We start from the raw sequence: 115,343 nt of genomic DNA on the forward strand, positions 1-115,343 counted from the left end.
AGAGGGCAACGAAGCACTACATTGTTGTCATTCAGCCTATCGAAAAGCCTTAATAAGGGTGGCCGTTGTGCTCCGCCGAGTGGCCGCTGGCAAACGCACCAGTGGCCGCTGCTCGGCGCAAATTGCACCGCCGCCCTTGCCCTCTTGCCGGAGCAGGCACAGGAAGAAATTTTCCGCTATTACTTCCTGCGCCAGCCGCAGCGTGTGATCGGCGTACATATCGGCCGGACACGCAGCACAGCGGGGCGGCATATCCAGCTTGCCCTAAAACGGCTACGGCGGCTTATGGAGGGAAAACGTTATGAGTAAACTTCTCCCTTATGAAACAATCGTCAAAGCCCATGAGGGTGACCCGGACGCAATCGACGCCGTTCTTTCCCACTACGCCGGATATATCCGCTACTGTTCCAAAGTACACGGGAAAGTCAACGCCGAGGTTGAGGACTATGTGAAGCAGAAGCTAATTGCCGTGCTATTCAAGTTTCGTTTTGACCGATAAGCTGAAAAACTGAATACCAGCCGCCCACTGGCGGCCAGTGAAAGCAGTAAGTCTGAAAAAGATTTGCTGCTTTTTTTGTTGTCCCGGTTCCGTTCCCGGCCATTTTGCCCTGTTCAGATTGTAGTAGTAAGTGAGGGAGAAATTTTTCTGCCCCGGCGTTTGGCATTTTTGATTTTTGTCCGTAGTAAGAAGCAAAGAGAAAATAAGCTGTTTTGTTTGGCGAATTTCAAAACGCGGTGGTGTAGGGAGTGAAAGGAAAAATTCTCTGCCCCGCCGGTTGCCAAAATCCTGCTACCCGGATTACTTAAAGCAAAAGAAATTTTGAAAAATCCCCGTCCAGCGGGTAGCTGGCGGCCTTTGAAATGTATCTTTAGCGGAAAGGAAAAAAGACCGCCAACAGCGGGCCGCAACCTCTGTTCTGTCCGTTCTATGTACGAAAGAACCAGACAGGGGGCAATCTGCGGCAGTTACAGAGCAAGTTTCTACCACGGTGCCAAAATCCGCAATTCTGCGGTTTTGCCCCTCGCGGGAAACTTGTTGGGGAGTGCCTTCCCCAAACCCTGCTTTGCGGCTTGCGCCGCTTATCCCTGCCGCGCTCATGCGGCAAGAAACCCGGAGGACACCGCCCATTCCCGGATTTATGACCGGCTGCTTTCCATGTGCGTCCCAGTACGTTTTACCGGCGAGAATTTCCGGCAGGAAACCGCGCAGCGGAAAATGGATAGCATGAAGAAACTGATTACCGACTGAAAGGAGTATTGCCTATGAAAGAAGTCCCAATTTGGGAAAAGAGTAATTTAACCTTAGAAGAAGCTGCGGCATATTCAGGAATTGGTATCAACAAGCTGCGCGACCTTACCAGTGAGCAAAATTGTCAATTTGTTTTGTGGGTGGGGAGCAAGCGCCTGATAAAACGCCGTCTATTTGATAAATTCATTGAGCAGGAGTATTCCATTTGAAATTTGTGATGTGAAAGCAGCACTTGATATGATACAATGATTATGTCATATCAAGGCTCTTTCCATCACGGAAAGGAGTTTGACAATGTCCGAGAAACGCAAAGACCATAAAGGAAGAATCCTGCGGACAGGAGAGAGCCAAAGAAAAGACCTGATTTATCAGTACCGCTATACAGACATTCGAGGTAAACGGCAGACCATCTATTCCTCTGATTTGAAGGAACTGCGGGAAAAGGAAAAAGAAATCCAGAAGCAGCTTGATGAAGGGATTGACTATGCTGCTGGAAAGGCAACCGTGATTGCCCTTGTGGAACGCTATATCAGCTTAAAACAGGGCGTGCGCTACAATACCAAAGTCGGTTACAATTTTGTTCTGAACCTGATTAAGAAAGAAGATTTTGGCTACCGGCAGATAGGGGATATTAAGGTATCAGACGCGCAAAAGTGGATTATGAAGCTCCACAGTGACGGGAAAGGGTACAGCACCATCACCAGTGTCAGGGGCGTTGTGAAACCCGCTTTTCAGATGGCATACAACGAGGATATTATCCGCCGCAATCCTTTTGACTTCAAATTAGTGGACGTGGTTCCCAATGACTCACAGAAGCGGATTGCCATGACGGAGGAACAGCAGGAGATTTGGATGGGCTTTATCCGGGAGGATAAAACCTATGCCAAGTATTATGATGAATTTGTCGTGCTGCTGGGAACGGGTATGCGTGTCAGTGAATTTTGCGGCCTTACAAAAAGTGATTTGGATTTTGAAAACCGGCGAATCCGGGTAGACCACCAGCTTGTCCGGGAACGGGGCGGAAAGTATTATGTCGAGAAAACCAAGACGGAGTGCGGATGCCGCTTTATTCCCATGACAGAGGAAGTCTATCAAAGTCTGAACAGTATCCTTGAACGCCGCAGGAAGATAAAGACGGAAATCATTGTAGACGGGTACAGCGGCTTTCTGCTGCTGGATAAGGACGACAAGCCCAAGGTGGCGTTGCATATCGAAAATGAAATGCGCTGGGCGATGAAAAAGTACAAGAAGCTGTACCCGGACAAGCCGCTGCCGCATATCACGCCCCATGTGTTCCGCCATACTTTCTGTACCAATATGGCAAACGCCGGTATGGATATAAAGACCTTGCAGTATGTGATGGGACACTCTGATGTGGGAGTGACGCTGAATGTCTACACTCACGCCAGCTATGACCGGGCAGCGGAGCAGATGGCGAAAATCATAGATTTCAAGGGAACTGTCACGCCGGAAAAGCAGAGAAAATCAGGCTGAAATTGAACAGAGTTACTACACCACTTACTACACCATTTGCCCGTGAATTTGCGTAGATTTACGAAGAATAACGTGAATTTAAGGCAAAACACAAAAATTGAAAAAAGCGCCGGAAAGCCCGTAATATCAAGGTTTGAAGGCTTTTGAAAGGATATAAGAGATATGATAAAAATACTATTCGTCTGCCACGGCAATATCTGTCGTTCCACCATGGCCCAGTACGTCATGCAGTACCTGGTCGACAATGCAGACCTTACAGATTCATTTTACATCGACTCCGCAGCCACAAGCCGCGAGGAGATCGGGAACCCGGTTCACTACGGCACCCGCGGAAAGCTCCGCGAGGTCGGAATACCGTGCGGAGACCACCGCGCGCGCCAGCTTCGGCGGGAAGAGTACAGAGACTTTGACTATATAATCGGTATGGATTCATGGAATATTAAAAACATCCTCCGCATTCTGGGCGGCGATCCGGACGGGAAAGTATCAAAGCTTCTCGATTTTACAGACCGCAGAGGGCAGGATATCGCGGACCCCTGGTATACTGGAGACTTTGATGCCACTTACCGGGACGTAAAAGAGGGCTGTGAAGCCCTCATGAATGAATGTCTCCTACGCCTCTAAAGCGTAGGAAAGCAGTTTTTTCAGATCCTGATGGAACTGACGGTTTCTGCTTTTCAGTTTCATTTTTTCAGAACTGGACTTTGTCTCTTCGACATAGGCGTCATAGCGGGCGAACAGAGTGTGGAAGTCAACAGTCTGTTTCTGCCCCCAGCGGATGAGAATCCAGTTCATGGCATCGGAATTCCAGTACTGCATCGGGATTCCTGCCATCTTAAGCACGGTGATATACCGCGCAGCCTGCAGAGAAAGCTTCTCGATCTGCCGGATACGCAGAGTGTTATCCTGCGGCCGGGCTTTTCCGATCTTTTTGAAGATCCTTTCCGGGAGTTTCTTTTTCTGATTTTCCCGTTTCATCAGGCGGACACTCCGTGCGAGCAGTTCGTTAAGCTGATTTGCCGCATTCCAGTATGTAACAAACGAAATACTCTCGTCCTCGTCATCTTCAGGCCCCACAGTGAATGTACGGAACACTCTTTTCGGAGCCCCGGGGATTTCCCCGAACATTTCCTGATTATATGCCTGTCTCTTTTCCGGATTCGAGAGTACCCGGTACGCTTCCAGTATCTCCTGCATAAATGCGGTCGTATCAATGTCTTTATGGACGTTGGCGTCCGGGTGGTACACCTTTGCCAGCGCATTTTTTGCCGTTGTGATCTCTTCTAAAGTCGCATCTCTTGAAACACCTAACACATCATAATAAGTATGCGAATTCATCCGTTCCTCCTCATTAATTAAACCATAATCCGCACTGAAAAATACGGACATCCCCTCATTTAATATACGACGGAGGCGTCAAAAAGTCAATCGTATGAAAGGCCGGAAAAAGCTCTGGAATCTCTGCCGTTTACCGGCATATTTCCGGAGGGTTCCGCTTATATTGATAACAGACGAATGAACGGAGTTGATGACAGCTATGAAAAGATTGATTTCCCCGGTCATATCGGCACTGTTTCTTTTTGTACTGATCGTTTCCCTGCCTTCCCCTGCAGTACTTTTTCCGGTTGATCCGGCAGATACTGACTCTTTCCGGAATCCGCAGACTGTACATGCAGAGGAAGAAGCAGAGTCAGAAACAGATGAGGCGGAAGCAGGAGAAACAGAAACAGGAGAGACAGAGGCGGAAGAAACCGGAGAAACACAGACGGGACCGGAGATTACCGCGCCGTCCGCCATTCTGATGGAAGCATCTACCGGGACGGTGCTGTACGAAAAAGATGCGGACACTGCCCGTCCTCCGGCCAGTGTGACAAAAGTCATGACGATGCTGCTGATCTTCGATGCGCTCGAGGAGGGGACGATCCGGCTGGAAGATGAGGTCACAGTATCCGAGTACGCCGCGTCGATGGGAGGATCCCAGGTGTTTCTGGAACCGGGCGAGACACAGACCGTGGACACCATGCTCAAATGTATTGCCGTGGCAAGTGCAAATGATGCCTGTGTAGCCATGGCCGAATACATATGCGGAAGCGAAGAGGAGTTTGTAAGACACATGAATGAACGCGCGACAGGGCTTGGCATGGAAAACACAAACTTTGTAAACTGCAACGGCCTGGACACGGAAGGACATGTAACCAGCGCCCGGGATATCGCTCTTATGTCCCGGGAACTGATCGGAAAATACCCGCAGATCCACGACTATTCCATGATCTGGATGGAAAACATCATTCACGAAACCGCAAAAGGTACTTCCGAGTTCGGCCTTACTAATACAAACAAACTGGTAAGGCAGTACGAGTACGCCACAGGTCTGAAGACCGGCTCCACCGGAGAGGCAAAATTCTGCGTTTCAGCTACAGCAGAAAAAAACGGAGTGGAACTGATCGCAGTCATTATGGCTGCTGATAATTCCAAAGACCGCTTTGCCGATGCGGTAACACTTTTAAACTACGGATTTGGCAAGTGCCAGCTTTATACAGATGAAGAAGTGCCCCGAATTTCCGAAGCACAGGTGGAGGGCGGCGTGGAAGATACCGTTCCCGTTGAGCGTGCCGGTACATTTACATGGCTTGATACCTCTGGCGCGGATTTGAAACGCGTGGAAAAAACAATCCGGATGGATGAGAAAATCAGTGCTCCCGTAAAGAAAGGAGACGTAATCGGCAGGATTGTGTATTCCCTTGACGGGGAGGAGATCGGAAGCGCAGATCTGCTCGCCGCACAATCTGTCGGGAAAGCATCATTATTCGACTATCTCTCGGATGCGTTTGCCGGACTGATGCTTTAGAATCTGCGTAAATTTTTCTTGCTGTATCTTAGCGCATAACGGTATTGACACCTGCTGTATTTGATGCTATCGTGGTAATTAATTTCCGGAGAAAAAGGATTTAAAGGCAGGTTATTATGTCATGAATACAGTCAGAAAATCAATTTACCTATTTATAAAAAGACAGCCTCCGGGCAGAGTGATCGCAATGGGCTTCGCCATCGCCATTCTGCTTGGAACCTGTCTTTTACTTCTGCCGGTTTCGGTGAAAGATAATGCGGAAGTTTCTTTGATAAACGCGCTCTTTACCTCGACAAGCGCGGTATGCGTGACCGGTCTTATCGCGATTGATACGGCGGATCACTTTACTGCTTTTGGACAGGCTGTCGTCGCCGGTCTTGTTCAGATCGGCGGACTTGGCGTGACATCGATTGGAGTGGGACTGATGATCGCCGCAGGAAAACGGGTGAGCATTAAAAGCCGCTTCCTTGTCAAAGAGGCACTGAACGTGGACAACTACAGGGGGATTGTCCGCCTTGTCAAGTCAGTTCTGATTCTGACCATAAGCTTTGAAGCGGCGGGGGCGCTCTTAAGTTTCCTTGTATTCAGCCAGGATTATCCTCCGCTTCACGCGCTTGGAATCAGTTTGTTCCACTCGATTGCCGCATTCAACAACTCAGGCTTTGACATACTTGGCGGTCTGCGGAATCTGATCCCTTATCAGAAAGATATTCTGCTCAATCTTACGACATGCGGACTGATCATTTTCGGTGGACTCGGCTTTCTCGTGATTCTCGACATTGCGAATCAACGCTCATTTAAAAAGCTGTCGCTTCACTCAAAAGTTGTCATAACAACAAGCGCCGTTCTTCTGATCGTCGGAACGCTTCTTCTGAAAGCCACGGAAGATATTTCCTGGATGGGAGCGTTTTTCCACAGTGTGTCTGCAAGAACAGCCGGATTCTCCACATATTCTATCGGAGAGTTTACGGACGCCGGACTTTTCGTTCTCTGTGTTCTGATGTTTATCGGCGCGTCGCCAGGATCGACCGGAGGCGGCATCAAGACAAGCACTTTTTTTGTAATGCTTCAGGAAATGCGCGGAATGTTCACAAAGAAGAACCCGCATGCATTCCGCCGCAGTATATCAAGGGAGAATATTGGCAGGGCATTCCTTATTACGATGCTGTCCATGTGCGTTGTGTGTGCGGCCGTATTCCTTATGTGTGTTCTGGAGCCTCAGTACAGTTTTATTCAGCTGTTCTTTGAGGTCGTGTCCGCATTCGGCACAGTGGGATTGTCCACAGGGATTACGCCGGATCTGAGTGTGGCGGGAAAACTTGTAATTATATTTGTTATGTTTACGGGAAGAGTAGGGGCGTTCACCCTCCTTTCCATGTGGATTGACCGTGCGGAACCAAACGCGCGCTATTCAACAGAGCAGGTAGTGATCGGCTGACAGGAAATGTGAATGATCCGCCTGATAGCCGGATAGATGACCGGATGACAAATCGGGCTGGTTTCAGAGAGGAGGATATATTATGAAAAAGAGGCAGAATACAGTGTACGGTGTGATCGGTCTCGGGCGCTTTGGAGAAGCGCTTGCCGTTATGCTTGCACAGTCAGACAACGAGGTCATTGTTGTGGACCAGGATGAAAATAAGATCAAAGAGATGCGCCAGTATACAGAGTACGCGTTTGTTGCGGACAATTTAAATACAGAAACATTAAAAGAGATCGGCATTCAAAACTGTGACGTTGTCATTATATGTATCGGTGAGAAGACGGACGTCAGCATTCTGACGACAATGAGCGTTATTGAGATGGGCGTTCCGCGGGTGATCTCCAAGTCGCTCAGCGCGGAACAGGGCACCGTTTTAAAAAAGCTTGGCGCGGAGGTTGTCTACCCGGAGCGCGATATGGCGCTCCGGCTTGGAAAACGTCTTCTTTCCGGGAGTTTTCTCGACTATGTGTCTCTTATTAATGATGTGGAAATCCGCCAGATTATGGTGACGGAGGCTCTCGTTGGGAAAACGGTAGAGGAGACACAGATCCGCCGGAAATTCAAGCTGAATATTATCGCAATCGAGAATGAAAATGAGACGACAATCGAGGTCAGCCCTTCCCATCGGTTCACGGAGGGCGACATTCTTGTCGTAATCGGAAAAATCAGCAACATTGATTCTTTCGAGAACACGCTCTGATACGAGAGGAACTGTAACTTATGACTTTGCCATTTATATTGATTATTCCGGCTGTCCTTGCCGTCATCCTTGCGGCAGTACTGACAGCTGAAATACACAGAGAGCTTCACACATTCTGCGTGACCCGCTATGATGTGAGCTCTGAAAAACTGCCCGACGGTGCTGACGTGAAGATCCTTTTCCTGAGCGATCTTCACGACTGCTGTTACGGGGAAAACAATGACCGGCTTTTTCAGGCCGTGAAAGAAGAGCACCCTGATCTGATCCTGGTCGGAGGCGATATGCTCGTCGGGAAGAAAGGGTGCGCATATGAAAATGCTCTCGCTCTTCTTAAACGTCTCCCGTCCGTATGCCCGGTTGTGTACGCAAATGGGAATCATGAGCAGCGCATGAAGGAAGCTCCCGAGATCTATGATTCGTCCTATGACGATTACAAATCAGAACTTTTGGACTGCGGAATTACGCTTCTTGAAAACGAAAGCATCCGAATCCCGATGCCGGACGGTACAGTGTTTGCCGTTCACGGACTCGAGCTGCCGGTCTCCACGTATCTGAAGTTCCGGAAAGCTCCTGTAAAAAAGAGAGATCTGGAGCGCCGGCTTGGCAGTCCGCAGGCGGATGCGTATAATATCCTTCTCGCCCACAATCCGGCTTATATGGATGCCTGCAAAGACTGGGGTGCGGACCTGATTCTGTCCGGGCATCTTCACGGAGGTCTTGTACGGATTCCGGGGATCGGCGGAATCATCACACCCCAGGGCTTTCTCTTTCCGAAATACTGCGGAGAGATGCGCCGGGAGGGAAATCAGACAGTGATCGTGAGCAGGGGACTTGGGTCACACACTCTGAATATCCGTCTGTTTAACGTTCCTGAGGTTGTCTCCATCCGTATCCGCATGAAAACGAAAAAATCATTGTAAAACGTTCTGCATTCCCGTATAATGAAATACTGGTACATTCATCCGCCGCTTATACAGGGCAATATCAGAGGAGAGATTATGGGAATTCCTGTGAAACTGGAAGTGTTTGAAGGTCCGCTCGACCTTCTGCTTCATCTGATTGACAAAAACAAAATAGATATCTATGACATACCGATCGTGGAGATTACAAACCAGTATATGGAATACATCCGCCAGATGCAGAGGGAAGACTTAAACGTCATGAGCGAATTTCTCGTCATGGCGGCAACACTTCTCGACATCAAGTGCCGTATGCTCCTTCCGAAGGAAGTGACAGAAGAAGGCGAGGAGGAAGATCCCAGACAGGAACTCGTAGAACAGCTTCTGCAGTACAAGATGTACAAGTATATGGCATACCAGCTCAGGGACCGTGAGACGGATTCGGATATGTTTTTCTACAAAGGGCCGACTGTCCCGGAAGAAGTGCAGGAGTATGTAGAGCCGGTCAATCTCGACCAGCTTCTCGACGGGCTGACGCTCACCCGTCTGAACGCGATTTTTCAGGAAGTTATGAAGCGCCAGAACGACAAAATCGATCCTGTGAGAAGTAAATTCGGAAAAATCGAAAAAGAAGAGGTATCTCTCTCAGAAAAATTCAATTACATACATGTATACATGTCTGCACACCGCACGTTCAGCTTTCGCCAGCTTCTGACAGAGCAGCACAGCAAGATGCATGTTGTTGTGACGTTCCTTGCCATTCTGGAGATGATGAAGTTAGGGGAAATCCGTGTGAGCCAGGATTACACCTGCGGAGATATCATGATTGAAAGGACGGGGGACGCAAATGGAAATTGAAAAACTTCAGGCAGCCATCGAGGCAATCCTCTTTACAATGGGCGACTCGGTGGAACTTGAAAAGATTGCGGCCGCAATCGGGCATGACGAGGCGACCACCCGAAAGATTATTCACAATATGATGGACCGGTATGAGGCGGAAGACCGCGGAATCCGGATCATTGAGCTTGATAATTCGTTTCAGTTCTGCACGAAAAAAGAAATGTACGAGTACCTGATCCGGGTGGCAAAGCAGCCCCGCAGATATGTGCTCACAGACGTGCTTCTTGAAACATTATCCATCATCGCATACCGCCAGCCTGTCACCAAGCTGGAGATCGAGAAGATCCGCGGAGTCAAGTCAGACCATGCGGTGAACAAACTTGTGGAGTACGGGCTTGTGGAAGAGGCAGGAAGGCTGGACGCGCCCGGACGTCCCATTCTGTTTGGAACGACAGAAGAGTTTCTCCGCCGTTTCAGCGTTCATTCTATTGATGAACTTCCGGTGCTGAATGAGGAACAGATCGAACATTTCAAAGAGGAAGCGGAAGACGAAGCTCAGCTGAAGCTTGATATCTGACAGATTTCTGATCTCCGGCAGATTTATCCGGCAGACTTGTTCTTTCCGCGGCTTCTGCTGCATATAATCTGACTGAGATCATTCGCGGAGGAGTCTTTCGCCGTGAAAAAAATCGGATTCGTGAAAAAAATGTTCATTTTCTTTCTGACGGCCACAGTTCTTTCTCAGACGACACCGTGTTTCGTATGCGCGCAGGAGTCGGAAGAGACAGGATCTGAAGAAATCAGGCCGTCAGAACTATACGCCCGCTTTGCTGTCCTTATGGACGCAGGGACAGGGCGTGTTTTATTTTCAAAGAGCGGACAGAAACCGGCCCCCATGGCAAGCACAACAAAGATAATGACCTGCATTCTCGCCCTTGAAAATACAGATCCGGCCGAGGAGGTAACTGTCAGTCAGGAAGCCTCCTCTCAGCCGGAAGTCAGACTCGGGATGCAGCCGGGACAGACATTTATTCTGGAGGATCTTCTTTACTCGCTTATGCTGGAGTCACATAATGACACAGCTGTGTCCATAGCAGAACATATATCCGGAAGCGTCGGTGCCTTTCAGGATCTGATGAACGTAAAGGCGGAAGAGATCGGATGCCGTGACACGTATTTCATCACGCCGAACGGGCTCGACGCGCAGGATGAAAACGGGATTCACCACACGACAGCGGAAGATCTGGCCCTTATCATGCGCTACTGCATCACAGAATCTCCGGCAAAGGAAGAATTTCTTGCGATCACCCGGACAGAATCCCACACATTTTCTGACTGTCAGGGAACCAGTACATATTCCTGCACAAACCACAACGCGTTTCTCAGCATGATGGAAGGCGCTCTGACGGGAAAAACCGGATTTACAAACAATGCCGGCTACTGCTACGTGGGCGCGCTTGAAAGCGAAGGCCGTACCTTTATCGTCGCCCTTCTGGCCTGCGGCTGGCCAAACAACAAAGGTTACAAGTGGTCAGATACGAGAACACTTATGACTTACGCCATGAATAACTGGCACTACGAAGAGATCACTCCCGGGCAGACAGAAACAGCGGCAGAAGAGGAAGCCGTATACGTGACAGACGGTTACACCGGAGGATACCCGTCAGCCTTCCCGGTAAAGATCAAAGTCACCGCGGCGGGAGAAACTGAGAAAATCCTGAAAAAGAACGGGGAAGAACTGCGGATGAAACTCGCTCTTGATCAGAGTGTGGCTGCTCCCGTTCACAGAGGAGACCAGCTTGGAGTCTGTACGTGGACGCTTGACGGAACAGAAGTTGCCTCATATCCGCTTCTGGCAGAACAAGATGTGAGCACAAGGACCTTTGCTGTATGCATGAATTATGTGATATTAAAATACATCAATCAAAATGATTAATTTTGCCACTGGAATATCGCACAATCCTGTGTTAGTATATGTGAGAATAAAAAAAAGCAATGAAATTGATTAAATATAAGGAGATGTGCGAAAATGGAAAATTACAGAAAATACGAACGGACATATTTTATGCCGCCGGAGCCATGCTATGACTGGGTGAAAAAGGATTATATTGACAAGGCGCCGGGGTGGTGCAGCGTGGACTTGAGAGACGGAAACCAGGCTCTGATCGAACCTATGAGTCTGGATGAGAAACTGGAGTTTTTCCAGCTTCTCGTCGATGTAGGATTCAAAGTCATCGAGGTCGGTTTCCCGGCCGCTTCTGAGACGGAGTACCAGTTTCTGAGGACGCTGATCGAGCAGAACATGATCCCGGACGATGTCACGATCCAGGTGCTGACTCAGGCAAGAGAACATATTATAAAGAGGACATTTGAAGCAGTAAAAGGAGCGCCGCATGCGATTATACATGTATACAATTCCACATCTGTCGCTCAGAGAGAACAGGTATTCCGCAAAAACAAGGAAGAAATCAAGAAGATTGCGACAGACGGAGCAAAACTTTTAAAAGAGCTTGCGGATCAGACGGACGGAAACTTTACGTTCGAATACAGTCCGGAGAGTTTCCAGGGAACCGAAGTAGACTACGCGCTGGAAGTGTGCAACGCAGTGCTTGATATCTGGAAACCCACGAAGAAGAACAAGGCGATCATCAATCTTCCGACGACGGTGGAAAACGCAATGCCGCATGTATTCGCGAGCCAGGTGGAATATTTCAACAAACATCTGATCCACCGCGACAGCGTCATCCTCTCCCTTCATCCGCACAACGACCGCGGCTCCGGTGTCAGCGACGCAGAGCTCGGTATCCTTGCAGGTGCGGACCGGATCGAGGGAACCCTCTTCGGCAACGGCGAGAGAACAGGAAATGTCGATATCATCACACTGGCCATGAACATGTTTTCCCAGGGAGTGGATCCGATGCTCGACTTCTCCAATATGAGCGATATCGTGGAAATATATGAAAGAGTGACCAGGATGAAAGTTTCTCCGCGCCAGCCATATGCAGGAGAACTTGTCTTTACCGCATTTTCCGGCTCCCATCAGGATGCCATCGCAAAGGGAATGTCCTGGAGGGAGGAGCACAATCCGGACAAATGGACTGTGCCGTACCTTCCCATCGATCCCCAGGATGTGGGACGCAGATACGATTCCGATGTTATCCGGATCAACAGCCAGTCCGGAAAGGGCGGCGTAAATTACATCTTAAAGCAGAGCTTTGGCATCAGTCTGCCGGAAAAGATGAAAGAAGAGGTCGGATACCTTGTAAAAGACGTCTCGGACAAAGCGCACAGGGAGCTGAATCCGGACTGGGTATTTCATATTTTCGAGGACAATTATATCAATGCCAAGCCGATATTTACCGCGGATGAGTGCCATTTCAAACAGGAAGACGGCATTATCGCCGAGGCGACGATCCATCACAACGGAAACGCGCTTAAGATCATGGGCGTCGGCAACGGACGTCTCGACGCCGTGAGCAATGCCATCAAACACTACTTTGACGTCAGCTATGAGCTTGCATTTTACGAGGAACATTCACTGACAAGAGGATCTTCTTCCAGAGCGGTGGCGTATGTGGGTGTTGTCTGCAATAAAAAACGCTACTGGGGTGTCGGCATTGACGCCGATATTATCAAAGCTTCCATTGAAGCTCTTGTTGTCGCGGTAAACAAAATACCTGAGATCGCAAATTCCGAAGGCGGAAAGGATGAGCGCCTTCTGGAGATCACCAACTACATTTACGCAAATTATAAGGATATCACACTGGATGATCTCTCAGAAAAATTCTTTCTGTCCAAACCGTATCTCTCCAAATATATTAAGGAAAAGTCGGGCATGACATTCGGCGATATACTGAAGAAGGTGCGTATGAAAAAGGCGCGGGCCATGTTAAAGAGCAGCAGTGCGACGGTTGAAAGCATTGCAGAGTCTGTCGGATACCAGAATGTGGAACATTTCAACCGGGTATTCAAGAAAATGTACAATATCACCCCCGTACAGTACCGAAACCGGAAATAAAGACAAGAACATAAACTGTAAATGAAAAAGTGATGAAAAGCAAAAACAGCCGCCGGAATTTCAAAACCGCCGGCTGTTTTTGCTCTGGCAGGCCCCGGAAGTCGGGAACCCGCCCGGGACCGTGGCGGCGGTTCCAATCACGAATGTGCCTTCTGACGGATAACGGGAAAGAAAATGTGAAAAAATTGTCAGATATGATGAATTTTGAATTGAAATTCGCTTTCCGCTGTTATATACTAGAATAGGCAGAAATTATGGTTTATTTAAACAAATTTTTTCAATATGGAGGGCTAGAATATGAGCTACAATGCAACAGGAAACTCAGCAAGCAGACGTATTGCCACTTTGCTTGATGAGGGCAGCTTTGTTGAAATCGGCGGTGCTGTTACTGCAAGAAGCACTGATTTCAACCTGCAGGACAAAGAGACTCCTTCCGATGGTGTCATCACCGGATACGGAGTAATCGACGGCAACCTCGTGTATGTGTACAGCCAGGATGCATCAGTTCTTGGCGGCGCAATGGGCGAGATGCACGCGAAAAAAATTGCCGGTATTTATGACATGGCGATGAAAATGGGCGCGCCGGTAGTCGGACTGATCGACTGTGCCGGATTAAGACTTCAGGAGGCCACAGACGCTCTTGAAGCATTCGGAAGCCTCTATTACAAGCAGACCATGGCTTCCGGAGTTGTACCGCAGATTGCTGCGATCTTTGGCATGTGCGGAGGCGGGCTTGCAGTAGTTCCGGGACTGGCCGACTTTACTTTCATGGAGGAGAAGGAAGGAAAACTCTTTGTAAATTCTCCGAACGCACTGGAGGGAAACGAGATCTCCAGATGCGATACTTCAAGCGCGCAGTATCAGAGCGCGACAGCAGGACTTGTAGACGGAACCGGCTCTGAGGAGGAGATTCTCGGACAGATCCGTTCTCTGATCTGCATGATTCCGGCAAATTATGAAGATGATCTCTCCTATGAAGAGTGTACAGACGATCTCAACCGCGCATGTGCTGATATCGCGAATGCTGTCGGAGATACATCCATTGTTATTTCTCAGATTGCAGACGATCAGATCTTCATGGAAATGAAGAAAGACTACGCAAAAGAGATGGTGACAGGGTTCATCCGCTTAAACGGCATGACAGTAGGCGCTGTCGCAAACCGTACGGTGATCTACGGCGAGGACGGCTCTGAGGAAGCATCCTTTGACTGTGCGCTGACAGTAGACGGATGCAAGAAAGCCATCGATTTTGTAAACTTCTGTGATGCCTTCTCCATTCCGGTCCTCACATTCACAAACGTGGCAGGCTTTGCTGCGACTGTTGAGTCTGAGAAGAATATGGCAAGGGCAGTTGCAAGAATGACTTATACCTTTGCAAACGCAACGGTTCCGAAAGTAAATGTTATCATCGGAAAGGCTTACGGAAGCGCTTATGTTGCGATGAACAGCAAATCCATCGGAGCGGACATGGTATACGCATGGCCGGATGCGCAGATCGGCATGATGGATGCGGATCTTGCGGCTAAGATCATGTATGCTGACGCGGATGCTTCCACTCTGAAAGAGAAAGCGGCGCAGTACAGAGAGCTCCAGTCCAGCCCACAGTCAGCGGCGGGAAGAGGGTATGTAGATGCCATCATCGAGCCGGCGGACACAAGGAAATATGTGATCGGAGCATTTGAGATGCTGTTCACAAAGAGAGAGAACCTGCCGGACAAAAAACACGGTACGGTTTAGTGAGGTGAGGCGAAGTGAAGAAAAAAATCAGTTTAGCAGGGCTTGCTCTCGTCCTCGTCCTTGGAGTAACGGGATGCAGCAGCACGTCCACGACAGAATATAATCAGGAAGAGCTTGAGCAGTACGCCGATTTTATCGTCACGAATTTCAGCTCGATGTCAGATGAAGATCTGGCAGCATTTTCTGAGATGTCGGATCTTGAACTTGATCTGACGCTCCTCAACGCAGGCGTTCCGGTCAGCGGAGAGAATTTCCTTGCCATGATCAACGCATGGCAGGCAGGGGAGGATGAGTGCGGAGCTTTCGTGGGAATAACCGGTGAGTACACCGCCGAAACGACAAACGACGGCGTAACGCTTACAGCTGACGCAGAGTATGAAGACCGCAGCGCTTCCATTCAGTTCGCATTTGATGATGAGCTGAACATGGACAGCATCACAGTCAGTGCTGAGTATTCCATCGGCGAGATTCTCCAGAAGGCCGGCCTGAATACGATTCTCGGCATGGGTACTGTATTTGTGGTCCTGATCTTCCTTTCATTTGTAATCTCTCTGCTGAAGTTCCTTCCGGCACTTGAGAAGAAGTTCCGGAAAGCTCCGGCAGCTGAAAAGGCAGCTCCGGAATCAGCTTCCGCACCTGCTCCGGCACCTGCGGCGGCAGAAGCAGCAGATGAAACGGATGACAGTGAGCTTGTTGCGGTAATCGCTGCTGCGGTTGCGGCATCAGAGGGAACGTCCACAGATGGATTTGTTGTAAGATCAATCAGAAGAAGAAAATCGAATAAATGGAATTAATCATAATCAGGAGGATTCGAAAATGAAAAATTATACCATCACAGTGAACGGTAATGTATATGATGTAACAGTAGAAGAAAACGGCGCCGGTGCGGCTCCGGCACCTGCAGCAGCTCCGAAGGCTGCACCAAAGGCAGCTCCCAAGGCGGCTCCCGCAGCAGCACCGAAAGCAGCAGGCGCAGGAAGTATCCAGGTAAAGGCTGGCGCTGCTGGAAAAGTATACCAGATTCCGACAAAGGTCGGACAGAGCGTTCAGGCCGGTGACGCTGTCGTTATCATTGAAGCAATGAAGATGGAGATCCCGGTTGTTGCCCCGGAAGCGGGAACCATTGCCAGCATTGATGTAGCAGTCGGCGACGCAATTGAGGCAGGAGCAGTACTGGCTACATTAAACTAGTTACCACCAGGAGGTTTGACAAATGGAATATATTTCAACTACACTGGGGAATCTTGTTGAGCAGACCGCTTTCATGAATCTGACTGTCGGAAACCTGGTCATGATCGGTGTTGCCTGCATCTTTCTCTATCTGGCAATCAGACACGGCTTTGAGCCGCTGCTGCTTGTCCCGATCGCCTTCGGTATGCTGCTCGTGAATATCTATCCGGATATCATGATCTCCCCCGAAGAAGCGTCCAACGGAACGGGCGGACTTTTGTATTATTTCTATGTACTTGATGAATGGTCGATTCTGCCGTCCCTGATCTTCCTTGGAGTCGGTGCGATGACAGACTTCGGACCGCTGATCGCGAACCCGAAGAGTTTCCTTCTCGGTGCTGCCGCTCAGTTTGGTATTTTTGCCGCTTATCTGGGCGCCATGGCAATGGGGTTCTCCGACAGAGCCGCGGCTGCCATCTCCATTATCGGCGGGGCTGACGGACCGACTTCCATCTTCCTTGCAGGAAAACTGGAACAGACGGCAATTCTCGGACCGATCGCTGTGGCTGCGTACTCGTACATGTCCCTTGTACCGATTATCCAGCCCCCGATCATGAAGCTTCTGACAACTGAGAAAGAACGTAAGATCAAAATGGAGCAGCTTCGTCCGGTATCCAAGCTGGAGAAAATCCTCTTCCCGATCATCATCACTATCGTTGTATGTGTGATCCTTCCTACAACAGCTCCGCTGGTAGGTATGCTTATGCTTGGTAACCTGTTCAAAGAGTCCGGTGTCGTAAGACAGCTGACAGATACAGCCGGAAACGCGCTGATGTATATCGTTGTTATCCTGCTGGGTACTTCCGTAGGTGCTACGACAAGTGCCGAGGCCTTCCTTAACATGGATACAATCAAGATCGTTATCCTCGGTCTGATTGCGTTCGCATTCGGTACAGCAGCAGGCGTCCTGTTCGGAAAACTGATGTGCTGGGCATCAAAAGGCAAGGTAAATCCGCTGATCGGTTCCGCCGGTGTGTCTGCCGTTCCTATGGCGGCACGTGTTTCTCAGAAAGTCGGATCTGAAGCTGACCCGACCAACTTCCTGCTGATGCACGCGATGGGACCAAACGTGGCAGGTGTTATCGGTACGGCTGTCGCAGCCGGAACGTTTATGGCTATCTTTGGCGTTAAGTAGTAAATGGAGGACAAATCAATGGCAGAAATTGGAAAAAAACCAGTTAAAATAACAGAAACAATTCTGCGTGACGCACATCAGTCCCTGATTGCCACCAGAATGACCACAGAACAGATGCTCCCGATCATTGACAAAATGGACAAGGTCGGATATCACGCGGTAGAGTGCTGGGGCGGAGCGACATTTGACGCTTCCCTGCGTTTCCTGAAAGAAGATCCGTGGGAAAGACTCCGCAAATTCCGCGACGGATTCAAAAACACAAAACTTCAGATGCTGTTCCGCGGACAGAATATCCTTGGATACCGTCCGTACGCTGACGATGTTGTAGAGTATTTCGTTCAGAAATCCGTTGCAAACGGAATCGACATCATCCGTATCTTCGACTGCCTGAATGATATCAGAAATCTTCAGACAGCCGTAACCGCAGCAAACAAGGAGAAGGCTCACGCACAGGTTGCAATGTCCTACACACTGGGGGACGCTTATACTCTTGACTACTGGGTAGACCTGGCAAAGAGAATCGAAGACATGGGAGCCAACTCCATCTGCGTAAAGGATATGGCAGGTCTTCTCTGCCCGTACCAGGCAACAGAGCTTGTGACCGCACTCAAAGAAGCGGTTGACATCCCGATCGAGATGCACACCCACTACACATCCGGTGTCGCTGCAATGACATATTTGAAATCTGTTGAGGCAGGAGCTGACATCATTGATACGGCAATTTCTCCGTTCGCGCTCGGAACATCCCAGCCGGCGACAGAGGTTATGGTTGAGACATTTAAGGGTACAGAGTACGATACAGGCCTTGATCAGAAACTTCTTGCTGAGATTGCGGATTACTTCCGTCCGATCAGAGATGAGGCGCTTAAATCAGGACTTCTCAATCCGACGAATCTGGGAGTCAACATCAAGACACTTCTGTATCAGGTTCCCGGAGGAATGCTTTCCAACCTCACATCTCAGCTCAAAGAGCAGGGTGCGGAGGACAAGTTCTACGATGTGCTTGAGGAAGTACCGCGTGTCCGCAAAGACCTCGGTGAGCCGCCGCTTGTTACACCGTCTTCACAGATCGTCGGAACACAGGCTGTGTTCAACGTGCTGATGGGAGAGCGCTACAAGATGGCAACAAAGGAGACAAAAGATATTCTTGCAGGAAAGTACGGTGCTACTGTAAAACCGGTAAATCCGGAAATTCAGAAGAAGATCCTCGGAGAGGATGCAGAGATCATCACATGCCGTCCGGCCGACCTGATCCCCAACGAGCTCGATACACTCCGCAAAGAGTGCGAGCGCTGGATCCAGCAGGATGAGGATGTGCTGACATACGCGCTCTTCCCGCAGGTTGCTGTTGACTTCTTCAAATACAGAGAAGCACAGCAGACGAAAGTTGACGCTACTGTAGCTGATACGGAGAACGGAGCATATCCGGTCTAAAGCAAAAAGCTTTTTTCAGGGCTGATCATTAGGTCAGCCCTATTTTTATTTGTACTCTCGCCGGAATGGTGTTATCATATGTAATGGCCGGCGTCAATATACATTGACGCTGATGCGGGATCAGAAAATTCGTTTCCCGCATCTTACTATTTTGTATTTTGCAGGAGGATCGATAAAATATGAATATTCCGGAAAGGATCGCCGCACTGCGCGGTGAAATGAAAAAGGAAGGCATAGATCTGTATCTGATCCCGTCGACGGATTATCATCAGAGCGAATACGTGGGAGAATACTTCAGGGAACGCCAGTTTATCAGCGGATTTACCGGTTCGGCAGGAACGGTTGCAGTCACTTCCGCCAGGGCCGGCCTGTGGACGGACGGCCGGTACTTTCTTCAGGCAGAGCAGCAGCTTGAAGGAAGCGGAATCGAACTTTTCAGAATGGGAGAACCGGGCGTGGATACACTCGAAGCATTTGCGGAGAAAACTCTCCCTGACGGCGGCGTGATCGGATTCGACGGAAGAACCATCGGCATTACAGACGGGAGAAACTGGGAGCGTATTGCCGGAAAGAAAAACGGACACGTCAGGTATCAGTGCAGTCTGATTGACAGGATCTGGTCAGACCGTCCCCGGCTTCCCGATGCGAAAGCGTTTCTACTGGATGAGAAATACAGTGGAGAGAGCACGGCGCAGAAGCTTTCCCGCGTCAGAGAGAAGATGAGAGAGTATCATGCCGATATTCACCTCCTTTCCAGCCTGGACGATATCGCCTGGCTGCTCAATATCCGGGGCGGGGATATCGCTTACTGTCCCCTCGTGCTGGCATATCTCATACTGAATCAGGACAGCGCAGTACTCTTTACCGACGCAGACAAATTCGGAAGCGAAATCAGAGAACTTTTTGAGAAAAACCGTATTTTCCTCCGCCCATACGGCGAGATCGGGGAGGCGCTCAACGCTCTTTCGGGAGGGCAGCGGATTCTTCTCGATCCCGAGAGAGTCAATTATACGCTGCTGCAGAGCATTCCAGAGAACGTGGAGATCGTGGAGCGGGAAAATCCGGAAGTTCTTATGAAGAGTACGAAAAACGATGTGGAAGCCGCCAATATCCGGAACGCACATCTCAAAGACGCTGCCGCGCATATCCGTTTCATGCGCTGGCTGAAGGAAAATATCGGGAAAACTGAGATCACGGAAATCTCTGCGTCAGACCGCCTCGAGCAGTTCCGCGCGGAGCAGGAAGGCTATCTCGGACCGAGCTTTGCGCCTATCAGCGCCTATGCTGAACACGGCGCGATTGTCCATTACAGCGCGGACCAGAAGAGCAACGCAGTACTTCGTCCGGGGAAAATGCTTCTCACAGACACCGGCGGACACTATATGGAAGGCTCCACAGATATTACAAGAACGGTTGCCTTAGGTGAAATCCCGATGCGGGAGAAAGAGGACTTTACGCTTGTTCTCCGTGCGATGCTCCGCCTGATGAACACCGTATTTCTGTACGGCTGCACAGGGGCTTCCCTTGACTGTATCGCCCGGGAAGTGTTCTGGGAAAAGAGAGTAAACTTTAATCACGGAACCGGCCACGGCGTGGGCTATCTGATGAACATCCATGAGGCGCCCATCAATTTCCGCTGGAAAGAGGGAAAATTCCCTGCGGCTGTCCTGGAAAAGAACATGGTGATTACGGACGAACCCGGAATCTATATTGCCGGAAGCCACGGCATCCGTACAGAAAACGAGCTCCTTGTGTGCGAGGATGAGACGAACGAATACGGCCGTTTTATGCATTTTGAGCCGCTTACTTTCGTGCCGGTTGATCTGGATGCGGTTCTCCCGGAACAGATGGCAGAAACAGAGCGCGAAATGCTGAACCGCTACCACGCACAGGTATACGAAAAGATCTCACCGCTTCTCACGGAAGAGGAATGTGCATGGCTGAAAGAGTATACCCGTCCCGTATGAAAGAAGAACGGGGCGGCAAAAGAAAAAGTAAGGATGAAAAATCGTCAATTATGGAAACATCTGAAACAACAACAAATGATCTGATTCTGAGGATCGAAGAAAAATATAAGAAAATGAGCAAGGGACAGCGGCGCCTTGCGGACTATGTCCGGAGCAACTATGACAAAGCTGTCTTTCTTACAGCGGCAAAACTCGGCGAGACCGTAGGCGTCAGCGAATCTACGGTCGTGCGTTTTGCTATCCAGCTCGGCTATAAGGGCTATCCCGGCTTTCAGAAAGCGCTGGAAGAACTGGTGCGGAACAGACTGAATTCGATTCAGCGTATGGAAGTCACATACGGCAGAATCAGCCAGAGTGAAATACTGGATAATGTTCTCCACTCCGATATCGAAAAGATCAAAGAGACCGTGGCCGTGATTGATCACAGGGCGTTTGATCTCGCCATTGACACGATCATGAACGCCCGCAAAATTTATGTAATCGGCATACGCAGCTGCGCACCGCTGGCTTCTTTCCTGACCTTTTATCTGAATCTGGTATGTGATAATGTCAATTCCGTGATCACAAACAGTTCCAGTGAGGTGTTTGAGCAGCTGATGCGGATCGGCGAGGACGACGTCATCATAGGGATCAGCTTTCCACGCTATTCCATGCGGACTTTAAAGGCACTGGAATTTGCCAGCAGCCGGAAGGCAAAGGTAATTACACTGACCGACAGCGTCCACTCGCCAATGAACCTTTATTCTTCCTGCAATCTGATTGCGCGCAGCGACATTGCTTCCATCGTGGATTCTCTTGTGGCGCCATTGAGCGTAATCAATGCGCTGATTGTCGCCCTCTGCATGAAAAAGCAGAAGGAGGTCGTATCCACCCTGGAGACACTGGAAAAGATATGGGGGGAATATCAGGTGTACAGCAGCGACGAACTCAATCCAGTCGCTACCTCTTTTTCCCGCGGGCTCGATTCAAACTCCCAGAGAAAGGATGATTTGGAAAATGGCTGAAATACTGATTGTCGGCGGCGGAGCTTCCGGAATGATGGCGGCCGTGGCGGCAGCGCAGTGCGGAAACCGCGTCACTCTTTTTGAGAAAAATGAAAAACTCGGAAAGAAGCTTTTTATCACAGGAAAAGGGCGATGCAATATTACTAACAATGCGGAAGTGGAAGACCTTTTCCCTGCAGTGATCTCCAACCCCAAGTTTCTCTACAGTGCGTTTTACAGTTTTACAAACGAACAGACGGTAGAGTTCTTTGAGGATCTCGGAGTAAAAACGAAAGTAGAGCGGGGCGGGAGAGTCTTTCCTCTCTCCGATCATTCATCCGATGTCATCCGCGCTCTGGAGCGGGAGATGAAGCGGCTGAATGTGCGTGTCTTCCTGAACAGTGAAGTGTGCGGACTTTCCGTACGGGACGATGAGGTGAAAGGGATTGTGGTCTCGGGAGGCCGGAAGATCCGCGGTGATGCGGTTATCGTCGCTACCGGCGGGATCTCTTATCCGTCCACCGGCTCAACCGGGGACGGGTACCGTTTTGCAAAGGAATGCGGGCATCATATCTCGGATCTTTCCCCTGCCCTTGTGCCGATGGAAGTAAAAGAGGACTATACGGGAGAGCTGATGGGCCTTTCCCTTCGTAATGTGGAAATCTGCATCACAGATGGGAAGAAAAAACTGTACGAAGATTTCGGAGAAATGCTTTTCACACATTACGGCGTAACCGGACCTGTAATTTTAAGCGCCAGCAGTGTGGTCGGGAAAAAACTGAAAGAGCGTGAGCTGACGCTCCATATTAACTTAAAGCCTGCGCTCACAGAAGAACAGCTTGACAGGAGAGTGCTCCGGGAATTTGAGGAAAATCAGAACCGGCAGTTTAAAAACTCTGTGGACAGTCTCTTCCCTGCAAAGCTCCGCCCGGTGATTGTTGCGCTCTCAGAGATCCCCCCTGAGAAAAAGGTAAATGAGATCACCAGGGAAGAACGTCACCGGTTTATTCGTCTGATCCGGGATTTCCCGATGACGCTGACCGGTCTGAGAGGGTACAGTGAGGCAATCATTACGAGAGGCGGGGTGTCCGTCCGGGAGATCGATCCCGGAACGATGGAGTCCAGACTGGTGAAAGGACTGTTCTTTGCAGGAGAAGTTCTGGATCTGGACGCGGTCACCGGTGGATACAATCTCCAGATTGCCTGGTCAACAGGTCATCTTGCGGGAATGAACGCCGGAGCCTTAAGTCTGTAAGTCTGATACAGGCTGCCCGCCAAAACTCCGGGGCTTATAAAGCCGTCCTGCTATGCTCTGCTGAGGGCTTTGGCGGCGGCTCTACTGACAGGAGATTGAAAGGATACTGCGAAGGCTGTAAAATATCGGCAGACTGGCTGCAGTCATAATATACTCAGGAGGAATTACAATATGGAACAGATCAACAACGAAAAATTCGGCAGGTTTCTCTTGGAACTCCGCAGCGAAAAAGGAATGACCCAGAGAGAACTCGGCAAAAAGCTTTATGTCTCGGATAAGACTGTAAGCAAATGGGAGCGAGGGGCAAGCCTGCCCCAGACCGCGCTTATCATTCCCCTTGCAGAGACACTCGGTGTAACGGCACAGGAACTGCTTACGGGGGAGAAAATCACCGGCAGCAATCAGACCGGACCGGACAGCGAGACAGGCAATAACGTCATTCATGAGGAGCTTCGAGCGGCAAAGAAAAAACGGATCCTGTTTTTCGCAGCGGCACTTCTGATCACGCTCGCAGAGATCGGGATTCTGTACGGGATGGGAATTTCCATAGAAGACATGCGGCAGAATGTGATTCTGTTTTCGCTTCTGTTCCTTCTTTTCAGCGGCTGGTTCTGCATCGGCGCGAAAGAACTTCTTCCCGCTTTTTATGATCAGGAGAAGATCTCCTTTGTCCAGCAGGGACCGGTGCGCATCAATCTGGCAGGAATCGGGTTCAACAACAATAACTGGCCGCGGCTGTGCCGCTTTTTCCGGATCTGGTGTGCGGCCGCAGCCGTGTTTTATCCGCTTGTATGCATCTTCACTGTACTGACAGCCGGCTTTTCCGCGTGGGAGACTTTCATGAATTCTCTGGCTCTCATTCTTGCGCTGATTCTCCTCGCCGGCGTTCTCGTGGTCGCGAAAAAGAATGAATAGTCAAACAGAACGGAACAGGGTATAATGATCTGGTCGGATAAAATATCACTTTACAATACTATTCAAACACATCAGGGAGGAATCAGACAATGGGATATAACGTCGCAATCGACGGGCCGGCAGGAGCCGGAAAGAGCACCATCGCGAAACTTGTGGCTAAGGAGAAAGGCTATATCTATGTGGATACCGGGGCAATGTACAGAGGACTGGCCGTGCATTTCCTGAGAAAAGGGATCAATGCGGACGACCGCAGTGCGGTTGCGGACGCCTGCGCCGATGCGGAAGTGACGATCGGCTATGAAAACGGTGCGCAGCAGGTTTATTTAAACGGCGGCAATATCACAGATTTAATCCGCGGCGAAGAAGTCGGAAATATGGCCTCCAGGACATCCGCGATCCCAGAAGTCCGTGAGAAACTTCTGGAACTTCAGCGTTCCCTTGCACGCAGCCACGATGTGGTGATGGACGGAAGAGACATCGGCACCAATATTCTTCCGGACGCAGATGTGAAAGTATACCTTACCGCCAGCGTGCAGACGCGCGCAAAGAGAAGGTTTGATGAGCTTCAGGAAAAAGGGGTGGCCTGTGATTTAAAGGAGATCGAACGGGATATCAGGGAGAGAGATGAGCGCGATATGAACCGCGACATCGCCCCGCTTAAGCAGGCGGAGGATGCTGTCCTGATCGACAGTTCCGACATGACCATTCCGGAAGTTACGGCAGAAATCTGCAGACTGTGCAGATAACCGTCCGGTTCGCCGCCTGCGGAAATACGGAAAATAAAGGGAGAAAACAATGGAAATAATAAGAGCGGAAACGGCCGGATTCTGTTTCGGGGTAAAACGAGCCGTTGACACAGTATACGAACAGGTTGAAAACTGCGGCGGTCCGATTTACACACTTGGACCGATCATACACAATGAGGAAGTTGTCCGGGATATGGAGAGCAGAGGCGTGGCAGTGCTTCGCTCAGAGGATGAACTCGACCGTCTTGATAAAGGCACGGTCATCATCCGTTCCCACGGCATTGCAAAAAGAGTATATGACAAACTGGAGGAAAAAGGACTCCGGATCGTGGATGCCACCTGTCCGTTTGTAAAAAAGATTCACAATATCGTAGAGAAGGAAAGCGCGTCGGGAAATTTTATCGTGATTATCGGCAATCCTGACCATCCGGAAGTGCAGGGGATTCGCGGATGGGCCGGAAAAGATGCCGCTGTCATTCAGAATACGGAAGACGCCGAAAAATTTATTCCGGAGAAAAACAGAAAGATATGTATCGTATCCCAGACGACATTTAATTACAATAAATTTAAAGATTTAGTTGAAATTATCAAGAAAAAGAGTTATGATGTAAGTGTTTTAAATACAATCTGCAATGCGACCAGAGAGCGTCAGACAGAGGCTCAGCGTATTGCGGGATTGGTGGATGCTATGATAGTGATTGGTGACAAACATAGTTCCAATACCCAGAAGTTATTTGAAATCTGCCGGATGGCATGTAACAATACGTACTATATTCAGACACTTGACGATTTGGATTTGAATCAATTAGGGTCAGTGGAAACAGTAGGTATTACAGCAGGGGCATCCACGCCCAACAATATAATTGAGGAGGTTCAAAATAATGTCAGAATTATCTTTTGAACAGATGTTAGACGAGTCATTCAAAACAATCCACAACGGAGAGGTAGTCGACGGTACGGTAATCGATGTAAAGCCTGATGAGATCATCCTGAATATCGGTTATAAGGCAGACGGAATTATTACAAAAAACGAATACTCCAACGATTCTTCCCTGGATCTGACGACAGTTGTATCAGTCGGAGATCCGATGACAGTGAAAGTCCTGAAGGTAAACGATGGGGAAGGGCAGGTTCTTCTTACATATAAGAGACTTGCTGCTGAAAAAGGGAATGAGAGACTTCGCGAGGCTTATGAGAACAAGGAAGTGCTCAAGGCTACAGTTACTCAGATCCTGGGCGGCGGTATCTGTGCTACTGTTGATGAGGTGAGGGTGTTTATTCCCGCCAGCCTTGTATCTGATTCTTACGAGAAAGATCTTGGCAAATACGAAGGGCAGGAGATCGAGTTCGTAATCAGCGAATTCAATCCGAGAAGAAACCGTGTGATCGGCGACAGAAGGCAGCTTCTTGTGGCAGAGCGCGAAGAGAAACAGAAAGAGCTTTTTGCAAGACTTCAGGTAGGCGACAGAATTGACGGTACTGTTAAAAACGTAACAGATTTTGGAGCTTTTGTAGACCTGGGCGGTGTAGACGGCCTTCTGCATATTTCAGAGATGTCATGGGGACGTGTGGACAATCCGAAAAAGATTTTCCATGTGGGCGACAACCTGAACGTTCTTGTAAAAGATATCCATGATACAAAGATTGCACTCAGTCTGAAATTCCCGGAGACAAATCCGTGGGCAAACGCAGCTGAGGATTTTGCTGTTGGAAATATTATTACAGGAAGAGTTGCCCGTATGACAGACTTTGGCGCATTTGTTGAGCTTGCGCCGGGAGTGGATGCGCTTCTCCACGTTTCACAGATCTCACGTGCACACGTAGACAAGCCGTCTGACGTACTGTCAATCGGACAGGAGATCACAGCACGCATCGTAGATCTGAACGAGGCAGAGAAGAAAATCAGTCTCAGCATGAAGGTTCTTGAGCCGGAGCACAGAGACGACGAGGATGAGACTTACTATTCTGATGCTGAAGCAGCAGAGGAATAAGATTTCAGAAAAACCTGGAAAATTCAGACAGGAGGAAATTTCTCAATGGGGGAATTTCCTCCTGTTTTTTCGTTTGGGCATCGAGACAAAGTCCGGGGCATAATCCTTTGTGCTGCCCTGTGGAATCTTATCAGAAATATACAAAATAACCAAAGTTTCGTCCCGAATTGTTAAAAGTTCGACGGAATGTATGTATAAATGTGCAATTTTTTTAGTCAAAAAACTGGATTTTGAACATATATTCTAGTACAATAGTATAAATAAGAAATAAGGCATGAGACAGCGGTTGCAGGACTGCTGTTTATTCATGCTGGCAAGAAAGGAAGAGTAGAATGGGACTTCTGACATTCAAAGGCGGAATCCATCCGGATGATGGAAAACGTTTTTCAAAAGATCAGGCAATCAGGCCGCTTCTGCCAAAGGGCGATCTGGTATATCCTTTATCCCAGCACATTGGCGCACCTGCCAATCCTGTTGTGAAAAAGGGAGACCATGTCCTCAAAGGGCAGATGATCGCAGAAGCCGGGGGATTTGTATCGGCTCCTGTCTATGCCTCTGTCTCGGGTAATGTCAAGGGACTTGAATATCACTTCAATCCCGCAGGCTCAAAAGTAGAGTGCATTGTCATTGAAAATGACGGCGAGTATCAGGAGGTTGAGTACGAACCTGTAAAACCTCTCGCAGAGATGACGAAAGAGGAGATTCTCGAAAAAATCGGCAAGGCCGGCATTGTCGGTATGGGTGGAGCGGGATTCCCCACGCGGGTAAAGCTTTCCCCGAAAGAACCTGAGAAAATCGAGTATATTATTGCGAACTGCGCAGAGTGTGAGCCTTATATCACGGCGGACTACAGAAGAATGCTTGAAAACACAGAGCAGCTGGTGAGCGGAATGAGGGTTGTTCTCTCTCTGTTCCCGAACGCAAAGGGCTACTTCGCTGTGGAGGACAATAAGAAAGACTGCGCGCAGAAGCTTATGGAAGCAACTGCCGATGAGCCGCGTATGGATGTGAAGCTTCTTATGACGAAATATCCGCAGGGCGCAGAGCGCCAGCTTATCTATGCAGTGACAAAGCGCGCCATCAATTCTTCCATGCTTCCCGCAGACGCAGGCTGCATCGTGGACAACGTTGAGACACTGATCGGCATCCACACCGCTGTTGTTGAGGGGAAACCCCTTATGGAACGGGTTGTGACAGTAAGCGGCGACGCAGTGGCTTCCCCTGGAAACTTTAAAGTTCTTCTCGGAACAAGCCACGCAGAGCTGATCGAAGCTGCAGGCGGCTATACAGCAACTCCGGAAAAACTGATTTCCGGCGGTCCCATGATGGGATTTGCCATGGTTACGGCTGATGCTCCTGTTACCAAAACTTCCTCATCCATCCTGGCATTTAAAGAGGACGTTGTTTCCAGAAACCCGGAGACGGCATGCATTAACTGTGCGAGATGTGTGGATGTCTGTCCGAGCCGGATTATTCCGTCCCGCCTCGCGGATTTTGCGCAGCGTCATGATGAGGAGTCTTTTGTCGCAATGAACGGACTTGAGTGTGTGGAGTGCGGCTCCTGCAGTTATGTCTGCCCTGCCAAGAGACCTCTGAAGCAGTCGATTGGAGCGATGAGAAAGATCGCGCTTGCGAATAAGAGAAAAAAGTGAGAGAGGTGAGATGAAATTGAACGAGAAATTATACGTATCATCTTCGCCGCATATCCGTGACAAAGCCAAGACAAGCAACATCATGCTCATGGTACTGATCGCTCTGCTTCCGGCAACGATCTTCGGTATCTGGAATTTCCGTTCCGAGAATGCATGGCTTCTTGTGGTCGTGACGACGGCTGCGGCGGTTTTAGCAGAATACATATATGAAAAACTGATGCACAAACCGGTAACGATCAGGGACTGCAGTGCTGCAGTGACCGGACTTCTTCTGGCACTTAACCTGCCGCCGACACTTCCCGTATGGATGGGGGCACTCGGTTCCGTATTTGCAATCGTTGTCGTCAAGCAGCTGTTTGGCGGTCTGGGACAGAATTTTATGAACCCGGCTCTGGCTGCCAGAAACTTCCTTCTGATCAGTTTTACGGGTCCGATGACATATTTTGTCTACGACGGAGTTACAGGCGCGACGCCTCTGGCTGAGTTAAAAGCCGGAGAGGCAGTTGACACGATGTCCATGCTTGTCGGAACAATCCGCGGAACGATCGGCGAGACTTCTGTTATCGCCATTATGATTGGCGCAATGTTCCTCATTCTGATGGGTGTGATTGATCTTCGGATTCCGGGATCCTATATCGTATCCTTTGTCGTATTCATCGTGATTTTCGGAGGACACGGCTTTGACCCGCAGTATATCACAGCTCATCTCTGCGGAGGCGGTCTGATGCTCGGTGCATGGTTCATGGCTACAGACTATGTAACCTCGCCGATCACAAGCAGCGGAAAGATTATCTATGGTATCTGTATGGGACTTCTTACCGGACTGTTCCGTCTCTTCGGCGGCTCTGCGGAAGGCGTTTCCTATGCGATCATCATCAGTAACCTTTTAGTTCCGCTGATTGAGAAGATCACACTTCCAAAACCATTCGGCAAAGGAGGGGAGAAGTAATGAATAATATTGTGAAAAATACAATGATTCTGACAGCGATCACTGTCGTATCAGGACTTCTTCTTGGTGCTGCATACGGAATTACAAAAGAACCGATTGCGGCAGCGCAGGAAAACACCCGTCAGGAAGCGTTCCGCACGGTTCTGCCTGACGCTTCTTCCTTCGAGGCATATGGTGATTTCAATACAGAAAGCGCCGCATCTCTTCTCAGCGACAACGGCTATACATCCGATGAGATTACCGATGTTCAGATCGGAACAGACGACAGCGGAGAAACTGTGGGCTATGTAATCAACGTCACATCCAGCGAGGCATATGACGGAACACTTTCTCTCTCTGTAGGTATCGCGGCAGACGGCACGGTAAAGGGTGTGGAGATGCTCTCCATCTCAGAGACAGCCGGTCTTGGCATGAAGGCTGACGAGGCAGAGTTTAAAGATCAGTTCAAAGATAAACAGGTTGAGAAGTTCACCTATACGAAGAACGGCGAAGAGGGCGATGATATGATCGACGCGATCAGCGGCGCTACAATCACAACAAACTCGGTTGTCAATGCCGTGGACTCCGCGCTTGTATATTTTCAGAATGAGTTAGGAGGCGGTGTGAATGAATAAGTGTACAGAACGGCTTTTTAACGGCCTTGTGAAAGAAAACCCGACCTTTGTCCTCATGCTCGGTATGTGTCCGACTCTTGCGGTTACCACATCGGCAGTGAACGGTATCGGAATGGGACTCTCGACGACAGCCGTGCTTGTCATGTCAAACATGCTGATTTCCATGCTGCGCAAGATCATTCCGGATTCTGTGAGAATGCCGGCGTTCATCGTAGTTGTGGCATCTTTCGTAACAATTGTTGACTTCCTTCTGGAAGGATTTGTCCCGAGCCTGTATGAGTCTCTGGGTCTCTACATTCCGCTGATCGTGGTTAACTGTATCATTCTCGGAAGAGCGGAAAGCTACGCGTCCAAGAACCCGGTTCTCCCGTCCGTATTCGACGGTATCGGAATGGGGCTCGGATTCACAGTCGGACTTACATGTATCGGTATTGTCAGAGAGATTCTCGGCGCCGGACAGATCTTCGGCGTTCAGATCATGCCTGACGCGTATACACCGATCACAATCTTCATTCTTGCGCCGGGAGCATTCCTTGTACTTGCATGTCTCGTTGCCCTTCAGAATAAGGTGAAGGCGAACCTGGCAAAGAAAGGACAGAAAGCTCCGGCAGCTGCAGAGTGCGGCGAGGGATGTGCGTCATGCGCAAGCCGCGAGATATGCGGCGGACATATGTTCAATATGGACGCAGATCCGGATAAGAAGATTTCCGGAGAGGCAAAAAATAATAAGAAAGAACAGGAGGGGGCATAAATGCAGGAATTATTATTGATTGCAGTCGGCTCAGCATTTGTAAATAACGTCGTACTCAGCCAGTTCCTCGGAATCTGTCCGTTCCTGGGTGTGTCCAAAAACGTTAAAACAGCTGCCGGAATGGGCGGTGCCGTTGTGTTCGTCATTACGATCGCGTCATTTGTGACAGGACTGATTTATCAGTTCATCCTTGGCAATCCGAACATTATGGGCGGAGAGCTTGAGTACCTGAATACGATTGTATTCATCCTTGTCATCGCCGCTCTCGTTCAGTTCGTCGAGATGTTTTTAAAGAAGGCTATGCCGTCGCTCTACAATGCGCTGGGCGTATACCTTCCTCTGATCACGACAAACTGCGCGGTGCTCGGTGTTGCTCTGACAAACGTAGAGAGCGGATACGGTCTTCTGACCGGTGTCGTAAACGGTTTTGCCACAGCTTTCGGATTCCTTGTATCCATCGTTCTTATGGCCGGAATCCGTGAGAAAATTGAGTTTAATGATGTTCCCGAATCCTTCCGCGGAACACCGATTGTGCTTGTGACAGCCGGACTGATGGCGATCGCATTTTTCGGATTCTCAGGATTGATATAGGAGGAAAGATGAAATGAGTGTGACAGGAATTATTATAGCGGCTGTTGTCGTCGGCGGAACCGGCCTTTTCATCGGAGTTTTCCTCGGTATCGCCGGGAAAAAATTCGCTGTAGAAGTCGATGAGAGAGAAGAGGCCATCCTCGAGGTCCTTCCGGGCAACAACTGCGGTGGATGCGGTTATGCGGGCTGTTCCGGCCTTGCTGCCGCGATTGTGGCCGGAGAGGCTGAAGTGGGCGGATGTCCTGTAGGCGGCGCTCCCGTAGCTGACAAGATCAGCAAGATCATGGGCGTTGAAGCGGGAGCCCAGGAGAGAAAAGTAGCTTTCGTCAAGTGCGCTGGTACCTGCGAGAAGGCAAAAACAGAATATGAATACTTTGGCGTAAAGGACTGCGTTATGGCCAGCCAGATGCAGGACGGAGGCTCAAAAAGCTGTGCATTCGGATGCCTTGGCTACGGCTCCTGTGTAGATGCATGTCCGTTTGATGCAATCCACATCGTGGACGGCATTGCAGTCGTAGACAAAGAGGCTTGTAAAGCATGCGGAAAATGTGTTGCTGCATGTCCGAAGCACCTGATCGAGCTTATCCCGTATAAGCAGCAGACATTCGTTCAGTGTAATTCCAATGAAAAGGGAAAAGCGCTGATGGAGGCATGCCAGGTTGGATGTATCGGATGCCGTCTCTGCGAGAAGAACTGCGAGGCGGGCGCGATTACAGTAAACAACTTCCTTGCCCATATTGATGCGGATAAGTGTACAAACTGCGGCGTATGCGCAGAGAAGTGCCCGAGAAAGATCATCAAATTGTCATAGGATTCTTAAGCCTGTGACATTCAACGGATGAGATTGAATGAAATTTAGAAGGGGCGTCAGCTCCACAGATGACTTTTATCTGTGGAGCTGACGCCCCGTTTTTACTCTGGCGGTATTCATCCCGGTTACAGAATCGTCAGATCCAGATCATCGCTGCTCGGATGGACCTCCCCATCGCTTGTCACAAACACAGCCTCGATTCCGTCCAGACTCTGAATCAGGTCCATTCCGTCCTCAAGTCCCAGAACGAAACAGGTCGTGCTCAGGGCGTCGCCATCCACAGAGTTCTCCGATATGATTGTGACCTGATCAAGTTCATTTTCCACCGGGTACCCGGTGTCCGGGTCGAGTATGTGATGCCAGATCACGCCGTCCTTCTCAAAAAACCTTTCGTAATTTCCGGAGGAGACAACAGACTTGTCCGACACCCGGACCGTGGCGAGAGCGGTTCCCGTCTCCGCGAACGGTTTCTGCAGAGCGATGTTGAAGTCCGATCCGTCGTACCGTCCGCCGAGAGTCACCATATTTCCGCCCAGATTTATGAGCGCGTGTTCCACACCCTTGCTCTTGAGGTATTCTTTCAGCCTGTCGGCAATATATCCTTTCGCAATGCCGCCAAGATCAATCTTTGCGTCCGGATCAGTGAGCGTAACCGTAGTGCCGTCCACCTGAATGCAGCGGTAATCGATATGACTTACCGCCTCGGCAAGCTCATCCGGATCAGGCATGACGCCTTCCTCGTTGTCCCTGAACTGCCAGAGGCTGCTGGCAGGGGCGATCGTGATGTCAAACTTGCCGCCGGAGAGTTCTCCGTATCGGATTCCCGTGCGGATCAGATCCGCAGTCTCTTCGGAGACCGTGACAGGACTGCCGGCCGCATTGTTGATCTGAGACACTTCGCTTGTCTCTATCGTTGCGCTTAGAAGCTGTTCATAATATTCGCACATTTCATCGCAGTGATCCAGCACTTCCTGCTCCGTTCCCCACGCCTCGATCTGAACGATTGTATCAAAATACATTCCGCTCATCTGAAGGGATTCCGATTCCCGCGGACTGCTGCATCCGCCTGCCGAAGCCGAGACGGCCAGAAGTACGGCTGCGGATAAAATGGCGGTGATTTTTTTTGATTTCAGTGTTGTTCATCCTTTCCCTGCATCGTGTAATATACAAACGTGTAATATGCAAATGACAGTGCGCTGTCATTGTATCATTATAAAAGTTTCCGTTCCAAATGACAACAGGCAAAATGACAACTGATTGCATTCCAAAAGTCTGTGTGCTATGATATTTAATGCTGAAGCGCCGTGCATACAGAATGCAAATATATGCAGACAGTGTACAGGCGCGTAGAAACATTTTTGAGGTATTTTCATGAAACGAAACGACTTGATTCTCGGCGCCGCTGTAATTGCGGCAGCCGCGGTTCTGCTTATCTTTCAGCTTGTCAGAAGCGGAGACAGTGCGGCGCAGATCCGCGTCACGGTAGACGGAGAGCTCTACGGCACGTACGATCTCTCCGAAGACCAGACTGTCAGCATCAACGATACAAACCGTCTCGTAATCGAAAACGGAAGCGCACGCATGGAATGGGCGGACTGTCCGGACCAGATCTGTGTCAGCCACCGTGCAGTTACCCGGGACGGAGAGAGCATCATCTGTCTTCCAAACGAAGTTGTCGTATCGGTTGAGGACAGCCGGGCAGACACTCCGGAAGAAGAGCAGATTGACGGAATCGTTCAGTAGCGGGATTATACGAACAGAGATCAGAGACAGGAGAGGGTACAGTTTTGAAAAACAGAGCGGCTTATTTTGGAGTTTTTACGGCACTGGCGCTGATTTTCAGTTATGTGGAGACTCTGATTCCGATCAATTTCGGCATTCCCGGGGTGAAACTCGGTCTTGCAAACCTGGTTATCGTTATTGTTCTTTATAAGAGAGGATGGAAGGAAGCGCTCCTTCTTTCTGTCGTGAGAATCGTGCTGGCAGGATTTATATTCGGAAACCTGTTCAGTATCCTGTACAGTCTTGCAGGCGGGATTTTAAGTCTCGCCGTAATGGCAGCGCTCTCGAAAAGGGACCTGTTCAGCGTGACCGGCGTCAGTATGGCCGGGGGAATCACGCATAATGTCGGCCAGCTCATCGTTGCAATGCTTGTTGTGGAGACGTATCAGGTAGGCTATTATTTTTCGGTGCTTCTCATCGCGGGCGTGCTGACCGGGGCCGTAATCGGCATCGTTGCATCCGAGGTGCTCAAAAGAATCCGAATATTTTAACTTTGGAATATTTTAATTGGGGAATGTTTGAATTCGGTAATTTCAGCAGCAGAAAGGAAAAGGAATATGATTACATATATAAGAGGGGAACTTGCTTCCGTAGACGAACAGCGGGCAGTAGTAGATGTAGGCGGCGTCGGGTACAGCATATTCATGCCGCAGCAGGCGCTGTCTCTTCTCCCGCCGACAGGAAGCGAAGTCAAAATCCACACCTATCTCAACGTCAAGGAAGATGCCATGCAGCTTTTCGGCTTCCTGACAAGGGATGATCTGGAAATATTCAGGCTTGTGATCGGCGTAAGCGGTATCGGACCGAAAGGCGGACTCAATATTCTTTCCTGTCTGACGCCGGATGAGCTGCGTTTTGCCATCATGTCAGGGGACGCAAAGGCGATCTCAGCAGCCCCCGGAATCGGGAAAAAGACTGCGGAGAAGCTGATCGTAGAACTGAAGGATAAAATACATGTTGAGGATGTACTCGAACACGCGGCGCACGGGGACGAGTACCGCGCAGGAGAAGAAGACACGGCATCGGATTCCATGCAGGCGGAAGCGGTGCAGGCGCTCGTAGCGCTCGGCTACGGAAGCGCGGAAAGCCTGCGGGCGGTAAAGAAAACATCACCGGACTGCGCAACGGTGGAGGATATACTGAAAGAGGCACTGAAGTATCTCTTCTGATGTGCCTGCGCGTTTTAAGTACGAAGGGAACACAGAATCTATTATGGGAAAACGAATTATCACTACGGAAAATCTGGAAGAAGACATCAAGATCGAGGGTGAGCTGCGCCCTCAGCATCTGGATGAATATATCGGGCAGGAGAAGGCGAAGGAAACGCTGAAGATCTATATCGAGGCGGCGAAAGCCCGGGGAGAGGCGCTCGACCATGTGCTGTTTTACGGGCCTCCCGGACTCGGAAAGACAACGCTGGCCGGCATCATTGCAAATGAGATGGGCGTCCATATGAAGGTGACGTCCGGTCCGGCTATCGAAAAGCCGGGCGAGATGGCTGCAATTTTAAACAGCCTTCAGGAACACGACGTGCTCTTTGTAGATGAGATCCACCGGCTGAACCGTCAGGTGGAAGAAGTTCTCTATCCGGCCATGGAAGACTACGCTATCGACATTATGATCGGCAAAGGCGCGGGAGCACGGTCGATCCGTCTGAATCTGCCAAAGTTTACGCTTGTCGGAGCCACAACAAGGGCGGGAATGCTGACTGCTCCCTTAAGAGACCGCTTCGGAGTGGTAAACCGGCTGGAGTTTTACACGGACAGAGAACTTATGACGATAATCCTCCGGTCCGCCCATGTGCTCGGCGTGGAAATCGAGGAGGCGGGCGCCCTTGAACTTGCCCGCAGATCGCGCGGAACACCGAGACTTGCAAACAGGCTTCTCAAACGGGTGCGCGATTTTGCCCAGGTGAAATATGACGGAAAAATCACAAAAGAGGTTGCAAATTACGCGCTGGATCTCCTGGATGTGGACAAGTACGGTCTGGATCACATTGACCGGAGCATCCTTCTGACGATGATCGAGAAATTTCAGGGAGGTCCCGTAGGGCTTGACACCCTGGCTGCGGCCATCTCTGAGGATGCGGGGACACTCGAGGATGTGTATGAGCCGTATCTTTTAAAAAACGGCTTTATCCAGCGGACTCCGCGGGGAAGAGTCGTGACCGAGTTCGCGTACCGGCATCTCGGAATCCCGTGGATCGGCAGTTCATAAAAACCCGGAGAATGGCAATTCATGAAAAAACTGTTGGTTTTTGCTGGTAAATAGTTTATAATATCATGTAAGAAACGCGAGGAGGATACTATGAGTTCAGCAAAACATTTTACAGAAGTATTGATCGGGGGAAAAGTATATACTTTAAGCGGGTTTGAAGGCGAAGAATATCTGCAGAAAGTATCTTCCTATCTGAATCACAAGATAACGGAGTGCGCGAACAGCGAAGGATACAGAAAGCAGAGCGCTGACACAAGAAACGTACTTCTCGCCCTGAACATTGCCGATGACTATTTCAAAGCGAAAAAGCAGGGAGATTCTCTGGAGAGCGATATCGAGCTGAAGGATAAGGAGATGTACGACTTAAAACATGAACTCATCTCCGCACAGATCAAACTGGAAAACGCGGAGAAAGAGCTGGCCAAGATGAAGGAAGAGAACAATGATCTCCAGATGCAGATCGTGAAGCTCGAAACAGAGATGAAAAACCGTAGAAGGTAACAAATAAAGGCTGTCCTAACCGACAGCCTGTTTCATTATACAGAAAAGTTTTATATTCATAATTACAGAAAGATTTATTATACAGAGAAAGGTATTTTAGAAAAAGGTATTCTATATGACAGACCGAAAGATCGAGATCCTGGCGCCCGCCGGATCGTACGCGTCTTTTAAAGCCGCCCTGTGCGCAGGCGCGGATGCTGTATATGCCGGCGGCTCTCAGTTCGGGGCCCGCGCGTATGCAGACAATTTCACAAAGGAGGAGCTGATCGCAGCCATCAGGGAGGCGCATCTGCACGGACGGAGACTTTATCTCACCGTGAACACGCTGCTGAAGGATTCGGAGATCAGCGGTCTTTATGAATGGCTCCTTCCTTTCTATGAATGCGGCCTGGACGCAGTGATCGTACAGGACACAGGAGTCTTTGAACTGGTACGGACCTGTTTCCCCGGTCTTGACATCCATGTGAGCACGCAGATGTCAATTGCGGGAGCGTACGGCGCGAAGTTTATGGAATCCCAGGGGGCTACCCGCGTTGTGCCGGCAAGGGAGCTTTCCCTCGGGGAGATCCGGCAGATCCGCCGGGAGACGGATCTTGAGATCGAGTGCTTCGTACACGGCGCTCTCTGCTACTGTTATTCCGGCCAGTGCCTTTTAAGCAGCATGATCGGCGGCAGAAGCGGCAACCGGGGCCAGTGCGCCCAACCGTGCCGCCTTCCCTATACAGTGGACGGCAGGAAAAGACATTTTCTGAGTCCGAAAGATATCTGCACGCTGGAGATCATCCCTGATCTCATCGAGGCAGGCGTGGATTCCTTCAAGATCGAGGGGCGGATGAAAAAACCGGAGTATGTGGCGGCTGTTACGGCTATGTACCGGAAATATACGGATCTCTTTCTGAAAAGCGGAAGAGAAGGGTACCATGTGCTTCCCGGGGACCGGGACATGCTTATGGATCTGTACAACCGGGGCGGCTCATCAACCGGATATTACAAGACGCACAACGGCCCGGACATGATGGCCTTTGACCGGCCGAACCACGCCGGTGTTCCTGCGCTTTCCGTACAGTCTCAGAAGGGCAGGAGAGTCTGTGCAAAGGCGCTGCGCGAGCTGTCTCCCGGAGACGTAATTGAGATTACCGGCGGGAAAGACAACTATACAACCGGAAGCCGTGTGGGTGCGGGAGATGAAATTTCCTTCCTTGTACAGAGAGAGACCCGGCTGAAACCGGGAACCATTCTTCCGCGAATCCGCAGCGCCTCTCTCATTGACCGCATTCAGAAAACGTACACAGATGCCGGACTCAGAAGAGGAATCACCGGTATGTTTACCGCCGAAAAGGGAAGCCCGGCAGTTCTGTCCGTAAGCTGCGACGGCGTGACATGCAACACCTTTACAGAAGAACCTGTACAGCAGGCCCAGAGCCGTCCGGCGGACGAGGCGTCCGTGCAAAACCGGCTCGAAAAAACCGGCGGCACTGCATTTTTCTTCCGGAAACTGGAAATAAACATGGAGAGCGATCTTTTTCTCCCGGTAGGGCAGTTAAATCTGTTAAGAAGAGATGCTCTGGAGAAGCTGGAGCGCTCAATTGCCGCAAAATACGAGCGGCCCCGGCCGGAGGGATATCCCGAAGAAACGGAACGCCAGACAGGATGCGGATCAAAATACGGAACAGGATGTGGAATAGAATGTGGAGCAGAGCCATCTGACGACAGGACGGAAAGTTCCGCTTGTGACGCCATGCCCCTCTCTGTATCCGTGCAGACAGAAGAGCAGTTATCGGCAGTTCTTTCATTTGCCGAAGAAAACAGAGGTGCTGTCGGGCGCGTCCATGCGGATCTGAGTATCTTCTCCGGTTCTGCAGCTGAACGGGAATCCAAAGCTGTAAGCGCGGCTGACTGCGTATCAGCGTTTCACCGGGCGGGAGTCCGTCTCGGGCTCTCTCTTCCCCATATTTTCAGACAGGGGGCGCTGCGGGGCTCTTCCGACGTGCGAAGAACGATAGAAGAGCTGCTTAAATCCGGCAATTTTGATCATGTTCTGATCAGAAATTATGAGGAGTTTCAGCTGCTTTTAGAACTGAAATTTGACAAAACAGTAATTCTGGACCATAATCTATATGTGTTTAACCGGTATGCAAAAGCGTTCTGGAATCGACTCGGTGTGACAGAGTTCACAGCTCCGCTGGAACTGAACGCCCGGGAACTTGAGTCCCTCGGACTTTCGGACTGCGAGCTTGCGGTGTCAGGCCCTGTTCCTGTCATGCTGTCCTCCCAGTGCCTTCTTCGCAGTACCGGACGCTGCACATCCGGGAAAAAGGGACACACCGCTGTTCTGACGGACCGCTTCGGGAACCGGTATCCTTCCGTGAGCCGGTGTGATTCCTGTTACAGCATACTCTACAATTATGAGCCTCTGTATCTCGGAGAGGAGGCGGAGCGGATCCGCATGCTTTTCCCCGCCGCATTGAGGGCAGAGTTTGTGTCGGAAGACCGTTCCCAGGTTTTCAGTATGCTGAACCGAATAAAAAAGGCATTCCGCGGGGAAGATCCGGGAGATGTTCCTTTCCCGTACACGGAAGGGCATTTCAACCGCGGAGTACGATAAGCAGGTGACGATATGACCAACATTTTGATACAGCTTTCCAAATATGTCATCATTGTTCTGATGGCAGCATATACATTTTCCTGTTTTTCCATATTTACAAGGAATTACGAGGATGAGGAGAAGAGGGTGCTGATCCGTCAGGATGTCCTTCTGTTTCTCATGCAGGGCGTTGCCTTTCTGACGATGTACCTGGCCGCGGACGATATGAGGATTCTCTTTCTCTATGCGGCTCTGGCGGTCGTCCTTCTGGCGGTAATCATTTTATACAATCTGATTTACCCGAATGTTTCAAGGCTCGTCGTAAACAATATGTGTATGCTTATTACAGCCGGAATGATCATGATCACGCGGCTGTCCTCCGACAACGAGTCTCCTTACGGGACTGCGATCAGACAGCTTGTCTTCGTCGTGCTCGGCGTTGTGTTCGGGCTGATTGTCCCGGTTTTGATCCGGAAACTTACTTTTCTGGATAAATGGACTTACGTGTACGCCGCGGTGGGCGGCGGAGCGCTTCTGGCAGTCGCTCTGTTTGCACAGATCTCCGGAGGCGCAAAGCTCGGATTTGAGATTATGGGAATCAATATCCAGCCGTCAGAGTTTGTAAAAATACTGTTCGTGTTTTATGTAGCTTCCAGCCTGAACCGTTCCAGGGAATTTAAAAATATTGTCATCACGACAGCCGTCGCGGCAGCCCATGTGCTGATCCTTGTACTGTCCACGGATCTGGGTGCGGCCCTGATCTTCTTCGTCGTGTACCTTGTTATGCTCTACGTGGCCACAAGACAGCCCCTGTACGCTGTCGCCGGTCTGGGAGCCGGAGCTGGAGCCGCAGTGATCGGATATCATCTATTCTCCCATATTCAGGTGAGGGTCGAGGCGTGGCAGGACCCGATCGGCACTTACAATGACAGCGGATATCAGGTGGCACAGTCTCTGTTTGCCATCGGCACGGGAAGCTGGTTTGGCACGGGACTGTTCCAGGGATCCCCTGACATGATACCTGTATCGGAGACAGACTTTATCTTCTCCGCGATTATAGAGGAAATGGGAATGATCTACGGGCTTTGCCTGATTCTGATCTGCGTGAGCTGTTATGTAATGTTTCTCAATATTGCGATGGAACTCCACAACAGTTTCTACAAGCTGGTCGCTCTCGGACTCGGCACCTGCTATATTTTCCAGGTGTTCCTACAGATCGGCGGAGTGACCAAATTTATCCCCTCAACCGGAATGACCCTTCCGTTTGTAAGTTACGGGGGAAGCTCAATGCTCAGCACGATGATCATGTTCGGGATCATACAGGGGCTCTATATACTGAGGGAGGATGAAGAAGAAAAACTGGAATTAGAAAGGGAGTCGAGAAATGGCCTGGGAAGAACAGCAGCCCGAAAGAAGAAGACAGGCGGGACGAAATTCGAAGAAGTCCCGCAGCAGAGGCCGCGCAAAAAGAAAAGAACGCGCGCAAAATAGAGAGTTCGCATGGATCACTTACTTTTTCGTGATTCTGTTTATCGCCCTGATGGGATATCTCGTCTATTTTACGGTTGTGCGTGCATCCACCTTCGTAAACAGCCCTTATAACCAGCGGCAGAACGCATTTGCGGAGCGGGTTATAAGAGGCAGCATCACGGACCGGAACGGAAACGTACTGGCGGAGACGGATGCTGCGGAAGACGGGACAGAGACGCGGTATTATCCTTATGGTTCTCTTTTCGCCCATGTGGTGGGCTACAGCGATGACGAGCTTGGAACAACCGGACTTGAGGCGGTGGAGAACTTTGAACTTCTGACTTCAAACGCGTTTTTCGTCGAGAAGATACAGAACGAGTTCAATGAACAGAAAAATCAGGGAGACACGGTCGTCACCACACTTGACGCAAATCTCCAGCAGGCGGCTTACGATGCGCTTGGAGACTACAAAGGCGCCGTCGTCGTCATGGAGGCGGACACCGGGAAAATACTCGCCATGGTGTCAAAGCCGGATTTTGATCCGAACACCGTGTACGAAAACTGGGCTACTCTGAATTCCGACGAGGAGAACAGTCCCCTTCTTAACAGGGCGACAAGCGGCTCCTATGCGCCGGGATCCGTATTTAAAATCGTGACGGCGCTGGCATATATGCGCCAGAACAGCGATTACAGCTCCTACACTTACGACTGCGGGGGCTCCATTACAATGGACAATACAACGATCAACTGCTTCGGCAGAACTGTTCACGGATTTGAAGACCTGAGAAGTTCCTTTGCCAACTCGTGCAACGCGTCCTTCGCCAATATCGGACTGATGCTTGACATTGCAGGTTACCGCCAGACCGCGGAAGATCTGCTGTTCAACTCGGAACTTCCGAGTGTCCTTGATTATACAAAGAGTTCATTCGCTCTGGATGAGGATTCTCCGTCTTCGGAGATCATGATGACCGCGATGGGGCAGGGCGAGACAACCGTCAGCCCTTACCATATGGCGCTGATCACACAGGCGATCGCCAACGGCGGCACACTGATGGAGCCTTACCTTGTGGATTCGGTTACAAATTACACAGGCACCGAGGTACGCAAAAATGTACCGAAAAGCTACGGCAGACTGATGACTTCGGATGAAGCGGCTCAGCTCAAGGAATATATGTGTGCGGTAATCAGTGAGGGGACGGGATCCGAGCTTTCCGGGCGTTCCTACAGCGTGGCAGGAAAGACCGGTACCGCGGAATACAGCCTTACGGACGGAGAGATGACCCATTCCTGGTTTGTCGGATTTACCAATGTAGACAATCCGGAGCTGGTAATCTCTGTAATTACGGAAGGCTCTGACGGAAGCGCCGGCGGACGGGCAGTGTCCATCGCCGGAACGATTCTTGATTCCTATTACAGTTCATAAGAGATGGTATTATGCAGATAAAATTCTACTGTGATCTCTATGTCAGTGAATGCTGGCAGAGCAAAAAGGCAAAAATAATGAAAAAGCTGAAAGAGAACAGACTCCAGCCGGCGGTGTATGTGGTTGCCCTCTCCCAGGGCAGCCAGAACCACCTGGAGTTCTTTTCCAGCATGCTTTTGAAGCAGCATATTTTTGACAATGCCAGTCTGTTTGTCGTGGGGATTGCAGACGGATATGACGAGGCGCTTTTCTGCGTCAGGGAAATAACCTCTCAGGTGTACAGCGAGACGAAGGAAACGGATATCCGCGGCTATCTGCTGAAGAAGCAGGAAGAATACGAGAGAACAGGACGGTAGATCAGATGCTGCACATTATTCTGCTCATTTTAAAAATTATCGGGTTTCTCATACTCGGCATACTGGCACTGATCCTGCTTCTCGCCGCGCTGATTCTTCTCGCGCCGGCCGTATACAGTGCAGAAGGGTCTGTCGGTGAAAAACCGGGAGAAGGAAAGCCGCGCCCGGCAGAATGCCGGATTCGTTTTCACTGGCTGTTTCACCTGATCTCCGGAGAAGCGGTCTGCAAAAACGGAGAGTTCCGCTGGCATCTCCGGGCCGCGTGGAAGCATTTCCGAAGCGAGGCTGAGAGCAGCCCTTCCCAGCAGTCACAGACACCGCAGCCTTCCTATTCTTCGCAGTCTTCACAGCCTGCCCGGACTGCAGGAGAAAAACAGACCGGTACAACGGGGCAGGGTCAGAAGAACACATCCGTGCAGAAAGCTGCATCGACACCGGAATCTGCCCCGGCACAGAAAACCGCTCCGGCACAGAGTGAGCCACAGTCACAGACTGCAAAGCCGGAGCCGAAGCAAAAGCAGCTTCCGCGTTCCGGACGGGAAGAAAAGCATGGCACTTCTGCAAAAAAGAAATTTTCCACTTTCAGAGACAGGCTCTGCGCTTTGAAAGACAGGATAAAATACAAATTCCGGAGATTCTGTGATAAGATAAAATCACTGAACAGGAAAAAGGAAAAGATTACCGCCTTTCTGCAAAATAAGATTCATCAGAACGCTTTTTTCCGGCTGCTGAAAGAGATAAAACGTCTTCTCCGGTTCCTGAAACCGGATCATGCGGACGTACATGTCGAATTCGGCTTTTCCGATCCGGCGTACACCGGATATACGCTCGCCGCACTGAGCATGATCTGGCCGTTTTTCGGGGAGCACGCCGATATCCGGCCGGATTTTGAACGCAGCGTCCTGAAAGGAACGGCAAACGTCAGCGGAAAGATCCGGGCCGGATACGCGCTGATTTTTGCGTGGAACATGATCTGGGATAAAAACGTGAGAACTACATTCCGTCATATCAGACGGTTCAGACTGTAAATCCTGTATTTTACAGGCGGTCGTAAAATAGTCAAATACGAGGAGGAACTTAAAAATGGCTGAGACAAACAACTTCAAATCAACACTGGAATCACTTTTCAGAGGAATGGACGGTGTCATCACGTCGAAGACTGTAGTGGGAGACGCGATCCATATCGGCGATACGATCATCCTTCCTCTCGTGGATGTTTCCTTCGGCATTGGCGCAGGAGCCTTTTCCGGAAGTAAGAGCGGGGAGAACAAAGAGAAGGGCATGGGCGGCATCGGCGGAAAAATGACTCCGAGTGCGGTTATCGTAATCCAGGATGGAAAGACACGTCTTGTCAATATCAAGAACCAGGATACGATCACAAAGATTCTTGACATGGTTCCGGATGTTGTGGACCGTTTTACTGAGAAAAAAGAGGATAAAATGACGGAAAAAGATGTGATGGATATCCTCGATTCCGAGGAGGATAATTAAATTCATAGGACTTCCCATGCACGCATAGGATATACCAACAGACTTTTCGGAAGTGACGATTTGAAAAAAGTATGCGGGTTTGCCCTGTTCTGGATTGCAATCGGAATGTTTGTCATGATGCTGCTTCCGAACCTTGTATGGGGAGTTATTCTTATGATTGTGCTTCTTATTGCCGGATACCGGCTTTTCTGCTGCTGATGCAGAAACATGGGCGGAAACAGAAGCGGAAAAGCCCGGATTTTCGTCTTCATAGTACAAAAACAAAAAGCAGAACCCGTTCAGATGAAATTTCATCCGATCAGCAGTTCTGCTTTTTCCGTGTCATTTTCAATTTCATGCGAATCCGATTAAGCGCGCTCAACGCGTCCTGACTTCAGGCAGGATGTACAAACATACATTCTCTTTGCTCCGCCCTCTGTCTTAACTCTGACAGACTTAACGTTTGATTTCCACATTTTCGGTGTCTTTCTATGAGAGTGGCTTACATTGTTTCCAAAATGAGCACCCTTTTCGCAAATAGCACATTTCGCCATGACTGCACCTCCTAACAATCTGAACTGGTCATTTAGACTCATAACAATGATATTCTAGCAGAAAGAAATTCTTATTGCAAGTATTTTTTAAAAAAAACGAATGTATATTGTAAAATGAAGGAACTAATAGTATAATAATCATGTTATTTACGGGAAAATCCTTGAAAACTGGAGGTATATATGATGAAGGGAAGTATGAGCACAGATCTTGGCATCATAACGGTCAACCCTGAAGTGATCGCCAAATACGCCGGTTCCGTTGCGGTTGAGTGTTTCGGCATTGTTGGAATGGCAGCGGTAAACATGAAAGACGGACTGGTTCGTCTTCTGAAAAAGGACAGCCTCACTCATGGGATTCAGGTTGAGATTTCGGATGACAACACCCTCACCCTGAATTTTCACGTCATTGTCTCTTACGGCGTGAATATCCTTTCTGTTTCTGACAACCTTATGAGCAATGTAAAATATAAGGTGGAAGAATTCACCGGCATGACGGTAGAAAAGATCAACATCTTCGTTGAAGGTGTTAGAGTGATAGATTAAGGAGGATATTGTCGTGGCTGTTAAAACGATAGATACGGAGTTGCTTCGGAAAATGTTTCTTGCCGGAGCGGCAAATCTCGAAGCAAAGAAAGAAATCATCAATGAGCTGAATGTATTTCCTGTGCCGGACGGTGATACCGGAACGAATATGACGCTCACAATCATGTCAGCGGCAAAGGAGGTACAGGCACTCGATCATCCGGATATGGTCAGCATGGCAAAAGCGATCTCCTCAGGATCTTTAAGAGGTGCCCGCGGCAACTCGGGAGTCATTCTCTCGCAGCTGCTCCGCGGATTTACAAAGGAAATCAGAGAGTACAGTGAAATCGACGTCAATATTCTCGCCAGAGCATGCGACCGGGCGACTGCGACCGCGTACAAGGCGGTTATGAAGCCCAAAGAGGGAACGATTCTCACTGTCGCGAAGGGAATTTCCGAAAAAGCAGCGGAAATGGCTGAGATCACAGATGATCTGGAAGTGTTCCTTCCGGAAGTCATTCAGCACGCAGAGGAAGTTCTCGCTCAGACTCCGGAGCTTCTGCCGGTTCTCAAAGAGGCGGGAGTTGTGGATTCCGGCGGACAGGGGCTTCTGGAAGTCATTCACGGCGCGTATGACGCATTCCTCGGAAAGGAAATTGATTATTCCGCGATCGAGGCAGGCCAGAGTACAACGATTGTAAAACCGTCCCAGCAGGCGGAAGCAGACATTAAATTCGGTTACTGCACCGAGTTTATTATTATGACGGAGAAAGAATTTACGTCAAAGGACGAGACGGAGTTCAAGGCATATCTGGAATCTATCGGCGATTCGATTGTCTGTGTCGCGGATGATGACATCGTCAAAGTGCATGTGCATACGAACGACCCCGGACTTGCGATCCAGAGAGCGCTCACATACGGTCAGCTTTCCAGAATGAAGATTGACAATATGCGCGAGGAGCATCACGAGAAGATCCGCCGCGAGGCAGAAAAAGCGGCTGCATCCCAGGCAGAGGCGAAGAAGAAAGAGCCCCGCAAATCCGTCGGTTTTATCGCTGTTTCTATCGGCGACGGGATGAACGATATCTTCCGTGAACTTGGCGTTGACTATATAATCGAGGGCGGGCAGACGATGAATCCGAGTACGGATGACATGCTGACCGCAATCGACCAGGTAAATGCTGACCACATTTTTATTCTTCCGAACAACAAGAATATTATCCTCGCAGCCAACCAGGCGCAGTCGCTTACAAAGGATAAGGATATCATTGTAATTCCGACCAAAACCGTTCCTCAGGGCATCACTGCAGTGATCAGCTATATGCCTGAGGCGGACGTGGACGCAAGCATGGAGGCGATGCAGGAGGCAATCAAAAATGTAAAGACCGGTCAGGTCACCTATGCGGTACGCGACACCCATATTGATGACAAGGAAATCCACGAAGGCGATATCATGGGTATCGGCGACAGCGGTATTCTCTCTGTGGGACAGTCTGTCGAGGATACGGCCAAAGAGATGCTTGCTCAGCTTGTGGACGAGGATTCCGAGCTGATCAGTCTGTACTACGGACAGGATGTTCTCGACGAGGACGCGGAGCGCTTCGCCGGGGAACTCAGTGAACTTTATCCTGATATTGATGTGGATGTCCATATGGGCGGACAGCCGATCTATTACTATGTACTTTCAGTAGAGTAGTCAGGTTTTTAGAGATAAAGATGCGGGGCGTTCTTCCTTTGGGAGGACGCCCTGAGTTTTTTGAAGGTGAAGGAAAGAGTTTTCTGATATGAATGTAAAAGAAAAGATCGGCGCGCTCAAAGGCGTCGGGGAAAAGACGGAAAAACTGTTTTATAAACTGGACATCCGCACCGTGGAAGATCTGATCCGGTATTATCCGCGGGGATTTGAAATCTACGAAGATCCGGTTCCCATAAGCGAAGCGGCGGAGGGGCATACATGCACAGTGGCAGGAACCGTGTTCGGGCGTATCCAGACAGGCGGCGGACGGATACAGGTGACGACGCTGTATCTGAAAGACATCACCGGTACGCTCAAGGTGATCTGGTTCCGCATGCCGTTTCTCAGAAACACCCTTGCCAAAGGAGGACTTCTCATCCTGCGCGGAAGAGTGGTAAGAAGGAAAGACGGCCTTGTCATGGAGCATCCCGAGATCTATTATCCCGCCTACAAATATGAGGAAAAGCTGCACAGCATGCAGCCGGTGTACTCCCTCACCGCCGGGCTTACAAACAACGCCCTCATCCGCGCCGCAAGGCAGGCACTTTCATACGCAGACGACAGCCAGGACATTCTCCCGGCAGAGCTTGTCCGAAGATACGGCTTTCTTCCGTATGCGGAGGCTGTCTCCCGGATGCATTTTCCTGAAAGCAAAGAGGATTACATCCGGGCAAGAGAGCGGTTCGTGTTTGAAGAGTTTCTCGTCTTCATTCTCTCTTTGAAGCGGATGCGCCTGGAAGGAAACCGCCCGGAAAACCGGTTTGTGTTTGAAGAACAGGATGAGATCGCCCGGTTCCTTGACCGGCTTCCGTACGAACTGACCGGTGCCCAGAAGAAGGTGTGGAACGAGATCCGCACCGATATGCAGGGGCCGTATGTCATGTCCCGGCTCGTCCAGGGCGACGTGGGTTCAGGCAAGACGATCGTCGCCTTTCTGGCGCTTCTGCTGGCCGGCCTGAACGGATACCAGGGGGCCATGATGGCACCCACGGAAGTGCTGGCCCGGCAGCATTTTGCCAATATTTCCGAAATGCTTAAAACCTATGAGCTTCCGTTAAAGGCTGAGCTTCTGACCGGATCCATGACAGCAAAAGAAAAGCGGGAGGCCTACGAGCGGATCGCATCCGGAGAGTCTTCCCTTATCATCGGAACCCATGCCCTCATACAGGAGAAAGCGGTCTATAAAAATCTCGCACTTGTAGTCACTGACGAACAGCACAGATTCGGAGTCCGTCAGAGGGAGGCGCTGGCCGGGAAAGGACGGGAGCCGCACATTCTCGTCATGAGTGCCACACCGATTCCGCGGTCGCTGGCCATCATCCTCTACGGGGATCTGGACATTTCCGTGATCGACGAGCTTCCGAAGAACCGGCTTCCGATCAAGAACTGCGTTGTGGACACCGGGTACCGCGACAGGGCATACTCTTTTATGACAAAGCAGGTGGCCGCGGGACGGCAGTGCTATGTGATCTGTCCTATGGTGGAGGAGAGCGAAAGCATGGAAGCGGAAAATGTCATCGACTATTCCCGGATGCTTCAGGAAGCAGTGGGGGAGAAAATCCGTGTCGGATTTCTCCACGGAAAGATGAAACAGAAGGAAAAGGATGAGATCATGGCGGCTTTTGCGGACAATGAGATCCAGATCCTTGTGTCCACGACGGTGATCGAGGTCGGGATCGATGTGCCCAACGCCACGGTCATGCTGATCGAAAATGCCGAGCGGTTCGGACTTGCACAGCTCCATCAGCTGAGAGGACGGGTGGGAAGAGGCAGGCATCAGTCTTACTGTATTTTCATGTCCGCCTCAAATTCTGATGAGACAAAGGAGAGGCTCGATATACTGAACCACTCCAACGACGGCTTTTTCATCGCCGGGGAGGACTTAAGGCTGCGGGGCCCGGGCGACCTTTTCGGCATCCGGCAGAGCGGCATCCTTGACTTTCAGGTGGCCGATGTATTTCAGGATGCGGAAGTGTTAAAGAGGGCGGGGCAGGAGGCCTCGGCAATTCTGAAACAGGATTCCGGACTGGATCTTCCGGAACACGCTGCATTAAAAAGGCACATTGACGCAAAGATTCAGAAAATCATGCTCGAGACGACGCTCTGACGGTATGTCCGGGCGCGCTGTCCGGAAAGGAGAAAACGATGGAAGACGCATATGTGCTTCAGCTTAAAAACAGAAAGTTTTCAGAGTTTTACCTGTGTTACTGCGGCTACGCCAAATGCGAGCCGCTCCACAGTTTCGGCCCTGCCGTGCGCCCCAATTATCTGCTTCATCTGATTCTCTCGGGGAAGGGGAAATACCGTGTCGGGGAAAAGACCTATGATCTTTCCGCCGGGCAGGGATTTCTCATTGAGCCGGAGAGACAGACATTTTACCAGGCTGACAGGGAAGATCCGTGGACCTATCTGTGGATCGGATTCAATGGAAGCCGCGCGGCAGAATATCTTTCGGATATCGGACTTGGAGGCGGACACAGAATCTTCCGCTATGAACAGAACGCCATGCTCAAGCAGATGCTTGTCGATATCCTGAAAAAGAATACCTACACGATCGAAAATGAATTTTACCGTGAAAGCTTCCTGTACGCCTTTTTCGCCCTGCTCTCCGGGTGCGTCACCGGTGCTGAGAGAACCGGGGAGGAAGCGGAAAATATCTATGTGAGAAAGGCGGTTGAATATATCCAGAACAATTACCACTACGGGATCCGCGTCTCTGATATCGCGGACTATGTGGGCGTGACAAGAGGATATCTGCACACGCTCTTTACAGAAAGTCTTCACGTATCTCCGCAGGATTATCTCGTAAATTACCGCATCACCCGCGCGGAACAGCTGCTCTCCATTACCGACCTGTCCATAGAAGGCGTCGCTCAGTCCTGCGGCTATCAGGATCCTCTTGTGTTCTCCAAGCTGTTTAAAAAGAAGATGGGAATGACGCCGTCTTCCTACCGGAAGATGAAGTGGGAGAGCGCCAAAACGGAGCTGCGCGAGAAAAAAAGCCGTCTTGATACGCTTTAGGCGGAGAACAGGATGCAGATATCCGCGGACTGCAGAGTGTACCTGCAGAGTGTACATTTTGACTGTTTTTGTTTACATTTTCTCCTGTTTTGCAGATGGAAAATCCATATAATAGAGAAGGATGAATGCAGAAAGAAAAAAGCAGAGCAGAAATCACATAATTTGACATAAACAACAGGAGGAAGAACCATGAGCATTACAGTCAGCGGAAAGGGGAAGACATTTCACCTGTCCAACAACGAGATAAGCTACATTATGACAGTTCTCCCGAACAGCCAGTTAGGGCAGGTTTATTTCGGGAAAAAGATCCGGGAGCGGGACGATTATTCCTCGTTTCTCGAATACAGGGCCAGACCAATGGCCTCCTGTGTCTTTGACACGGACAAGAACTTTTCCATGGAGCATATCCGGCAGGAATACGGAGTGTTCGGCGCAACAGACTACCGGATGCCGGCCGCTGAAGTCGTGCAGGAGAACGGAAGCCGCATCTCTGAGTTCACATACAGTGACTATCGGATCGAATCCGGAAAGCCGAAGCTTCCGGGACTTCCCGCCACATACACAGAGGAGGATTCCGAGGCGGAGACACTGGTCATCTGCCTTAAGGACAATCTGACCGGACTCGATCTGGAACTGTTCTATACCATTTTTGCAGAGGGCGGAATCATTGCCCGCAGCGCGCGCTTTACAAACTGCGGCGGGGAGAACCTGCACCTTACTTCCGCCATGAGCCTCTGTCTGGATCTGCCGGACAGCGATTATGACTGGATTCAGCTCTCAGGAGCATGGGCGAGAGAGCGGTATCCGAAGGAGCGCCGCCTTGAACAGGGCATTCAGTCCGTGGGAAGCTTAAGGGGACATTCCTCCCACAACCACAACCCGTTTGTGATTCTCAAGCGCCCCACAGCGGATGAATTTCAGGGCGAGGCGATCGGATTCAGCCTTGTATACAGCGGAAATTTTCTCGCTCAGGCAGAAGTGGACACTTACGACACGACAAGAATGCTTCTCGGAATCCACCCGGAAGGATTTGACTGGAAACTCGAGCCGGGCGAAATGTTCCAGACTCCCGAGGCGGTCATGGTCTATACGGACCGGGGCCTCAACCATTTGAGCCAGACATTCCACACACTCTACCGGAGCAGACTCGCAAGAGGTTACTGGAGAGACAGGGAGCGCCCGATCCTTCTGAACAACTGGGAGGCAACCTACTTTGATTTCACAGAGGAGAAGCTTTTAAGTATTGCGCGAAAAGGCCATGACTGCGGCGTGGAGCTCTTCGTTCTGGACGACGGCTGGTTCGGAAAGAGAAACGGAGAGCACGCAGGACTTGGCGACTGGTTTGTAAACCGGGAGAAACTTCCCGACGGCATCACCGGACTTTCTGAGAAAATCGAGGATCTCGGCATGCGTTTCGGACTGTGGATTGAGCCGGAGATGGTTAATATGGACTCCGATCTGTACAGGGCGCACCCGGACTGGGTGATCTGCGCGCCCGGACGAGCCATGTCCCACGGCAGATATCAGTATGTCCTCGACTTTTCAAGAAAAGAAGTGGTGGATCATATTTACGGGATGCTCTCAAAGATTCTCTCGGAGGCGAAGATCTCCTATATCAAGTGGGATATGAACCGGAGCATCACCGAGTGCTTCAGCGCCGCTCTGCCGGCCGACCGTCAGGGAGAAGTCTTCCACAGATACATTCTCGGTGTATATGACCTGTACGAGCGGCTGACTTCCGAGTTCCCGCACGTTCTCTTCGAGTCCTGTTCAAGCGGCGGGGCGCGTTTTGACCCGGGAATGCTGTACTATGCGCCTCAGGCCTGGACAAGCGACGACACGGACGCTGTGGAGCGCGTGAAGATCCAGTACGGCACATCCTACTGTTATCCGATCAGCAGCATGGGCAGCCACGTATCCGTGACGCCGAACCACCAGCTGAACCGCTGCACGCCCCTTGACACAAGAGCCAATGTGGCGTATTTCGGCACCTTCGGATATGAGCTGGATCTCAATGTCCTGACAGAGGAAGAGCAGGCGGAAGTCGTGCGTCAGATCGCGTTTATGAAAGAATACCGGCACCTGTTCCAGTTCGGTACATTCTACCGGCTGAAAAGTCCTTTTGACGGAAATATCTCTGCATGGATGACAGTAAGCGCTGACAAGACGGAGGCTGTCGTCGGATGGTACCGCACATTAAACGGAACGAACCAGCCCTACAGCCGCCTGTACTTAAAAGGTCTGGACGCAGACGCGGCCTACACAGTCATCTGTGAGGGAGAGAAGTCAGAATACTACGGAGACGAGCTGATGAACCACGGTCTGATCACCTCCGATTCTTCTTCCGGACAGCGAAACGAGAGCGAGCCGCTGCGGCTTGACTTTGACTCCAGGCTTTATATTCTGAAAAAAATACCGGATAACCAGGAACACGAAAACGAAAGATAAAAAACAAAATGAGGGAACCAGCATTGAATCGATTTGAGAATAATATGACCAGACGGTTTGGGATGATGCTGACCGGAAATCTTTTTATCAGCATCTGTGTCGGATGCTACCGTTTAAGCGGGATGGGCGTTGACGCATTCACCTGCCTGAATCTCGGAATCAGCGGATTTATCGGCATGGGATTCGGAACATGGCAGCTTATCATGAATGTCTTCCTTTTTGTCTTCGTCATTATTTTTGCCCGCGGCCTGATCGGAGCGGGAACCATCGTCAATATGGTCTGTGTCGGCTATATTGCAGACTTTATGTGCTGGCTTGTGCTGGATACGGCGGAGATAAACATGACTTTTGCGCTCCGCATTTTCATGCTCCTTCTGGGCTGTCTTTTCTCGGCTCTGGGCGTGGCGTTTTACATGGAGGCCGACATGGGACTTTCCCCTTACGACAGTGTGGCGCCGATTATTGAAAAACTGTCAAAAAACAGGATTCCGTTCCGGAACGCCCGGGTGATCGGCGATATCACCAGCGTGGTAACCGGCGTGATTTTCTGTCTGGCCGGCCGCGACAGCCTTGCGATGATCATCGGCGTCGGTACCGTGATCAATGCCTGCTTCAACGGGCCGCTGATCCAGTTTTTCAGAACCCACGTCAGCGAGCCCATGCTCAGGGCAAAGGCAGTCTGATCTGCCTGACCTGCATACGGACCGGCGTGCAGAGAAGCGTTTAAAAAAGCTGCTACGAATTTCCAGTTTAAAAGAGAAAATCCTCCACATACTATGGATGTAACATAAACAACCGGACAGCGGACGTATGAAACCCGGCTGCAGATGAAAGCGGCGGATTACATACAGATGCAGCCGGGGATATGTTGCAAAAACAAACGAACGCAGCCTGAACAGACTGCGGAAGATGCAAAAGGAGGAAATTGATCATGGCAAGTCGTTCATCAAACAGAGCAGCAGTGCCTGAGGCAAAGGGCGCTCTGGACAAATTCAAGTACGAAGTGGCCAGCGAGCTGGGGGTACCGTTATCTGACGGATACAACGGCGATCTCACATCCAAACAGAACGGATCTGTTGGAGGATATATGGTCAAGAAGATGATCGAACAGCAGGAAAAGCAGATGGCTGGCAAATAGCCTTTTTCCCAAAATCGATGAGAAAAGTGCCCGGGATTGACCTGGGCGCTTTTTTCTGATAAAATTCTGCGTAGTAAAAAAGCTGAATTTTACCAGAGGTGTCGATTTATGAGAGTGATTGCCGGAAGCGCAAGGAGCCTGAGGCTCAAAACCCCCGAAGGCATGGCTACAAGGCCGACCACGGACAGGATCAAGGAGACGCTGTTCAACATCATCGGTCCGTCCATGTATGACTGTACTTTCCTCGATCTCTTCAGCGGAAGCGGAGGGATCGGCATCGAGGCGTTAAGCCGGGGCGCAAGGGAAGCTGTTTTTGTGGAGAGCAGCCCGAAGGCCATGAAGTGCATCAAGGAAAACTTAACCTTCACCCGTCTTGCTCCGAAGGCACTTACTGTCACGTCCGACGTCATGAACGCCCTCTGCCGGCTGGAGGGGGAAAAGGTCTTTGATTTCATTTTCATGGACCCGCCCTATGACCAGGGATATGAGAGGCGTGTGCTTGAGTATCTTTCGGAATCAGAGCTTGCGTACGAGGATACACTTATCATCGTCGAGGCTTCTCTGGACACAGATTTTTCCTATGCGGAGGAGATCGGCTTTTCGCTGATACGTGAAAAAAGATATAAGACAAACAAGCATGTATTTTTAGAGAGAGCGGGGAGAGAGGAAATATGTTGAGAGCGATCTATCCGGGCAGCTTTGACCCGGTTACATACGGGCATCTGGATATCATCCGCAGATCATGCAAAATCGTGGATGATCTCATCGTCGGAGTGCTGAATAATAAGGCGAAAATGCCGTTGTTTTCTGTGGAAGAACGTGTTAAAATGTTAGAGGATGTGACGAAAGAATTCGGAAATGCCAGGATCGTTCCTTTCGACGGGCTTCTTGTCGACTTTGCGTCGCGGATGGAAGCGGGACTGGTGATCCGCGGACTGCGCGCGATCACTGACTTCGAGTACGAACTTCAGATGTCGCAGACGAATCATAAGCTGGAACCAAATGTTGAGACAATGTTTTTGACAACCGGAATTGAATATTCATATTTGAGTTCCACCACAGTGAGGGAGATAGCAGCCTTTGGGGGAGATCTGTCACAGTTTGTGCCGGAGGCTGTCGCTGAGGAACTTAAAAAAAAGATGAACGATAAAAGGAGAGTGTAATTAATGAGCAGTCGTATTGAGCAGATTATCGAAGAAATCGAAGAGTACATCGACAGGGACTGTAAATTCCAGCCGCTGTCCACAACAAAAATCATCGTGAACAAAGAGCATCTGGATGAGCTTTTAAGAGAGCTCCGCATGAAAACTCCGGACGAGATCAAGCGTTATCAGAAAATCATTGCCAACCGTGACGCGATCCTCGCGGACGCTCAGGCAAAAGCAGAGGCCATGATCGAGGAGGCGCAGGTCCAGACAACTGAGCTCGTCAGCGAGCATGAGATCATGCAGCAGGCGTACGCGCAGGCAAACGAAATCGTGACACAGGCCACTGCTCAGGCTCAGGAGATTATCGACAATGCTACCGCTGACGCCAATGCGATCCGCATCGGCGCGATCCAGTACACAGATGATCTTCTGGCAAATGCGGAGAGCATCATCGGCCACACGCTTGACAGTTACACTACAAAGTATGACGGACTGATCAACTCCCTTCAGGAGTGCTACGACACCGTCAGATCCAACCGCGCGGAACTTGAGATTCCCGAGGAGGATACGGACGGATACGGTTCCGGCGACGGAAACAGTCAGGTATAACCTAAAAAAACCGAATACAGAAGTATGCAATGCAACTGGCTGCCGCTGCGGCAGTCAGTTTTTGTATGAGATAAGGAGTCATTTTAAGCCCGGTTCCCTGAATCATACAGCTCGTCTGTGCGGCTGCGCATAACCCTCCGAAGGCGGAGAGCCCCGCAATCGCGGCGTATGAAAGCGCGGGATCTGCAATTCTGTCGTGGAGCATCACGACCCCGTTTGTGATCTCAAGTGACGGAAGAAGGAATCCGAGAAGCGGGATCTTCTCCCCGGGTGTTTCCATAAGCGCAATGAGAACCGAAAAAAAGATGATATACCCGCCCACTTTGACAATCGATTCAAAACTGTCCATCATGCACCTGTCAAATGCCGCAAAATCAAGCCGTCTTTTATCCCCGGAGCCTTTTGGATCAGCAAGGTCTGGAAACGCGCCCCGACCTCCAAGATAAAACCGCCGGAATATCAAACTTGCAGCCGCCGGAACGAGCAGCAGAACTGCAAGTGTCAGCGAAAGAAGATCGCTGCGCCCGAGGGTCTTCCACACAATAAAATTCATGATAAAGACCGGGCTTATATTGTTGCAGAAGGAGAGCAGGTATTCCCCTTCCTCATAAGAGATCTTCCCCTCTCTTAAAAGATCCGCCGTCACTTTCGCTCCCATGGGATATCCGCAGAGAAACCCTGCCAGCACCGCAAAGGAACCGTTTCCCGACGTGGCAAATATTTTCCTGCAGATTCCTCCGAAGAGATAGGAGATCAGCTTAAGTCCTCCGCCTGCGAGCAGAAGAGAGGCAATCAGCATGAACGGGAACAGAGTGGGAAATACGATCTGAAACCAGAGGAGAAGCCCTTCCTCCGCCCCGTGAAAGACCTCGCGTGGGAAAGCGAGCATTGCGGCAAAGAGAAGCACCGCCCCGATTCCGCCCGGCAGCTGTCTTATCATAATTTTCCGCCTCCTTTCCGTGTCTGCCGCGGCAGCCGCGCAGACCTGTTTTTGCTGTTTTCTGCTGCTTTCTGCCGTTTCTCAGCGCCATATACAGCTGTATATAACTGATATATGACGAAGTTCTGCGCTTTATGAGCCCTTAGCTGGCGTTTGCTTCCTGCGCTGTCCGCCGCGAAGTGCCTCATATCTCCCGGAAAGATTCATATACTGTAACAATATGGATTCGGGAAAGGAGTCTGCTTTTTGAGAACCTTTCTTCGCCTGTTTTTGCGGGATCTGTTTCTGCTCTTTCTCCTTGTGCTGTTCGCCTCCATCTGGCCGGCTCATCTCCGGTATGAAGGGGAGCTTTCCCGTCTTTCGGAGAAGACGGTTTCCTCCCCGGAATTCCGCCGCCAGAGTTTAAGTCCTGAGGCGGCCGAAACGATAGCGGCGCTTAAAAATCCGGGAGAATACCTGGCCGTGTACTGGCTGGAGAGCGATTTTAACATGGAGACATCTCCTGTCTCTTTCGATGATGCATCCTCTCTCCGCGGCCGCTGGGATAAGCTTCCGGAATGGAGCAGTTATCTGAATGCCTGCCGGGCCGTGTGGGATGATCTCGCCTATTTTCCGGTTGCCCGCGACAGTACGGGAGTACTTTCGGTCTCTTTTGAGGACTCCTGGATGTTTGAGCGCACCTACCAGGGAGAACGGGGCCACGAAGGGACAGACATTATGCCGTCCGTGAACAAAAACGGGGTCTTCCCTGTGGTAAGCATGACTGACGGTGTGGTGGAAGAGAAGGGCTGGCTGGAACTCGGCGGGTACCGGATCGGCATCCGCGCTCCGAAGGGCGCTTACTTCTATTACGCCCACCTGGACTCCTACGCACAGATCGAGGTGGGAGATGAGGTAAAAGCCGGAGACCTGCTCGGATTTATGGGAGATACCGGCTACGGAACGGAGGAGGGAACGCGGGGAAAGTTCCCCGTTCACCTCCATCTCGGCATCTATATCTGTCCGGACGAAGAGGAGTTCAGCGTCAATCCGTACCCTGCGCTCTGCTATCTGAAAGAGAAAACCGTCAGTTTCCGATGAACCGGCGGAAAGGGTTCCGTCCGCGGAAAAAACATGTTATACTGTCCTTTGTGAAGTATGGAGGAAAAAAGATGAATCTGCCAGCAGCATTTGAAGAAAAAATGAAGAGCCTTCTCGGCACGGAAGAATATGAAGACTATCTGAGATGTTTCGACGAACCGAGGTATTACGGACTCCGCGTCAACACTGCGAAGATCTCAGTGAAAGAATTTTTGAAAATATCCCCCTGGCCCCTTGAGCCGGTTCCCTGGATCCGCAACGGATTTTACTATGACGGCGAGAGCTGTCATCCCGCAAGGCATCCTTACTATTTTGCGGGACTGTACTATCTCCAGGAACCGAGCGCCATGACTCCGGCGGACCGGCTCCCCATCTCTCCGGGAGACCGCGTGCTGGACGTATGCGCCGCGCCCGGAGGAAAAGCGACGGAACTCGGCGCCCGCCTCTGCGGCGAGGGTGTACTGGCCGCAAACGACCTGAGCAGTTCCAGAGCCAAGGGACTTTTAAAAAACCTGGAACTCTTCGGCATCGGAAATGTCCTTGTCTTAAGCGAGGAACCCGGAAAGCTGATTCCTTATTTCCGGGAATATTTTGACAAGATCCTCATTGATGCGCCATGCTCCGGAGAGGGCATGTTTCGAAAAGACCGGAAAATGATCCGGGCATGGGAAGAGCACGGCCCGGAGTTCTTTTCAAAAATGCAGAAAAGCATCGTCACCCAGGCAGCGCAGATGCTCCGGCCGGGCGGCATGATGCTCTATTCCACATGCACATTTTCCCCTGAGGAAAATGAGCAGACAGTCGAATACCTTTTAAAAGAATACCCGGAATTTTCCCTCTGTGAAATGGAAGGTTATGAAGGGTTCTGCCCCGGAATTGCGGACGCCGCGCTCACGCCGGATGCAGCGCTTGAAAAAACAGTCCGCATCTTTCCGCACCGCATGAAAGGCGAGGGACACTTCGTAGCTCTCCTGAAAAAAGGAGATGTCGGACCGGCCTGTGAAGAATTTCCCCCGGTCCGGACTTATGAGCGGCGCCAGTACAAAAAACCGCTTCCGGAAGAGCTCAGTGACTTCCTGAAACTCGTCAGAAGACCGCTGGATCCCTCCAGGATCGACATTCGCGCGGAGCGGGCATACTACATGCCGGAGGATCTCCCTGATTTGAGCGGGGTGCGGTTCCTTCGCACCGGACTTCTCCTCGGGGAGCTGAAAAAGAACCGCTTTGAGCCCAGCCAGGCTCTGGCCATGAACCTGAAAAAGGAAGAGTTTGCGAACACGGTGGACCTCTCCGCAGACGACGGCCGTGTCATCCGCTATTTAAAAGGCGAGACGCTGGACTTAAGCGATCTTGTCTCACAGAAGGAAAAGGGCTGGTATCTTGTCTGTGTGGACGGCTATCCGCTGGGCTTCGGAAAACTGGGCGGACAGACGCTGAAAAACAAATATCTCCCGGGATGGCGGTGGCAGTCCGTATGAAACTCCGGCTGGACAAGTACCTCTCCGACATGGGCTGCGGCACAAGGAGCCAGGTACGAAGGGATATCTCAAAAGGACTCGTCTCCGTCAACGGAGTCCCCGCAGGGAAAGCGGATTTAAAGATTGATGCCGGGACAGATCTCGTCACCGTGAACAACGTCCCGGTCGTTTACGAAAAGTATGAGTACTATATGCTCAACAAGCCGGCGGGAGTCGTCTCCGCAACCGAAGACAGAAGAGACAGAACCGTCCTGGATCTGATCCGCGATAAGAAAAGAGATGATCTCTTTCCCGTGGGCCGCCTTGACAAGGATACAGAAGGGCTCCTTCTTATCACAAACGACGGCGCCCTGGCACACCGCCTCCTCTCGCCCAAAAAGCATGTGGACAAAGTGTATTTTGCGCGAGTGCAGGGAGAAGTGACGGAGGCGGACGCAGAGCTGTTCTCCCGGGGAGTCGACATCGGGGATGAGCGTCCGACGCTTCCCGCTGTCCTTGAGATCGTAAATTCCGGTGCCTGCTCCGAAGTTCTTCTTACTATCCGGGAGGGGCGGTTCCATCAGGTGAAGCGGATGTTTCACGCCGTCGGAAAGGAAGTTGTCTATTTAAAACGGCTTCAGATGGGGCCGCTGAAACTGGATGAAACACTGGCTCCGGGAGAGTACCGGAAGCTGAAGAAAGAAGAGGTAGATGCGTTATGCTGACAGGGAAAAAAGCGGTCATATTCGACATGGACGGAACCCTCGTGGACTCCATGTGGATCTGGCCCGAGGTGGACCGGATCTATATGGGAAAATACGGGCTGACCCAGCCGGATACTTTTCACAAGGACATTGAGGGCATGAGCTACACGGAGACCGCCCAGTATTTTGTCGACACCTTCCGGACACTGAACCGGACCCGCGAGCAGGTCATGCAGGAATGGCGGGAGATGACGACAGATCTCTACGCGACACGCGTCTTCCCGAAACGGGGCGCCCTGGACTTTCTTAAGGCCATGAAAGCCCGCGGCGTCCTTCTCGGAATCGCCACAAGCAACGACCGAAGCATCGCGGATGCGGCGCTGAATGCCCGGGATCTTGCCGGATACTTTGACTCTGTGAGGACTTCCTGCGAGGTGTCCGCGGGCAAACCGGCCCCTGACGTCTATTTAAAGGTGGCGGAGGACCTCCGCGTTGATCCCCGGGAATGTCTTGTCTTCGAGGATGTCCCGAAGGGGATTCTCGCCGGGAAGAACGCGGGGATGGAAGTCTGCGCCGTGGACGATGAATTTTCCCGGCCGTGGGACAGCGAGAAGCGGCGGCTTGCAGACTATTTTATCCGGGATTATTACGATATCCGGGACAATACTTACGAAAGGTGCGCACACAGAACTGATGAAACATAAATTCTTGCCGGTAAACAAATCGGAGATGGAAGAGAGAGGATGGGACCAGGTTGATTTCGCCTATGTGATCGGCGACGCCTATGTTGACCACCCTTCCTTCGGACATGCGGTCATAAGCCGCGTGCTGGAAGCCCACGGCTATCGGGTGGGAATCATCTCCCAGCCGGACTGGAAAGACCCGAAAAGCATCGCAGTCTTCGGGGAACCCCGGCTTGGCTTCCTTGTCAGCGCCGGAAATATGGATTCCATGGTGAATCACTACTCCGTTTCAAAGAAGCGACGCAGAACAGACGCCTACACCCCGGGAGGGAAGATGGGAAAGCGGCCGGATTATGCCTGTGCCGTCTACGGGAACCTGATCCGTCAGACTTACAAGAAGACGCCGGTCATTTTAGGCGGAATCGAGGCCAGTCTGCGCAGGCTGGCACACTATGACTACTGGTCCGACAGGATCAAACGCTCCATTCTCCTAGACTCCGGAGCCGATATGATCTCCTACGGAATGGGAGAGCACTCCATCGTCGAGATCGCCGATGCGCTGGATGCGGGAATTCCCGTGGAGGAGCTGACTTACATCGCGGGGACGGTCGTTAAGGTCAGGGACAAAGACCGGATCCCGGACGCGGAATTTCTGCCCTCCTTTGCGGAGCTGACAGAGGACCGGCTTGCCTATGCAAAAAGCTTTTATACCCAGTATCGGAACACGGATCCCTTCCAGGCAAAACAGCTTGCGGAGCCTTATTCCGACCACCTCTGGGTTGTGCAGAACCCGCCGTCCCTGCCTCTCTCCACAGAGGAGATGGACGACGTCTACGGTCTTGACTACGCGCGCACCTATCATCCTTCCTATGAGGAGAAGGGCGGCGTCCCGGCCATATCCGAGATCCGCTTCAGCCTGATCAGCAGCCGCGGCTGCTTCGGCGGATGCAGCTTCTGCGCCCTCACCTTCCACCAGGGACGGATCGTCCAGGTGCGCAGCCACGATTCGCTTCTGAAAGAGGCGGAAGCGATCACCCATGAACCGGATTTTAAAGGATACATCCACGATGTGGGAGGGCCTACCGCTAATTTCCGTCATCCCTCCTGCGCAAAGCAGACCCGCTGCGGCGTGTGTAAGGACCGGCAGTGCCTCTTCCCCGCGCCCTGCAGAAACCTGGACGCCGATCACAGCGATTACGTCCGGCTTCTGAAAAAACTGCGGGACATTCCGGAAGTGAAAAAGGTGTTTATCCGGTCGGGAATCCGTTTCGACTATCTTCTGGCAGAGAAGAAAGATCATTTTCTCCGCGAACTGTGCGAATACCACGTAAGCGGCCAGCTGAAAGTCGCGCCGGAGCATGTTTCGGATCCTGTGCTCTCGCTGATGGGGAAACCGGAACACGCAGTCTACACAAAGTTTACAGAGAAGTTTGAGCAGATGAACAGAAAGCTTGGGAAGAAGCAGTATCTTGTTCCCTATCTGATGTCATCCCACCCGGGCTCTACGCTCAAAGAAGCGGTAAAGCTGGCGGAATACTGCCGGGACCTGGGCTATATGCCGGAGCAGGTGCAGGATTTCTATCCGACGCCGTCCACCCTCTCCACATGCATGTACTATACCGGAGTGGATCCCCGGACAATGAAGCCTGTGTACGTGCCGAGAAGCCCTCACGAAAAGGCCATGCAGCGGGCGCTCATACAGTATAAAAACCCGGAGCTCTACGATCTGGTAAACGAGGCCCTTCACCGGGCGGGGCGCACGGACCTGATCGGATACGGGCCCAGGTGCCTGATCCGTCCGCGCAGGAATGGAGAGAAATCGGGTTCGTCCGGCGAGAGAAAACCGGGCGCATCCCGTGAGCGGAAACCGGGCATGTCCGGCAGAGGGAACGGAACCGCCGCTCCGGGACGTCCAAAAAAGAAGAAGACCATCCGCAACATACACAGGAAGAAGGATAACCGCCGATGAAAATTGCAGCAGTGACCGGAGCCTCTTCCGGAATGGGAAGAGAGTTCGTCCGGCAGATCAGTTGTTTTTATAAAAATCTCGATGAGATCTGGGTTGTGGCAAGGAGGAAAGACCGTCTGGAGGCACTCCGGGACGAGTGCCGCATCCCCTTGCGGATCTTCGCCGGAGACCTGACGAAGAAACAGGTGTACCGGGAGTATCACAGTGCATTGAAAGAGTACGCACCGGATGTGCGCATCCTGGTAAACGCCGCCGGTTTCGGAAAGTCCGGCACTTTCCGGGAGATCGCCTCCGAGGGGAAACGGATTCAGACGGACATGGTAGATTTAAACTGCCGCGCACTCACCCGGATGACCCAGATCACGCTGCCATACATGGGGAAGTGCGGCCGCATCATAAACCTTGCATCGGCAGCCGCATTCTGCCCGCAGCCCTCGTTCGCCGTCTACGCCGCAACCAAGTCCTATGTCTTAAGCTTCTCACAGGCACTCGGGGCAGAGCTCCGGCCTTCCGGCATCAGCGTGACCGCAGTGTGCCCGGGGCCGGTAGACACAGAGTTTTTCACGGTCAGCGGGGCGCTCACAAACCCGCTGAAGAAACTGACCATGGCGAAGGCCCCTCAGGTCGTAAGAAGAGCGCTTGAAGACAGCAGGAAGCGGAAAGCCTTATCCGTATACGGAACGGGAATGAAAGCCGCCCGGCTGGGGGCAAAGCTTGTCCCCCACAGTTTGATTTTAAAAGCAGAGGAGTTACTGATACAATGAAGAAAAAAGAAAAAGGAACACCCGGATATCTGGATTACAAAAAGAAAGTGGAAATCCTGCGCACCGTGATTTATTTCGGCATCGTTGCGGCAGTCTTTTTCCTCGGTTATTTTCAGACGGGAACAAGACTGAACATGCTCACCGTCGTCGCGGTCCTCGGCTGCCTGCCTTCGGCAAAGGCTCTGACCGGCGTAATCACCCGGATTCCGTACTCATCCATTGACAGCAAAAGAGCGGAGGATATCGCCTCAAAGACATCCCACCTGACTGTATGCTACGATATGGTCATCACAAGCGAGGAAAAGATCATGCCGGTGGACTGCATCGTCATCTCCGGGTACAACATCTTCGGATATACGCGCAGCAGGAAAGTGGACTTAAAGGCGCTCTCGCAGCATATCCGGAAGATTCTTGCGATGAACCACTTCACAGACTACACCGTGCGCGTCTTAAACGAGTATACTCCGTTTATCACCCGCGCAGAAGGACTTGACAATATCGCGGCAGTTGAGAAAGAGGACACGAAAGAGACGGAAGAGGCTGTGCGTCATCTGATCCTTAATATATCTCTCTGATATTCTGATATCCGGCTGCAATGCGGCTGGCGTCAGACGGAAGAGTCCGGCTGAGGATTCAGACTGAGAATCCAGGCGGGAGAGCTGCACAGATGCGAAAAAATGAAAGGAGAATTGCCCCATGCGGGAGATCACCATCAGAGCAAATGAAGCCGGACAGCGCTTCGACAAATTTCTCGGGAAATATATGGATAAGGCGCCGAAGAGCTTCTTCTATAAGATGCTCCGCAAGAAAAACATTACGCTGAACGGGAAGAAAGCAGCCGGTTCCGAAAAGCTCTGCGAAGGGGATCTCGTAAAGCTCTTTCTCTCTGACGAGACCATCGACGGGTTTTCGTCCCGGGTCATTCTTCCTTCCGGTTCCAAAAACCTCCGCCCGGCAATTCTCTACGAGGACAGCCAGGTAATCTTTTTCGACAAACCGGCGGGAATGCTCTCCCAGAAAGCAGCGGCAGACGACTTCTCCCTTGTAGAATACCTCATCGAATATCTGACGGAGAGCGGACAGCTTGCGGAAGATGATCTTCGCGCCTTCCGCCCATCAGTGTGCAACCGGCTTGACCGCAATACAAGCGGCATCGTGGCCGCCGGGAAGACACTTGCCGCGCTCCAGGAACTAAGCGCCATGTTCCGGGACCGCAGCATGAAGAAGTACTATATGACTCTTGTAAAGGGGCATGTCAGCGAAGGCCGGCTGATCCGCGGGTATCTCACAAAAGATCCCCGGACGAACCGGGTCGCCTTCTCTGAGACGGAACTTGAAAGCGCCGCCCCCATCGAAACGGAATACCGGCCTTTGTGCACGGGGGAGCGGACCACTCTCCTTGAAGTACATCTGATCACGGGAAAGACACACCAGATCCGCGCACACTTGGCCTCCCAGGGGCATCCAATCGCAGGGGATCCCAAATACGGAGATCCGTCTTTCAACGGGATCTTCCGGGAAAAATACGGTCTGAGATGTCAGCTTCTCCACGCGGCAAGGATCTGTATTCCCGAATGTGAAGGCGCACTGGAGCCGCTTTCCGGGAAGGAGATCACGTCTCCTCTGCCGGAGCTTTTCCGGAAAATATGCCAGGAAGAAGGAGTGCTTTAGAGAAGATGGCGACATGGAATTCAAGAGGGCTTCGCGGCTCCACACTGGAAGAATTTATCAACCATACAAACGAACGCTACACGGACATGGGCCTTGCGCTGATCCAGAAAATCCCGACGCCGATCACACCGGTGCAGATCGATCAGTCAAACCGGCACATCACCCTTGCGTACTTTGACAAGGTCAGCACCGTGGACTATATCGGCGCGGTTCAGGGCATTCCGATCTGCTTTGACGCGAAGGAGTGCAGGGCAGATACCTTTCCACTGCAGAATGTACACGCCCATCAGATGGACTTTATGGAAAAGTTTGAGCGCCAGGGCGGCATCTCTTTTCTGCTGATCTATTATACCGCAAGAGAAGAGCTCTATTATATGAGATACAAACAGATCAGAAAGTTCTGGGACAGGGCGCAGGCTGGCGGCCGCAAGAGCTTCCGCTTCGATGAACTGGAACCCGGATGGTTTATGAAACTGAAAAACGGCTACTTCGTCCCTTATCTTGACTATATCCAGAAAGATCTGGACTGCAGGGATTGACAGACAAAGGGAAAATCCGTATAATGACAAGAGGTTTTAACGTGTTAGCACAGTAAAGTGAAGGAGGACATCATATGGAACAGAAACTTCATACGCCGGAGGGCGTAAGGGACATCTACAACAGAGAATGTGAGACAAAGCTTACCCTTCAGAAAAAGCTCAGTACCGTACTTCATCTTTACGGATATCATGATATACAGACGCCTACATTTGAGTATTACGACGTGTTCCGGGAAGAGATCGGATCGACTTCCACACAGGAGCTCTATAAGTTTTTCGACCGGGAAGGAAACATCCTCGCACTGCGGCCTGACATTACACCGTCCGTTGCCCGTGCGGCCGCCACGCTTTTCGAGGCGGAAGATTTTCCGATCCGCCTCTGCTACGCGGGAAATACGTTTATCAATCACACAAGCTACCGGGGACGTTTAAAGGAAAACACCCAGCTCGGGGCAGAGCTGATCGGCCTGGACTCCATCGAGGCGGATGCTGAGATGATTGCCATGGTTGCTGACGGATTAAAAAAGACCGGCCTGAATGAATTTCAGATCAACCTGGGGCACGTCGATTTCATCCAGGGTCTTCTCTGCGGCATCGACTTTGGTCCGGATGAGGAGGAAAAAGAAGCGCAGATCAAAGAGATCCGGACGCTGATCAACAACCGGAATTTCTTTGGCCTGGATGAGATGCTCGACAATCTGAACGTGAAGGAAAACATCCGCAGAGCGTTTTCCGTCCTGCCGGAACTGGTCGGCGGACCGGAAGTGCTGGATAGAGCGTTTCAGGCTGCGCCGGATTTAAACGCCCGGCTGGGTATCACACGGCTTCAGAACATTTACCGTCTGCTGAAGCTTTACAAGGCGGAAGACCACGTCACCTTTGACCTGAGCATGACCGGAAGCTACGGATACTATACGGGAATCATTTTCCGCGCGTATACATACGGAACCGGAGACGCCGTGGTAAGAGGAGGGCGGTATGACCACCTGCTCGAGAAATTCGGAAAGAGCACACCGTCTATCGGTTTTGCGATCATCCTGGATGAGCTGATGAGCGCGCTGTCCCGCCAGCGGATCAGCGTGGATCCCATCCGCCGCAATCTGATCGTCTATACGGACTCCACAGAGGAGCAGGCGGTCTCCCTGGCCTGCAGTTTTCGCGAGAAAGGCCGCAACATCGAACTTGTGAAGCGTTCGGCGGATGAAGGACGCGCAAAGTACGAAGAGTTCGCCAAGCGTGCCGGAGCCGCCGCCATGCTCTATCTGACCGATGAGAGTACGGTGGAGATGGTAAATCCGGAAACCGGGGAAGTGAAAACCGTGAAGATGAAAAAGCAGGATGAAAGGGATTAAAGGAGCGTGACATATGAGGTATTTAACATTCGCCCTCACAAAGGGAAGACTTGCAAATAAGACGCTGGAGATGCTCGAAAAGCTCGGCATCACCTGCGATGAGATGAAAGACAAGGATTCGAGAAAACTGATCTTCACAAACGAGGAACTCAGGCTGAAGTTCTTTCTCGCAAAAGGTCCCGACGTTCCTACCTATGTGGAGTACGGCGCCGCGGATATCGGCGTGGTCGGAAAAGACACAATCATCGAAGAGGGGCGCAAGGTACACGAAGTACTGGATCTCGGTTTCGGGAAATGCCGGATGTGTGTGTGCGGCTATGAGGATGCGGCGGAGCTCTTAAAGCATCATGAGCTGATCCGGGTCGCCACCAAATATCCGAAAATTGCAAAAGACTATTTCTATAATAAAAAACATCAGACCGTGGAGATCATCAAGATGAACGGCTCCATCGAGCTTGCCCCCATCGTCGGGCTCTCCGAGGTGATTGTGGATATCGTTGAGACCGGTTCCACGCTGAAGGAGAACGGGCTTGTCGTTCTGGAGGAAGTGTGTCCTCTCTCGGCGAGAATGATTGTAAATCCGGTCAGTATGCGGATGGAAAATGACAGAATCAAATCTCTGATCACGGATCTGAGAGCCATGTTAAGAGAAGGATAGCGGGGAGGTTTTTTAAGTACGATGCGAATTGAAAAACTGGATCAGAATACAAAGACAGATCTGCTGGAGTCTCTCTTAAAGAGAAGCCCCAACAGCTACGGAGAATATGAGGAGCGTGTGCGCGTCATTCTGAATGATGTGAAAGCGCGCAGGGACGCGGCACTCTTTGAATACACGAAGAAATTCGACGGAGCGGATATCAGCGCGGAGAATATTCTCGTGACGGAAGAAGAGATCGAGGAAGCGTACCGGGAGGTGGATCCCGGCCTTGTGGAAATTATCCGAAAGGCGCTTGTCAACATCCGTTCCTACCATGAGAAACAGATGCAGTACAGCTGGTTTGACAGCAAACCGGACGGGACGATTCTGGGGCAGAAGGTGACGCCTCTTCAGAGAGTAGGTGTGTATGTGCCCGGAGGAAAGGCGGCTTATCCGTCCTCTGTGCTCATGAATATTCTTCCCGCGAAAGTGGCAGGCGTGGATGAGATCATTATGATGACTCCGCCGGGGAAAGACGGCCGTGTCACACCGACCACCCTTGTCGCCGCAAAGGAAGCGGGCGCGGACCGCATTTTCAAGGCGGGCGGCGCGCAGGCGATCGGAGCCCTTGCCTACGGGACAGAGAGCATCCCGAAAGTGGATAAGATCGTCGGCCCCGGCAACATCTATGTGGCCCTTGCGAAGAAGGCCGTATACGGACATGTCAGCATTGACTCTGTCGCGGGCCCCAGCGAGATTCTCGTCCTGGCGGATGAGACGGCAAATCCCCGGTATGTGGCGGCTGATCTTCTCTCACAGGCAGAGCACGACGAGCTTGCGAGCGCGATTCTCGTCACGACAAGTATGGAGCTTGCCGAAAAGGTATCTGACTGGACCGATCAGTTTATAAAAGAGCTCTCCCGGGGAGAGATCATTCAGAAGTCGCTTGACAACTACGGCCACATCCTTGTGGCGGACACCCTGGACGATGCCGTCGACGCGGCAAATGAGATTGCCTCCGAGCACATGGAGATTGTAACTGCCAATCCGTTTGAAGTCATGACAAAAATCCGCAACGCCGGCGCCATCTTCCTGGGAGAATACTCAAGCGAGCCTCTGGGCGATTACTTTGCGGGGCCGAACCACGTGCTGCCTACAAACGGCACGGCGAAATTCTTCTCTCCGCTGTCTGTTGACGATTTTATCAAAAAGTCGAGCATTATCTCCTACTCAAAAGGAGCGCTCGAAAAGATTCATACCGATATCGAGCGTTTCGCCGAGGCGGAACACCTGACCGCTCACGCCAATTCCGTCCGGGTGCGCTTTGACGGAAAAGACTGACAAAGGAGGTGTGTATAAAAGTGGAAAAACGTACAGCAGCGTGCGCAAGAACAACAAAAGAGACAGATATCTCTCTCACCCTCTGTTTGGACGGAGAGGGGAGGCACGATATTGATACAGGAGTTCCTTTTTTTGATCATATGCTGAGCGGGTTCGCAAGACACGGACTTTTCGATTTCTCGGTGAAAGTAAAAGGAGACCTGGAGGTGGACAGCCACCACACGGTTGAGGATACAGGAATTGTCCTCGGGCAGGCCATCGCGGAAGCAGTCGGAGACAAGACCGGCATAAAGAGGTACGGATACTTTATCCTCCCCATGGACGAGACGCTGGCGCTCTGCGCTGTCGACCTCTCCGGCAGACCGTATCTGAAATTTGACGCAGACTTTACCGTACCGCGCCTCGGCACACTGGATACGGAGATGATCCGGGAATTTTTCCAGGCGGTCGCCTACAGTGCCGGAATGAATCTTCATCTCAAGATACTGGAGAATGGAAACAATCATCACATGGCGGAAGCGCTGTTTAAAGCGTTTGGAAAAGCGCTTGACATGGCAGTGTCAGAAGAACCGAGAATGAAAGAGGTCTGGTCTACCAAGGGAACGCTGTAAGTATAATATGAACTGTTAAAAAAATACAAGAAGGAGAAGAGCCATCATGAGCTATAAGAGACTGACCCCGTGCATTTTTATCGCCGGAGGCAAAGCGGTCAAGTGGTTTGACGACAGAACTGCCCTCTCTGACGATGTCGTATCCCTTGCCAAGCATTACAATGATAAAGGCGCAGACGAGCTGATCGTATTCGATCTGTCCGGTTCGGACGATGAGCACGATGAAGCCATCGACCTTATAAAGAAAATTAACCGGGTGATCAGTATTCCCATGATCGCCGGAGGCAATATCCGCCGGACCGAGGATGTGAAAAAAATACTGTACGCCGGCGCAAAGCGCGCAATACTCAACTTTTCCAAACATCTTTCCATTGATCTGGTAGAAGAAGTGTCCAAGCGTTTCGGAAAAGAGCGCATCGCCGTATCTCTCAATGATTTCGACGCCCTGTTTAAGCAGCAGCACCTGATCGAGGAATACAGTACAGAGATCGTATTCATGCACAGGCTGGACCTCAATTCTGTCATGAACGTAACAAAACTCCCCTGTGTTGTTCTCACGGACACGATGGATCAGAGTGAAATTCTGCGCATCTTAAAATGTGACGGCGTAAAAGGTGTATCCGGCATGTATGTGAGCAGCCTGGATATGGACTTTAATGACTTCAAAGAGGTCTGTGCGGAGAGCGGAATCAAAATGACTTCCTTTGAAAGCATCATGGATTTCTCAGAATTCAAGCTCAACGCAGACGGCCTGATCCCGGTTGTTGTACAGGACTATAAGACAAACGAAGTGCTTATGGTCGCTTACATGAACGAGGAGGCTTTTGACAACACGGTAAAGACAGGCCGGATGACCTATTACAGCCGCAGCAGAAAGAGCCAGTGGGTGAAAGGCGAGACATCCGGACATTTCCAGTATGTCAAATCCCTCTCCATCGACTGTGACAAGGACACTCTGCTCGCAAAGGTAGAGCAGGTCGGCGCGGCCTGCCATACGGGAAACCGTTCCTGCTTCTACACGACCATCGTGGGTGCCGACTATGACGCTAAGAACCCGCTCCAGGTGTTTGAATCCGTCTACAACACGATCGTGGACCGCAGAGAACACCCGAAAGAAGGATCGTATACAAACTATCTCTTCGAGAAGGGAATCGACAAGATCTTAAAGAAAGTGGGCGAGGAGGCGACCGAGATCGTCATCGCCGCAAAGAATCCGAATCCCGAGGAGATCAAGTACGAGATCTCGGATTTCCTGTATCACGCTATGGTGCTTATGGTGGAGCGGGGCGTCACATGGGAAGACATCACAAACGAACTGGCAGACAGATAGCAGGACGGATGAGCGGGATATATCAGGAATCAGCTGACGGTGAAATTCCGTAAAGGGCGTTGCACCGCTCAGCCATTTTCCGCATACAGAAAGAGACAGAGGCATAAGCTGTTGTAAAGAGACAACCGCTTTTGGCTCTGTTTTTTGTACCGGAGGTGCGCAGAAGTCCGGGCCTGCCCCAGATCACGGCGGCCGCTTTTTGTCGCCGTAATGTACCTTCTGGCGTTTCCGGTAACTGGAACAGGCAGAAGCTTGTAAAAACGGAAAAGGAAGTGCGCCATGAACGATTCTGAACGCAGAAGGAGAGAGCTTCTCCGCCAGACAAGGAAGCTTTATGAAGAGAGGGGAACGATCCCCGCCGTACATCCGAGATACGGAAGGATCTACCATGATCTTTACAGAGAGCATACCGATGAAAACAGAGAGCTTTCCGGAGGGAGTTTTTACCTCCGTCTCGTAATCGGGATCTTATGTTTTGTCTGCTTTGTCTATATGGATCAGAGCCGCGACGAGGCTGTCCATGCCGGAAGCAGCGCTATTGTGGAACAGATAGGAAATGATCTTGACGAGGAGGCGGACGCAATTATTGAAGCGTGGAAAAACATGTAAAAAGCTTTTGCCTGTAATTTCTTTGCAAAATCTGTGCTGAAAATACCGGCTCAGGATATGGATTTTCCCCGGAAACTATAGTAAAATGGATAAGGTTTTCAGGCCGGAATTTCCGGCTGGAAAGACCTGTAAACAAACCTCAAGGAGACCTTCCATGAAAATACTTGTCGTAGAGGATGACCTGACATTAAGCGCGGGTCTGTGTTTTGAACTTGATACAGGCGGCTATCTGACCGTGGCCGCTTACAACTGCCAAAAAGCCCGGATTCTTTTAAAAGAACAGGTCTTTGATCTTGTCCTGCTGGATGTGAACCTCCCGGACGGAAGCGGATTTGACCTCTGCCGCGAAATCAAAGAACAGGATGAAGATCTTCCCGTTCTTTTTCTGACAGCGAACGATCTGGACGAGGACGTAATCAGCGGCTTCGAGCTCGGGGCGGACGACTATATCACGAAGCCTTTCAACACGAAAGTCCTTCTCAAGCGGATGGAAGTGGCGCTTCGCAGAAAGAGGCACTTAGAACACCCGGACGCGGAAGAAAAAGACCGGGATCTCTGGAGAGATGAAAAAGACGGGTTCCTTATGATTGATTTCGGTGCGCTGACTGTAAGCGCGGGCGGCGAGAAGACAGCCGTCACCCCGAATGAATATAAGCTGCTGCGCGCGCTCACCGGACATGCCGGAAATGTGGTGACGAGACAGTTTCTTCTGGAGAGTCTCTGGGACAGCGAAGGGAATTTTATCGATGACCACACACTGACGGTGACGATGAACCGTCTCCGCTCGAAGATCGAAGACCAGGATCACTCCTATATCCAGACCGTGCGGGGAATGGGCTATATATGGACGGGAGGAAAGGGAGGAAACGGATGAATCAGATGAATCAGAAGAAGAATCGAAGAAGAAATCAGAATCGGGATCGGATCACAAAGGCGGCCCTTGCCATGACGGCCGCCTTTTCTGCGGGCGCCCTTATCTGGATCTGCCGGACACAGATCGCCCGTCCTTCCGTGCGTTACGGAATCCTTGCCGCTGCAGCCGGCATTTTTCTTGCGGCGTGGCTCTGGTCGCTTTTCCAGCGCAGGCAGGTATCGTCATTTGCCGATACTCTCTGCCGGGAGCTGGACGATATGATGGAGGGACGAAGCCTTGACACGGACAGTCTCTATGAAGACACGCTGACGGCCAGAGTGCAGGGGAAACTTCTGAAATTCTACGAGGTGGCGGAAGAGACAAGAGCCCAGAGCAGGAGAGACAAGGAGACGATTCAGGCGCTTGTAAGCGACATCTCCCACCAGGTCAAAACGCCCATCGCCAACATCCGCATGTTTACCGGAATTTTAAAAGATCACAGCCTGTCCGATGAGAAGCGGGCCGAGTTTCTCGACCTGATGGACAACCAGGCTGCAAAGCTCGATTTTCTTATGCAGTCGCTGATCAAAATGTCGCGGCTTGAAGTCGGCACCTTTGTGCTCCACGTGGAAGAGTGCTCCCTCTACGAGACAGTCGCCCGCTCCGTCAGCCTTGTGTGGACGAAGGCGGAACAAAAAGACATCTCCCTCACTGTGGAGTGTGAGAGCGGCATCATGGTCAGACACGATTCCAAGTGGACCGCCGAAGCGCTCGGAAACATACTGGACAATGCGGTGAAATATACGCCCAGAGGCGGGCAGATCAAAATACGCGTGCGCCCGTGGCAGATGTACACAAGGATCGATCTGTCGGATACCGGAATCGGCATTGACCCGGAACATTATCACGACATCTTCAAGCGGTTTTACCGTGCCCAGGAAGTGGCGGGAGAGGAGGGCGTTGGTCTCGGGCTCTATCTCGCAAATGAGATCATCCACCTTCAGAAAGGCTACATCACTGTAAAGTCCGAAAAGGGAAAGGGAAGCACTTTTACCGTGTACCTTCTCAATTAATACGGGCGGAGCAGCAGAGCCGCAGTAGATACGCTGATGCGTCTTTGCGAAAGGGCCGGTCTGAACGGGCGCTGAATTACGCGGCCTGTCCGGCACACAGAATGCGAATAAGAGGAAGGGAGAAGAGATAAAATGACAGAATATACAGCAGATCAGATCACCGCATCGGTGGAAGGCATAAAAAAATATTACGGGAAAGGCCCGAATCTTGTAAAGGCGCTTGACGGAGTCAGCCTGAAAATCGAAAGGGGAAAGTTCACCATGATTATCGGTACATCAGGGAGCGGAAAGACGACGTTCTTAAATCTTCTCGGAGGCCAGGACCGCCCCACGGAGGGGAAGATCTTTGTGGACGGAACTCGGATTGACACGCTTCGTGAACCGGAGCTGGCCGTATACCGCCGGAATAAAGTCGGCTTCATCTACCAGAACTTCAACCTGATCCCCATGCTTACCGTCAGGGAGAATATCCTCTTTTCTCAGGATATGGGAAACCTGAAACCGGATCCGGGATTTTTTGACGAGATCACTGAAACCCTTGGCTTAAAAGACCGGCTTGACGCCTGCCCGGGAGAGCTGTCCGGAGGAGGACAGCAGAAGGCTGCCATCGCAAGAGCGCTGATCGGACGCCCCTCCCTTGTCCTTGCCGACGAGCCCACCGGAAATCTGGACACGAAAAGCAGCCAGAATGTGCTTGCCCTTTTAAGGCTTATGAACGAGCGGTACCACCAGACCATCGTCATGATCACCCACAACCTGGAGATCGCCCAGATGGCGGACCGGGTTCTTCGAATGGAGGACGGAAAAATCGTCTCAGGGGAGGCGCTGTAATGGGAATCCTTAAGAACAACAACCGGGCCGCCTGCATCCGGCTTGCCGTAAAATGTCTCAAAAGCGCAAAGATCCACACATTCTTTCTCGGCGCTTCGGTTTTTCTGACCGCCCTTCTGTATACCGTGTCCTTCTGCATGACAGACGGAATCCGCGCCGCCTATCTGCTGGACGACCAGGTGGAGTACGGCTCTGCGAGCCATATTATCTTCAGCGGTCTCTCTGAAGATCAGGCCGACCGCATCTCCGTCCACGAAAGCGTAGAGGAGAGTGCACGGATGGACTCTCTCGGCACGTTAAGCGATGCGGTTCTCGAATACCGGCAGATCTATCTTGCAAAAGCTGACGCGGACTATGCACAGACCCAGAGCGCCGTTCCGACAGAGGGACGGATGCCCCGGGCGGAAGGGGAGATTGCCCTGGACACATTGACTTTAGACTCTCTGGGCCTTCCCCACAGGACGGGAGAGACTGTGTATCTTGCATGGACTCCGTTTTCCGGAGGGGAGTCTGTCCGCTCGGCGTTCACCCTCTGCGGCTTCTGGGATACCGAGAGCGCCCACACCGAGTCCTGCGCATGGATCTCGGAAGATGCATTTTCCAATCTGAAAGAGATCTACGGGGGAAGTGAAAAAATCACTCTCGGCGTAAAGCTGTATCAGCCCGGTGATCTGGAAGACCAGGCAGAGAAGATTCTCTCGGACTTAGGGATCGAAGGAATCTCCTGGTCTACAAACCTGGCCTGGAATCCGGCCCGCATCGCGGCGGCCGAACAGGAGACGTATGAGTACCTTGTGGCGGTTGTCTTTGTCATCCTCTGCGGTTTTCTTCTCATTTACAATCTGCTCCTGATCGCACTGAGAGAGAGACTCTCCCTGCTGGCGTCCGTAAAGTCGCTCGGCATGACGCCGGCGCAGACCGGGGTGTTCTCTTCCGCGCTGGTGCTCATCCCGGCGGTGATTGTCGTTCCCTTCGGGATTCTGGCCGGGTTTCTGATCTTTATTTTGAACGGACCTGATTTCCTTGAGGCGATGACAGGCGTGCGGATCAGCGTCCGGACCCTCTCCGTGCTGCCTCTCATGCTGGCCGCCCTCTTTTCTCTTCTGACGGCATGGGCCGCAGGACGGGCAGCGCTTGGCCGCCTGAGAGGAAAGTCACCTGCGCAGATCCGGCAGATTCTGGAGCGGAAGACGGCCTTCTCCGGGAGAGCCGGAAACCGCGGAAAAGTCACTGTCTTCCGCCTGGCATTGCGCTCTTTAAGAGTGCGCAGAGGCTCCCTTTTCGCGGCCGCACTTTCCCTGCTCCTTTCCTCCCTCCTTTTAGGAGCCATGTACATCCGCTATATCAGCTATGACGGAGATTACTATGCGGCGGAAAGCTTCTTAAGCGACTATTCTCTTATCGACTCTTCCTGTGCTTCGGACTACCAGCGCTATAACGAGCAGGCTGGCAATATCCCGTCCGCTCTCGGCGAAGAGATCCGCGCCCTGAACTGTGTGGAAGAATACGGAGAATTTTTAACCCATGAGGTGGATCTTCAGGCTGATGACAGTCTGAGAAACCTTGTCGTGGATTTCTACGACGCGCCGTTCGACGGCGCCGGCGGCATGACCCGTAAAGAATCCATGGAAGGGGATCCGGAGTGGATACAGGGACTGGAAAAACTGGAAGAAACCGGCACATACCGCAGCGTCCTGATCGGAGCGGACGGTCTGGCACTTGACTGCGCCCTGTACTATGAACTTTTAAGCGGCAGCTTCGATGCGGAAAGGTTCGCATCCGGCGACTATGTGCTCGCCGTAGGCGCCAGCTCCGCGGAAGGCGTCTCGGCCGCTCCCGCAGGAAGCACGGTTGTCATCGGAGGAAAGACCTTCACCGTCATGGCCACCGTGCAGGAGTGGGGCATTGTCCCAAGCGGGCGAAACAGCAGGGAATCCGCCTTCTGTCTGAATTATGTGATGCCGCCGGCTGCGCTTAAAGAACTGTATCCGGAGACGAATATCCGTCAGATCATGGTAAATACGGTTCCGGGCGGGGAAGCAGAGTTTGAGTCCTTCCTCTCGGAAAACAGCGCGGACGGAATCACAGTCAGCCGGAGATCCGAGACAATGGACAATTTCTGGAGAGAAGTCCGGGCCGTTGTGGCAGTGGGGACGCTCACCGGAATCCTGCTTCTGGCGGCAGGAATCCTGAACTTCTTAAACGTGACCGTTTCAAGAGTGTTCGCAAGATACCGGGAGTTTGCGCTCTACCAGAGTCTCGGCATGCAGAAAAACCAGCTCAGACGGCTTGTTCTCTACGAGGGCCTGATCTACGCCGGTGTCTGCATTCTCGGGATTCTGCCCCTTGCGGCCGTGGGTCTGAAGTACGGGATGAACGCCTTCTACAACAGCGATCTTGCCTATTTAAGCAACAATGACTGGGCAGTGACTTACCGGTATTCTGCCGCACCGCTCTGGATCATCGCGGGGATCATCCTTCTGATCGGAGCTTTCATGCCTCAGATCTGCCTTTCCGTCACGGAGCGGCAGAGCGTGGTGGACCGCATCCGGTATAAAGAATAGCTCAATATAAGAGCTGCCTAATACAAAGTAAAGATAAAAGTTACAAAAGTGTACCATGCAAGTACCTTTATTTTGACTCTCCTCTGGTACGATGAATATACGGAACTTCTGAGGAAAACAGAATTCCTTAACGCAGTACAAGGAGGAGAAGACATGGATGCAATCTTAAAGGCCACTGGCCTGAAAAAATATTACGGCAAAGGCGAGGCGCTTGTCAAAGCACTGGACGGCGTGGATCTGGAGATCGAGCGCGGAAAATTCACCGCCATCATCGGCACGTCCGGCTCGGGGAAATCCACCCTTTTAAATATGCTGGGCGGACTGGACACCCCCAGCGAGGGGAGCATCCGCATCGGCGACACCGAGCTTGCGAAGCTCTCCAGCGAGGAGGCGACCGTATTCCGGCGCAGGCAGATCGGCTTCATCTTTCAGAACTATAACCTTGTTCCCGTATTGAGCGTGTGGGAGAATATTATCTTCCCCATCTCTCTGGACGGGAAAAAGCCGGACAAAAAGTTTATCCGGGAGATCGTCAGACTCCTGGGACTTGAGAAAAAACTGGACAGCCTTCCCGGCCAGCTCTCGGGAGGACAGCAGCAGAGAGTGGCGATCGCCCGGGCTCTCGCAAGCAAACCGTCCATTATCCTGGCCGACGAGCCTACCGGAAACCTGGACTCCCATACAAGCGGCGATGTGATCGGGCTTCTCAAAATGACCGGAAGAGAGTTCCGTCAGACCATCGTCATGATCACCCACAATCCTGAAATTGCAGAGATGGCGGACCGTATCATACGGATTGAAGACGGCCGCATCGCAGAGCAGTAAGGAGGTGGCACCCGTGAAAAAAGAGTTTCAGCCGGTAAAGACATTAAACAGACGCACCTTCCGCAAAAACCGGGGAAGGAACATCGTGGCCGTACTCGCCATCCTGATGACGACGATTATGTTTACCACGCTTTTTACACTGGCCCAGAGCATGAACCGGAACATGGTGGAAATGATGTTCCGTCAGAGCGGATACGACGCCCACGTCTCCTTCAAGTCGATCACAGAGGAGGAGGCCGAGAGTATCCGCTCCCATCCGGACGTACAGGAAGTGGGAGAGAGTACCGTGCTTGGCCTCGCCGAGAATACGGCTCTGAGCGGAATGCAGACAGAGATCCGCTGGGGAAGCGACAGCTATGCGTCCCATTCCTTCGCATTTCCCGAGGAGGGAAGAATGCCGGAGTCCGCGGACGAGATCGCCCTTGACACAAGAGTTCTGGACCGTCTCGGCATTCCTCATAAACTCGGTGAACGTGTGGAACTGTCGTGGAGAAAAGACTTAAACAGCGACGAGATGACCACGTCCACCTTCACCCTGTGCGGCTACTGGACAGGAAACGAGTCGAGCTATGCGGCCATGGCCTGGGTGAGCCCTGATTATGCCGGCGAGATGACAGACGGACTTGCCGCGCCAAAAGACGGTCAGGTTTTGGGTACCCATATGGCCCAGGTGACCCTGAACAGCGACCGGGATATCGAAAGCACAATGAACCGGGTGCTGGAAGATAAGGGACTTGAAAATCTGGAGTACGGCGTAAACCTCGCGTGGCTCCCGGAGACAAACACAGCGGCCTTTGAGCAGAGTCTTCCCATGTATCTCGGAATGATCCTTGTCTTCCTGGCAGGGTATCTCATCATTTACAACATCTTCCAGATCGGCGTGACAGCGGACGTTCAGTTCTACGGAAGGCTGAAGACACTCGGCATGACCAACCGGCAGATCCGGAAACTGATCTACGGACAGGCAAACCGTCTCTGTCTCCTCGGCATCCCCGCAGGGCTCATCCTCGGATGGCTCTTAGGCGTTGTGCTTGTCCCCGTTCTTCTCGGAATGATGGAAGGAGAGCATATTGTCTCTGCGAACCCGGTGATCTTTATCGGTTCCGCACTCTTCACGTGGCTGACCGTGCTGATCTCATGCCTCCGTCCCGCAAGAATGGCCGGAAAAGTGTCACCCATCGAGGCGCTTCGCGCAAGCGACGCATCCACCGGAGGAAAGAAGAAGAGAAAGCGCAGCCAGGGCTCGGCTTCCGTCACATCCATGGCGTGGGCCAATCTGGGGCGGAACAAAAAGCGTACAGTGACGGTGATCTGCTCCCTCTCTCTCGGGCTTGTCCTTCTTTGCTCTTTCTATGCAAAGAACGCGGCCTTTGACATGGACAAATACCTGGAGTGGCTGACAATCGCTGACTTCCAGCTCTCGGACGCGACCCACGAAGACCGGACAAACGGCTACGATCCGCAGGGAACGACGTTAAACGATGATCTGATCGAAGAACTCTCCGGCGCGGAAGGCGTGACAGAGACCGGACACCAGTATTCCCACCAGTTCCTCTGGCAGATGGACGAAACGACACAGGACAACTTCCGCCAGTATTATACAGAGGAGCGTCTGGCAGACTGGGCGTCCTACAATGAGGCACAGGCCGCGTCCATGGAGAAGAATATCCAGACCGGGGAGATCTCTGCTGTGATCTTCGGACTGGACGGCATCCCGCTTGATACGATCACGTCGGAAACGTACATTCAGTCAGGAGAGTATGATCCGGAAGCCTTTGCCACCGGAGAATATATCCTCGCAGTCGGTCCCGCGACGGAACCGGAGTACCTCACCGATCCGGTTCTTCCCGCGCCCTCTGTCGGGAGCACAGTCACCCTGGAAGGAAAAACGTACACGGTCATGGCCGTCGTATATCCGCTTTCATCCGTAGACGGCGGCGCATCCGAAATCGGCACGGAAAGTTCCCAGGAACTCCACTTTATCATCCCGTCCGATACCTTCCGGGAGCAGTGGCCGGACAATACCCTGCGCCAGTTCTTCCTAAATGCGGAAGACGGCGCCGTCCCTGAGCTTCAGGCAATGATCGATGACTACACGGAAAGTGTGGACAGCAGCCTTCCTGTCACTTCCCGCCAGACCATGGCAGAGCAGTACGAGGAGGAGACCCGCTCATCCGCAGTCATGGGAAATGCCATCAGCCTGATCATCGCCCTGATCGGTATTCTGAATTTCATCAATTCCATGGCAACGGCCATCGTATCAAGGAAGCGGGAATTTGCCATGATCCAGAGTGTCGGCATGACGAAGCGCCAGCTCAGGCAGATGCTCATATCCGAGGGACTGTTCTACGCGCTCATCACGATTATTGTATCGCTGGTACTCAGTTCCATCGCCATCAGCACAGTCATCCGCGCGATGGTGGAGGGCGGCTACAGCACGTATCACTTTACCCTGCTGCCGCTTGCCGTGTGCGCGCCGGTCCTGATCGTGTTCGCAGTGATTGTGCCGTGGTTCTGTTTCCGGAATCTGGAGAGACAGAGTATTGTGGAGAGGCTGAGGATGGAGTAACAGTTCAGCTACGGACCGAACTGTTGCGATTCGTCACAAAACGTAATGAAAACTGCTTTCAATTTTCTTTATATTTGTCTATGATATAGATAGATTAAGAAAGGAGTGTTGCAAATGTCTCATACAGTGAATGTAAATTTCCGTCTGGATGAAGATGTAAAAAAAGTATGGAAAAAGCATGTGCAGAAATGGGACTGTCAATGACTGCTGCATTTACGATTTTTGCTAAAAAAGTCGGAAGAGAAAAACGTATCCCGTTTGAAGTTTCCGCAGATCCATTCTATTCTGAAAGCAACATGGCTAATTTAAAACGAGGAGTGGAAACGCTCAATGCAAACAAGGGAATCGAGCATGACCTTATCGAGGAAGAAGATGAATGAAAAAAATATGGTTTGATGAGGCCTGGGAAGATTATCTGTACTGGCAGACACAGGACAAAAAAACGTTAAAACGGATTAATCTGCTTGTATGAAGGAGTGGACGTCTCCATGCCGGAAGGCACGTATATGATTTTCCTTGATCTGACCGGATACTGCCGCCGCACCGGGAATACGCTGGACGCGGTAATCAAGGCCGGCTGGGACGTCGGTGTGTCATGGCAGGACGGAAGAGCGTTTCAGGGTCCGTGCCACATCCGCATGAATCTGGCATCCCCGTTTTCCCGCATTCAGGAGGCGTTTGACCGTCTGGACCGGTATGTTTTTCATGTGAATACGCAGTGCTGATGCTGCAATTGCAATTTACTTTACTCCAAAATTCCTCTATTATAAAAGAAAATTTGTTACAGTGTAACTGGCACACATTACCTCTCGCGGCAGAAGCCGGACAAACATGCAGGCATGGACATCCATGTCCGCCCGGCGCGCTGTCCGCAGAGAAAAATGAAAGGCCAGGTGATTCTTTGCTGTTTCGGCAGATGAAATATTTCGCCGCTGTTGCGGACTGCAAAAGCTTTACAGAAGCGGCAGAACAGTGCTATATTTCCCAGTCCGCGATCTCCCAGCAGATCCGTGCTCTTGAAAAGGAACTCGGCGTGGAACTGATCCACCGCGAAAACCGGAAGTTCACCCTCACCCCTGCGGGAGAGTATTTCTACAGCCAGTGCCGGGGCATACTCGACGAGGCAGAAGCAGTCTGCAGGGAAACAGTCCGTATCGGACAGGATAACGAATCAGGACTCCGTATCGGATATCTGCTAAGCTACAGCGGACAGGAACTCCGCCAGGCGGTGGGGACATTTTCACAGCGTTATCCGGAAGTGTCGATCAGTATCGTCAGCGGGACACATGAAGAACTTTATGATCTGCTCCGGTTTGGCGGCGTGGATCTGATCCTGAGCGATCAGAGGAGAGCATTTTCCAGCTCGTATGCGAATTTCCAGCTTCTTCCGTGCGGTTGCAGTGCGGAGCTTTCCGTGAGAAATCCGTTAAGCGGAGAGGAATCCGTGGAGCTGGACAGCCTGAAACGGACACCCTGTATTTTCATTTCTTCTAAGGAACAGCAGAGAAAAGAGCAGGAGTACTATCAGAATACACTGGGATTCGGAGGAAAGTTTCTCTTTGCGGAGAGTCTGGAGGAAGGACGGCTGATGGTGGCCGGAAACCGGGGCTTTCTCCCGGTTGAGAGCGTGGGGACGCTGCCATACCCGGGAGAGACGGTCAGAAGAATCCCGATTGTTCAAAACGGGCAGCAGCTTATGAAAAATTACTGTGTGTTCTGGGTAAAAAAACAGACAAACTATTATATCGAAGAATTTGCAGAGATTCTCCGGGGGCTCCTTATCTGAGGGAGCCCTTTTTTGTACTGGCGACGAACCAAAGTCCGGATAAGTTTTACTTATCGTTTCCGTCCAAAACAAAAATTGACCCTCTTTATATCTTTGCTAAAATAAATAACTGAAAAGGCTGGCTTCCGTATCCAAGCAGCAGAGTATATCAGAAAAGAGGTCAAAGATCATGAAAAAAGACGTAATGATATTAACCGGAGCGGGACAGATCGGGATGGCCATCGCCCGCCGTATGGGGTCCGGCATGAAGATTGTAATCGGTGATAAAAAGCCGGAAAACGCACAGGCCATCGCCAAAATTATGAACGACGCAGGGTATGACGCCGATGCGTTTGAGATGGATCTCTCCTCCAGAGAATCTATCCGGAATCTGATCGCAAAAGCGCAGGAACACGGAGAGATCTCCATGCTTGTAAATGCGGCGGGCGTCTCTCCGAGTCAGGCCCCTGTCGAGGCGATCTTAAAAGTGGATCTGTACGGAACGGCCGTACTTCTCGAAGAGGTCGGAAAAGTGATAAAATCAGGCGGCGCCGGAGTGACCGTCTCCAGCCAGTCCGGTCACCGCATGCCGGCGCTTTCCCCTGAGGAGGACGAACTGCTCGCGTGTACGCCGACGAAGGAGCTTCTTAAGCTGGATATGCTCCGCCCGGGAAACATAAGGGACACGCTGCACGCCTATCAGATGGCAAAGCGGTGCAATGTAAAGCGGGTTATGTCAGAATCCGTAAAATGGGGAGAGCGGGGTGCCCGCATCAACTCCATCTCCCCGGGAATCATCGTGACGCCGCTTGCCATCGACGAGTTTAACGGTCCCCGCGGAGACTTCTATAAAAACATGTTCGCCAGGTGTCCGGCGGGACGTCCGGGAACCGCAGATGAAGTTGCAAATGCAGCGGAGCTTCTCCTTTCTGAAAAGGGTGCCTTTATCACAGGCGCGGATTTTCTGATTGACGGCGGAGCCACAGCTTCCTATTTCTACGGCCCGCTGAAGCCAGAGACTTCACACTGACAATTAAAACATTGTATTACCTGAAGCCAGACAGGAAAAATACCGGGGCACTTTGGTCCGCATGGACCGCAGTGCTCCGTTTTTCTTTTTCTAAAACCAACGCAGATTTTAAATTAATTTACAAAGTCAGTACCTTTTGCTATAATCTGATAATGGAAAAATAACACTTCCGTGCAGGAATCCGGCACAGAAGCAAAGATAAAGATAAGGAAAAATGAAAAGGAGAAAGGGCGAAAAAGAGATGAAAAAGCAAATAGCAGGAACGATAATTTCCTTTTTAATGATGGGAACCCTGTGCATGTCTCAGACACTGCCTGTCATGGCCACCGGGGAAGAGGATACTGTGTCTCTGACATCCGGGCAGTACATATCCGGGCGTCAGCCTTTAAGTGAGGAGCAGGAGAAATTATATCAGTATCCGGATCTGCCCGCGGTCAGTACCAATGCGCTTTATCCGGAAAAATTCGATCTCCGGGAACAGGGCCTTGTCACCCCGGTCAAAGACCAGGGGGTCTGGGGAACATGCTGGACGTTTGGCTTTCTGTCTGCCGCGGAAGGCAATCTGCTGAAGGAATATGGTATCAATACAGACCTTTCCGAACGTCATCTGGCATGGTTCCGGACACAGCCAGAGACTTCCGGTACCCAGAAAGGCGAGGGCATTAGCACCAGTATGCATCCATTTATGCTTGGCGGGACTATGTTCATGTCTATCTCCACTTTATCTGCGTGGAAGGGCGCAGTGCCGGAGGAGGAAGCTCCATACGATGAGCTGGCCTACGATTATTACGCAGATTGTTCTGTCGATGAAAGTGCGCGGTATCATTCCTCTTATCAGTTGAGGAATGTAAACTTCCTCCCCAATCCCACTGTGATGACAGAGGACGGGGAGTATGTTTACCGCCCGGAGGCGACAGAGATCATAAAAAGCGCGCTCATGGAGACAGGGGTTCTTGACGCCGGCTATTATGGAATTATGAACTATGACGAGAACTATTTTAATTCTGAGACAGGAGCGCAGTATACCTACGAGTACCAGCCGGCAAATCACGAGGTCAGCATCGTAGGATGGGATGATAATTATTCCAAAACGAACTTTACAGAAGGCTTTCAGCCTGAAGGTGACGGAGCATGGATCGTGAAAAACTCCTGGGGAGCAGACTGGGGATCCGGGTTTAGGGGCGACTGGGCCGGAGACGGCTATTTTTATCTGTCCTACTATGACAGAAGCCTGTGCGACGTCAATCAGATCAGTATGATCCCGGCTGAGTATGGAAACGATTATAATTATCAGTATGATTTTATTGGTGCCGCATATTTTTTGAATTTTAATAATGATGACGGTTCTGCCATACAGGGCGCGAATGTATATACCGTTCAGGGAAACGAACAGGTGAGCGCGGTTTCTGTATTCACGCCGTATGCAGATATGACTGTAACCGCCGATATCTACAGGCTGGATACAGATGCCGCCTCTCCTGCAGACGGAGAAAAGCTTTCCACTCAGCAGGTATTTTTCCCCTTTACAGGCTATCATGTAATAGAGCTGGACGAGCCGGCAATGCTCAGGGCCGGAGAAAAATTCGCGGTTGTAATTACGGCCATGACCCCGGATGGTCTGACATATATCAGTTTTGAAACCGGCACAAAAGAAGAAGTTTACAATAAAACCTATACTTCGGTAGTCAACGAAGGGGAAAGCTATGTCTTTACAGACGGGAAATGGGAAGACATGATTGTCATAAAAGACAGATATGAAGAAGAGATATTGGAAGGTCTGGGACAAGACGAAACCGTCGGTAATCTTTTGATCAAGGCATTTACAGACGAGATTCCTTCTGCGGAACTGACTTCACTGAAGGTCGAAAGCTTTGACTCATCCGGAGTGAATACCGGGGATGTACTGGAAGTCTCTCCGGCAGACCCGGCAATCACGCTCTCCGCAGACGCGGCATCCGCATCCTTTGAGACGGCTGTACAGCCTGAAGGGGGAAGTGCTGAGATAAAAATCGGAGACCGTATTTTGCAGCCCGGGGAAAAGATATCCGTCGAAGAGCTTCAGAATGCGGAAATTACAGTTACAACCTCCATAGACGGAGGACTCGGCAACACATATACCTTCACGGTTGATGTACAGAATACTGTTCCTCCGGAAGATAACAATGAAAGCGATACCGGACAAAACGGCAGCAGCACAGGTCAAAACGGAACTAACACCGAACCGGAGAGTACAGATTCCGCCGGGAATACGAAAAATGTACCCGATACGGGAGACGGCCGGGAAACAGCAGCACTGATCTACATAACCGCACTGATTGCGGGAGCGGCCGCTGCCTGTGCGGCATTTAAGAAAAAAAGATTATAAGTTGAGCTTAGTCGGCGGTCCTGAGTTACTGGTTTCGATGCCCCATGCCCCAAATGCATAATTGGTCCAGGACCGCCATCTGAAAAAGGAAGTCCTGATAATGCGGATCAAAGTCAGAAGCTGCCGCAATCATGCAGAAAGGGCATGGTGCGGCAGCTTTTCTGTGTATAGCTGTCCGGTTTATACAAGTGCTGATCAGTCTGGATTGACATACCATTCTCCTTTTTGTACAATGATATGGATTTATATTTTCCATTTGACGGCCAGGATATGACTGAATATCCGGAACGTATGAAAAGGGGTTTACTAAGTGAGAAAACTAGCATTAACTGATGAAATATTATTAAATATCGAGAAGCCTGCCCGTTATATCGGCGGAGAGGTGAATTCCGTACAAAAAGATAAAAATAAAGTGGACATCCGTTTCGCCATGTGTTTTCCCGATACCTACGAAATCGGCATGTCCCATCTGGGGATCCAGATCCTCTACGACATGTTCAACCGCCGTGACGACGTCTGGTGCGAGCGTGTCTACTCCCCGTGGACAGACATGGACAAAGTGATGAGAGAGAAGCAGATCCCGCTCTTTGCCCTGGAGTCGCAGGAGCCGGTGCGCTCCTTTGACTTTCTGGGAATCACGATCCAGTTTGAGATGTGCTATACGAATATTCTTCAGATCCTCGACTTAAGCGGGATTCCGCTGCATGCCAAAGACAGGACCGACGAAGATCCCTTCGTGATCGGAGGGGGGCCCTGCGCGTACAATCCGGAGCCGCTGGCGGAATTTTTCGATCTCTTTTATATCGGAGAAGGCGAGACCGTCTACGACGAGCTTTTTGACTCCTACAAAGAGTGGAAGAGAAGCGGGGAACCGAGAGTCCGTTTCCTGGAGCGTGCCGCTCAGATTGAAGGGATCTATGTGCCTGCGTTTTACGATGCCGAGTACAAAGAGGACGGCACACTGTTGTCCTTTACCCCGAACAATCCGCATGCACCCAAGAAGGTGCGCAAACAGGCGGTAATGAACGTCACAGACGCCCCCTACCCGATGAAGCCCGTTGCCCCGTTTATCAAGGCTACCCAGGACCGGGTTGTTCTCGAAATCCAGAGGGGGTGTATCCGGGGCTGCCGTTTCTGCCAGGCCGGAATGATCTACCGCCCTACAAGAGAGCGGAATGTGGAGCGGTTAAAAGAGTACGCGCGGACCATGCTCATAAACACAGGACATGAGGAGATCTCCTTAAGTTCCTTAAGTTCCAGCGATTACTCTGATTTAAAAGAGCTTGTGAACTTCCTGATCGATGAGTTTAAGGACAAAGGGATCAATATCTCCCTTCCGTCCCTGCGTATCGACGCCTTCTCCCTGGACGTAATGAGCAAGGTGCAGGATATCCGAAAAAGCAGTCTGACGTTCGCCCCGGAGGCGGGCTCTCAGCGGATGAGAAACGTCATAAACAAAGGGCTGACTGAGGAGGACATCATCAACGGAGCCGGACAGGCGTTCGAGGGTGGATGGAGCAAGGTGAAGCTCTACTTCATGCTCGGCCTGCCGACGGAAACCGAGGAGGACATGCGGGAGATCGCCCGCTTATCCGACCGGGTGGCGAGACGGTATTACGAGATCCCGAAAGAGCAGAGAAACGGGAAGTGCCAGATCACGGCCAGCTCCTCCTTCTTTGTTCCAAAGCCCTTCACGCCCTTCCAGTGGGCCTCCATGTATCCGTCCGAGGAGTACATGAGACGCGCCCACATTGTGCGGGATGAATTTCAGGCTCAGTTAAACAGAAAGAGCTTAAAATACAACTGGCATGACGAGCGCGGGACCGTTCTCGAGGGCGTCATGGCAAGAGGCGACCGGAACGTCGGTAAAGTGATTGAGGAGGCATACCGTCTGGGCTGCCTGTTCGACTCGTGGACGGAGACATTCCGCTATGATCTCTGGATGAAAGCATTCGAGAACACCGGCGTGGACATTGCATTTTACAACTTGAGGGAAAGAGAGCGGGATGAGCTTTTCCCGTGGGATTTTATTGATATTGGCGTGAGCCGTTCCTTCCTTTTAAAGGAGTGGGACAGGGCAATGGCAGCAGAAGTCACGCCAAACTGCCGCATGCAGTGTTCCGGATGCGGCGCCGCGTCATTTGGAGGAGGTGTCTGCTATGAAGGCAAGAATTAAATTCAGAAAATACGGTGTCCTTCGCTTTATCGGACACCTGGACGTGATGCGCTATTTTCAGAAGGTGATGCGGAGAGCTGATATTCCGATCGCCTTCACCGGGGGATACAGCCCTCATATGATCATGTCTTTCGCCAGCCCGCTCGGCATCGGGCTTACAAGCGACGGAGAATACTTTGACATCGAGCTTGCCGCTCCTGTGAACTCCTCGGACGCAGTGCGCCGCATGAACGAGGCAGGCGTGGAGGGAATCGAAGTGTTAAGCTTCCGCAGAATTTCCGACGAGAAAAAGATGACCGGAATGACGATTCTGGCAGCAGCGGATTACCTCATCACTCTGAGAGATGACTGTCCCGAAACGGCGGAGCTTCCTGACTTTTCGCGCTTCGCTGCCTTTATGGGGCAGCAGGAGATCCGTATCGTCAAGCAGACAAAAAGAAGTGAGAGAGAAGTCGATATCCGTCCCCTTATCTATGACTGGGAAGTCCGCCCTGACGGCGTGTTCTTAAAGCTTGCCGCGGGAAGTTCGGAAAACGTAAAACCGGATCTTGTCATGGAGGCGTTCTGCCGGTATCTGGACATTCCGGCGGACCTTTCCCATTTCCGCTGGCACCGCCTGGAAATGTACGCGGACATGGGAAAAGACGGCGAACGCAGCCTGGTGACACTGGAAGACCTGGGAGAGGATATTCAATGAAGCGAAAGATACTGATCGAACAGACAGCCGGACAGATCCGGACCTTTTTTCTTGAAAACGACGACATCGCGGAGATTCACTGTGCAGACGCAGGCTCCGGAGAGAAGAGAGCGCATCTTCTCGGCGACATTTATATCGGAAAGGTAAAAAATATTGTCCCGGATATCGGCGCGGCTTTTATCGAGATTGCGCCCGGCGTCAACTGCTACTTTGACGTAAAAGACGCAGAACACGCAATATTCACAACTAAGATCGGGAAAAAACCGCTCTGTATCGGTGATGAACTGGCTGTGCAGATCAGCAAGGAGGCCGTAAAGACAAAGTCTCCCACCGTCACCGCAAATTTAAGCTTCACCGGAAGATACGCGGTACTCACGCACGGGAACACACGCATCGGCGTTTCCTCCAAAATCCCGAAGAAAATCAGGGATGAATATAAGGATAAGCTGAAAGGATACCAGAATGACCGGTTCGGGATCATCGTGCGCACGAACGCGAAAGACATCCCGTTCCAGATGGTTCTGGACGAGATCGAAAGTCTGCGCTCCGAGTATGAGCGGCTTTCCTCAGCCGCGCCTTCCCGCGTCTGCTACACCTGTTTGAAATCCGCGCCGCCTTCCTATATCTCGGATCTGAAAAATGTATATATGGAAGGAATGGAAGAGATCATCGTCGAAGGCGCTGCTCTGTATGAAGATATCTGCGCCTACTTTGAGTCTGAACTGCCGTCAAAGAAATCGCTTTTAAGACTTTATGACAACCCTGCTTTTCCGCTTCGGAAAATGTACAGTACGGATATTGCCCTGGAGAAAGCGCTCCGGGAAAAAGTCTGGCTTAAAAACGGCGGCTATCTGATCATCCAGCCTACAGAGGCGCTCACCGTGATCGACGTAAACTCCGGGAAGGGAACCGGACACGGGAAAAGCGAGGCGGCCGTACTGAAGATGAACCTGGAGGCGGCACGGGAGTCCGCACGGCAGATCCGTCTTCGGAATCTGTCCGGAATTATTATCATTGATTTTATCAATCTGGAAGAGAAGGAGAATGTAGACCTTCTCCTGCACGAGTTCCGGGCCAGGCTCTCAGAGGACCCGATTCAGACAAATCTGATCGACATCACGCCGCTGAATCTTGTAGAGGTGACGCGGAAGAAAGTCCACCGGCCTCTCCATGAGCAGGTGAAAGGCGAAGTTTTTCATTTACAACAGCCCGGCAACGCGTTATAATAGGGAATCGAGAGTGCGGCGTCCGCAGAAAATACGCCGCGAACATGTTGCGAAAAGCCCTTCTTAAAAAGGGCTTTCTATAAAAAGGAGACAGGAGATAAGGAATGAAAAAGGTTGTAAAATTTGGCGGCAGTTCCCTTGCCAGCGCGGAACAGTTTAAAAAGGTCGGCGAGATCATCCGTGAGGACGAGACCAGAAGATATGTTGTTCCGTCCGCACCGGGAAAGAGATTTTCCGATGACACGAAAGTAACGGACATGCTGTACGCGTGCTACGCGTCTGCGGAAAAAGGAGAAGATTTCTCAGAACAGCTTGCGAATATCAAGAAGAGATATGAAGAGATCATCGACGGGCTGGGCTTAAACTTCTCCCTTGATGCTGATTTTGAGACGATCCGCGAGAATTTTGAGAAAAAGGCAGGACGTGACTATGCGGCTTCCCGCGGAGAGTATTTAAACGGAAAGGTTATGGCAGCCTACCTGGACTTTGAGTTCGTAGATGCGGCCGAAGGCGTCCGCTTCAACGAGGACGGCTCTTTTAATGAGGAAGAGACAGACCGTCTTCTCGCCAAAAGACTGGAAGGACTGGAATATGCGGTTGTGCCCGGATTCTACGGTGCGAAAGCGGACGGCACGGTCGTGACCTTCTCCCGCGGCGGTTCTGACATCACGGGGTCTCTCGTGGCGCTTGCCGTACACGCGGACCTCTATGAGAACTGGACGGACGTGTCCGGATTCCTGATCGCGGATCCCCGCATCGTGAAAAACCCGAAGTCCATCGAGACGATCACCTACAAAGAGCTTCGAGAGCTCTCCTACATGGGTGCCAGCGTGCTTCATGAGGACGCGATCTTCCCGGTCAGAAAAGAGGGAATCCCGATCAACATCCGCAATACGAACGCACCCCAGGACAAGGGAACGCTGATCGTGGAGAGCACATGCCGCCAGCCGAGATACACAATCACCGGTATCGCAGGCACAGACGGATTTGCCGCAATCACAGTGGAAAAGGCGATGATGAACTCCGAGATCGGATTCTGCCGCAAAGTGCTTCAGGTATTCGAGGACAACGGCGTGTCCATCGAGCATATGCCGTCCGGCATTGACACAATGTCGATCTTCGTCAACAAGGATACGTTTGAGGCGAAAGAGCAGAAGATTCTCTCAGACATCAACAAGGCGGTTCACCCGGACCATATCGAGCTTGAGTCCGGTCTTGCGCTGATCGCCATTGTGGGACGGGGCATGAAGTCCACGCGAGGAACAGCGGGAAGAATCTTCTCCGCACTGGCCCACGCCCACATCAATGTCAAGATGATCGACCAGGGATCAAGTGAGCTCAACATCATCGTCGGAGTCAGACACGAAGACTTCAAGGACGCAATCCGCGCCCTGTACGAGATTTTTGTTCTCACACAGCTTTAAATCTCAGGCAGTAAACCTTTACTGCGGATAATAATTTACTATAATCTACGAAAGATAATAAGAAAGGCAGTACAAAAGATGAACATCCTTTTCTTTCTGAAGCCCAAAAGCGAAGTCGCCTGCGTATATGATTACGGGACGCTCCGCCAGGTGCTTGAAACGATGGAGTACCACAAATATGCCTCCATCCCGATGCTGAACAGAGAGGGAGAATATGTCGGGACAATCACGGAGGGTGATCTGCTCTGGGGCATCAAGCGGTACACGAACCTGAACCTGAAGCAGGCAGAAAATATTTTCATCAGTGACTTTCCGCGGAAAGCGGACTACGAGGCAGTATCCGTTGATTCGGATATGGAGGATCTGATCCAGAAATCCATGAACCAGAACTTTGTTCCTGTTGTTGACGACCAGAAGAAATTCATCGGAATCGTCACCCGAAAAAGCATTATCGAATACTGCTACGAAAAGCTGAAAAAAATGCCGGAATCCTATTGACGAAAGGAAAGCCGGTATGGTATATTACAATAGTATGCCGCACAATGAGGTTTAAGTTCTGTATTCACAGACACCGTAATTGGCGAGTAATGATAATAGGAGGTGCCATATGTACGCGATTATAGCAACAGGTGGTAAACAGTACAAGGTAGCTGAAGGCGATATCATTAAAGTGGAGAAACTTGGGGTTGAAGCCGGAGAGACTTATACATTCGACCAGGTGCTTGCAGTCAGCAATGACAAGCTGGTTGTCGGCAATCCGACTGTTGAAGGTGCAACAGTTACGGCTTCTGTAGTCGGCAACGGCAAAGCAAGAAAAGTTGTCGTTTACAAGTATAAGAGAAAAACTGGATACCATAAGAAAAACGGTCACAGACAGCAGTACACAGCTGTGAAGATCGACAAGATCAACGCGTAAGCGGCCGTATGATCAGGGTAACCATTTATAAGACCAGACGGCAGGAGCATGCAGGGTTTGATATCTCAGGACATGCAGGGTACGATGATTCCGGAAAGGATATCGTCTGTGCCGCTGTCTCGGCTCTCGTGATCAACGCTCTCAATTCCATTGAGGCTTTCACGGACGATGAGACAGACCGCATTGTCGACGAGGATACCGGAAGCATCACTTTCCGTTTTCGGAAAAGCCCTTCCCATGATGCCGCTCTATTGCTGGATTCCATGATTCTTGGTCTGGAAGAGATCGAGTCCGGCAGTGAATACGAATCATACATCGACATAATTTTCAAGGAGGTGTGAGTACCATGGTGAAAATGAATCTTCAGTTTTTTGCTCACAAAAAGGGAGTTGGTTCTACAAAGAACGGACGTGACTCCGAGGCGAAGAGACTGGGCGCGAAGAGAGCAGACGGACAGTTTGTAAAGGCTGGAAACATCCTGTACAGACAGCGCGGAACAAAGATTCACCCGGGCGTTAATGTTGGACGCGGCGGTGACGACACTCTGTTCGCACTTGTAGACGGTGTTGTAAGATATGAGAGAAAAGGCAGAGACAAGAAGCAGGTTTCTATCTATCCGGTAGCTGAATAATCAGGCTGCGGCTTTCATTCAGCCGGAATTTTCACTCGCATAACAGGCAGTACCAGGCCCCAGACTTTTGTCTGGGGCTTTTATCAAACAGAAAAAAGGAGCAGTTATGTTTGCAGACAGAGCAAAAATCTATATCCGTTCCGGTAAGGGCGGAGACGGACACTGTAGTTTCAGAAGAGAGCTGTACGTCCCCAACGGCGGTCCTGACGGCGGCGACGGCGGCCGGGGCGGCGACCTGATTTTTGAGATCGACGAGGGACTCAACACCCTCTCTGACTACCGCCACAGAAGAAAATATGCGGCCGGCGACGGTGAGCCGGGCGGAAAGAGGCGCTGTCACGGAAAAGACGGGAAGGATCTGGTGCTCTATGTACCGGAAGGAACAGTGATAAAAGAGGCGGTAAGCGGCAAGGTGATCGCTGACATGTCCGGAGACAACCGCCGCCAGATCGTCTTAAAGGGCGGAAAAGGAGGACTCGGAAACCAGCATTTCGCCACCGCAACCATGCAGGTGCCGAAATACGCTCAGCCGGGACAGCCTGCCCGCGAACTCGAGGTAAATCTGGAGCTGAAAGTCATCGCGGACGTCGGTCTCATCGGCTTCCCGAACGTCGGAAAATCGACGCTTCTTTCCAGAGTTACGAACGCAGACCCGAAGATTGCCAACTATCATTTCACCACACTGAACCCGAATCTCGGAGTGGTGGATCTGGAAGGCGCGAATGGATTTGTCATGGCGGACATCCCCGGACTGATCGAGGGAGCATCCGAGGGTGTCGGACTGGGGCATGAGTTCCTGCGTCATATCGAGCGCACAAAACTGATGATCCATGTAGTGGACGCAGCCGGGACAGAGGGACGCGATCCTGTGGATGACATCTACAAGATCAATGCGGAACTTGAGGCGTACAACCCTGAGATCGCAAAGCGTCCCCAGGTGATCGCAGCCAACAAGACCGACCTGATCTATGAGCCGGAGGAGGATCCCGTCGAGCGTCTGAAAAAGGAGTTTGAACCGAAAGGAATCCGTGTGTTCCCCATCTCCGGTGCAACGGGGAAGGGAATTCAGGAACTTCTCTATTATGTGAGCGCAGAGCTTGACAAAACAGACCGCACTCCCGTAGTATTTGAACAGGAGTATTTCCCGGAAGACGAGCTGATCTACGAGGAACTTCCATATACTGTGACCGTGGAAGACGGCGTGTATGTCGTCGAGGGTCCGAAGATCGAGAAGATGCTCGGATACACGAACCTGGATTCCGAGAAGGGATTCGCTTTCTTCCAGAAATTCTTAAAAGAAACCGGTATCCTGGACGATCTGGAGGCAAAAGGCATTCAGGAAGGCGACACAGTCCGCATGTACGGGCTGCAGTTCGACTATTACAAGTAAGCTGCTGACACGGCGGCTGCAGCAGCCATAAGAAAGCAGCCAAAAGAAGAAGAGGAGAGAAGAGATGACAACAAAGCAGAGGGCGTATTTAAAGAGCCTTGCAATGACGATGGAACCCATCTTTCAGGTGGGAAAATCAAGCATGACTCCCGGGCTTACGGAGGCGATCTCAGAGGCGCTTGAGGCGCGTGAGCTGATCAAAATCAGCGTTCTGAAAAACTGCGCAGACGATCCGAGAGAGCTTGCGGAGATCATATCCGAACGCACACGTTCCCAGGTCGTTCAGGTAATCGGAAAGAAGATCGTGCTCTACAGAGAGGGAAAGGACGATAAGAAGAAGATCCTTCTTCCCCTGTAACACGAATGATTGAACCGGGGAATTTAAAAAGACAGAAACAGACAGAAATAAAAGACAGGAATCATTGTATGAAGATAGGAATTATGGGCGGCACTTTTGACCCCATCCATATCGGGCATCTACTGCTCGGGGAATTTGCCTATGAAGAGTTTGCGCTGGATGAGATCTGGTTTCTCCCAAACGGCAATCCCCCGCACAAGACGACGGATGAGTCCAGAGTATCCCTGAATCATCGAATTGAAATGGTAAAGCTGGCAACAGCGGACATCCCGTATTTTCGCGTGAATCTGTACGAGGCGCAGACAGAGAGGCATTCCTACACTTACAGCACGCTTCAGGCTTTTCACGAGCTCTATCCCGGAAATGAGTTCTATTTCATACTCGGCGCGGATTCCCTCTTTTCCATCGAGCAGTGGATGTGTTTCCGGGAGATCTTCCCGGCCTGCACAATCCTGGCCGCGATGCGGGATGACAAGGACGCGGGACAGATGAAAGAGCAGATCCGGTACTTAAGTGAGACTTACGGGGCGAAGATCCGTCTTCTTCAGGCTCCTCTCGTTGAGATTTCATCAACGACAATCCGCCGCCGCGTATCTCGTAACTTAAGCGTCCGCTACATGGTTCCGGACCAGGTGGCAGGGTATATCAACATCAACGATCTGTACAGGGAGGAGACAGAATTATGACGGAGGAACTCAGAACAATCCAGAAAGAGCTCTCCAAAAAACTGAAAAAAGAGCGGTACGAGCACACCATCGGGGTAATGTACACCGCAGCCTCACTTGCCATGTGCTATGGATGCGATATCGGGAAAGCACTGACAGCCGGACTGCTGCATGACTGCGGAAAATTCTGCTCCGCGAAAGAGCAGATCCGCCTTTGTGAAAAATACCGGATTAAACTTACAGATTCTGAGCTTGCCATGCCTGCGCTCATACATGCGAAACTCGGAGCATATCTGGCCGGACACGAGTACGGCGTCACAGATCCGGAGATTTTAAACGCAATCACCTACCATACGACAGGCAGACCGGATATGACGCTTCTCGAAAAAATCATTTATATCGCCGACTACATGGAACCGAACCGGAAAGAGATACCCGGGCTGTCCGAAATCCGCAGTATGGTATTTCACGACATTGACAGAGCAGTATACCTCTCCGCGCAAAGGACCGTGCGCTATCTCGAAGACGGCGGAAAAGCGGTGGATCCGATGACTGTCAGCACACGTGAGTTTTACAGAAAATAAATACAAAAATAAATGCAGCCGGAATACGAGAATATAAACAAAGCCGATAAATAAATATAAAGGAGGAAAACGTTTGAACCAGTCAAAGGAAATGGCACGCATCGCCTATGAGGCGCTTGCTGACAAAAAAGGAGAAGAGATCAAGATCATCGACATTACCGGTATCTCCGTCCTGGCAGACTATTTTATCATCGCGAACGGAAACAGCGACAGCCAGGTGAACGCACTTGTCGACAATGTGGAAGAGATGCTTCACAAGGCCGGATATCCGCTGAAACAGCGGGAAGGACACGCTTCATCGAGCTGGGTGCTTCTCGACTTCGGCGATATCATTGTCCATGTATTTGATAAGGAGAACCGGCTTTTCTATGATCTGGAGAGAATCTGGAAAGACGGAAAAGACATCAGTATAGACGATCTGAAAAACTGAAAAATCTTCGAATAAAAACTGCTAAAAACTGCAGTCTGATTACACCACACATCAGACTGCAGTTTTTTACATCCTGCCTGCTTATTTTCTGTCTGCTTATCTGCCCGCTTAGCTTATCTGCCTGCTTATTTGAAGAAACGCATCACACCGATTACCCTGCCGAGTATGGTAACATCCTTTACGATAATCGGGTCCATATAGTCGTTCTCCGGCTGAAGACGGAATACACCTTCCTCTCTGTAAAATGTCTTGACCGTCGCCCCGTCATCGACCATGGCAGCGACCATGTCGCCGTTTGAAGCAGTGTTCCCTTCCTCAATCAGAACAAAATCTCCGTCCAGAATCCCGGCGTTGATCATGCTTTCCCCTTTTACCCTCAGGAGAAACGTATTCTTGTTCGGCAGCTTTTCAACCGGAATAGGGAAGTAGTCCTCGATATTTTCCTGCGCCAGTATGGGCTGTCCCGCAGCGATCTGTCCGAGAATCGGAACATTCGTCATCTCCCGGCGTGTCAGCGCAAAAGAATCGTCCAGTATCTCTATCGCACGGGGCTTTGTCGGATCGCGGTGAATATAGCCGTTTCGCTCCAGCGTCTCCAGGTGGGCATGTACCGAAGATGTGGACTTTAAATTCACCGCCTCGCAGATCTCGCGCACTGCGGGCGGAAAGCCCCTTTTCAATATCTGATCCTTAATATATTCAAGGATTTCTTCCTGCTTTTTGCTTATCTTACCAGTAGCCATTCGTTCCCTCCGCTTTTTATTCTTTCAATATAGTACCACAGAGAAATTGAAAAATCAATGAAACCGCGAAAATATGTTCGATTTTCCCATTGACAAACGTATGTTCGTGTTATATAATCTGATTATCGAACAACTGTTCTTTCGAATATTTGTTCGTTCAGTTGAATACTTGTATACAATTTTATTTTGTCGTCTGCATACCGCAGATGTGGAGTTTCACAGTCGGCAAAACAGCATGACAGTGCCTGTAATGCCGATATAAGCCGATATAATCAGCAATCCGGGGGAAAGGGGAATCATTATGAGAAACAGGAGAGATATGAGAAGAGAAGTAACTGGAACAAGATACAGCAGTACCGAAAGAGCCGTAAGCCGTACCCATGTCACACGAAGTTTCCGCCGGATTTTTGCGGGAATGTTTCTTGTACTTTGCGCGTGCTTAAGCTTTGGAGCGTTCCTTGTACACGCCCAGGGAAAAAATTCCGGATTTGCTTCAGAATACACCTGTTACACAAGCATTGTGATCCAGCCCGGAGATTCTCTCTGGAGCATTTCAAAAAAAGCGCTTACAGCGTCTCCGGAGGAATCCGGTGCGGCCGTAACTGTAACAGATGCAGATATCACAGAATACACCGCATTCCTTATGGACATTAACGATCTGGCGTCAGATCAGATCCATGCCGGCCAGAATCTGATTGTCGCATACAGAGAATAGACAGAGGACAGATAGTCTAAAATGCTTACACATACACAATAACCCGGTATCAATATACATCCCTATGTATTGATATATACACTCCAGAAACGGCCGAAGCAAACCTCTTGTGATGGGGCAGCCTGCTTCGGCCGTTTGCACATACACTTCAATCTATACGACAAATACCGATTTTTCCAAAAGATCTGGACTAAAAAGCCGCAATATGCTAAGATATACCTGTAAATACGGCAAAATGTTAAAAACAGCACGTAAATCATATCAATAATAATCAACAGAAATAACAAGAGGTAACTGAAAATGACACAGAAAAAAGATATTCCACCGGATACAGGCACTGCAGAAAACACAGAAAACACCGGAACGGGAAACACCAGGACATATCATGAACAGAAATACATCGACAATACACTGAGGCTTCGTTCCATCTTAAAAACGCTGCCTCCGTTTGCCCGTGATTATTTCCGGGCGGTTGAACCGACGACATCCGCGCGGACACGGATCTCATATGCCTATGACATCCGTGTGTTTTTTCATTTTCTTATGGAGAATAACCCGGTTTACAAAGACTACACAATAGACCGGTTTACACTTCAGGATCTGGAGCGCCTGGAGCCCGTTGATATCGAGGAATACCAGGAATACCTGAAAGTATATGACAATGAAGACAACAAGCAGATCACAAACACGGAAAAAGGACTTGCAAGGAAAATGTCCGCGCTCAGAAGCTTCTACGGTTATTTCTACAAAAGGCAGGCAATCACGAAAAATCCGACGCTTCTTGTGGATATGCCTAAACTTCACGAAAAAGCGATCATCCGCCTTGATACGGATGAGGTCGCGAAACTGCTTGACTACGTGGACCACGGCGGAGACAATCTGACCGGACAGAGAAAGGCATACTATGAAAAGACAAAAAACCGGGATCTGGCGATCCTCACTCTTCTGCTAGGCACCGGCATTCGTGTGTCCGAATGCGTAGGCCTTGACATTCAGGATGTGGACTTTAACAACAACGGCATAAAAGTCACGCGCAAGGGCGGAAATGAAATGGTTGTGTACTTCGGTGAGGAGGTTGAAAACGCGCTCAAAACTTACCTTTATACGACCAGAAAGAACACCGTGCCCCTTCCCGGACACGAAAACGCCCTCTTCCTCTCCACCCAGCGCAGGAGAATGGGGGTACAGGCTGTGGAGAATATGGTGAAAAAATATGCCCGTGAAGTCACGCCGAACAAAAAAATCACGCCCCACAAGCTTCGCAGTACTTACGGAACAGCGCTCTACAGAGAAACCGGGGATATCTATCTTGTAGCAGATGTACTCGGACACAAGGATGTAAACACTACAAAAAAGCACTACGCAGCCATCGACGAAAACAGACGGCGAAAAGCCGCCGGCGCAGTGAAACTCCGCGAAAGCTGAAAGGGCTGTCTAAAGGCCCCGGAAGGGCTTACTTTTCTTTTTTCTGTCTTCCTTCCTGTTCTCGCAGGAGAACAAATGTATAAAGCCTGGACAGGTTTCTCGCGTACTGAAGCATAAGCAGGGAGAGCTCCGGCTCTTCCTCTATGTATCTTTTATAGCGGATTCCTTCTATGCTGCCTGACTTCTTTTCCTTTTTCAGCTGCAGCATCTCCTGTATCTGGTTGAGCACGTAATCGGTATAGTAAATATAACTCTCCATTGTCCTGCGCGCGTCTGCCTGACGCTTTTTGTGTTTAACCTGGAAAAACATCTGCTGAATCTCGGAAGCCATACACCATGTGATACTCAGTATCTCCGTGAAATATATCTCTTCCTCCTCACTTTCGGCAATCTTCCCGATATCCTCCCTGATCTGTGCGTGTACCATGTGATATTGGATCTGTGCATCACAGATTCGCCAGTAATCAAGCTGCTTTCCGCTCCGTTCCCGGCTGCTCCGGCTTCCTCGTGACAAATGAGTACAGCGGCACCGCGGCAAGAACGCAGAGACAGCACAGCGCCATCGCGGCGAACTGAGTAAGGAACCCCTCCCAGTCCACCGGCATCATCTGCATAAATGTAAACGTCATCAGCGAAGAAAAATATCCGAGCTGGTTAAATGCAGATGCCTTTGAAAAAATAAGCCAGAACGGAACCGTCAGATTCAGGATAAGGCAGAGGGCAAGGTTCCATGTGGCAGTAAAGGCAAGCACAAGGAGAAAAAGCTGCTGGGCCGCAATATACACAAGCGTTCCCGGTCTTGTCTTTTTCCTGTAATTCACCTGGAAGATCAGCGTCCCGAGCGAGACAACCATCGTATATTCCATTCCGAACAGAAAGATGACTGTATAGAACATGACAAGAAAGAACACGATAACCGGAAGCGCCTGCATAAACTGATGCAGCACACTCTCAGCCCTGTCCTGAAACTGCGGTAGTTTTACCTGTTCTCTGCGATTCATGAACTTCACGAAAATGCCTCCTGTAACTATATAATATCTTGTAATTGCGTGAATTTCTCTGTATAATATACAAATGGCCTTTGCCATCCATACTACTGGAAAGGAAGTTATCACCATGCAGCTGCAGCGTTTATTAAGCTATACCCGCAAAGCCGTTGATGAATATGATATGATACAAAAGGGCGACCATATTGCAGTCGGTATCTCCGGCGGCAAAGACAGTCTCACCCTTCTGTATGCTCTGCACGGACTCAGGCGTTTCTATCCTCAGGAGTTCAAACTGAGCGCCATTACAGTTGATCTCGGATTTCCTGATTTCGACCTCACCCCGATACACAGTCTCTGCCGCGAACTTGACGTGCCGTATACGGTTATAAAGTCAGATATCTATGATATCCTTTTTCATGTGAGAAAGGAGACCAATCCGTGTTCCCTGTGCGCGAAAATGCGCAAAGGCGCCCTGAATCAGGCAGTAAAAGAGATGGGGTGCAACAAAGTCGCATATGCTCACCACAAAGACGACATCATCGAAACCATGCTCCTGTCACTGATTTTTGAGGGAAGGTTTCATTCCTTCTCGCCGAAAACCTACCTGGACCGGATGGATCTGACCGTCATCCGCCCGCTTATGTTTGTAGATGAGATGGATGTGATCGGCTTTAAAAACAAATACAGCCTCCCTGTCGTTAAAAGCAGTTGTCCCGTCGACGGACATACAAAAAGACAGTACGCCAAAGAACTGTTAAAACAGCTCAATACCGAACATCCCGGAGCGAGAGAGCGCATGTTCCACGCCATCCTCTCGGGAAATATATCCGGCTGGCCGGAGCGCACGATCCGCCGTCCGAGGGAGCAGAAGGAAGAACAGAATAAAAACGGAAAATAAGGTGAAAGATCTCCCGGTATACGAAAGGCATATGCCTTTTTGTTTATCGGGAGATTCTCATTTCAGTTATTCAATTTGTCCGCTATTTGTACGTTACACGCGGCGTTTTTCGCTGCTGATGCTCTCTTTGAGCTTCACATAATTGATAATCGCCTGTGCAGTTCCGTCAATTCCGAGCTCTGAACTCGTAAGGCAGAGCTCATAGCTCTCTGCATCTGACCACTTCTTGTTCGTATAGTAGTTATAATAGCTTGAGCGGCTTTTGTCAGTTTTAATAATCCGGTCTTTCGCCTTTGCGTCCGTAAGATCATAGATTCTCGCAATCCTTCTGATCCTTGCTTCCATACTCGCATGGATAAATACACTGACAACGTTTTTATAGGATTCCAGTGCATAGTCTGCGCAGCGCCCTACGAGAATGCACGGCCCCTCATCGGCAATCTTTTTGATCGCATCAAACTGTGCCAGGAATACCTTGTGATTTATCGGCATGTCTGTATATGTATTTCCGGAGTACCCCATGGAATACGTGTCCATCACAAGGGAATAGAGGAAACTGTTCGTCGGTTTTTCGTCGTGTGTCTCAAAAATCTCTTCACAGATCCCGCTCTCCTTTGCCGCACGTGCAAGCATCTCTTTGTCATACAGTTTAATACCGAATTCTTCGGCTACCTTGTATCCAATCTCTCTGCCTGCGCTTCCATATTCGCGCCCGATCGTAATAATAGTGTTTGTCTTCATTATGCCACTCTCCTTTACGTCATACTGTGATTTTGCATAAAAAATATGCCAGTCATCACATACCATATGAGTATTATAACGAAAATTAACGTTTATTACAATCCGTATTTACAATTTATTTGAACTCCGGTCATTCCTTCACAGAATCTTTACATCTGAAGACGTTCAGAATTTTTACATCCGCAGGCAGACCTGTCACATCCGCAGACGTTTGAGAAGCTCCGAGAAATACTCGGGGAGCGGCGCGTCAAATTCCATATATTCTCCGGATGATGGATGACGGATTCCCAGAATCTTTGCGTGAAGAGTCTGTCCCTGAAGGCGGAACGGACACCTGGACGGCCCGTAAACCGGATCTCCCAGAACCGGATGACCCACGGAAGCCATATGCACCCTGATCTGATGGGTGCGGCCCGTCTCCAGTTCGCACTCAATATATGTGTAATTTCCAAACCGTTCGAGCACTCTGTAATGAGTCACGGCTCTGCGGCCGTTAGGCGCCTTTGTGCTCATCTTTTTCCGGTCCGTCGGATGCCGTCCGATGGGGGCGTCTACAGTGCCCTCATCCTCTTTGATATTTCCGCACACAACCGCGTGGTAGCGCCTAGTGATCGCATGTTCCTTCAGCGCCTCCGCCATAATCTGATGGGCCCGGTCGTTTTTGCAGATCAGAAGCGCTCCTGTTGTATCCATATCAATCCGGTGAACAATTCCGGGACGCATGACTCCGTTGATGCCCGAAAGGCGGTCTCCGCAGTGATACATGACCGCATTGACAAGCGTATGGCTGTAATGCCCCGGAGCAGGGTGAACGACCATACCTTTCGGTTTGTTCACGACAAGAATATCGTCATCCTCATACAGAATGTCAAGAGGAATATCCTCCGGAAGAATATCCGGCACTTCCGACTCCGGTATCCGGATCAGCACCTCATCTCCGTCAGAGACTTTGTAACTTGCTTTTACCGTCTTTCCGTTTACGCTTATATGTCCCTCTTTCAGCAGCTTCTGAAGATAAGAGCGTGAAATATCGCTCAGTCTGTCGCTTAAAAATCTGTCAATCCTATCCCCGGAGCATTCCGCCCTCAATGAAATTTCTTCGTTAACCGCTTCCGTTTCCGGAGTCATTTTCTCTCCTCCTGTTTCTTCGCAGAAAGGAAACGGAAATCATCTTCCTCTCTGTAATAAAAGAAAATCAGCAGTGCAAACAAAATACACGCTATAACAACATAACAGTCCGCCACATTAAAAATCGGAAAATCAATCAGCCTGAAATAAAAGAAATCAATCACGTAGTTAAGCCGCAGACGGTCAATCGCATTTCCGGCAGCTCCCGCGCACAGAAGCACCGCACAGAACCGAAGCGGCAGATACCGCCGGGTAAGCGGCATTTTGTGATAGAGGAACAGCAGTACAAACACTATGATAAAGGTGGCTATCACAAAAACGTACTGCCTATTCTGCATAATACCGAACGCAGCTCCCCTGTTCTCGAGATAGCGGAGCTCAAACACTCCGTTAATCAGCACAAACGGCTCCTTATCCTTCAGAAAAAGAACCGCAAAATATTTCGTTACCTGATCAAGCACGATCAGTATCACTGCAGCAGTCAGAGCCAGAACGCCGAAAAGAATCTCTTTCTTCCTTTCCTCTCTGCGCACCCTATTCTGTTCCATCTTCATGTCCTTCCTTTATTTTATATTTATTTTATCATGCCTATACGCGCTATATATTATATATTGATTCGTTTCTTCTTCCGGTCAGACATAGCGGCGGAGAACAACTGAAATTCTGTTTTTTCTCGTTTTTCCGCCTGTCTCCTGATATCGGAACTTTCCCATTCCGCGAACAGAAATCACGTCCCCTTCCTCCGGCTGATATCCATTGCTCGTTATCAGCCGGCCATTGACATACACTTTTCCGCCTTCAATCAGACCTGTCAGCCTGGATCTGGACGAAGAGAACCCAAGGGCGAGAAGAGTGTCGAGACGCACGGATGCCACAGTTCCCCTCACTTCCTCGTATTCCGGTGAATAATCGATCAGCCCGGCTGAAAGCAGCTCCGCCTTCACTGAAGTATGTCTCACCCGTGTCAGCTCATCCATCACAAGGCCTGCCATATCTCTGTGTAGAAATACGACGGCACCTTCCCTGTCAGTCAGAATGTCTCCCGTCTTGCACCGCTCAATCCCGAGGTTTAAAATCGCCCCCAGATAATCCCTGTGGGTGAGTTCTTCCGCGAACTTCCGGTTCAGCGGCGCAATCCTTACAGCGGAAAACGGATACTCCGTATAATCGAGAGGATCCGAGCTTTTCCCCCAACGCAAATAAAGAGCATCAGGGATAAATGCCGCCATCTGACGCTCTGCCAATTCATAGCCGCCAAAAGAAACTACCCTCGTATACAGTGTGTCTTTTGGCAGCGTATGCAAAATATTCTGTTCATTCAGATTCAGAAAATCCGTGTAGGTGATAATATCCCTCTGAAACGCTGTCCTGGAAAGCTCGGCAAAACGCTTTTCCAGAAGCTTTTCATCCTTTTCCTGACTGTTTTTCTGCATGCCGGATCAATATCTTCCCTTCACGCTCGGCGTCTCCATGGAATTGCCGAGAAGATCCTGAAGATCACCGGAAATATCGACATTCGTCGGTGTCACAAGGAATATGTAATTGGAAATCTTCTGAAGGTTTCCGCTGATTGCAAATGTTGCGCCGGAGATAAAATCAATGATTCTCTGAGCGATCTCAAGATCCATTCCCTCAAGATTCAGTATCACAGTACGTCCGGAAAGCAGCGTCTCCGTAATCTCTCTTGAGTCGTCCACGGATGTCGGCTTTACGACACATACTTCCATATTTCCGCCTTTTCTTGCAGCAGGCTGTCTCATCGGAGTAACTTTGCTGCTCTGAGCCGGCTGGAATTTCTTGTCTTCTTCTATCTCAAAATCATCGAAATTATCTTCTTTGGAATTCTTCTTTCCGAACAGAGAACGGCGATGCGGTTTATCCTCATAGTCATCGTCATAATACTCGTCGTCATCGTAGAATTCATCATCATAATCATCGTCGTTCAGCTTCATAATGTCCAGAAATTTATCAAATACACCCATTTTTACACTCCTATCCCGTGCACTTTTCCTTGATGTAATGCACTTATTATTATCTCATACTTTCCTTCCAGAGATCAGGCCTGGACACCGTAATCCCTGGCACCAAAGATTCCGGTTCCGATACGGACCATTGTAGCCCCTTCCTCGATCGCAACCTCATAATCGTTGGTCATCCCCATTGAAAGTATGCTCACAGTACCATTATCAATGTTTTTCTCCTTAATGTCAACATATAATTTATGTAAATCCTTGAAAATTGTGCGATTTTTCTCGGGATTTTCAACAAAAGGTGCAATTGTCATAAGTCCTCTGACAGTCACATGAGAAAACTGTGCAATCTGCCCCATAAGCGGAATCACTTCCTCCATTTTCAGGCCGAATTTGCTCTCTTCCTCAGCAACATTTACTTCCAGCAGTATGTCAGATATTACGCCTCTCTTGGCGGATTCTTTCTCGATTGTCTCTGCAAGCTTCAGGGAATCTACCGAATGGATCAGTTTCACTTTGCCGACAATATATTTCACCTTGTTTGTCTGAAGATGACCGATCATATGCCAGTCAATATCGCCGGGCAGCGCCTCATACTTATCACGGATCTCCTGTACCTTGTTTTCGCCGAATATGCGGACACCCAGGTCATACGCCTCCTTCAGCATCTCCACAGGTTTCGTCTTGCTCACGGCAATCAGCGTGACCTCACTGCGGTCCCTTCCCGCCCTTCTGCAGGCTGCCTGTATCCTCTCCTCTACTTCTTCCAGATTTTCTTTCAGCACGTTAAAGTCCCCTTTCATGTATTGTCCTGATGTACAGATTATTCCTGCCTGTGCCGTTTCAGCAGGATTTTCCCGCCAGTTTTTCCTTATTATTGAAATACGACTTCATCCGAATTCACGCTCGAACCGTTCTGGACAATGTGGTCGTAATTGGAAAGTCCGTATGCCTCGCCTTCCTGCACAATATAATACTCATCGTTCTCACACAAAATCGACACCTTCCGGAAAACGGCATATCCTCTGTTGATGTTGTAAACGCCCTGGAGCGCTTTCGTGCTCCCGACAGTGTAGGTTTCCGAAGAATCAGGCTTCACGATGACGCTGCCCTCCGCCAGACTGTCCCGGCTTACGCACGCCTCCCCATCCGTAATATCGTAGATATCAACGGAGCAGAATTCCGCACTTCCATCCTCCCCCTGCACCATCACGCCGTCTGAGGAACTGTTGCCGCCGGATGTAATGTACTCCTCCGGCACAATATAGAATTTTTCTTCCACCACAGAGGATTTCGGGATCTTCAGCCCGCTTTCATCCTCCAGAATCAGTTCTATATTTAAAAAGCGGTCTTCCGCGTAGCGGATCATGGAATTGTCAAAATCAAGCTGCGCGTAAAACTCGCCGTCCCGGGCAAGTATGGACAGATCAGCCCACATCGTCTCACTGTCTTTGTCAATCCTCACGCGGATGCTTGTCACTTCGTTGTTTGTCAGTTCTTCCGCCGTCTCCCGCTCAAGCGGAACGATAACGGACCAGTCCTCGCTTGTTATAAGCCGGTAGACAGGATCGCCCGCCTGTATTTCCATCTGATCGGAGAGAGTTCTGCTCTCATACGCGGATCGGTCGAAATTTTCCGCGGTAAAAGTGTCCGCAGTCAGCGATTCATAGCCATCCGTTGTGAAAGCGACAATTCCATCCTGCTGGGACGCGTAGGATACCACCTCCTGGCCGCTTGCCGCAATGGCTGCCCCGAGATGATCCATCTTCGTACCTGTAAGGCTCTCCTGAAGCGAACTGTCAATCTCGTTTTTCAGGGAATAGACCGACGAGAACTGATTCGCGTCATAGTTCTCGATAAAATTCTGTATCTGGAGAGTAACTGATGACTGCACTTCCTCATTCAGAGCCGTACTGCTCTCCCCCTCCTCTGCGGAACTGCCGGTCTGAATATCGAGCGGCTCCTGCGACACAGCGTAAACATACTCTCCTGTTCTCACCTTGCTGTTTTCATTCTGGTAATAGCTGACATACCCCGACGTATCCGCGGGAACCGCAGTTTCCTCCCGAATAATCAGTCCGGTATAGGAATGGTCGTTTACAATACTTCCCTCTCTCACCTCATATACAGAGATCGTATCGTTGGAAAAATAGAGCACAACCGTCACTATCAGATAGATAAACACAATGGCAAACAGAAAAATTCCCAGATTAAATTCTCTTTTTCTCTTATATTTTTTTATACTGATCGATTTGTTCTTTTTTGCCAAATAATCTCAACCTCCTGGTGTCATCTGTTTAGTATATCATTTTATGATGTATATTTCCAGTTTTTAAGGAAATAATAAAAATATTGAGATGGTAAAGGAGGAAATTACATGAAATGGTTTGATTATACCGCACTGACAATTGTGATCATCGGCGCCGTCAACTGGCTTCTGATCGGGATTTTCCGCTTCGACCTTGTGGCGCTTCTCTTCGGAAACTTAAGCTGGCTTTCCAGAATTGTCTATACACTGGTCGGTCTGTGCGGCCTGTATCTGATCAGTCTGTACGGAAGGGTCAGAGGAATGTCAGAGTCATAATAATATTCTGCTGAGTAAAAGGGGCTGCTGCTAAAGCAGCTCTTTTTACTTTCTGGAAAAATCGGAATTTCCTATAAAGCAAAAAAAAGCGGACTCCAAAGAGTCCGCGCAGACTGCATACAGGGCAGTCCTCTCATACTGTTATGCTGTTCTGCTACCCGGTCACTCCGGATGAGAGCATCTGGTTCATCTGCTCATACAGAATGGTCCTGTCCCCGGCACCCATTATAACAGAGATGTACGGATTACTTTCAAGATCTTCGTCATAGATAATCAGACAGTTTCCCGCCTCGTCTGTCGTCCCTGTCTTTCCTCCGATAACCTTCACGCCGTCCGGCGGAGCCACCTCTCCGGATGAATAATAATTCGATGCCGGCCACTCATCGGTTCTGACTGTTCCATCTGCCTGAGTGATGGACACATTATAAGTGTCCATGGAAATAATATCCGCAAACCGTTCGTCTTTCATACATGCATTGAACATCAGATACAGGTCATAAGCCGTTGTGTAATGATTTTCATCATGAAGTCCGTGAGGATTCATAAAGTGAGTCCCTGTTGCCCCGAGCGCCGCAGCCTCCTCATTCATCAACTCAACAAAAGCCTCCTCGCTCCCGGAAACATGCTCCGCAATCGCAACGGCACAGTCATTGCCCGAGTGGAGCAGCATACCGCAGAGCAGGTCATACATCGTCAGCGTATCGCCTGTCTGAAGATTGCATACCGACTCATCCCAGTTCCGGACCGCCGCGTTCTCACTGACCGTCACAACGTCGTCAAGATTGCCGTATTTCAGCGCCACATAGGCGGTCATAACCTTTGTCGTGCTGGCCGGAGCAAACGGTTCAAAAATGCGGTAACCGCAGAGTACGCTCTCCTTGCTCAGATCGAAAAGCCCCGCCGCGTGAAGCGACGTCTCAGGCTCATATCCCTCCAGGGAAACATCCCCGGAAGTCACGCACAGATCCTGAGCGAACATCCCGCCCTGGTACAGATTTCCCGTGTAGGCATCCGCCTCGTAGGAAGCCGCGTGATTCTGTGAGCTGTCCCATAAATAATAACCGCCCCCTGCGCCCAGCACGATGGCGGCAGCCGCGCACACACAAAGAACGGCCGTCCTCACACGGCGCGTTCTTCTTCTGCCCCTCTTTCCGGAAAAGGTAAGGTTTCTGTTTCCGCTTCCGGATGCGCTGCGGCGTCTTCTTGCATTTCTGCTGTGTCCTGTTCGTTTATTTGTACATTTCACGCCAGTCCAAATCTCCTCTGTCAAGTGCTAGTATCAGTGCTTCCGCTGTGGCAATATTTGTCGCGATCGGAATATTGTACATATCGCAGAGCTGGACAATATCGTTCACATCCGGCTCATGGGACCGTGGTGTGTGCGGATCGCGGAAGAAAATCAGCAGGTCAATATTGTTGTGCTCGATCTGAGATCCAAGCTGCTGCTTTCCTCCCAGATGTCCGGGAAGGAACTTGTGTATGTTCAGATTTGTAACACTTTCAACGAGCATCCCCGTAGTCTCTGTGGCGTACAGCTCATGTTTGCTGAGTATTCCCCGGTATGCGATACAGAAATTCTGCATCAGCTTCTTTTTTGCGTCATGCGCGATCAAACCGATATTCATTACTGTCACCTTCTCCTTACTGATATTTATTAGGCTGTAAACCGACATTCAGTACGAACCCAATCCCCATAAAAAAGCATACGACGGACGTAAGTCCATAACTTACAAAGGGAAGCGACAGTCCCGTATTGGGAAGAATTAATGTAGTCACACCAATATTGATAAAGCTCTGTATCCCTATCAGTGAGGCAACTCCGCCGCAGATAATGCGTCCCCCAGTATCTTTCGCTTTCAAGCCAATCAAAATACACTCTATCACAATTAATAATATCAAAAATATAACAACACAACAACCCACAAATCCTAATTCTTCGCCAATTATTGCAAAAATAAAGTCTGTCTGCGGCTCGGAGACGAAATTGCCGTTCTTCACCGACGTCGTCTCATCGTTGTTATATCCCTTACCTGAAAGCTGTCCCGAACCGATTGCCATGACCGAATTCAGCTGCTGGTATGACTCGTCATCCGCATACTCTTCCGGGTCCAGCCAGGCGAGAATACGCTCCTGCTGGTAGTCCTGCAGAATCGGCTGGTTCGGCTGCACTGCGATAGCCAGAAAGATAATAACCGTCGGAATCGTGATAACAAGAACCGTCCCGACGAACTTATAACTCAGTCCGGCAATAAAGAGAATCGCGCAGAACAGAGCCGCAATACAGATCGTCGTGGAGAGGTTCGGCTGTTTGTAAATCATGGCAAGCGACGGAAGAATCAGCGCCACCGCCTGAATGATCACTTTCGGATTGTTGATATTCTGCTCCCTGTCCGACAGAAATCTGGCAAAGAAAAGAATCATCAGAATCTTCGTCAGATCCGACGGCTGAAGCTGCGTAAATCCAAGATTAACCCATCTGGTGGCGCCGTTTGCGGACTGTCCCACAACGGGGAACCACACCGCCGCCAGCAGAATCAGATTCAGAAAATACATCGGCCAGTAAAAGTTCAGCACCCACTTGTAGTCGATCAGCGAGATCACCGCCATCGCCGCCAGGCCAAGAATCACGCCCATAATCTGCCGGGTCATAAGATCCGGCCGCGCGCTTCTCACCATCAGAACGCCGATCACCGACAGAATCAGAACCAGAACTACAAAACCGAACCGGTAGTCCTTCAGATTGTAATGAGGCTTTAATTTGTTCAAATTCAGTTTCAATTGTTTTCTCCCATGTATCTTATATGTATATCTGTCCTTGTTATCTCAATATGAAAGTCTTCGGGCCGGATCTCCACATATTTTGATACCGCCTGATAGAGATCCTTTGACAGCCTGTCCGCACTTTCGGGCGCACACTGCATTCTGTCCGAGATAAGAAGGTTCTTCAGTCTCTCTTTCGCGATAAAAACAGACTGCGCACTCATACGGAAGCCCCCTGTTTCCTGTGGAACAGGCCGGAGATTTTCTCGAAAAATCCCTCTGGCTTCGAGTAGTCGTTCACCGGGATCTCCTCTCCGGTCAGCCTTCTGCACACGTCTGTATAGGCTCTTCCGGCCAGAGAATCCTCTCCGACCACGGGTTCTCCCTGATTGGTCGCGATCACGACCTGCTCGTCATCCGGTATCACGCCCAGGAGGTCAACCGCGAGGATCTCCGTCACATCGTCCACGGACATCATATCCCCTCTCCGGACCATATCGATGCGCAGCCGGTTAATCAGCAGCGCGTTGTTCCGGATGCCGGAGGCCTCAAGAAGCCCGATAATCCGGTCCGCGTCCCGGATCGCGGACACTTCCGGAGTTGTCACCACAATAGACCGGTCCGCGCCTGCTATGGCGTTCTGGAATCCCTGCTCGATTCCGGCAGGACAGTCCAGAAGAATGAAATCATAGTCTGAACGTATCTCGTCGATCAGTTTTCTCATCTGCTCCGGCGACACACTGGACTTGTCCCGTGTCTGGGCCGACGGCAGCAGACAGAGCTCCGGGAATCTCTTATCCCGGATAAGTGCCTGTTTCAGACGGCAGTTTCCCTCAATGACATCGACGATATTATATACAATTCTGTTCTCAAGTCCCATAACCACGTCGAGGTTTCTAAGCCCCAGATCGGTATCGATCACCATGACCTTTTTCCCGAGCTTTGAAAGCCCGATTCCGATGTTTGCCGTTGTCGTCGTCTTTCCGACTCCGCCCTTCCCCGATGTGATAACTATAACTTCTCCCATGTTTTTCTATCTCCTTTCAAGAATGCCGCCCTTCTTCCTGCCGCGGCGTGCGCGCAAGTCCCGCTGACACGGTCATTCCACAAGAGGATCCAGATAAATGCGGTTTCCGTCCACTACTGCGATCTTCGGCCCTCTGATGCTTAAGCTCTCCTGGCAGATGATCTGGCGTTTTGCCTCTATCCCGCCGATGCAAAGCTGCTTCGGCTGCATGGCAAGAGCCACGACAAAAGCATCTCTGTCAGCAGGGATTCCCGCCTGAACAGAGCCGTAGACCGTTCCGAATACAGCCACATTGCCTCCGGCTCTCACCGCGGCGCCGGGCTCCACATCTCCGAGGATAACCACACTGGACTCTGATTCCAGAATCTGTTTTCCGCCAAGCGGTCCTCTGTAAAAGTCTCCTCTCCATCTGCGGATATCTGTCAGCGTTCTGTCAATAATGCTTTTGTACACCAGTTCATTTTTTTCTCTGTGTTCAATAATGCAGAGAATCTCAATCTGCGTATTCCTGTTTATGACCTCGAGGATCTCATCTTCCTCCGCCCGGGAAAGCTCCCGGCCGGCAAAGCCGAGCGCCATCTGGGCGTTTCCGAAAAACCGGGAAGATGCCCTGAATTTTTCGGCCAGTTCCGCAAGAAGCGCTGTAAATTCCGCTTCGGAATCAAGCTCAATATCCAGCCCGTACCGGCTGCTTCTGATCGTCACAAGCCTGCTCATTTTCATCCCCATCCTTTAATCGCCTGCGATCACCGTTCCCAGGTTCGCAGCGCTTCCCGTAATCAGTTCACTTGACAGATCCGGGTTAAAATAGATTCTCGCCACATCTCTTCCGATCTCGGAAGAATATGCGGAGTTGTATCCGTATGTGATGCGGACCGCAATGGAAATCTCCGGCGTATCCGCCGGTGCATATCCGACAAAGAGCACATGATCCGCATGCAGTTCATTGTGCTGCGCTGTACCGGTCTTTCCCGCCATTGAGAATTCAAGTCCTGTAAACGCGGTGGAACTGCTCACCATCCGCTCCATTCCTTCATGGAGAATATCCCAGGTTGATGAGCTGACATCATCCATCGTGTTGACGACTTCCGCTGAATAGTCCCGGATCAGGTTTCCGTCCGAATCCGTTGTCTTGTCGATCAGGGTAAGATCATAGACCGTACCGCTGTTTGCCACTGCAGTCACGTAGCGGTTCAGCTGGCTGACCGTAAAATTGTTGGTACCCTGTCCGATGGCCGACTGGATGGAATATTCGTCGGAGATCTCCGGCTCCGCCTCCGGTATTTCCACTCCGGAAGTCTGGCCGAGTCCGAACATCTGCGCATATTTTGCAAGCCTGTCCGTTCCGCGGTCGCTGTCGTAATTTCCTTCGGAATCCATTCCCAGGTCATATCCCACCTGATAGAAAAAGATATTGCACGAGTGCTGGATTGCCTGGACAACGTTCAGAGATCCATGTCCGCCGTTCGGATAGATCCAGCAGTGGGGGCTCGGCGTCACCTCGTCGAAAGTTCCGTTGCAGTAGATCGTGGTACTGGAATCGATCACGCCTTCTTCCAGTCCGGCTGTCGCGGAAACCATCTTGTAGGTCGATCCCGGAGCTGTCTTCTCCTGTGTCGCCCTGTTGTAGAATATGTTGGCGTTTCCGGTGTTGAGCTGGTTGTAGTAATCGGAATCCATCGTATTTGCCAGGCGGTTATTGTCATATCCCGGATAGGATACGCAGGCAAGCACATCGCCTGTGTTCGGATCCGTAACCACAACTCCGCCGGAACACGGTTCCAGGGCAAGCTGTCCCGGTGTAATCTCCAGCGTCTCGATCTTATTGTAGAGCCAGCTGTAGGAATCCACGGTTCCGTTCAGCAGGCCGTAGTAGGATGTCTCATCCATTGGCAGCACTCCCTGCTCATACACAGTTGCACAGATCTGCGCACCACTGATACCCCCTGATTTTATAAGATATTCATAGAGAAGTTTGTCGAAATCACTGTCATCATTCAAATATTCCTGAATATAGGAGACAATGCTCTGGTAAATCTCTTCTGAACTGGAATATGTGCTGTCTCCGAGCTTAGTCGTATCGATCCAGTTCTGGGAGATCGCATAGTTCAGGTAGGTATAAAGACTGATCACCTCGTCGTTCGCCCAGGCAATCTGCGTCTCATCCTCGGAATCGATCTCGCTGCTCATCAGGATTCCCGTTGTCTCCTTGAGCAGAGTGTCGCAGATGTAGTCCATATATGCCTTCATCTCGTCTGAGAGATCCTGGTAGGCCGGCGCATCCGGATTCTGAAGCTGAGAGATCAGCTCAGCGAGAACTGACTCCCTGTGGGATGAAAAAGCCGCATAGATTGCCTGTTCCGCGGTTCCTGCATCCTCCGCCGCGAAATGGTCCGGATCAACGATCTCGTTGGCGATAAACGAGTTGTACGCATCGCCGACAGGAATAATGATCTCCTCGGAATCCTCCGCCGTGGATGGATCATAGTCAAGCACATTGTACAGTTTGTCCAGAATGATTCCGGCAAGTTTCTCCTCCAGAAGCTGATAAGCGCTCATCTGCAGATTTTTGTCTATGGTCAGGTAGACGTCGTTGCCCGCTTCCGGTTCTGTCGTACTGACCGTCTCCGTCACTTTTCCGAGGTTGTCCACATAGAACGTGGTCTCGCCTTTCTTCCCCTGCAGGGTGCTGTCAAACACCTGCTCGATTCCCGTCTTTCCGACGATATCTGAAAGGGAATACCGTTTCTTCTCCTCCTCGTCCAGAGCGTCATACTCCTCCTGGGACATGGGGCCGGTATAGCCGATGATGGAAGCAAAATATTCTCCGTCCGGGTACACACGCAGAGACTCTTCCGCGATATCCACGCCCGCAAGAGATGACTGGTTCTCCATAATTGCCGCCGCTGTCTCGCTGCTTACGTCGGACGCGATCGTTGTATCGAGAAACTGCTGGTAGCTGTTAAGCCCGATGGCATAACGCATGTTCACCATTTTAAGAAGGTATGCGGGCTCATTATTCTCCTCATCCAGTCCGTACCGCTCGGAGCACAGATAATGCATGATCTCCGCGGCAGACTGGTTTCTCTGCTCCGCCGTCAGATCGTCCGTATAGCTCTGGCCGTACACATCCGCCACAAACCGCAGGCGCTGCGTCTCATTGGTCGCGGAGAACTGGTAATTTCCCGACGAATCGAGAGTGATTCCGAATGTGTCGACCACAGAGTCGCCGTTCGCCTCCACAATCTGGAGCACCCGGTCGAGGATGCCGTTTAACGTTTCGTTTCTCTCGCTGTCGCTGGCATCTGTCGACACGGTATCCTCGATCGTCACAGAGTAGGCCAGTTTATTGTAAGCGAGAAGATTTCCGTTCCGGTCATATATGTTTCCCCTCGTCGCGGCAATGCTGCTTGTTCTTCTGATCTGCAGCTCATAGTTTTCCAGATAGTCCTCTCCCCGCACAATCTGCAGGTAGAAAAGACGTCCGATCAGAACAGTCGAGCTTAAGCAGAAGACAATGATAAGCACCACAAGCCTGGACTTCAGGATATATTCTATTGCTTCTTTTATTCTGTCAATAATCTCACTAAACAAATTTGCTTGCACTCCTTTTCTCTTCCGCTTCCAGTTTATGATTGATCAGAAGCAGGAGCGGATAAACAACAAGTGTAATCACAATCGTATAAATGGCTTCCGGAAAGATAATCCGGTTCAGATAATAAAGAAAGTTAAAATCACTCCTCAGCAGGAATGTAAAAAGATAAATACCTGTTCCATAGAGCAGGCTGCTTACAAATATAAGGAGAAGAGGGAGTTTGATATCCTCATCAAAATACATCTGTTCGAACAGGCCGTTGACAAATCCCGCAATCAGATAGATCAGCGCGTAAAAACCGATCATTTCTCCGTACTGGATGTCAATCAGAAGACCCGAGGCAAATCCCACAAGCATTCCCTCCCGGGAGCCTCTCATAAATCCGAAAGACGCCGTCACAATGAGCATCAGGTTTGGTTTGATGCCCGCAATCTCAAGAGAGGGGAATACCGTGCACTGGAGCAGGTATGCGGCCAGCACAATCACTGCCGTCACGGCAATCCTCCTGAATCTGATAGCTTTCATCTATAAATCTCCATTTCCTCCGCCGGCGCACGGCACGGCGGGACAAAACTACTCTGTCACATTTTCTCCGGTCATCTCTGCCTTCGTCGTAGTAATCACGAGTACTTCCTGAATATTGTTAAAGTCAACCGCAGGGATAATATATCCGGAGCGGGTCAGGTTGTTGGAATCCACATTCACCTCGCTGATCGTACCGATCAGAATACCCTGCAGATACTTGTCGCTGATATACGATGTGACAATCTGATCTCCCACGGCCACTACATTGTCATTGTTCGCCATCTGGTCAAACGCGATCTGGCCGCTGCTCATCAGCGAAAGATCCCCGCTCACGATACAGGTATCAGAGGTAGAGAGCACCATACCGCTGATGTTGCTGGAATCATCAATGATTGAGCGCACTTTCGCCCATGTGGGTCCCACATCCGTCACGATTCCGACAAGTCCGCTTCCCGCAAGGACATTCATGTCAACCGTGATTCCGTCCTGGCTGCCCTTGTCAATGGTAAACGTGCTGAACCAGTTGCCTGAATCCTTCCCGATCACATGCGCAGCTGTCTTCTCGTAATCCGCATAGTTCTGATCCAGCTCATACAGTTCCTGGAGCCGCTCATATTCGTAGCTTTCCTCCTGGAGATAGTTGTTCTCCGTTGTCAGGGCATCGATCTGTTCCTGAAGCTTCTGGTTTTCCTCTCTTAACTGCTGCATCGTCGAGAAGTTGTCTTTCATATCTCCCAGCCAGCCGCCGATCTGGTTAATTCCCTGCTGCAGGGGAATGACCGTCACGTTTGCCAGCACTTTGAACGGGCCGCTTGCCCTGTCCGAAAAAGATGACAGTATCATCATCAGTGCGCAGAACACAGCCAGTCCGAGCAGAATATATCTGTTTGTATGAGAAGTCTGATTCTTTTTTT

General features: G+C 50.7%; 118 protein-coding genes and 4 pseudogenes (1 of these 122 running past the window's edge). 99 read left to right on the forward strand and 23 right to left on the reverse strand.

All coding sequences use genetic code 11. From position 1 onward, the window contains the following. The 6 genes and pseudogenes from LKD70_RS01195 to LKD70_RS01220 form a co-directional block, all read left to right on the forward strand. A pseudogene (locus LKD70_RS01195) lies at window positions 1-309 on the forward strand (hypothetical protein); the annotation flags it as partial. Then, window positions 302-499, forward strand: coding sequence for a helix-turn-helix domain-containing protein (locus LKD70_RS01200; RefSeq protein WP_191493669.1), 198 nt, complete (start codon window positions 302-304; stop codon window positions 497-499). The pseudogene LKD70_RS01195 and the gene LKD70_RS01200, both read left to right, overlap by 8 nt. A gap of 609 nt (window positions 500-1,108) precedes the next feature. After that, window positions 1,109-1,249: pseudogene (locus tag LKD70_RS01205) on the forward strand (ATP-binding protein); the annotation flags it as partial. 14 nt (window positions 1,250-1,263) lie between these two features. Further along, window positions 1,264-1,458 carry an excisionase gene (locus LKD70_RS01210; protein ID WP_150310285.1) on the forward strand — a complete coding sequence of 65 codons (195 nt, stop codon included), beginning with the start codon at window positions 1,264-1,266 and terminating at the stop codon, window positions 1,456-1,458. A gap of 85 nt (window positions 1,459-1,543) precedes the next feature. Further along, window positions 1,544-2,743: a site-specific integrase gene (locus LKD70_RS01215; protein WP_227706238.1), complete on the forward strand. Its 1,200-nt coding sequence runs from the start codon at window positions 1,544-1,546 to the stop codon at window positions 2,741-2,743. A gap of 162 nt (window positions 2,744-2,905) precedes the next feature. Beyond that, window positions 2,906-3,367: a low molecular weight protein-tyrosine-phosphatase gene (locus LKD70_RS01220; protein ID WP_227706239.1), complete on the forward strand. Its 462-nt coding sequence runs from the start codon at window positions 2,906-2,908 to the stop codon at window positions 3,365-3,367. Here LKD70_RS01220 and LKD70_RS01225 read toward each other — a convergent pair. Next, complete coding sequence (locus LKD70_RS01225; RefSeq protein WP_227706240.1) at window positions 3,356-4,081, reverse strand: DnaJ domain-containing protein; 726 nt, start codon at window positions 4,079-4,081, stop codon at window positions 3,356-3,358. The genes LKD70_RS01220 and LKD70_RS01225 overlap by 12 nt on opposite strands. 199 nt (window positions 4,082-4,280) lie before the next feature. Here LKD70_RS01225 and LKD70_RS01230 point away from each other — a divergent pair, with 199 nt between their 5' ends. The 26 genes from LKD70_RS01230 to LKD70_RS01355 all read left to right on the forward strand — a co-directional run bounded on the left by LKD70_RS01230 (window position 4,281) and on the right by LKD70_RS01355 (window position 32,292). Then, window positions 4,281-5,591 carry a D-alanyl-D-alanine carboxypeptidase family protein gene (locus LKD70_RS01230; RefSeq protein WP_227706241.1) on the forward strand — a complete coding sequence of 437 codons (1,311 nt, stop codon included), beginning with the start codon at window positions 4,281-4,283 and terminating at the stop codon, window positions 5,589-5,591. Between the two features lie 121 nt (window positions 5,592-5,712). Then, window positions 5,713-7,029 carry a TrkH family potassium uptake protein gene (locus LKD70_RS01235; protein ID WP_227706242.1) on the forward strand — a complete coding sequence of 439 codons (1,317 nt, stop codon included), beginning with the start codon at window positions 5,713-5,715 and terminating at the stop codon, window positions 7,027-7,029. Window positions 7,030-7,111: 82 nt separating this feature from the next. Further along, a complete protein-coding gene (locus LKD70_RS01240; protein WP_227706243.1) occupies window positions 7,112-7,774 on the forward strand; it encodes a potassium channel family protein in 663 nt (220 codons plus the stop codon). A gap of 20 nt (window positions 7,775-7,794) precedes the next feature. Beyond that, window positions 7,795-8,694 carry a metallophosphoesterase gene (locus LKD70_RS01245; RefSeq protein WP_227706244.1) on the forward strand — a complete coding sequence of 300 codons (900 nt, stop codon included), beginning with the start codon at window positions 7,795-7,797 and terminating at the stop codon, window positions 8,692-8,694. A 78-nt stretch (window positions 8,695-8,772) separates the two neighbouring features. Then, the gene (locus tag LKD70_RS01250) at window positions 8,773-9,531 is read left to right on the forward strand and encodes a segregation and condensation protein A (protein ID WP_227706245.1); all 759 of its coding nucleotides are present in this window, start codon (window positions 8,773-8,775) and stop codon (window positions 9,529-9,531) included. Continuing rightward, a complete protein-coding gene (gene scpB / locus LKD70_RS01255) occupies window positions 9,521-10,090 on the forward strand; it encodes an SMC-Scp complex subunit ScpB (protein ID WP_227706246.1) in 570 nt (189 codons plus the stop codon). The genes LKD70_RS01250 and scpB overlap by 11 nt, the downstream gene beginning before the upstream one ends. A gap of 102 nt (window positions 10,091-10,192) precedes the next feature. After that, on the forward strand, window positions 10,193-11,449 hold the full coding sequence (locus tag LKD70_RS01260; protein WP_227706247.1) for a D-alanyl-D-alanine carboxypeptidase family protein: 1,257 nt from the start codon (window positions 10,193-10,195) through the stop codon (window positions 11,447-11,449). Window positions 11,450-11,542: 93 nt separating this feature from the next. Next, window positions 11,543-13,531, forward strand: a complete 1,989-nt coding sequence (locus LKD70_RS01265; RefSeq protein WP_227706248.1) for a 2-isopropylmalate synthase — start codon at window positions 11,543-11,545, stop codon at window positions 13,529-13,531. A 297-nt stretch (window positions 13,532-13,828) separates the two neighbouring features. Continuing rightward, window positions 13,829-15,268: an acyl-CoA carboxylase subunit beta gene (locus LKD70_RS01270; protein ID WP_227706249.1), complete on the forward strand. Its 1,440-nt coding sequence runs from the start codon at window positions 13,829-13,831 to the stop codon at window positions 15,266-15,268. 14 nt (window positions 15,269-15,282) lie between these two features. Beyond that, entirely contained in the window at window positions 15,283-16,062 is a 780-nt protein-coding gene (locus tag LKD70_RS01275) for an OadG family transporter subunit (RefSeq protein WP_227706250.1), read from the forward strand. Between the two features lie 22 nt (window positions 16,063-16,084). Further along, window positions 16,085-16,459, forward strand: coding sequence for an acetyl-CoA carboxylase biotin carboxyl carrier protein subunit (locus tag LKD70_RS01280; protein ID WP_227706251.1), 375 nt, complete (start codon window positions 16,085-16,087; stop codon window positions 16,457-16,459). 22 nt (window positions 16,460-16,481) lie between these two features. Next, window positions 16,482-17,633: a sodium ion-translocating decarboxylase subunit beta gene (locus tag LKD70_RS01285; RefSeq protein WP_227706252.1), complete on the forward strand. Its 1,152-nt coding sequence runs from the start codon at window positions 16,482-16,484 to the stop codon at window positions 17,631-17,633. A gap of 18 nt (window positions 17,634-17,651) precedes the next feature. Next, window positions 17,652-19,067 (forward strand): oxaloacetate decarboxylase subunit alpha, encoded by a 1,416-nt coding sequence (locus tag LKD70_RS01290; protein ID WP_227706253.1) that lies wholly within the window; start codon window positions 17,652-17,654, stop codon window positions 19,065-19,067. Window positions 19,068-19,246: 179 nt separating this feature from the next. Continuing rightward, window positions 19,247-21,034 carry an aminopeptidase P family protein gene (locus LKD70_RS01295; protein WP_227706254.1) on the forward strand — a complete coding sequence of 596 codons (1,788 nt, stop codon included), beginning with the start codon at window positions 19,247-19,249 and terminating at the stop codon, window positions 21,032-21,034. Between the two features lie 50 nt (window positions 21,035-21,084). Continuing rightward, window positions 21,085-22,038, forward strand: coding sequence for a MurR/RpiR family transcriptional regulator (locus tag LKD70_RS01300; RefSeq protein ID WP_227706419.1), 954 nt, complete (start codon window positions 21,085-21,087; stop codon window positions 22,036-22,038). Further along, window positions 22,031-23,272 (forward strand): BaiN/RdsA family NAD(P)/FAD-dependent oxidoreductase, encoded by a 1,242-nt coding sequence (locus tag LKD70_RS01305; RefSeq protein ID WP_227706255.1) that lies wholly within the window; start codon window positions 22,031-22,033, stop codon window positions 23,270-23,272. Before LKD70_RS01300 ends, LKD70_RS01305 begins: the two co-directional genes overlap by 8 nt. Before the next feature lie 171 nt (window positions 23,273-23,443). Continuing rightward, complete coding sequence (locus LKD70_RS01310) at window positions 23,444-24,187, forward strand: helix-turn-helix domain-containing protein (protein ID WP_227706256.1); 744 nt, start codon at window positions 23,444-23,446, stop codon at window positions 24,185-24,187. Window positions 24,188-24,276: 89 nt separating this feature from the next. Continuing rightward, window positions 24,277-24,933 carry a (d)CMP kinase gene (gene cmk, locus LKD70_RS01315; RefSeq protein ID WP_227706257.1) on the forward strand — a complete coding sequence of 219 codons (657 nt, stop codon included), beginning with the start codon at window positions 24,277-24,279 and terminating at the stop codon, window positions 24,931-24,933. Window positions 24,934-24,982: 49 nt separating this feature from the next. Continuing rightward, a complete protein-coding gene (ispH, locus tag LKD70_RS01320; RefSeq protein ID WP_227706258.1) occupies window positions 24,983-25,834 on the forward strand; it encodes a 4-hydroxy-3-methylbut-2-enyl diphosphate reductase in 852 nt (283 codons plus the stop codon). Beyond that, window positions 25,815-26,924 carry a 30S ribosomal protein S1 gene (rpsA, locus tag LKD70_RS01325; protein ID WP_227706259.1) on the forward strand — a complete coding sequence of 370 codons (1,110 nt, stop codon included), beginning with the start codon at window positions 25,815-25,817 and terminating at the stop codon, window positions 26,922-26,924. Before ispH ends, rpsA begins: the two co-directional genes overlap by 20 nt. A 332-nt stretch (window positions 26,925-27,256) precedes the next feature. Next, window positions 27,257-28,576, forward strand: a complete 1,320-nt coding sequence (gene rsxC / locus LKD70_RS01330; protein ID WP_227706260.1) for an electron transport complex subunit RsxC — start codon at window positions 27,257-27,259, stop codon at window positions 28,574-28,576. A 16-nt stretch (window positions 28,577-28,592) separates the two neighbouring features. Next, complete coding sequence (locus LKD70_RS01335; RefSeq protein ID WP_227706261.1) at window positions 28,593-29,525, forward strand: RnfABCDGE type electron transport complex subunit D; 933 nt, start codon at window positions 28,593-28,595, stop codon at window positions 29,523-29,525. Next, a complete protein-coding gene (locus tag LKD70_RS01340) occupies window positions 29,525-30,139 on the forward strand; it encodes an RnfABCDGE type electron transport complex subunit G (RefSeq protein WP_227706262.1) in 615 nt (204 codons plus the stop codon). Before LKD70_RS01335 ends, LKD70_RS01340 begins: the two co-directional genes overlap by 1 nt. Beyond that, complete coding sequence (gene rsxE, locus LKD70_RS01345) at window positions 30,132-30,890, forward strand: electron transport complex subunit RsxE (RefSeq protein ID WP_227706263.1); 759 nt, start codon at window positions 30,132-30,134, stop codon at window positions 30,888-30,890. The genes LKD70_RS01340 and rsxE overlap by 8 nt, the downstream gene beginning before the upstream one ends. Beyond that, on the forward strand, window positions 30,891-31,481 hold the full coding sequence (locus LKD70_RS01350; protein WP_227706264.1) for an electron transport complex protein RnfA: 591 nt from the start codon (window positions 30,891-30,893) through the stop codon (window positions 31,479-31,481). Window positions 31,482-31,494: 13 nt separating this feature from the next. Then, on the forward strand, window positions 31,495-32,292 hold the full coding sequence (locus LKD70_RS01355) for an RnfABCDGE type electron transport complex subunit B (RefSeq protein ID WP_227706265.1): 798 nt from the start codon (window positions 31,495-31,497) through the stop codon (window positions 32,290-32,292). A 125-nt stretch (window positions 32,293-32,417) separates the two neighbouring features. On the opposite strand, the gene LKD70_RS01360 is transcribed toward LKD70_RS01355, so the two are convergent. Next, complete coding sequence (locus LKD70_RS01360) at window positions 32,418-33,320, reverse strand: FAD:protein FMN transferase (RefSeq protein WP_320442573.1); 903 nt, start codon at window positions 33,318-33,320, stop codon at window positions 32,418-32,420. Window positions 33,321-33,663: 343 nt separating this feature from the next. On the opposite strand from LKD70_RS01360, the gene LKD70_RS01365 reads away from it, so the two are divergent. The 12 genes from LKD70_RS01365 (at window position 33,664) to LKD70_RS01420 (ending at window position 44,314) form a co-directional block, all read left to right on the forward strand. Next, entirely contained in the window at window positions 33,664-34,035 is a 372-nt protein-coding gene (locus LKD70_RS01365) for a NusG domain II-containing protein (protein ID WP_227706266.1), read from the forward strand. 44 nt (window positions 34,036-34,079) lie between these two features. After that, window positions 34,080-34,565 carry a Gx transporter family protein gene (locus tag LKD70_RS01370; protein WP_227706267.1) on the forward strand — a complete coding sequence of 162 codons (486 nt, stop codon included), beginning with the start codon at window positions 34,080-34,082 and terminating at the stop codon, window positions 34,563-34,565. Window positions 34,566-34,631: 66 nt separating this feature from the next. Further along, window positions 34,632-35,243: a Holliday junction branch migration protein RuvA gene (ruvA, locus tag LKD70_RS01375; protein ID WP_227706268.1), complete on the forward strand. Its 612-nt coding sequence runs from the start codon at window positions 34,632-34,634 to the stop codon at window positions 35,241-35,243. Between the two features lie 43 nt (window positions 35,244-35,286). Next, complete coding sequence (ruvB, locus tag LKD70_RS01380) at window positions 35,287-36,291, forward strand: Holliday junction branch migration DNA helicase RuvB (protein WP_227706269.1); 1,005 nt, start codon at window positions 35,287-35,289, stop codon at window positions 36,289-36,291. Window positions 36,292-36,381: 90 nt separating this feature from the next. Then, window positions 36,382-36,792, forward strand: a complete 411-nt coding sequence (gene zapA / locus LKD70_RS01385; protein ID WP_087177084.1) for a cell division protein ZapA — start codon at window positions 36,382-36,384, stop codon at window positions 36,790-36,792. 115 nt (window positions 36,793-36,907) lie between these two features. Beyond that, window positions 36,908-39,397, forward strand: a complete 2,490-nt coding sequence (locus tag LKD70_RS01390; protein WP_227706270.1) for a peptidase U32 family protein — start codon at window positions 36,908-36,910, stop codon at window positions 39,395-39,397. 12 nt (window positions 39,398-39,409) lie between these two features. After that, window positions 39,410-40,867 carry an FtsW/RodA/SpoVE family cell cycle protein gene (locus tag LKD70_RS01395; protein WP_227706271.1) on the forward strand — a complete coding sequence of 486 codons (1,458 nt, stop codon included), beginning with the start codon at window positions 39,410-39,412 and terminating at the stop codon, window positions 40,865-40,867. Further along, the gene (locus LKD70_RS01400) at window positions 40,761-42,269 is read left to right on the forward strand and encodes a peptidoglycan D,D-transpeptidase FtsI family protein (protein ID WP_407690876.1); all 1,509 of its coding nucleotides are present in this window, start codon (window positions 40,761-40,763) and stop codon (window positions 42,267-42,269) included. Before LKD70_RS01395 ends, LKD70_RS01400 begins: the two co-directional genes overlap by 107 nt. 11 nt (window positions 42,270-42,280) lie before the next feature. Further along, a complete protein-coding gene (locus LKD70_RS01405; RefSeq protein ID WP_227706272.1) occupies window positions 42,281-42,625 on the forward strand; it encodes a hypothetical protein in 345 nt (114 codons plus the stop codon). A 5-nt stretch (window positions 42,626-42,630) separates the two neighbouring features. Continuing rightward, the gene (locus tag LKD70_RS01410) at window positions 42,631-43,653 is read left to right on the forward strand and encodes a DUF2953 domain-containing protein (RefSeq protein ID WP_227706273.1); all 1,023 of its coding nucleotides are present in this window, start codon (window positions 42,631-42,633) and stop codon (window positions 43,651-43,653) included. 55 nt (window positions 43,654-43,708) lie between these two features. After that, window positions 43,709-44,116, forward strand: coding sequence for a GerW family sporulation protein (locus tag LKD70_RS01415; RefSeq protein WP_227706274.1), 408 nt, complete (start codon window positions 43,709-43,711; stop codon window positions 44,114-44,116). A gap of 60 nt (window positions 44,117-44,176) precedes the next feature. Then, window positions 44,177-44,314, forward strand: a complete 138-nt coding sequence (locus tag LKD70_RS01420; protein WP_227706275.1) for a hypothetical protein — start codon at window positions 44,177-44,179, stop codon at window positions 44,312-44,314. A 149-nt stretch (window positions 44,315-44,463) separates the two neighbouring features. Here the strand turns inward: LKD70_RS01420 and rpmB are convergent, their stop codons facing one another. Continuing rightward, complete coding sequence (rpmB, locus tag LKD70_RS01425) at window positions 44,464-44,649, reverse strand: 50S ribosomal protein L28 (RefSeq protein ID WP_087203004.1); 186 nt, start codon at window positions 44,647-44,649, stop codon at window positions 44,464-44,466. Window positions 44,650-44,832: 183 nt separating this feature from the next. Here rpmB and LKD70_RS01430 point away from each other — a divergent pair, with 183 nt between their 5' ends. From LKD70_RS01430 to LKD70_RS01475, 10 genes are all read left to right on the forward strand, one after another. After that, complete coding sequence (locus LKD70_RS01430; RefSeq protein ID WP_227706422.1) at window positions 44,833-45,192, forward strand: Asp23/Gls24 family envelope stress response protein; 360 nt, start codon at window positions 44,833-44,835, stop codon at window positions 45,190-45,192. A gap of 13 nt (window positions 45,193-45,205) precedes the next feature. After that, on the forward strand, window positions 45,206-46,867 hold the full coding sequence (locus LKD70_RS01435; protein WP_227706276.1) for a DAK2 domain-containing protein: 1,662 nt from the start codon (window positions 45,206-45,208) through the stop codon (window positions 46,865-46,867). 88 nt (window positions 46,868-46,955) lie between these two features. Further along, window positions 46,956-49,013, forward strand: a complete 2,058-nt coding sequence (recG, locus tag LKD70_RS01440; RefSeq protein WP_227706277.1) for an ATP-dependent DNA helicase RecG — start codon at window positions 46,956-46,958, stop codon at window positions 49,011-49,013. 38 nt (window positions 49,014-49,051) lie between these two features. Beyond that, complete coding sequence (locus LKD70_RS01445) at window positions 49,052-49,927, forward strand: AraC family transcriptional regulator (RefSeq protein WP_227706278.1); 876 nt, start codon at window positions 49,052-49,054, stop codon at window positions 49,925-49,927. Window positions 49,928-50,116: 189 nt separating this feature from the next. Beyond that, window positions 50,117-52,375 (forward strand): alpha-galactosidase, encoded by a 2,259-nt coding sequence (locus LKD70_RS01450; RefSeq protein ID WP_227706279.1) that lies wholly within the window; start codon window positions 50,117-50,119, stop codon window positions 52,373-52,375. Between the two features lie 23 nt (window positions 52,376-52,398). After that, entirely contained in the window at window positions 52,399-53,058 is a 660-nt protein-coding gene (locus LKD70_RS01455) for a YczE/YyaS/YitT family protein (RefSeq protein WP_320442574.1), read from the forward strand. A 248-nt stretch (window positions 53,059-53,306) separates the two neighbouring features. Further along, window positions 53,307-53,513 (forward strand): alpha/beta-type small acid-soluble spore protein, encoded by a 207-nt coding sequence (locus LKD70_RS01460; RefSeq protein ID WP_009244730.1) that lies wholly within the window; start codon window positions 53,307-53,309, stop codon window positions 53,511-53,513. 108 nt (window positions 53,514-53,621) lie between these two features. After that, complete coding sequence (gene rsmD / locus LKD70_RS01465; RefSeq protein ID WP_227706280.1) at window positions 53,622-54,191, forward strand: 16S rRNA (guanine(966)-N(2))-methyltransferase RsmD; 570 nt, start codon at window positions 53,622-53,624, stop codon at window positions 54,189-54,191. Next, window positions 54,185-54,676 carry a pantetheine-phosphate adenylyltransferase gene (gene coaD / locus LKD70_RS01470; protein ID WP_227706281.1) on the forward strand — a complete coding sequence of 164 codons (492 nt, stop codon included), beginning with the start codon at window positions 54,185-54,187 and terminating at the stop codon, window positions 54,674-54,676. The genes rsmD and coaD overlap by 7 nt, the downstream gene beginning before the upstream one ends. Before the next feature lie 3 nt (window positions 54,677-54,679). After that, complete coding sequence (locus LKD70_RS01475) at window positions 54,680-55,270, forward strand: ATP synthase subunit B family protein (protein WP_227706282.1); 591 nt, start codon at window positions 54,680-54,682, stop codon at window positions 55,268-55,270. 1 nt (window position 55,271) lies between these two features. On the opposite strand, the gene LKD70_RS01480 is transcribed toward LKD70_RS01475, so the two are convergent. Continuing rightward, window positions 55,272-56,210, reverse strand: a complete 939-nt coding sequence (locus LKD70_RS01480; RefSeq protein ID WP_227706283.1) for a transporter — start codon at window positions 56,208-56,210, stop codon at window positions 55,272-55,274. A 246-nt stretch (window positions 56,211-56,456) separates the two neighbouring features. Here LKD70_RS01480 and LKD70_RS01485 point away from each other — a divergent pair, with 246 nt between their 5' ends. The 41 genes and pseudogenes from LKD70_RS01485 to rsfS all read left to right on the forward strand — a co-directional run bounded on the left by LKD70_RS01485 (window position 56,457) and on the right by rsfS (window position 95,329). Further along, a complete protein-coding gene (locus tag LKD70_RS01485) occupies window positions 56,457-57,290 on the forward strand; it encodes a M23 family metallopeptidase (protein WP_227706284.1) in 834 nt (277 codons plus the stop codon). Window positions 57,291-57,361: 71 nt separating this feature from the next. Then, window positions 57,362-58,768, forward strand: a complete 1,407-nt coding sequence (locus LKD70_RS01490) for an RsmF rRNA methyltransferase first C-terminal domain-containing protein (RefSeq protein WP_227706285.1) — start codon at window positions 57,362-57,364, stop codon at window positions 58,766-58,768. Continuing rightward, complete coding sequence (locus LKD70_RS01495; RefSeq protein ID WP_227706286.1) at window positions 58,765-59,472, forward strand: pseudouridine synthase; 708 nt, start codon at window positions 58,765-58,767, stop codon at window positions 59,470-59,472. The genes LKD70_RS01490 and LKD70_RS01495 overlap by 4 nt, the downstream gene beginning before the upstream one ends. Beyond that, window positions 59,466-60,155 carry an HAD family hydrolase gene (locus tag LKD70_RS01500; RefSeq protein ID WP_227706287.1) on the forward strand — a complete coding sequence of 230 codons (690 nt, stop codon included), beginning with the start codon at window positions 59,466-59,468 and terminating at the stop codon, window positions 60,153-60,155. Before LKD70_RS01495 ends, LKD70_RS01500 begins: the two co-directional genes overlap by 7 nt. Beyond that, window positions 60,145-62,103 carry a YgiQ family radical SAM protein gene (locus LKD70_RS01505; RefSeq protein ID WP_227706424.1) on the forward strand — a complete coding sequence of 653 codons (1,959 nt, stop codon included), beginning with the start codon at window positions 60,145-60,147 and terminating at the stop codon, window positions 62,101-62,103. The genes LKD70_RS01500 and LKD70_RS01505 overlap by 11 nt, the downstream gene beginning before the upstream one ends. After that, window positions 62,100-62,867: an SDR family NAD(P)-dependent oxidoreductase gene (locus tag LKD70_RS01510; protein WP_227706288.1), complete on the forward strand. Its 768-nt coding sequence runs from the start codon at window positions 62,100-62,102 to the stop codon at window positions 62,865-62,867. The genes LKD70_RS01505 and LKD70_RS01510 overlap by 4 nt, the downstream gene beginning before the upstream one ends. Then, a complete protein-coding gene (locus LKD70_RS01515) occupies window positions 62,864-63,442 on the forward strand; it encodes a hypothetical protein (protein WP_227706289.1) in 579 nt (192 codons plus the stop codon). The genes LKD70_RS01510 and LKD70_RS01515 overlap by 4 nt, the downstream gene beginning before the upstream one ends. A 121-nt stretch (window positions 63,443-63,563) precedes the next feature. Continuing rightward, complete coding sequence (locus LKD70_RS01520) at window positions 63,564-64,538, forward strand: RluA family pseudouridine synthase (protein ID WP_227706290.1); 975 nt, start codon at window positions 63,564-63,566, stop codon at window positions 64,536-64,538. 5 nt (window positions 64,539-64,543) lie between these two features. After that, entirely contained in the window at window positions 64,544-65,077 is a 534-nt protein-coding gene (locus LKD70_RS01525; RefSeq protein ID WP_227706291.1) for a Holliday junction resolvase RecU, read from the forward strand. Between the two features lie 74 nt (window positions 65,078-65,151). After that, window positions 65,152-66,429 carry an ATP phosphoribosyltransferase regulatory subunit gene (gene hisZ / locus LKD70_RS01530; protein WP_227706292.1) on the forward strand — a complete coding sequence of 426 codons (1,278 nt, stop codon included), beginning with the start codon at window positions 65,152-65,154 and terminating at the stop codon, window positions 66,427-66,429. 13 nt (window positions 66,430-66,442) lie between these two features. Continuing rightward, window positions 66,443-67,087 (forward strand): ATP phosphoribosyltransferase, encoded by a 645-nt coding sequence (hisG, locus tag LKD70_RS01535; RefSeq protein ID WP_227706293.1) that lies wholly within the window; start codon window positions 66,443-66,445, stop codon window positions 67,085-67,087. A 21-nt stretch (window positions 67,088-67,108) separates the two neighbouring features. Continuing rightward, complete coding sequence (gene hisD / locus LKD70_RS01540; RefSeq protein ID WP_227706294.1) at window positions 67,109-68,407, forward strand: histidinol dehydrogenase; 1,299 nt, start codon at window positions 67,109-67,111, stop codon at window positions 68,405-68,407. A 20-nt stretch (window positions 68,408-68,427) separates the two neighbouring features. Continuing rightward, window positions 68,428-69,018, forward strand: a complete 591-nt coding sequence (hisB, locus tag LKD70_RS01545) for an imidazoleglycerol-phosphate dehydratase HisB (RefSeq protein ID WP_227706295.1) — start codon at window positions 68,428-68,430, stop codon at window positions 69,016-69,018. Window positions 69,019-69,064: 46 nt separating this feature from the next. Beyond that, window positions 69,065-69,445, forward strand: a pseudogene (locus LKD70_RS18670) (HisA/HisF-related TIM barrel protein); the annotation flags it as partial. Between the two features lie 288 nt (window positions 69,446-69,733). Then, window positions 69,734-70,348 (forward strand): bifunctional phosphoribosyl-AMP cyclohydrolase/phosphoribosyl-ATP diphosphatase HisIE, encoded by a 615-nt coding sequence (gene hisIE, locus LKD70_RS18675; RefSeq protein ID WP_456115004.1) that lies wholly within the window; start codon window positions 69,734-69,736, stop codon window positions 70,346-70,348. Window positions 70,349-70,627: 279 nt separating this feature from the next. Then, a complete protein-coding gene (locus LKD70_RS01555; RefSeq protein WP_227706297.1) occupies window positions 70,628-70,957 on the forward strand; it encodes a hypothetical protein in 330 nt (109 codons plus the stop codon). Window positions 70,958-71,111: 154 nt separating this feature from the next. Next, entirely contained in the window at window positions 71,112-71,831 is a 720-nt protein-coding gene (locus tag LKD70_RS01560; protein ID WP_227706298.1) for a response regulator transcription factor, read from the forward strand. Then, window positions 71,828-72,883 (forward strand): sensor histidine kinase, encoded by a 1,056-nt coding sequence (locus LKD70_RS01565; protein ID WP_227706299.1) that lies wholly within the window; start codon window positions 71,828-71,830, stop codon window positions 72,881-72,883. The genes LKD70_RS01560 and LKD70_RS01565 overlap by 4 nt, the downstream gene beginning before the upstream one ends. A gap of 132 nt (window positions 72,884-73,015) precedes the next feature. Beyond that, window positions 73,016-73,714, forward strand: a complete 699-nt coding sequence (locus LKD70_RS01570) for an ABC transporter ATP-binding protein (protein ID WP_227706300.1) — start codon at window positions 73,016-73,018, stop codon at window positions 73,712-73,714. Next, window positions 73,714-76,278, forward strand: a complete 2,565-nt coding sequence (locus LKD70_RS01575; protein WP_227706301.1) for an ABC transporter permease — start codon at window positions 73,714-73,716, stop codon at window positions 76,276-76,278. Before LKD70_RS01570 ends, LKD70_RS01575 begins: the two co-directional genes overlap by 1 nt. Window positions 76,279-76,431: 153 nt before the next feature. Beyond that, complete coding sequence (locus tag LKD70_RS01580; protein ID WP_227706302.1) at window positions 76,432-77,103, forward strand: ABC transporter ATP-binding protein; 672 nt, start codon at window positions 76,432-76,434, stop codon at window positions 77,101-77,103. Between the two features lie 13 nt (window positions 77,104-77,116). Continuing rightward, window positions 77,117-79,672 (forward strand): ABC transporter permease, encoded by a 2,556-nt coding sequence (locus LKD70_RS01585; RefSeq protein WP_227706303.1) that lies wholly within the window; start codon window positions 77,117-77,119, stop codon window positions 79,670-79,672. 167 nt (window positions 79,673-79,839) lie between these two features. Then, window positions 79,840-80,052, forward strand: coding sequence for a type II toxin-antitoxin system RelB/DinJ family antitoxin (locus LKD70_RS01590; protein ID WP_407690877.1), 213 nt, complete (start codon window positions 79,840-79,842; stop codon window positions 80,050-80,052). Continuing rightward, window positions 80,049-80,141, forward strand: a pseudogene (locus LKD70_RS01595) (type II toxin-antitoxin system YoeB family toxin); the annotation flags it as partial. The gene LKD70_RS01590 and the pseudogene LKD70_RS01595, both read left to right, overlap by 4 nt. 19 nt (window positions 80,142-80,160) lie before the next feature. Further along, on the forward strand, window positions 80,161-80,397 hold the full coding sequence (locus tag LKD70_RS01600; RefSeq protein WP_227706304.1) for a hypothetical protein: 237 nt from the start codon (window positions 80,161-80,163) through the stop codon (window positions 80,395-80,397). A gap of 176 nt (window positions 80,398-80,573) precedes the next feature. Continuing rightward, a complete protein-coding gene (locus LKD70_RS01605; RefSeq protein ID WP_227706305.1) occupies window positions 80,574-81,458 on the forward strand; it encodes a LysR family transcriptional regulator in 885 nt (294 codons plus the stop codon). Window positions 81,459-81,627: 169 nt separating this feature from the next. Further along, a complete protein-coding gene (locus tag LKD70_RS01610) occupies window positions 81,628-82,467 on the forward strand; it encodes an SDR family oxidoreductase (protein ID WP_227706306.1) in 840 nt (279 codons plus the stop codon). Between the two features lie 241 nt (window positions 82,468-82,708). Continuing rightward, window positions 82,709-84,832, forward strand: a complete 2,124-nt coding sequence (locus tag LKD70_RS01615; RefSeq protein WP_227706307.1) for a C1 family peptidase — start codon at window positions 82,709-82,711, stop codon at window positions 84,830-84,832. A gap of 310 nt (window positions 84,833-85,142) precedes the next feature. Then, entirely contained in the window at window positions 85,143-87,008 is a 1,866-nt protein-coding gene (locus LKD70_RS01620; protein ID WP_227706308.1) for a TIGR03960 family B12-binding radical SAM protein, read from the forward strand. Then, complete coding sequence (locus LKD70_RS01625) at window positions 86,992-87,705, forward strand: TIGR03936 family radical SAM-associated protein (protein WP_227706309.1); 714 nt, start codon at window positions 86,992-86,994, stop codon at window positions 87,703-87,705. Before LKD70_RS01620 ends, LKD70_RS01625 begins: the two co-directional genes overlap by 17 nt. Further along, window positions 87,702-88,931, forward strand: a complete 1,230-nt coding sequence (locus LKD70_RS01630; protein WP_227706310.1) for a ribonuclease E/G — start codon at window positions 87,702-87,704, stop codon at window positions 88,929-88,931. Before LKD70_RS01625 ends, LKD70_RS01630 begins: the two co-directional genes overlap by 4 nt. Window positions 88,932-89,035: 104 nt before the next feature. Next, window positions 89,036-90,355: an aspartate kinase gene (locus tag LKD70_RS01635; RefSeq protein WP_227706311.1), complete on the forward strand. Its 1,320-nt coding sequence runs from the start codon at window positions 89,036-89,038 to the stop codon at window positions 90,353-90,355. A gap of 78 nt (window positions 90,356-90,433) precedes the next feature. Then, the gene (locus tag LKD70_RS01640; RefSeq protein ID WP_227706312.1) at window positions 90,434-90,853 is read left to right on the forward strand and encodes a CBS domain-containing protein; all 420 of its coding nucleotides are present in this window, start codon (window positions 90,434-90,436) and stop codon (window positions 90,851-90,853) included. A gap of 109 nt (window positions 90,854-90,962) precedes the next feature. Further along, on the forward strand, window positions 90,963-91,271 hold the full coding sequence (rplU, locus tag LKD70_RS01645; RefSeq protein WP_227706313.1) for a 50S ribosomal protein L21: 309 nt from the start codon (window positions 90,963-90,965) through the stop codon (window positions 91,269-91,271). An 8-nt stretch (window positions 91,272-91,279) separates the two neighbouring features. Beyond that, the gene (locus tag LKD70_RS01650; protein WP_227706314.1) at window positions 91,280-91,612 is read left to right on the forward strand and encodes a ribosomal-processing cysteine protease Prp; all 333 of its coding nucleotides are present in this window, start codon (window positions 91,280-91,282) and stop codon (window positions 91,610-91,612) included. Between the two features lie 5 nt (window positions 91,613-91,617). Then, entirely contained in the window at window positions 91,618-91,902 is a 285-nt protein-coding gene (gene rpmA / locus LKD70_RS01655) for a 50S ribosomal protein L27 (RefSeq protein ID WP_227706315.1), read from the forward strand. Window positions 91,903-92,008: 106 nt separating this feature from the next. Next, complete coding sequence (gene obgE / locus LKD70_RS01660) at window positions 92,009-93,292, forward strand: GTPase ObgE (RefSeq protein WP_227706316.1); 1,284 nt, start codon at window positions 92,009-92,011, stop codon at window positions 93,290-93,292. 64 nt (window positions 93,293-93,356) lie between these two features. Continuing rightward, a complete protein-coding gene (gene yhbY / locus LKD70_RS01665; RefSeq protein ID WP_227706317.1) occupies window positions 93,357-93,650 on the forward strand; it encodes a ribosome assembly RNA-binding protein YhbY in 294 nt (97 codons plus the stop codon). A gap of 68 nt (window positions 93,651-93,718) precedes the next feature. Then, window positions 93,719-94,336, forward strand: a complete 618-nt coding sequence (nadD, locus tag LKD70_RS01670) for a nicotinate-nucleotide adenylyltransferase (RefSeq protein WP_227706318.1) — start codon at window positions 93,719-93,721, stop codon at window positions 94,334-94,336. Beyond that, window positions 94,333-94,899, forward strand: a complete 567-nt coding sequence (yqeK, locus tag LKD70_RS01675) for a bis(5'-nucleosyl)-tetraphosphatase (symmetrical) YqeK (RefSeq protein ID WP_227706319.1) — start codon at window positions 94,333-94,335, stop codon at window positions 94,897-94,899. The genes nadD and yqeK overlap by 4 nt, the downstream gene beginning before the upstream one ends. 73 nt (window positions 94,900-94,972) lie before the next feature. Further along, a complete protein-coding gene (gene rsfS, locus LKD70_RS01680; RefSeq protein WP_227706320.1) occupies window positions 94,973-95,329 on the forward strand; it encodes a ribosome silencing factor in 357 nt (118 codons plus the stop codon). A gap of 125 nt (window positions 95,330-95,454) precedes the next feature. Here the strand turns inward: rsfS and lexA are convergent, their stop codons facing one another. Continuing rightward, window positions 95,455-96,072: a transcriptional repressor LexA gene (gene lexA, locus LKD70_RS01685; RefSeq protein ID WP_227706321.1), complete on the reverse strand. Its 618-nt coding sequence runs from the start codon at window positions 96,070-96,072 to the stop codon at window positions 95,455-95,457. 301 nt (window positions 96,073-96,373) lie between these two features. On the opposite strand from lexA, the gene LKD70_RS01690 reads away from it, so the two are divergent. Next, window positions 96,374-96,787, forward strand: coding sequence for a LysM peptidoglycan-binding domain-containing protein (locus tag LKD70_RS01690; RefSeq protein WP_227706322.1), 414 nt, complete (start codon window positions 96,374-96,376; stop codon window positions 96,785-96,787). 300 nt (window positions 96,788-97,087) lie between these two features. Beyond that, window positions 97,088-98,212: a tyrosine-type recombinase/integrase gene (locus LKD70_RS01695; protein WP_227706323.1), complete on the forward strand. Its 1,125-nt coding sequence runs from the start codon at window positions 97,088-97,090 to the stop codon at window positions 98,210-98,212. A gap of 28 nt (window positions 98,213-98,240) precedes the next feature. Here LKD70_RS01695 and LKD70_RS01700 read toward each other — a convergent pair whose 3' ends face one another. Together LKD70_RS01700 and LKD70_RS01705 are read right to left on the reverse strand one after the other, a co-directional pair. Beyond that, window positions 98,241-98,726 carry a hypothetical protein gene (locus LKD70_RS01700; RefSeq protein ID WP_227706324.1) on the reverse strand — a complete coding sequence of 162 codons (486 nt, stop codon included), beginning with the start codon at window positions 98,724-98,726 and terminating at the stop codon, window positions 98,241-98,243. After that, a complete protein-coding gene (locus tag LKD70_RS01705) occupies window positions 98,677-99,222 on the reverse strand; it encodes a hypothetical protein (protein WP_227706325.1) in 546 nt (181 codons plus the stop codon). The genes LKD70_RS01700 and LKD70_RS01705 overlap by 50 nt, the downstream gene beginning before the upstream one ends. 106 nt (window positions 99,223-99,328) lie before the next feature. Here LKD70_RS01705 and LKD70_RS01710 point away from each other — a divergent pair, with 106 nt between their 5' ends. Then, window positions 99,329-100,099: a tRNA lysidine(34) synthetase gene (locus LKD70_RS01710; RefSeq protein WP_227706326.1), complete on the forward strand. Its 771-nt coding sequence runs from the start codon at window positions 99,329-99,331 to the stop codon at window positions 100,097-100,099. Window positions 100,100-100,192: 93 nt separating this feature from the next. Here LKD70_RS01710 and LKD70_RS01715 read toward each other — a convergent pair whose 3' ends face one another. From LKD70_RS01715 to LKD70_RS01745, 7 genes are all read right to left on the reverse strand, one after another. After that, the gene (locus LKD70_RS01715; protein ID WP_227706327.1) at window positions 100,193-100,840 is read right to left on the reverse strand and encodes a cytidylate kinase-like family protein; all 648 of its coding nucleotides are present in this window, start codon (window positions 100,838-100,840) and stop codon (window positions 100,193-100,195) included. 195 nt (window positions 100,841-101,035) lie between these two features. Further along, window positions 101,036-101,968 (reverse strand): RluA family pseudouridine synthase, encoded by a 933-nt coding sequence (locus LKD70_RS01720; RefSeq protein ID WP_227706328.1) that lies wholly within the window; start codon window positions 101,966-101,968, stop codon window positions 101,036-101,038. Then, complete coding sequence (gene lspA, locus LKD70_RS01725; RefSeq protein ID WP_227706329.1) at window positions 101,965-102,516, reverse strand: signal peptidase II; 552 nt, start codon at window positions 102,514-102,516, stop codon at window positions 101,965-101,967. Before lspA ends, LKD70_RS01720 begins: the two co-directional genes overlap by 4 nt. 84 nt (window positions 102,517-102,600) lie before the next feature. Continuing rightward, window positions 102,601-103,401, reverse strand: a complete 801-nt coding sequence (locus tag LKD70_RS01730; protein WP_227706330.1) for a YlmH family RNA-binding protein — start codon at window positions 103,399-103,401, stop codon at window positions 102,601-102,603. 6 nt (window positions 103,402-103,407) lie between these two features. Beyond that, window positions 103,408-103,950: a cell division protein SepF gene (locus tag LKD70_RS01735; RefSeq protein WP_227706331.1), complete on the reverse strand. Its 543-nt coding sequence runs from the start codon at window positions 103,948-103,950 to the stop codon at window positions 103,408-103,410. A 74-nt stretch (window positions 103,951-104,024) separates the two neighbouring features. Beyond that, the gene (locus LKD70_RS01740) at window positions 104,025-104,723 is read right to left on the reverse strand and encodes a YggS family pyridoxal phosphate-dependent enzyme (RefSeq protein WP_227706332.1); all 699 of its coding nucleotides are present in this window, start codon (window positions 104,721-104,723) and stop codon (window positions 104,025-104,027) included. 89 nt (window positions 104,724-104,812) lie between these two features. Further along, window positions 104,813-106,207, reverse strand: a complete 1,395-nt coding sequence (locus LKD70_RS01745) for an HlyD family efflux transporter periplasmic adaptor subunit (protein ID WP_227706333.1) — start codon at window positions 106,205-106,207, stop codon at window positions 104,813-104,815. Window positions 106,208-106,315: 108 nt separating this feature from the next. Between LKD70_RS01745 and LKD70_RS01750 the strand changes: the two genes are divergently transcribed. Then, a complete protein-coding gene (locus LKD70_RS01750; RefSeq protein WP_227706334.1) occupies window positions 106,316-106,522 on the forward strand; it encodes a DUF378 domain-containing protein in 207 nt (68 codons plus the stop codon). Window positions 106,523-106,676: 154 nt separating this feature from the next. On the opposite strand, the gene LKD70_RS01755 is transcribed toward LKD70_RS01750, so the two are convergent. From LKD70_RS01755 to mreC, 9 genes are all read right to left on the reverse strand, one after another. After that, complete coding sequence (locus tag LKD70_RS01755) at window positions 106,677-107,768, reverse strand: D-alanyl-D-alanine carboxypeptidase family protein (RefSeq protein ID WP_227706335.1); 1,092 nt, start codon at window positions 107,766-107,768, stop codon at window positions 106,677-106,679. Next, window positions 107,752-108,147 (reverse strand): methylglyoxal synthase, encoded by a 396-nt coding sequence (locus LKD70_RS01760; RefSeq protein ID WP_227706336.1) that lies wholly within the window; start codon window positions 108,145-108,147, stop codon window positions 107,752-107,754. The genes LKD70_RS01755 and LKD70_RS01760 overlap by 17 nt, the downstream gene beginning before the upstream one ends. A gap of 16 nt (window positions 108,148-108,163) precedes the next feature. Then, a complete protein-coding gene (locus tag LKD70_RS01765; protein WP_227706337.1) occupies window positions 108,164-109,300 on the reverse strand; it encodes an FtsW/RodA/SpoVE family cell cycle protein in 1,137 nt (378 codons plus the stop codon). After that, window positions 109,297-109,506, reverse strand: a complete 210-nt coding sequence (locus LKD70_RS01770) for a cell division topological specificity factor MinE (protein WP_227706338.1) — start codon at window positions 109,504-109,506, stop codon at window positions 109,297-109,299. The genes LKD70_RS01765 and LKD70_RS01770 overlap by 4 nt, the downstream gene beginning before the upstream one ends. Continuing rightward, on the reverse strand, window positions 109,503-110,309 hold the full coding sequence (gene minD / locus LKD70_RS01775; RefSeq protein ID WP_227706339.1) for a septum site-determining protein MinD: 807 nt from the start codon (window positions 110,307-110,309) through the stop codon (window positions 109,503-109,505). Before minD ends, LKD70_RS01770 begins: the two co-directional genes overlap by 4 nt. 72 nt (window positions 110,310-110,381) lie before the next feature. After that, a complete protein-coding gene (locus LKD70_RS01780) occupies window positions 110,382-111,038 on the reverse strand; it encodes a septum site-determining protein MinC (RefSeq protein ID WP_227706340.1) in 657 nt (218 codons plus the stop codon). A gap of 3 nt (window positions 111,039-111,041) precedes the next feature. Continuing rightward, window positions 111,042-113,903, reverse strand: a complete 2,862-nt coding sequence (locus LKD70_RS01785; protein ID WP_227706341.1) for a penicillin-binding transpeptidase domain-containing protein — start codon at window positions 113,901-113,903, stop codon at window positions 111,042-111,044. Next, window positions 113,896-114,429: a rod shape-determining protein MreD gene (mreD, locus tag LKD70_RS01790; RefSeq protein ID WP_227706342.1), complete on the reverse strand. Its 534-nt coding sequence runs from the start codon at window positions 114,427-114,429 to the stop codon at window positions 113,896-113,898. The genes LKD70_RS01785 and mreD overlap by 8 nt, the downstream gene beginning before the upstream one ends. A 48-nt stretch (window positions 114,430-114,477) precedes the next feature. After that, on the reverse strand, window positions 114,478-115,343 hold the 3' portion of the coding sequence (mreC, locus tag LKD70_RS01795) for a rod shape-determining protein MreC (protein ID WP_227706343.1). 4 nt of this gene lie beyond the right edge of the window; 866 of the gene's 870 nt are visible here — the last part of the coding sequence; the start codon falls outside the window, past its right edge; it ends in the stop codon at window positions 114,478-114,480.

Origin of the sequence: Ruminococcus turbiniformis (assembly GCF_020687545.1) — a bacterium.
GTDB lineage: Bacteria > Bacillota > Clostridia > Lachnospirales > Lachnospiraceae > Mediterraneibacter > Mediterraneibacter turbiniformis.

What these genes read in the sequence shown, in the direction of transcription:
- yqeK (WP_227706319.1), top strand. Translation starts at nt 94,333, where the DNA reads ATGACGGAGGAACTCAGAACAATCCAGAAAGAGCTCTCCAAAAAACTG.
- recG (WP_227706277.1), top strand. Translation starts at nt 46,956, where the DNA reads ATGAATGTAAAAGAAAAGATCGGCGCGCTCAAAGGCGTCGGGGAAAAG.
- LKD70_RS01520 (WP_227706290.1), top strand. Translation starts at nt 63,564, where the DNA reads ATGCGGGAGATCACCATCAGAGCAAATGAAGCCGGACAGCGCTTCGAC.
- LKD70_RS01405 (WP_227706272.1), top strand. Translation starts at nt 42,281, where the DNA reads ATGCAGATAAAATTCTACTGTGATCTCTATGTCAGTGAATGCTGGCAG.
- LKD70_RS01760 (WP_227706336.1), bottom strand. Translation starts at nt 108,147, where the DNA reads ATGAATATCGGTTTGATCGCGCATGACGCAAAAAAGAAGCTGATGCAG.
- LKD70_RS01590 (WP_407690877.1), top strand. Translation starts at nt 79,840, where the DNA reads ATGGAAAAAGCATGTGCAGAAATGGGACTGTCAATGACTGCTGCATTT.
- LKD70_RS01295 (WP_227706254.1), top strand. Translation starts at nt 19,247, where the DNA reads ATGAATATTCCGGAAAGGATCGCCGCACTGCGCGGTGAAATGAAAAAG.
- LKD70_RS01450 (WP_227706279.1), top strand. Translation starts at nt 50,117, where the DNA reads ATGAGCATTACAGTCAGCGGAAAGGGGAAGACATTTCACCTGTCCAAC.
- LKD70_RS01220 (WP_227706239.1), top strand. Translation starts at nt 2,906, where the DNA reads ATGATAAAAATACTATTCGTCTGCCACGGCAATATCTGTCGTTCCACC.
- lexA (WP_227706321.1), bottom strand. Translation starts at nt 96,072, where the DNA reads ATGGCTACTGGTAAGATAAGCAAAAAGCAGGAAGAAATCCTTGAATAT.
- LKD70_RS01495 (WP_227706286.1), top strand. Translation starts at nt 58,765, where the DNA reads ATGAAACTCCGGCTGGACAAGTACCTCTCCGACATGGGCTGCGGCACA.
- LKD70_RS01570 (WP_227706300.1), top strand. Translation starts at nt 73,016, where the DNA reads ATGACAGAATATACAGCAGATCAGATCACCGCATCGGTGGAAGGCATA.
- LKD70_RS01240 (WP_227706243.1), top strand. Translation starts at nt 7,112, where the DNA reads ATGAAAAAGAGGCAGAATACAGTGTACGGTGTGATCGGTCTCGGGCGC.
- LKD70_RS01245 (WP_227706244.1), top strand. Translation starts at nt 7,795, where the DNA reads ATGACTTTGCCATTTATATTGATTATTCCGGCTGTCCTTGCCGTCATC.
- mreD (WP_227706342.1), bottom strand. Translation starts at nt 114,429, where the DNA reads ATGAAAGCTATCAGATTCAGGAGGATTGCCGTGACGGCAGTGATTGTG.
- LKD70_RS01730 (WP_227706330.1), bottom strand. Translation starts at nt 103,401, where the DNA reads ATGCAGAAAAACAGTCAGGAAAAGGATGAAAAGCTTCTGGAAAAGCGT.
- LKD70_RS01230 (WP_227706241.1), top strand. Translation starts at nt 4,281, where the DNA reads ATGAAAAGATTGATTTCCCCGGTCATATCGGCACTGTTTCTTTTTGTA.
- LKD70_RS01415 (WP_227706274.1), top strand. Translation starts at nt 43,709, where the DNA reads ATGGCTGAGACAAACAACTTCAAATCAACACTGGAATCACTTTTCAGA.
- LKD70_RS01235 (WP_227706242.1), top strand. Translation starts at nt 5,713, where the DNA reads ATGAATACAGTCAGAAAATCAATTTACCTATTTATAAAAAGACAGCCT.
- cmk (WP_227706257.1), top strand. Translation starts at nt 24,277, where the DNA reads ATGGGATATAACGTCGCAATCGACGGGCCGGCAGGAGCCGGAAAGAGC.
- LKD70_RS01780 (WP_227706340.1), bottom strand. Translation starts at nt 111,038, where the DNA reads ATGGGGATGAAAATGAGCAGGCTTGTGACGATCAGAAGCAGCCGGTAC.
- LKD70_RS01480 (WP_227706283.1), bottom strand. Translation starts at nt 56,210, where the DNA reads ATGATAAGACAGCTGCCGGGCGGAATCGGGGCGGTGCTTCTCTTTGCC.
- LKD70_RS01565 (WP_227706299.1), top strand. Translation starts at nt 71,828, where the DNA reads ATGAATCAGATGAATCAGAAGAAGAATCGAAGAAGAAATCAGAATCGG.
- LKD70_RS01360 (WP_320442573.1), bottom strand. Translation starts at nt 33,320, where the DNA reads ATGAGCGGAATGTATTTTGATACAATCGTTCAGATCGAGGCGTGGGGA.
- LKD70_RS01305 (WP_227706255.1), top strand. Translation starts at nt 22,031, where the DNA reads ATGGCTGAAATACTGATTGTCGGCGGCGGAGCTTCCGGAATGATGGCG.
- LKD70_RS01200 (WP_191493669.1), top strand. Translation starts at nt 302, where the DNA reads ATGAGTAAACTTCTCCCTTATGAAACAATCGTCAAAGCCCATGAGGGT.
- LKD70_RS01615 (WP_227706307.1), top strand. Translation starts at nt 82,709, where the DNA reads ATGAAAAAGCAAATAGCAGGAACGATAATTTCCTTTTTAATGATGGGA.
- LKD70_RS01225 (WP_227706240.1), bottom strand. Translation starts at nt 4,081, where the DNA reads ATGAATTCGCATACTTATTATGATGTGTTAGGTGTTTCAAGAGATGCG.
- LKD70_RS01750 (WP_227706334.1), top strand. Translation starts at nt 106,316, where the DNA reads ATGAAATGGTTTGATTATACCGCACTGACAATTGTGATCATCGGCGCC.
- LKD70_RS01475 (WP_227706282.1), top strand. Translation starts at nt 54,680, where the DNA reads ATGAGCAGTCGTATTGAGCAGATTATCGAAGAAATCGAAGAGTACATC.
- rpsA (WP_227706259.1), top strand. Translation starts at nt 25,815, where the DNA reads ATGTCAGAATTATCTTTTGAACAGATGTTAGACGAGTCATTCAAAACA.
- LKD70_RS01525 (WP_227706291.1), top strand. Translation starts at nt 64,544, where the DNA reads ATGGCGACATGGAATTCAAGAGGGCTTCGCGGCTCCACACTGGAAGAA.
- rsxC (WP_227706260.1), top strand. Translation starts at nt 27,257, where the DNA reads ATGGGACTTCTGACATTCAAAGGCGGAATCCATCCGGATGATGGAAAA.
- LKD70_RS01365 (WP_227706266.1), top strand. Translation starts at nt 33,664, where the DNA reads ATGAAACGAAACGACTTGATTCTCGGCGCCGCTGTAATTGCGGCAGCC.
- LKD70_RS01560 (WP_227706298.1), top strand. Translation starts at nt 71,112, where the DNA reads ATGAAAATACTTGTCGTAGAGGATGACCTGACATTAAGCGCGGGTCTG.
- scpB (WP_227706246.1), top strand. Translation starts at nt 9,521, where the DNA reads ATGGAAATTGAAAAACTTCAGGCAGCCATCGAGGCAATCCTCTTTACA.
- LKD70_RS01510 (WP_227706288.1), top strand. Translation starts at nt 62,100, where the DNA reads ATGAAAATTGCAGCAGTGACCGGAGCCTCTTCCGGAATGGGAAGAGAG.
- LKD70_RS01410 (WP_227706273.1), top strand. Translation starts at nt 42,631, where the DNA reads ATGCTGCACATTATTCTGCTCATTTTAAAAATTATCGGGTTTCTCATA.
- hisIE (WP_456115004.1), top strand. Translation starts at nt 69,734, where the DNA reads ATGGATTTCTCAGAATTCAAGCTCAACGCAGACGGCCTGATCCCGGTT.
- LKD70_RS01270 (WP_227706249.1), top strand. Translation starts at nt 13,829, where the DNA reads ATGAGCTACAATGCAACAGGAAACTCAGCAAGCAGACGTATTGCCACT.
- hisD (WP_227706294.1), top strand. Translation starts at nt 67,109, where the DNA reads ATGCGAATTGAAAAACTGGATCAGAATACAAAGACAGATCTGCTGGAG.
- LKD70_RS01690 (WP_227706322.1), top strand. Translation starts at nt 96,374, where the DNA reads ATGAGAAACAGGAGAGATATGAGAAGAGAAGTAACTGGAACAAGATAC.
- LKD70_RS01650 (WP_227706314.1), top strand. Translation starts at nt 91,280, where the DNA reads ATGATCAGGGTAACCATTTATAAGACCAGACGGCAGGAGCATGCAGGG.
- hisZ (WP_227706292.1), top strand. Translation starts at nt 65,152, where the DNA reads ATGGAACAGAAACTTCATACGCCGGAGGGCGTAAGGGACATCTACAAC.
- LKD70_RS01610 (WP_227706306.1), top strand. Translation starts at nt 81,628, where the DNA reads ATGAAAAAAGACGTAATGATATTAACCGGAGCGGGACAGATCGGGATG.
- LKD70_RS01715 (WP_227706327.1), bottom strand. Translation starts at nt 100,840, where the DNA reads ATGAAGACAAACACTATTATTACGATCGGGCGCGAATATGGAAGCGCA.
- LKD70_RS01390 (WP_227706270.1), top strand. Translation starts at nt 36,908, where the DNA reads ATGACAGACCGAAAGATCGAGATCCTGGCGCCCGCCGGATCGTACGCG.
- LKD70_RS01555 (WP_227706297.1), top strand. Translation starts at nt 70,628, where the DNA reads ATGAACGATTCTGAACGCAGAAGGAGAGAGCTTCTCCGCCAGACAAGG.
- rplU (WP_227706313.1), top strand. Translation starts at nt 90,963, where the DNA reads ATGTACGCGATTATAGCAACAGGTGGTAAACAGTACAAGGTAGCTGAA.
- LKD70_RS01735 (WP_227706331.1), bottom strand. Translation starts at nt 103,950, where the DNA reads ATGGGTGTATTTGATAAATTTCTGGACATTATGAAGCTGAACGACGAT.
- rpmA (WP_227706315.1), top strand. Translation starts at nt 91,618, where the DNA reads ATGGTGAAAATGAATCTTCAGTTTTTTGCTCACAAAAAGGGAGTTGGT.
- yhbY (WP_227706317.1), top strand. Translation starts at nt 93,357, where the DNA reads ATGACAACAAAGCAGAGGGCGTATTTAAAGAGCCTTGCAATGACGATG.
- LKD70_RS01630 (WP_227706310.1), top strand. Translation starts at nt 87,702, where the DNA reads ATGAAGCGAAAGATACTGATCGAACAGACAGCCGGACAGATCCGGACC.
- LKD70_RS01460 (WP_009244730.1), top strand. Translation starts at nt 53,307, where the DNA reads ATGGCAAGTCGTTCATCAAACAGAGCAGCAGTGCCTGAGGCAAAGGGC.
- minD (WP_227706339.1), bottom strand. Translation starts at nt 110,309, where the DNA reads ATGGGAGAAGTTATAGTTATCACATCGGGGAAGGGCGGAGTCGGAAAG.
- LKD70_RS01770 (WP_227706338.1), bottom strand. Translation starts at nt 109,506, where the DNA reads ATGAGTGCGCAGTCTGTTTTTATCGCGAAAGAGAGACTGAAGAACCTT.
- LKD70_RS01445 (WP_227706278.1), top strand. Translation starts at nt 49,052, where the DNA reads ATGGAAGACGCATATGTGCTTCAGCTTAAAAACAGAAAGTTTTCAGAG.
- LKD70_RS01600 (WP_227706304.1), top strand. Translation starts at nt 80,161, where the DNA reads ATGCCGGAAGGCACGTATATGATTTTCCTTGATCTGACCGGATACTGC.
- LKD70_RS01340 (WP_227706262.1), top strand. Translation starts at nt 29,525, where the DNA reads ATGAATAATATTGTGAAAAATACAATGATTCTGACAGCGATCACTGTC.
- LKD70_RS01500 (WP_227706287.1), top strand. Translation starts at nt 59,466, where the DNA reads ATGCTGACAGGGAAAAAAGCGGTCATATTCGACATGGACGGAACCCTC.
- LKD70_RS01215 (WP_227706238.1), top strand. Translation starts at nt 1,544, where the DNA reads ATGTCCGAGAAACGCAAAGACCATAAAGGAAGAATCCTGCGGACAGGA.
- rsxE (WP_227706263.1), top strand. Translation starts at nt 30,132, where the DNA reads ATGAATAAGTGTACAGAACGGCTTTTTAACGGCCTTGTGAAAGAAAAC.
- LKD70_RS01710 (WP_227706326.1), top strand. Translation starts at nt 99,329, where the DNA reads ATGCAGCTGCAGCGTTTATTAAGCTATACCCGCAAAGCCGTTGATGAA.
- LKD70_RS01430 (WP_227706422.1), top strand. Translation starts at nt 44,833, where the DNA reads ATGAAGGGAAGTATGAGCACAGATCTTGGCATCATAACGGTCAACCCT.
- LKD70_RS01580 (WP_227706302.1), top strand. Translation starts at nt 76,432, where the DNA reads ATGGATGCAATCTTAAAGGCCACTGGCCTGAAAAAATATTACGGCAAA.
- lspA (WP_227706329.1), bottom strand. Translation starts at nt 102,516, where the DNA reads ATGGAACAGAATAGGGTGCGCAGAGAGGAAAGGAAGAAAGAGATTCTT.
- LKD70_RS01490 (WP_227706285.1), top strand. Translation starts at nt 57,362, where the DNA reads ATGAATCTGCCAGCAGCATTTGAAGAAAAAATGAAGAGCCTTCTCGGC.
- LKD70_RS01310 (WP_227706256.1), top strand. Translation starts at nt 23,444, where the DNA reads ATGGAACAGATCAACAACGAAAAATTCGGCAGGTTTCTCTTGGAACTC.
- LKD70_RS01505 (WP_227706424.1), top strand. Translation starts at nt 60,145, where the DNA reads ATGAAACATAAATTCTTGCCGGTAAACAAATCGGAGATGGAAGAGAGA.
- LKD70_RS01515 (WP_227706289.1), top strand. Translation starts at nt 62,864, where the DNA reads ATGAAGAAAAAAGAAAAAGGAACACCCGGATATCTGGATTACAAAAAG.
- hisG (WP_227706293.1), top strand. Translation starts at nt 66,443, where the DNA reads ATGAGGTATTTAACATTCGCCCTCACAAAGGGAAGACTTGCAAATAAG.
- coaD (WP_227706281.1), top strand. Translation starts at nt 54,185, where the DNA reads ATGTTGAGAGCGATCTATCCGGGCAGCTTTGACCCGGTTACATACGGG.
- LKD70_RS01300 (WP_227706419.1), top strand. Translation starts at nt 21,085, where the DNA reads ATGGAAACATCTGAAACAACAACAAATGATCTGATTCTGAGGATCGAA.
- LKD70_RS01635 (WP_227706311.1), top strand. Translation starts at nt 89,036, where the DNA reads ATGAAAAAGGTTGTAAAATTTGGCGGCAGTTCCCTTGCCAGCGCGGAA.
- LKD70_RS01720 (WP_227706328.1), bottom strand. Translation starts at nt 101,968, where the DNA reads ATGACTCCGGAAACGGAAGCGGTTAACGAAGAAATTTCATTGAGGGCG.
- obgE (WP_227706316.1), top strand. Translation starts at nt 92,009, where the DNA reads ATGTTTGCAGACAGAGCAAAAATCTATATCCGTTCCGGTAAGGGCGGA.
- LKD70_RS01575 (WP_227706301.1), top strand. Translation starts at nt 73,714, where the DNA reads ATGGGAATCCTTAAGAACAACAACCGGGCCGCCTGCATCCGGCTTGCC.
- LKD70_RS01265 (WP_227706248.1), top strand. Translation starts at nt 11,543, where the DNA reads ATGGAAAATTACAGAAAATACGAACGGACATATTTTATGCCGCCGGAG.
- LKD70_RS01250 (WP_227706245.1), top strand. Translation starts at nt 8,773, where the DNA reads ATGGGAATTCCTGTGAAACTGGAAGTGTTTGAAGGTCCGCTCGACCTT.
- ruvA (WP_227706268.1), top strand. Translation starts at nt 34,632, where the DNA reads ATGATTACATATATAAGAGGGGAACTTGCTTCCGTAGACGAACAGCGG.
- LKD70_RS01640 (WP_227706312.1), top strand. Translation starts at nt 90,434, where the DNA reads ATGAACATCCTTTTCTTTCTGAAGCCCAAAAGCGAAGTCGCCTGCGTA.
- ispH (WP_227706258.1), top strand. Translation starts at nt 24,983, where the DNA reads ATGGAAATAATAAGAGCGGAAACGGCCGGATTCTGTTTCGGGGTAAAA.
- nadD (WP_227706318.1), top strand. Translation starts at nt 93,719, where the DNA reads ATGAAGATAGGAATTATGGGCGGCACTTTTGACCCCATCCATATCGGG.
- ruvB (WP_227706269.1), top strand. Translation starts at nt 35,287, where the DNA reads ATGGGAAAACGAATTATCACTACGGAAAATCTGGAAGAAGACATCAAG.
- LKD70_RS01280 (WP_227706251.1), top strand. Translation starts at nt 16,085, where the DNA reads ATGAAAAATTATACCATCACAGTGAACGGTAATGTATATGATGTAACA.
- LKD70_RS01695 (WP_227706323.1), top strand. Translation starts at nt 97,088, where the DNA reads ATGACACAGAAAAAAGATATTCCACCGGATACAGGCACTGCAGAAAAC.
- LKD70_RS01625 (WP_227706309.1), top strand. Translation starts at nt 86,992, where the DNA reads ATGAAGGCAAGAATTAAATTCAGAAAATACGGTGTCCTTCGCTTTATC.
- LKD70_RS01290 (WP_227706253.1), top strand. Translation starts at nt 17,652, where the DNA reads ATGGCAGAAATTGGAAAAAAACCAGTTAAAATAACAGAAACAATTCTG.
- LKD70_RS01395 (WP_227706271.1), top strand. Translation starts at nt 39,410, where the DNA reads ATGACCAACATTTTGATACAGCTTTCCAAATATGTCATCATTGTTCTG.
- LKD70_RS01400 (WP_407690876.1), top strand. Translation starts at nt 40,761, where the DNA reads ATGGCCTGGGAAGAACAGCAGCCCGAAAGAAGAAGACAGGCGGGACGA.
- LKD70_RS01285 (WP_227706252.1), top strand. Translation starts at nt 16,482, where the DNA reads ATGGAATATATTTCAACTACACTGGGGAATCTTGTTGAGCAGACCGCT.
- rsmD (WP_227706280.1), top strand. Translation starts at nt 53,622, where the DNA reads ATGAGAGTGATTGCCGGAAGCGCAAGGAGCCTGAGGCTCAAAACCCCC.
- LKD70_RS01210 (WP_150310285.1), top strand. Translation starts at nt 1,264, where the DNA reads ATGAAAGAAGTCCCAATTTGGGAAAAGAGTAATTTAACCTTAGAAGAA.
- LKD70_RS01355 (WP_227706265.1), top strand. Translation starts at nt 31,495, where the DNA reads ATGAGTGTGACAGGAATTATTATAGCGGCTGTTGTCGTCGGCGGAACC.
- LKD70_RS01350 (WP_227706264.1), top strand. Translation starts at nt 30,891, where the DNA reads ATGCAGGAATTATTATTGATTGCAGTCGGCTCAGCATTTGTAAATAAC.
- rpmB (WP_087203004.1), bottom strand. Translation starts at nt 44,649, where the DNA reads ATGGCGAAATGTGCTATTTGCGAAAAGGGTGCTCATTTTGGAAACAAT.
- zapA (WP_087177084.1), top strand. Translation starts at nt 36,382, where the DNA reads ATGAGTTCAGCAAAACATTTTACAGAAGTATTGATCGGGGGAAAAGTA.